Here is a 99,447-nt window from a genome sequence, read left to right on the forward strand (position 1 = left end):
TTTACCTGCCCAAGCTGATCTCGGGCGAATGGAGCGGGACGATGAACCTGACCGAACCGCAGGCAGGCTCCGATGTCGGCGCGCTTCGGACAAGGGCCGAGCCGAACGGGGATGGCACCTACGCGATCACCGGGCAGAAGATCTACATCAGCTGGGGTGACAACGATTTCACCGAAAACGTGTGCCACCTTGTCCTTGCGCGTCTGCCGGATGGTGTGCCGGGAACGAAAGGCATCAGCCTCTTTCTCGTGCCCAAGCGAATCCCCGATGCCGAGAGCAATCCCGGCGAACGCAACGCCCTGCGTGTGGTCAGCCTCGAACACAAGATGGGGCTTCATGGCTCCCCCACGGCGGTCATGTCCTATGAAGGGGCCACGGGATGGCTCATCGGGCCCGAACATGGCGGCATGGCCGCAATGTTCACGATGATGAACAATGCCCGCGTCGGCGTGGCGACCCAGGGGATCGGCGTGGCCGAAGCCGCGCTGCAACATGCGGTGGCCTATGCCATGGACCGCAAGCAGGGCCGCGCCGGCGGCAGCGGCGCGATCATCGAACATGCGGATGTGCGCCGGATGCTGGCCGAGATGAAGGCCCAGGTCTTTGCCGCCCGCGCGATCGAGCTGATCTGTGCGGGCGCGATCGACATGGCCACGGCCACCGGATCGGCCGATTGGGATGCGCGTGCGGCATTGCTGACCCCGATCGCCAAGGCCTTTGGCACCGACACCGGGATCGAGGTGGCGAGCCTTGGCATCCAGGTTCATGGCGGCATGGGCTTCATCGAGGAAACGGGTGCCGCGCAATATCTGCGCGATGTGCGCGTCACCGCGATCTACGAAGGCACGAACGGAATCCAGGCCATGGATCTTGTCGGCCGCAAGCTGCGCGATGGTGGCGAGGCCGCCTATGCCCTGATCGACGAGATCTGCACACGCTCCGAAGCGGCGCGGTCACGCGAGCCTGAGCTTGCCAACGCGGTCTGGAACGCGGCCGAGACCCTGCGCGAGACCACGGAATGGCTCGTCAGCCGGACCGATCCCGAAGACCGCAACGCCGGGGCCGTGCCCTATTTGCGGGCCTTCGCGCTTGTTCTTGGGGGATGGGCGCATCTGGCGGCAGCCCTGCACGGGACACCCGCACAGGCAAGGCTTGCGCGGTTCTACATCCTGCGGATGCTTCCCGCACATGCGGGGCTTCTGGCCCATGTGCGCGAAGGCGCGGCGGACCTTCTCGCGCTCAGCCCCGAGGATATCGCCGCCTGAGGCTCGCGCACCTGCCGGGTTGACCACGTCGTGTCGACATGGGAACGCAAGATCCGTCCCAAACAACCTTCGAGTGCCACGACATTGCGACCGATCCAGTATCCTCATTCCGCACCACTGAGTGACGGAAGTGCCGTCGAGCTTGCCCCGGGCGTGTTGTGGTTTCGAATGCCGCTTCCGATGGCGCTTGACCACGTGAATTGTTTTGCCTTCGACGATGGCAACGGCTGGACGCTGGTCGATACCGGGTTCGACACCAGAAAGACCCGCGCCATATGGGAGGAGGCCCTTGCCGGCCCTCTTGCCGGAAAGCCGGTCCACCGGGTCATCGGGACACATCATCACCCCGATCATATCGGGCTTGCGGGTTGGTTCATCGAGCACGGGGCCGAATTGGTCATGGCCCGGACGGGATGGTTGATGGCGCGAATGCTTCGGCTTGACGAGCAGCCCGAATACCCGCCCGAGACCATCCGTTTCTACACCCGCGCCGGAATGGACGAGGCGGTCCTCGAAAAACGCAGGGGCGAGCGTCCGTTCAACTATGCCGATTGCGTCGCGCCGCTGCCGGTCGGCTATACGCAACTGATCGAAGGTCAGTCGATCGAATTCGGCGGACGGACATGGGATGTACGTCTCGGCGGCGGGCACGCGGCCGATCACCTCACGTTCTGGAGCCGGGACGACGGGCTCGTCATCGGCGGCGATCAGCTTTTGCCGAAGATCAGCGCCAATATCGGCGTCTACGCGACCGAACCCGACGCGGACCCTGTCAGCGACTGGCTTGCCGCGACCGCTCGGCTGTCGCCCCATGCCGGCGAAGATCAACTGGTTCTGCCGGGGCACAAGCTGCCCTTCACCGGCCTGCCCCGGCGCATGGCTGAATACCGCGACCATACGCACGAAGCGTTGTCGCGGCTGCAGGACTGGATCATGACGCCGCGCCGTGCCGGCGATTGTTTCGAACCCCTGTTCCAGCGAAGCATCGGCGCGGCCGAATACGGATTGGCCCTCGTGGAATCGATCGCGCATCTCAACCACCTGCATCAATCCGGCCGTGCCGCCCGAAGCTTGGGCGAGGACGGGGCCTATTGGTTCGCGGCAGCCTGAGCCGAACGCGACGACAGCCGGGCATACAAGCGGGTGACGATCCGGCTTGCCGTCTTTTCGCACAGCGCGGGCATCAGCGCGTGGATTACAGCGGCAAGGGCCGCAAGGCCTAGCCAAAAGGCAAATCCCAGCGCGACCTGCAGATGTTCGAGGTAGCTTTCCTCGACGCTTTCGGGGTGATCCAGAAAGGCACGTTGAAGCAGGTTCGAGGGCGATCTGTCGGAGGATTGGATCATCTGTCATCTCCTTGTTGTATTCGGGACATGATGACACCCAATCCGCAGGTATAGATCCCGATTGTTGTTGAGTTTGGCGCAGTCCTTGGGATTTCATCCACCAATGCAGAGCAACTTCGATGATTTTGACCGCCGTATTCTGGCTGAGCTTCAGAAGGATGCGACGCTGACGGCGGACCAGCTTTCCGAACGGGTGGGCCTGTCGCGGAATGCCTGCTGGCGGCGCATGAAGATACTCGAGGATGCGGGCGTCATACGGAAACGGGTGGCGCTTCTTGATCCGGTGAAGGCGGGCTGTCCGCTCACCGCCATCGTCAACATCCGCACAAACCAGCACGATTCGGACTGGATGACGCGGTTTCAGGCCGCCGTGCGTTCGATGCCGGAAATCACCGGTGCCTACCGGATGACAGGTGATCTCGATTATGTGCTCAGGGTGCGGGTTGCCGACATGGCGGGCTATGACGCATTCTACAAGTGTTTGATCGGCAAGGTCGCGGTCTCGGACATCTCGGCCAGTTTCGTGATGGAAGAGATCAAGGACAGCACCGCCCTTCCGATCTGAGTGCATGAGGAGGTATCGTGTCCGAGCAGATCGCAACAGCCGCAGAGGCCGAAGAAAACAGCATTGGCCAGAGGTTGGCGATGCCGCGCGTTCACGAGGTGCACGCCGATCCCGATAACAAGGCGCCATGCGAAAGCGACCTGCCAGACGCACTCAGAACCTCGTCCGAGGCGAAAAGCCCGGCCAGATGGGCCTATGAGCGGCTGATCCTCTATATCAGGAATTTCGAAGAGAAACTCGATAACGAACACGAGGTTGCCATGGGGTTCACCGGCGGCGATGCGGGCGTGATCCGGATCGAGGGGCTGGGCGATTTCGACCCCGACCTGATCACGTTCTACGGTGCGGATCCGACGGGCAGCCGGACCCAGCTGATCCAGCATGTCAGCCAGCTGAACGTCATGTTGCGCGCCCTGCCGAAAACCGTCGACCGGAAGGAGCCCCGCAGAATCGGGTTCCGGCTGGCCAGCGATCTGGAACAGGGCGCAACACCCGCCACAGATGCGACAACACAACCGCCTGCCGGGGCGTGACAGCCCGACAAAGATCGGCTAACCGGTATCGCAACAGGATATTCTCGCCCGCCAAGGAGATCAGGATGGCTGAGCACGAACACGGCAAGATGGACATTTCCGTTCAGGAAAAGACGTTCGAAAGTTTCATTTCGATAGTGACCAAGACGTCGATCGGGATCATCATCTTTCTGGTGCTTCTGGCACTGATCAACGCCTGATGCATCGCTGAACGGGGTCATGATCGACAGGCGCATGTTCCTGGCAGGATTGCCGCTGGCCGTCTCGGGCTGCGGCGCGCCTAGCGTCTGGGCAGATCAGGAGTTCGTCCAAAGCAAGGTCTATCGCCACCCGGGGCCGACCGCGCTGACGCTCTTCACGATGAAGAATGTGGGCACGGAAAACGGCGCCCATACCGGGCTTATGGTCTCGGCGAGCCAACGCGTGATCTTTGATCCTGCAGGCACCTTCGGGCACGAGACGATCCCCGAAAGGAATGACGTCCATTTCGGGATCACACCCCGGATTCTGGATTTCTACCGGACATATCATGCCCGCGAGACCTATTTCGTGATCGAGCAATATGTCGAGGTCACGCCCGAACAGGCCGAACAGGCCCTGCGTCTGGTGATCGAGAACGGTCCTGTCCCCAAGGCGCAGTGCACGCGGTCCACCTCGAGCATCCTGATGAGGATTTCCGGCTTCGAGGGCCGGTTTCGCCCCTCGCTGTTCCCCAACGGATTGCACGATCAATTCGCCAAGTTGCCGAATGTCGTGACATTCGAGCATCGCGAATACGATTCTGCGGACAAGTCCGAAGCTGTGCGCGCCTTCGACGCCCAGCTTTCTGCCGAAGCGTCGGTTTCGTCCTCTCAGTAGCTCAGAACGAATGGCAATCCGTAAAGGAATGCGGCGCCCGTCAGCATGGCGACGATGACGTTGCCTGTCACATAGCCTGATACAAACGTCGCGACCGCGGCCGACAACCGCACCGGATCGGTCTCCCCGCCCGTTGCCTCGGGCCAGAGCACAAGAGGGGCGACCAGCCCCGGAATGATCGCCACACCGGCGTAGCGCAGCGGTCGCAAGAGCCAAAGCGGCATGTCGCGATTGGCGTAGAAGCCGATGAACGAGAACCTGAGCGCGTATGACCCGACGGCAAGCGCCGCGATCACCACCCAAAGCTGCGTATCGGGGCCCATCACACGACGCTCCGGTTTGTCCGACGTTCAACCTGGACTTCGGTCACGGCGCCGGCTGCCATCGCAAGCACCGCCGCCACAAGAAGGCCAAGGCCGAACGGCATCCATGAAAACGCCAGCGCCAGAACGACAGAGGTGAACGCCGCGACCATATGGGCAAAGGTCCGCAGCATCGGCGCGACGATCGCCAGAAAACAGATCGGCAGCGCAAAATCGAGCGCGAGCCATTCGGGCAGAGCGGCCCCCACCAGACCGCCCACCAGCGTGCCGGCAAGCCAGGTCGGATAGACCGGCAATATCGTTCCGAAGAAATAGGCGACGCGCGCCGCGACCGCCCAATCGGGGTTTTCCTCGTAGCGGCGGATCGAGCAGGCATAGGATTGATCAACGATCAGATAGGCCATCACGGCCCGTGTCCGCATCCGGGCCCCGGCAAGCCATGGGGTCATGGCGGCGGAATACATCCCGACCCTCAAGTTCACGACCAAGGCGGTCGCGATCACGATCAGTGTCGGCGCTTCGTCCTGGATCAGTTGCAGGGCGGTGAACTGCGCCGACCCCGCAAAGACGGCAAGCGAAAACCCAAGGACCTGCCATAGGTTCAGCCCTGCTTCCACGGCGACGAGGCCAAACAGCATCGCGAAAGGTGTCACCACCACGATAAAGGGCACGCCGTCGGCAAACCCCAGCCAGAATGATCGTCTTGGCGACATCTCTGCCCTGCCTCTTTGCGCCTGCCCCGCGCGAAGTATCGCGACCTCCCCGGATTGACAATGATTGGTGGATCTTGGCCGCCAATATGCTCTGATGCACAGGGGGTCAGGGCGCGGGACGCAAGATTGAAGATCACACTTGGATTCGACGACACCGAACGACCCGCGGTCGCAGCCCTCTACTGGGAGGCGTTCGGTGGCAAGCTTGGTCGTCTTATGGGGCCCGAACGCAAGGCTCTTCCCTACATCGCGGACGCCCTGTCGCCTGATCACGCGTTCTGTGCCCGCAACGCAGCGGACGACATTCTGGGCGTTGCCGGGTTCAAATCCCCCGATGGCGCTTTGGTCAATGGCCAGCTTGCCGGGATGGTGCCGCATTACGGCATACCGGGGGCGCTGTGGCGAATGGCGGCGCTTGCCGCGCTGAGTTCCGACGTGGACAATACACGCTTTCTGATCGACGGGCTGTTCGTGGCGGCGCCGTTCCGGGGGCAGGGCATCGGAAGCAGGCTCTTGCAATCCATCGTGCAGGAGGCCGCCGACCGGGGCTATGACGAGGTCCGGCTTGATGTCATCGACACGAATTCAAGGGCGCGCGCGCTTTACGAACAGCGCGGCTTCGAGGCAGTCGGTCGCAACCGGATCGGCCCTTTGTCGGCGCTGTTCGGGTTCAGTTCCGCCACCGTCATGGTCCGCCGTCTGAACAGACTTTAGTCGAATGTCCCTGTCACACGGCCAAGAAGCATGAACGCACGAGCCGTTCGCGTTTCCGACAGCGCCGCGAGATCTTCGTCGGTTGCCTCGGGTTCGAACCCGGTCAGCATCCGGTCGAAGAGCCGCAGGAAATGGTGTGCGGAATCGCGAAACACCGTATCCTCGCGCATTCGACCCGTCGTCAGGGCCAGAGACGATCGGTCCCGGACCCCGCCAAGCCTGGCGATCGCGCGGCCCCGTTCGCCCCTCGCGAACCGCCGCCAGACTTCGGGGCGGGAGCGGTCGGGGCGCAAGTCATCCATGTAGATCCCGTCCTGACTCATGAGGGTCAGGATGTCCTGACTGGCCTGAACTAGCTGCCGCACCGACCTGTCGCGCAACGCCCGTCGCAGGGCCATGAACCCCTCGCGGTCGCTTTCGTTGTCGGGAAAGTTCAGTGCCCGGATGATATCGAGCCGCGACAGGGGCGGCGCCATGTCCTCGGCGGGCGTGCCCAGCGCAAGCGTCGGCTGTTCGTCGGATTCGGTCTGAGGGGCAACCGGGGTCGAAGACGTGGCGATCTTGGCGCGGGTCGAGGTGAATGTCGCGATCGCGGCCTCGGTCTGCTTTGTCGATTGGGCGATCTCGGCCAGCTTGCGTTCGATGGCCGAGGGTTCGCCATTGGTCTTCGTCGCTTGCCGTTCGGAGATGTAGCTTTGTCTCAGCCCTTCGATCGCGGCATGAAGCCTGCGCGATTCCGCCCGCAACAGCCTGTTGGACCGGGCCGAAATGACACCGACCCACAACATCGCGACCGGCAGGAACACCGTCACCAGAGCCACGAGGAACCCAGGTGAAGAGGGTATCCCCGTCCCGTCGCCAGACGAGCCGAACAGCGTGAGAGCACCAATCCCGACGACCCACAGGATCGCCAGAGCGAGGGCCACGACCTCGCCCAGCGTCAACTCATCCCACGACGGGGGACGATCGACCTCTGCGTTGCCCTTCAGTTGATCCGGCATGAATGCCCCTCGTCCGGCCGAAACTGGCGCCCCGGACATGGCCCGGCGCGCCAGATTTTGAGTCGTGCTGTCAGATATAGGAGATCGACAGGATTTCGTAGCTGCGTTCACCCCCCGGGGTGCGCACTTCCACGCTGTCGCCTTCTTCCTTGCCGATCAGGGCACGGGCAAGGGGAGATTTGATGTTCAGACGTCCGTTTTCGATGTCGGCCTCGTATTCGCCGACGATCTGATAGGATTTCTCTTCGTCGGTATCCTCATCGACCAGACCGACCGTCGCGCCGAATTTCACCGACCCCGACAATTTCTTCGGGTCGATCACGTCGGCAAGCCCGATCACGCCCTCAAGCTCCTTGATCCGGCCCTCGATGAAGGACTGTTTTTCCTTTGCCGAATGATATTCGGCATTCTCCGACAGGTCCCCATGAGCCCGCGCCTCGGAGATCGCGGCGATGATGGCCGGACGTTCCACGGACTTGAGCGTCTTCAACTCTGCGTTCAAGGCGTCATAGCCGTTCTTGGTAAGCGGTATCTTTTCCATGTCTCTGCCCTTTGATGGCCTGTCGGGCGTAGTTAGCAATTCACCCGTAAGAACCCAAGATCAACCGAACGGAGAACCGGCAAACTTGTCAACAGACAACAGTTCGGCCACCGGATGCCGCCGAAAGCCGCTTTGAAGGGATGTGATGACGCAGTTGGCCACTTTGCCGCCGCGTTGTGATTGCCCCTCGCGCGTCCATTGGCTAACCCGAAGCAGATATTCTTGAGAAGCCGGGGATCAGCACAATGTCCGAGATGACGCGCGAAACCATGGAATACGACGTCGTGATCGTCGGTGCGGGGCCTGCGGGTCTTTCGGCGGCGATCCGCCTCAAGCAGCTTGATGCCGATCTCGAGGTCGTGGTCCTGGAAAAAGGCTCCGAGGTTGGCGCGCATATCCTGTCTGGCGCGGTTCTCGACCCATCGGGGCTCGACCGGCTGATCCCGGACTGGAAGGACAAGGGCGCACCCCTCAACGTCCCCGTCAAGGAAGACAATTTCTATGTTCTGGGCGAGGCCGGGCAAATCCGTCTGCCCAATTTCATCATGCCGCCGCTGATGAACAATCACGGCAATTACATCGTCTCGATGGGCAATGTCTGCCGCTGGATGGCGGAACAGGCCGAAGAGATGGGTGTCGAGATCTTCCCCGGTTTCGCCTGTTCGGAACTTGTCTTCGCCGAGGATGGCGCGGTGAAGGGCGTCGTCGCGGGCGAGATGGGGCTGAACTCCGACGGAACCCCGGGGCCGCAATACGAGCCCGGGATGGAGCTGCATGGCAAATACGTCTTCCTGTCCGAAGGGGTGCGCGGGTCGCTGTCGAAACAGGTGATCGAGAAATACAACCTCGACGCCGATTGCGACGTGCCGAAATTCGGCCTCGGCATGAAGGAAATCTGGGAAGTCGATCCCGAAAAGCACAACGAAGGCGAAGTCACCCACACGATGGGCTGGCCGCTTGGCGTGAAGAACACCGGCGGTTCATTCGTCTATCACCTTGATAACAATCAGGTCTATGTCGGCTATATCGTCGATCTGAACTACCGGAATCCCTATCTTTATCCCTATATGGAATTCCAGCGGTTCAAGCATCACCCCAAGATCGCAGCCCTCCTCGAGGGCGGGCGCCGCGTCGCCTATGGTGCGCGTGCAGTGACGAAGGGCGGGTTCCAGTCGATCCCCGAGGTGGCATTCCCCGGCGGCGCGCTGCTGGGCTGTTCGGCGGGCCTCGTGAACCTGCCGCGCATCAAGGGCAACCACAACGCCATGCATTCGGGCATCGAGGCGGCCGAGGCCGCCCATGCCGCGATCAAGGATGGCCGCAGCGGCGACAAGCTTGCCGCCTATGACGCCGCGCTGAAGTCCGGCCCCGTGGGACGGGACCTGAAGAAAGTGCGCAACGTGGCTCCGCTGAACGGCAAATATGGCCTGCTGGGCGGACTGACGCTGGGCGGGTTCGACATGTGGTTCCAGTCGGTCTTTGGCGGCCTGTCGCTGTTCGGCACGCTCAAGCACGGCAAGAACGACGCGCAGGCGACCGAGCCTGCCTCGAAACACAAGCCGATCGACTATCACAAGCCGGATGGAAAGCTGTCCTTCGATCGTCTGACCAATGTCTCTTATTCGATGACGAATCACGAAGAGAGCCAGCCTGCCCACCTCAGGCTGAAGGATCCGGCGATCCCGGTTTCCGTCAACGTGCCGAAATTCGCGGAACCGGCGCAGCGATACTGCCCCGCAGGCGTCTACGAAGTCGTGGAAGAGGCCGGGAAAGAGGCGCGGTTCGTGATCAACTTCCAGAACTGCGTCCACTGCAAGACCTGCGACATCAAGGATCCCAGCCAGAACATCGTCTGGACCGTGCCACAGGGCGGTGACGGGCCGAACTACCCGAACATGTGATCATGCAAGAACTTGCCGCTGCGACGGCGCGCACCACCCTGTCTGATTGTAGTCGGCGGGGGGGTGCATTAGCGTGCCATCAACTCCCGCACAGCACGGAAGAGAGCAGGAATGAAACGAATCCTATTTTCCGCCGCACTGGCGGCTGCATCGGTGCTTCCGGCGGCAGCCTATCCCGAGGTCAATCCCGGCGCATATCTTGCCGCGCAAGCCGCTGCGGGGGCCAATGATTTCGACGAAGCCGCATATTGGTACAACGTGGCCCTGCGCGCGGATCCCGGCAATCCGCTGCTGATCGAAAATGCGTTGGCCAGCATGATCGCCGCCGGCGATGCCGTGGGCGCGGTATCAGTGGCGCAGGCTGCAGAAGACAGCGGGCTGCAAAGCCAGGTCGTGAACCTGCTTCTGGATGCCGACGCCGCGCGGCGTGGCGACTGGGAGGCGATCCTTTCGGCGCACGAGGCGGGGCGCTCCGTCAGCCCGCTTGTCGACGGAATCACCCGGGGCTGGGCGCATCTGGGCCTCGGTGACGTGGATCGCGCGCTTTCGGCCTTTGACGAGGTGACAGAGACGCCGTGGATGGCCTCGTTCGGTCTGTATCACAAGGCATTCGCCCTCGCGACGGTCGGCGATTTCGAATCCGCCCGGGACATCCTCTCAGCCGAACCGCCCGAGGGCCCGATGGTAACCCGGCGCGGCAGCGTCGCGCTGGCACAGGCCATGAGCCAGCTGGGCCAGAATACCGAAGCCGCCGACATGGTCACGGAGCTTTTCGGGCCCGATCCCGACCTTGGCCTGACCCTGCTGCGCGATACCCTCGAGGCAGGAGAACCGGTGCCCTTCGATATCGTTTCCTCCCCCGCAGAGGGGCTGGCGGAACTGTATTTCGCCATCGCATCCGTTGCGGGCGACGACACGACGCGATCCTTCAATCTGATCTATGCCCGGCTTGCCCAGCTTCTAAATCCGCGCGATGCGGATATCGCGCTCCATGCAGCCCAGCTTCTGGAAGAGCTTGGCAACCTTGAACTGGCCGGCGCCGCCTATGCCAGCATCCCGCAGGACGATCCCGCCTTCTATGATGCCGAGATCGGCAGAGCCGATGTTCTGCGCCGCGCGAACGAACCGCGCCTTGCCATCGAAGTCCTTCAGAACCTGACCCGGAGCTTCCCCGACAAGCCGCTGGGCCACATCTCGCTGGGCAACGCGCTGCGGTTCGAATCACGCTTCGCGGACGCAAGGCTCAGCTATACCAACGCGCTTGACCGCATGACGCCGAACGATCCCCGCCTGTGGTTCGTGCATTACATGCGGGCGGTTGCGTCCCATCAGCTGGATGACTGGCCCGAAGCAGAGGCCGATTTCCGGCAGGCGCTCGTCTTTAATCCGGGTCAGCCACAGGTTCTGAACTATCTGGGATATTCGCTGGTCGAACGCGGTGAAAAGCTGGAAGAGGCTTTGGCCATGATCGAAAACGCCGTCTCCGAACAGCCCGAGAACGGCGCCATCGTCGACAGCCTCGGCTGGGCCCTGTTCGTGCTGGGCCGTGTCGAAGAGGCCGTTGCGCCCATGGAACGGGCCGTCGAACTGGAACCGCTCGATCCGATTATCAACGACCATCTCGGCGATGTCTACTGGACGGTCGGGCGTTATCTCGAGGCGCGCTTTCAGTGGAACCGCGCCCTGTCCTTCGATCCCGACGAAGAACTGTCGGACCGGATACGCCGCAAGCTGGAGATCGGCCTTGATGCCGTCAACGAAGAGGATCAGGCCGCCGCAGGAGAGCTTTCTGTCGCCCAGGACGATTGATCATGCTCAACGAACCGACCCTCGCGCCCGCGAAGATCAACCTTGCCCTCCATGTGACCGGCCAGCGGGATGACGGATACCATCTGCTGGATAGCCTCGTCGTGTTTGCCGGAGTGGGTGACACGATCTCCGCCCGGGCCTCGACCGACCTGACCCTGTCGGTGACGGGCCCCTTTGCGCAAGGTGTGCCGACCGATGGCCGGAACCTTGTTCTGCAAGCCGCCGACGTGCTGCGCCAGGCCCGGAATGTGAAGCTGGGCGCCCACATCACGCTCAAGAAGATGCTGCCGCACGCCGCGGGGATAGGCAGCGGGTCGTCAGATGCCGCCGCGACGCTCGACCTGCTGTCGCGGATTTGGAAGGTCGATCCCCTGCCTCTGGATGATCCCGCGGTTCTGAAACTGGGGGCGGATGTCCCCGTATGCCGCCGCGCCCCCGCACCTGTCCGAATGGCGGGGATCGGCGAAGAGATGGCCGATCTGCCGCGCCTGCCCGATTGTGCGATGGTCCTTGTCAATCCGGGCGAGGCCGTGCCGACGGCCGCTGTCTTCTCGGGGCTGGCATCGAAATCCAACCCCTCGATGCCCGGCCTGCCAAGCGGTCTTGATTTCAAGGGATTCTGCGACTGGCTGTCGACGACGCGCAATGACCTTCAGCCTCCGGCCGAGACGATTGCACCGGGCATCGTCAAGGCCATTACCCTGCTCAGGCGTCAGCCCGAGGTCGCCTGTGCCGTCATGTCGGGGTCGGGTGCGACCTGTGTCGGCCTTGTTCCCGACTTTGGTGCCGCGCAAAAGGTCGCGCGCGCCATTCAGGTCGCCGAGATGGGATGGTGGGTCGCCCCTGCCCCGATGCTGGGCTAGACGCCCAGGTCAGACAAGCCGGGCGACGACGTAATCCGCAAGATCGGTCAGCATATCGCGGATCTCGTGCTCGGGCAGGCGCTGGATCGCGGTCTTCGCAACCTCGGACCAACGGATGGCATCGGCCCGCGCCTGTTCCAGCGCGCCGTGACGTTCGAAACAGACCATCGCCTGTCCGAGATCACCGTCGGCCACCTTGCCGTTCCGGATCGTCCGGGTCCAGAAGGCACGCTCCTCGGCATCGGCACGCGCCACGGCACGGATCACCGGCAACGTCATCTTGCCCTCGCGGAAATCGTCACCAAGGTTCTTGCCGGTGGCGTCGGTCCCCATGTAGTCCAGCAGATCGTCGGCGATCTGAAATGCGATGCCCAGGGCGTCGCCATAATCGAACAGCGCGCGAATGATGTCCTCATCCTTGCCCGCGATGACGCCACCAACCTCGGTCGCCGCAGAGAACAGGGCCGCCGTCTTGCCGCGCACGATCTTGAGATAGGTGTCCTCGGTCACATCGAGGTTGCGCGCCGCGGTCAGCTGCAGAACCTCGCCTTCGGCGATGGTGGCCGCCGCGTTCGACAGGATGTCGAGGATGCGCAGGCTGCCCGTCTCGACCATCAGCTGGAAAGACCGGGCGAACAGGTAATCGCCGACCAGAACCGATGACTGATTGTCCCACAAGAGGTTCGCCGTGGGTCGCCCACGGCGCTGTTCGCTTTCATCGACGACATCGTCGTGCAGAAGCGTCGCAGTGTGAATGAACTCGACCGTTGCAGCCAGGTGAATGTGAAACGGGCCGTCATAGCCACACAGCCGCGCCGAGGCGAGCGTCAGCATCGGACGCAGCCGTTTGCCCCCGGCATCAATCAGATGGGCGGTCACTTCGGGGATCCGGGGGGCATTCTCAGACGACATCCGATCGCGGATGAGGCTGTTCACATCCTCGAGATCGGCCGCCAGTGCGGCGGCCAGACGTTCATGCGGTTTACTGGTCGCGGCATCGAGACTCATCTTGCGGAACCGGTCCTTGCTCGACAAAGGCGCCTGCGCACCTTAGCTGATGGATATGAAAGAGCTTTTGCGCACCAATGACCCGACGATCATCGCCTTTGCCACAGCCCTTCTGGACGGCGAGGGTATAGACTCGTTTCAGATGGACGTAAACATGAGCGTACTCGAAGGCAGCATAGGCATTTTGCCGCGTCGGTTGATGGTGCGGGATGCGGATCTGTTCCGCGCCGAACGGGTCTTGCGGGACAATGACATCGATTTCGGACGGTAGCCTTCCTGAACCGGGGCTGAGCGACGACCGCATTCTGGGAGGGCGTGTCGCGCTGTGGCAACCCCGGCGCGGGTATCGGGCGGGGATCGACCCTGTTCTTCTGGCGGCCGCGACCCCCGCGAAACCGGGGCAATCCGTCCTTGAACTGGGCGCCGGCGTTGGCGCCGCCTTTCTTTGCCTGGCGGCGCGGGTGCCGGAGCTTGCGATCACGGCGGTCGAGGTTCAGGGCGACTATGCCGAACTTGCCAACAGGAATGCCGCAAGAAACGGCTGCCCCGCCGAGATCGTGACCGCGGATCTGCGGGCCCTGCCTCCATCCGTCAAACAGGTCCGGTTCGATCACGTGATCGCCAATCCGCCCTATTTCGACCGGGATTTCGGAAGTCCCTCACCAGACAAAGGCCGCAACCTCGCCTTTGCCGGCGACACCCCGATGCGCGACTGGGTGGATACCGCGAGCCGCAGGCTGGCCCCCAAGGGCTGGCTGACGATGATCCAGAAGGCCGCCCGCCTGCCCGAAGTGCTGGCAGCGCTGGAAGGGCGATTGGGGTCGGTCCGGGTATTGCCGCTGGCGGGACGGGCCGGCCGCCCGGCCGACCGGTTCCTTCTGTGGGCCCGTAAGGAAGGAAAGGCGCCGTTCCGTCTGGAGGCCCCTCTTGTGCTGCACGAGGGTCAGGCCCATCTTGAGGATGCAGAGGATTACAGGGAGGACGTGCGTGCGATCCTGCGTGATGCCAAAGCCCTGCCTGTCGGTGATTAATGTTTTCTCAATCTCCGCGGAACAATGCTGACGGCACATCGTCGCTGCGACGCCGCGTGACAGAGTCATGTTTCTGTGGTCCGATGAAAATGTTCACACAAGCTCAATGGAGGAACGTTCATGAGTCTGACTTCCCATCTCGAGGAACTTCGCAAGAAGCACCAGTCCCTTTCCGATGCCGTCGAGGCAGCGCAACGAACACCATCCTTCAGCGATTTTGAACTGGCCCAGATGAAGAAGCAGAAACTTCACCTCAAGGAAGAGATTTCCCGCTTGTCAGAGACAGCCCGGCACTAGGCCCGGCACATGAAAAGGGCCGGTCCAGAGGACCGGCCCCACAGAATGTCCGGGATGCCCGGCATCAGGCCATGTATTGGCCGCCGTTCGCGGAGATCGTCGATCCGGTGATGAACCCGGCATCGTCAGAGGCGAGGAATGCCACACACCGCGCGATTTCCTCGGGCTCTCCGAGCCGTCCGACGGGGATTTGCGGCAGGATCACGTCGTTGCGGACCTTTTCCGGAACCGCCATCACCATTTCCGTCGCGATGTAGCCGGGGCAGACGGCATTGACCGTGATCCCGGCACGCGCGCCTTCCTGCGCCAGAGCCTTGGTAAAGCCCAGATCACCGGCCTTTGCCGCGGAATAATTGGCCTGCGCGAACTGGCCCTTCTGACCATTGATCGACGAGATGTTGATCACCCGGCCGAATTTCCGCTCGCGCATACCGCCCCAGACGTTGTGCGTCATGTTGAACAGGCCCGTGAGATTGGTGTTGATCACGGCATTCCAATCCTCGGGCGCCATCTTGTGAAACGGTTTGTCGCGGGTGATGCCGGCGTTGTTCACCAGAACGTCGATCGGGCCCAACTCGGCCTCGACCTGTGCGATACCCTTGGCACAATCCTCATAGCTCGCCACGTCCCACTTGAACGTCTTGATGCCCGTCTCTTCGGTAAAGGCGCGGGCGGCGTCATCGTTGCCGGCATAGGTCGCGGCGACCCCGAAGCCTTCGGCTTTCAGTGCCTTGGAAATCGCGGCTCCGATTCCGCGGGACCCGCCCGTGACAAGTGCAACTCGGGGCATGGGGATTCTCCTCTGATTAGTCTTTGAAATTCTAGTTAAGGAAACTGGCCTTGACGCGCAACAAAATTACAACGCGAGAGCGGAAACCGATGATTTCCGCTCTCGCTATGGATTACCGCTCGACGCAAAGGGCGACACCCATGCCGCCACCGATGCACAGCGTGGCAAGGCCCTTCTTGGCGTCGCGGCGCTTCATTTCGAACAGGAGCGTGTTCAGAACCCGCGCACCGGAGGCACCGATCGGGTGACCGATCGCGATCGCGCCGCCGTTGACGTTCACGATGGCCGGATCCCAGCCCATGTCCTTGTTCACGGCACAGGCCTGTGCGGCAAAGGCTTCATTCGCCTCGATCAGGTCGAGGTCATCAACCGTCCAGCCGGCCTTTTCCAGCGCCTTGCGGCTCGCGTGGATGGGGCCGACACCCATGATCGACGGATCAAGGCCTGCGGTGGCATAGGAGGCAATACGGGCAAGCGGCTCAATTCCGCGCTTTTCAGCCTCGTCGGCCGACATCAGAAGCGCACCGGCCGCGCCGTCGTTGATGCCTGAGGCATTCGCGGCGGTGACAGAGCCATCCTTGGTGAAGGCGGGGCGCAGTTTCTGCATGCCTTCGATCGTGGCGCCGTGGCGGATGTATTCATCCTTGTCTACGACGATGTCGCCCTTGCGGGTCGAGACGGTGAAGGGGACGATCTCGTCGTCGAACTTTCCGGCCTTCTGCGCGGCCTCGGCCTTGTTTTGCGAGGCAAGCGCGAATTCGTCCTGCTGGTCACGGCTGATCTGCCACTGCTCAGCGACGTTTTCGGCGGTCTGACCCATGTGATAGCCGTTGAAAGCATCCCACAGACCGTCCTTGATCATGGTGTCGATGAACTTCAGGTCGCCCATCTTCTGACCGGCCCGGATCGACTGGGCATGGGGCGACATGGTCATGTTCTCCTGACCGCCGGCCGCGACGATCGTCGCGTCGCCCAGCATGATGTGCTGCGCGCCCAATGCGACGGCCCGAAGACCGGACCCGCAGACCTGGTTGATACCCCAGGCAGCGCTTTCCTTGGGAAGACCCGCGTTGATATGCGCCTGCCGGGCCGGGTTCTGTCCCTGTGCCGCGGTCAGGACCTGGCCGAGAATGGTTTCCGATACCTCCGACGGGTCGATGCCCGCGCGCGCCACAAGTTCGCGCAGAACGGCCGCGCCAAGATCATGGGCCGGCGTATTCGCAAAGGAACCGGAGAAACTTCCGACCGCGGTGCGAGCGGCAGAGGCGATAACTACATTGGTCATGGAAAGAGCTCCTCTCTCTCTTCTGAAAGACTTTTCGGAGCGGGAAACCAAAGTCAGAGCAACATGTGGCCCCCGGTCATCTCTGCGCTGTTTAGGTAAATGACCACCTCAGAGCAATGATAATTGCTGCACTGCAACATACATGGGACCCGGACATTCCCCGGACACAACGCTCTGACGGCGGCCTAAAGCGTCGGTTTCGGAACCCCGAACAGGTAACCCTGAAGACAATCCACCCCAAGGGATTCCAACATGTCGGCCTCTTCCTGACGCTCAACCCCTTCGGCGACAACGAACATCTCGAACTGATGGGCGACCGTGATCAGCGCCTCGGCAAGGACCTGATTGTCGGGAACCTCGTCGATGCGGTTGACGAAATGGCTGTCGATCTTGGCCAGGTCGAAGAAGAAATCCTTCAGGTAGCGAAACGCGGTCAGCCCCGCGCCGAAATCATCCAGCGCAAAGGCCACGCCCCGCGGCTGAACTTCGGCCATGAACCGGATGACGACTTCGGGGATCAGCATCGCCGATTGTTCCGATATCTCGAGAATCAGCCGTGGCCCTACTTCAACCCGGCGCAACCCGTCCGTCAGGATCTGGCGCCAGCGCCCATCGGCGATCGACCGGGCCGACATGTTGACCGCCAGTCTGAGCGACGGGTTCTTGCGCAACATCTCGATCGAAAGACGCAGGCTTTCGCAATCGAGATCCCGGCCGAGAGAGGTCTCTTCCACGTCGGGCAGAAACTGACCGGCCGGAAGAATGCGCCCCCCCTCATCCAGCACGCGGATCAGGGCTTCGTGGAAGGCGACAACATGTGTCTGCCCGGGCCGCACGATGGGCTGAAAGGCCAGCTGGGTGCGCCCTTCGGCCAGCGCGAGGGTGACCATGGCAGGCACGTCTCTGTCCCGGCTGGCCACAGCCGCCTGAAGTGGATCGCGAGGGTCTAGGGCCGAAGAATCATAGATCATGGGCATGTCAGTTGGACCGTGGATGAACCGACACTGCCTGCCCGTGCCTAACGTTGTGTAAAGCTTCAGACTTTGCAAAGAATTGGAGGAATTTTCAGAGAGGCTTCGGGACCATGGGTGAACGATGCGGCTGGGCCGGGCCCGACCAGATTTACCTCGACTATCATGACGAGGAATGGGGCGTGCCCGAGCATGACGGCAGGGCGCTTTGGGAAAAGCTTGTTCTTGACGGATTTCAGGCAGGCCTGAGCTGGATCACGATCCTGAAGAAACGCGACAATTTTCGGAAGGCGTTCGCAGGCTTCGATCCACAGATCATCGCGGGCTGGGGGGAGGCCGAGGTCGCCCGCTGCCTTGCCGATCCGGGTATCATCCGCCACCGCGGCAAGATCGAGGCCACGATCGGCAATGCCCGGGCCTATCTTGCGATCGAAGAGACGGGCGGATTCGCCGATTGGTGCTGGCGGTATACCAACGGCGCCCCGATCCAGAACAGCCGGACCAGCCTGTCGGAGGTTCCGGCCTTCACGCCGCTGTCAGAACAGATGTCGAAAGACCTCAAGAAAGCGGGCTTTCGGTTCTGCGGGCCGACGATCGTCTATGCCTGGATGCAGGCGACCGGCATGGTCAATGACCATATCGTCACCTGCCCGCGACACGCGGCCTGTCGTTCCATGGCACCTTGATCTGGCGCAACGCGGGCCGCGCGCGGGCGAGGCACTCTGCAGGCCGGAGGTTCCGGCATGGCAGATCACGGACACAGCGATGAGGAAATCCGCGCGCGGATTACGGGAGACGGCGTCAACGGCGCGCTGAGGGATGCCATCTATGGTGCCATCGACGGTGCGGTGACGACCTTTGCGATTGTCGCGGGCGTTGCGGGGGCGGGCCTGTCGCCTTTTGTCATCGTCGCACTTGGCATCGCCAACGTGCTTGCCGACGGTTTCTCGATGGCGGCGGCGAACTATTCCGGGATCAAGGCCGAACAGGACAATGCCCGTCGCCTGCGCAAGGTCGAAGAGCGGCACATCGACCTTTACCCGCGGGGCGAATGGAAAGAAGCGCGCGAGATCCTCGCGCAAAAGGGCCTTTCAGGCGACGTTCTGGAAGCCGCGACAGAAGCGATCACCAAGGACCGGGAAAAATGGATCAACCTGATGATCGAAGGCGAATACGGCATCGGCAGCACGACGCCCCGGCCATTGCGAGGGGCCCTTGTCACCTTCGGGGCTTTCCTCGCCGCCGGATCGATCCCGTTGCTCCCGTTCCTGACCGGGATGGAGGATGCGTTCCGTGTCTCTGTTGTCCTGACATTGGCGAGCTTCTTCGGCATCGGTGCCACCAAGAGCCATTGGTCCCTCAGCCCGTGGTGGCGGTCCGGGCTCGAGACGCTGGCAATCGGGGGCACGGCCGCGCTGATCGCCTATGCCGTGGGCACGATGTTCAACGCCTGAACGCTACCAGCGGTTCAGCGCCTCTTCATCCGCCTGCGTGGCATCGACCCAGGTCTTGCCCTCGTCGGTGACTTCCTTCTTCCAGAAGGGCGCCCGGGATTTCAGGTAATCCATCAGGAATTCGGCCGCCTCGAAGGCCGCCACCCGGTGACGGGATGCCGTGGCCACCATCATGATCTGATCGCCCGGCCGCATCGTTCCGAAGCGATGGATCACCATCACATCCAGCAGGCTCCACCGTTCCCGGGCCTGATCCGCGATATCGCGGATCGCGCGCTCGGTCATACCGGGATAATGCTCGATCTCCATCGCGTTCAGCCGGCCTTCGACGTCGCGGACGATGCCGCTAAAGCTGACAACGGCGCCCGCACCGGCAGCACCTGCCGAGAACCGGTTCAGTTCAGCGCCCGCATCGAACGGCGCCTCCTGCACGCGAATATCCACGGCTCAGCCGCCCGTCATCGGCGGGAAAAAGGCCACTTCGCGCACGCCAGCCAGCGGTGCATCGAAATCCGCCAGTTCCTGATCGAGGGCGACCCGCAGGGCCGAGATATCGGCGAAGGCCGCGGCATAGCGCTCCTCCCTCGCCTTCAACTCCTCGACAAGTGCTGCGACCGTCGCAGCCTCCGTTTCGACGGTTTCACGCGGGAGGCCGATCCGTTCCCGGACCCATGCGAAATAGAGAACGTTCATCACTCCGCCTCAGTCAGATGCGGCATGGATTTGGACAGGTAATCCCAGCCGGTCAGGAGCGTCAGAAGACCGGCCAGCCATAGCAGGACAACACCGATCCACCAGCTCCAGATCATGCCGTTGTATTTCCAGATCAGGCCGAATTCGTCGGCGATCTGACCATTGAGAATATCCGACACGATCATCCGGTCCATGCCGTAGGTTTGCATACCGAAGTAATGTTCGAACGCGCCGGTCGAAAACAGAACCGCGATGGCCACCATCTGGGCTGTCGTCTTCCATTTGGCAAGCTTCGTCACCTTAAGAAGCGAGGCGTTCGCACCCAGAAACTCTCGCAGGCCCGAGACGAACACTTCGCGGAAGATGATCAGCGTCGCGGGCAGCAGGATCCACGGGTTCATCCCCGAAAACCCGGCGATGACCAGAAGAGCGATGATCACCATCGCCTTGTCGGCGATCGGGTCCAGCATGGCGCCGAACCGGCTTTCCTGCTTCCAGGCCCGCGCCAGATAGCCGTCGAAGAAATCTGTGATCGCCGCACCCATGAAAAGCGCCAGCGCATACCAATCCGCCCAGGGACGCGCGAAATACAGGAACATGATCGCGATGCCGGGTGCGGCAAGCAATCGCAGGACGGTCAGGATGTTGGGCAAATTCCAAGTCATGGATGATTTCTAGACAGTCTGGCCGCAAGGCACCATGGGCGAGTTGCTGCGACGGCGAAGACGCGCCTCCTAACCCTTTTCGTGGAAATAATCGTAGATTGTCTGCGCCATGTTGGCCGAGATCCCGTCAACCGCGCGAAGATCGTCGAGATTGGCGCGGCTTACGGCCTTGGCCGAGCCGAAATGAGCCAGAAGCGCCCGTTTCCGGGTGGCGCCCACGCCCGGCACATCGTCAAGCGGCGTAGCGCCGACGGCCTTGGCCCGTTTGGCCCTGTGGGTTCCGATGGCAAAACGATGGGCCTCGTCGCGCAGACGCTGCACGAAATAGAGAACCGGATCGTTGTGACGCAGCGCCATGACGGGCCGGCCTGTGCGGTGGAATTCCTCCTTGCCCGCATCGCGATCAAGCCCCTTGGCGACGCCGACCATGGGCACGTCTTCGACGCCCAGATCCTCGAGGATCTGTTGCACGGCACTCACCTGCCCCGCGCCACCGTCGATCAGCAGAAGATCGGGCCAGTTGGCGCCCTCCCGATCCGGGTCTTCCTTGATCAGCCGCTGAAACCGTCGGGTCAGAACCTCTTTCATCATGCCGAAATCGTCGCCGGGCGTGATGTCATCGCCCTTGATGTTGAACTTGCGATACTGGTTCTTCTCGAACCCGTCGGGCCCTGCCACGATCATCGCGCCCACCGCGTTGGTGCCCATGATGTGGGAGTTGTCGTAAACCTCGATCCGGCTGGGCGGGGCCTCAAGCTCGAAGGCCTCTGCAAGGCCGCGCAGCAGCTTGGCCTGCGTCGCCGATTCCGACATGCGCCGGGCAAGGCTCTCGCGGGCATTGCGCGCCGCACTCGAGACAAGCTCGGCCTTTTCGCCCCGTTGCGGCACCGACAGCTCGACCTTGCGGCCCGCCTTTTCGCTCAGCGCATTCGTCATCAGGTCTTCGTCATCCAGACCATGTGACAACAGGACAAGCCGGGGCGGCTCCCTGTCGGAATAGAATTGGCCGACGAAGGCCTGTATGATCTCGGACGGGTCGACATCGTCGGACCCGATCCGCGGGTAATAGTCGTGATTGCCCCAGTTCTGATTGGCCCGGATGAAGAACACCTGAACGCAGGCCTGCCCACCATCGAGGTGAAGGGCGATCACGTCCGCCTCGGCCACGCCGCGCGGGTTGATGCCCTGCGCCGTCTGAACCTGCGTCAGAGCCTTGATCCGGTCACGCAGCGCGGCGGCCCGTTCGAATTCAAGCGCCTCGGACGCCTGTCCCATCTGCTCGGCAAGTGTCTCCTGGATCTTGGTCGTCCGGCCCTTTAGGAACTCGGCCGCGTCCGAAACCGTGCGGGCATAATCCTCTTCGGAGATGTATCCCACGCAGGGCGCCGAGCAGCGCTTGATCTGGTATAGCAGGCAGGGCCGGGTGCGGCTTTCGAACATCGCGTCCGAGCAGTTGCGCAGAAGAAAGACCTTCTGAAGCTGGTTCAGGGTTCGGTTCACGGCTCCCGCGCTGGCAAAGGGGCCGTAGTAATCGCCCTTTTCCTTCTTCGCACCCCGGTGCTTCTTGATCTGCGGATAAGGATGGGTCTTCGACACCAGAATGTTGGGGAAGCTTTTGTCATCCCGCAGCAGGACGTTGTACTTCGGCTTGAGCTGCTTGATCAGGTTCTGTTCAAGCAGGAGGGCTTCCGTCTCGGTCCGGGTCGTCAGAAACATCATCGAGGCGGTTTCACGGATCATCCGTGCGATGCGCGGCGAATGCTGCCCCGGGCGGGCATAGTTCGACACCCTGGCCTTGAGGCTGCGAGCCTTGCCGACATAGAGAACCCGGCTCTGATCATCGAGCATCCGGTAGACACCGGGCGAGGCATCGAGTGTGCGCAGGTAGGACTGGATACAGGCATAGCCTGTCGTCCCCGGCACGTTCCTCTCTTCTTGCGGCTGCAAATCCGTCATGATCGGGGATATGGCGATTCTTTCCCGGCGCTGCAATCTTGGATCAACGGACGCAACCGGAAAGGCATCCACCGTTTTTGTGGATAACTCGGTGGGCAATCCTAGGGGCATCCGGATTTCTCGTTGTATTTGGCCCAACTACATTGATTGACTAATTATTGGGCGATTTCGCATCCCACTGATTTTCAATGGAATTTTTTTGACCTCTCGGCAAATAATTGAAATTGTTAACTATTTGTGACGATCTTGCGAGAGGTGTCCCGCCTGGTGGACAAATTCCGGCTGAATGCCTGTCGCGGTCAACTTACACCCATTTCGTCGGGGGTCTGCCAGATCAGGTGCTGACCACCATCAATCGACAGACATTGCCCTGTCACCGCAGGCGCATCGAGGAGATAGCCGACCGCCGCCGTGATATCATCGAGGTTCGACCCCCGCTGCAGGATCGTGCTGCTGCGCTGTCCTGCGAAGTGATGATCGGGCTGCCTTGCGCCCTGAAGCGTGGGGCCGGGGCCGATCGCATTCATCCTGACATTCGGGGCAAGCCCCTGCGCTCCGGTCCGGGTAAAGGCCCAAAGCCCCATCTTGGCGATGGTATAGGTCATGTGTTCGGGCGTCAGCTTGTTGATCTTCTGATCGAGCATGTTGATCACCAGACCCTGCGCCAGAGGCTCCCCGCGATCGTCAATGAGGGGCTCGGGCACCTGTGCCGCCAGCGCCTGCGTCAGGACGAACGGGGCCCGAAGATTCGACCCGATGTGCCTGTCCCAGCTGTCACGCGTCGCGCTGTGCACGGTGTCGTATTCGAAGATCGAGGCATTGTTCACAAGAACGCTGATCGGCCCGCCCAGGGCCTCGGCCGCGCGGGGGACAAGGTCCTGCGTCGCCTCTTCGGACAGGAGGTCGGCCTGCAGCAGCGCGGCCTTCTGGCCGGCGGCCTCGATCGCACCTGCCGTGATGCGGGCACCTTCGTCCGAACTTGCATAATGAACGGCCACGTCAAAGCCGCGCTGACCCAGATAGACCGCAATCGCCTGCCCAATCCGTGCACCGGCACCGGTAACCAAAGCCCGTTTTGTCCGGATCGTCATGCCTTGCTCCTTACGTCAGCGATATCACCAGATAGGCGAGATAGAGCGAAGACAGCACGATGCCCCACGTTCGGCCGATATCCTTGCCGAAAAACACGAACGGGATCAGCAGAAGAGAGGCCCCCAGCATCACCCAGAGGTCAAGCTGGAAGAACATCGGATCGACCGGGATGGGTCCGACCAGCGAGGCGACGCCGATGATCCCCAAAAGGTTGAACATGTTCGATCCGATGACATTGCCGATCGCCACGTCGGCCTGACGCCGGATTGCCGCCATCACGGTTGTGGCAAGTTCGGGAAGGCTGGTGCCCACCGCGACCAGCGTCAGCCCGATCGCCGTTTCCGACACGCCCAGCGTCCGGGCGATATTGACCGACCCGCCAACCAGAAGCTCCGCACCAAGCGGCAGGCCGATCAGGCCCAGCACCAGAAAGACTATGATCTTGGGCCAGCCCAGATCGGGATCAGCGCCCTCGATCTCGTCCTCGTTGTCCGCTGCGGCGAGGGCTGTCGCCTTCTGGTGACGCATCGTTTCGCGTGCCGCATGGAGCAGCATCGCTGCCAGCGCCGCCAGCAGGATCAGCCCCGTCCACCATTCCAGCGTCCCGAACGAACACAGCACGATGAACAGAAGCGTCGCCGCGATCATCTGGACAAAGCTGGCCCGCGTGTCGTGTTCGCTCGTGTGCATGACCGAGATGATTGCAGGCACGCCAAGGACCAGAAGGATATTGGCGGTGTTCGAACCAACGACATTGCCCAAGGCAAGGCCCGCTACACCGTCAAGGATCGCGCTGACAGAGACCAGCAGTTCCGGTGCAGACGTGCCGAAGGCCACGATCGTCAGTGACACGATCAGCGCCGGCACACCCAGCCTGAGAGACAGGTTGACCGCACCCTTGACCAGGGAGTCCCCGGCCAGAAGAAGAATGACCAGGCCCAGCGCGACATAGATCCAGTCCATGATCACTTGCGCGCCCCCCGACCCGGGCCGCCGCAGGAGCAGGGGCCCTTCCCGATCCGGTATCGGCCGCATTTCGGGCATTTGGCAGAGGCCAGACGCTTCTGCCCCGGAAAGGTGATCTTTCCGAACATGCCAAGGACGGCAATTCCGATCAGGAACAGGAGGATGACCTTAATTGCCAATTGTCAGAGCCCGTACCGGGCAAAGGCCGCCCGATCCTCGACCTCGGCGATCGCGTCGCCCACAATAGCAGCGCCCAGCCGGCTGAAGATCGACCGACGAATACCATAGCGCCGGAACTTGACCTTCTTGCCGAAGCGGTCCTGCATCATCGGGGCGAGATGGCCGATCCCATCGGCCAGACCCACTTCCACCGCCTTGCGTCCGATCCAGATATCGCCGGTAAAAAGGTCCGCATCGTCCGAAAGCTTGGCCCCTCGGCGCCCCTTCACATAGGCGATGAACACCTCGTGCATCTGGTCGAGCCAACCTTTCAGTCGGGTCACATCTTCGGCTTTTTCGGGCTTGAACGGATCGAGAAAGGATTTCGATTTCCCGGCCGTGTGGACACGACGCTCGACCCCGTAATTCGAAATGATCCCATCAAAGCCGAACCCGGCCGAGATCACCCCGATCGAGCCGGCTATCGAGCCCTCGTCGAGATAAATCTCGTCGGCGGAACAGGCGAGCCAGTAGCCACCCGAGGCCGCAACATCCTCGACAAAGGCGAAGACGGGCACTTTCTTTTCGTCCGCCAGCCTGCGGATACGCGCGGCGATCAGGGAGGATTGCACCGGCGATCCGCCGGGCGAATTGATCTGCAGCGCAACGGCCCGGGGCTTGCCCCGCGAAAAGGCCTTTTCGATCACGGGCGCAAGGCTGACATCGTCCAGACCCCGCCCGGAATTCGAGATCGGCCCCTGAAGGCGGATCACGGCAACGAACGGCGCGTTCGTAAGGGATTGAAACCAACTGGTCATGACAGCCGATGTAGGCCGACCTCGGACGGGTAACAAGGCATGACCAATTCTTTCACCATGCTGTTGCCGAAACCGATCTACTGCCGGATGCGCCACCCCGTCCTGAAGATCGTCCAGATCGCGACAACGCACAGCCCGGTAAAGAGCGCGATGGCCCCCAGCGACATCATGACAGGCACGTCCGCCACCCCGAAGAACGACCAGCGGAAACCCGAGATCAGGTAGAGAACCGGGTTGAAATGCGTGATCACCTGCCAAACCGGCGGCAGCATGGTAACGGAATAGAACGACCCACCCAGAAACACGAGCGGGGTGATGATCAGCAGCGGGATCAGCTGCAACTGCTCGAAATTGCGGGCCCAGATCCCGATGATGAACCCCAGAAGCGCAAAGCTCAGACAGGTCAGCAACAGAAACAGGATCATCGCCAATGGATGTTCGATCCGGATATCCACGAAGAGGGCCGAGGTCATCAGGATGACCGTTCCGATGAACAGGGCCTTGGTCGCGGCCGCGCCGACATAGCCCACGGTGATTTCGAAGAAATTCACAGGTGCCGACAGAACCTCGTAGATGGTTCCCACGAACTTCGGAAAATAGATCCCGAATGACGCGTTCGACGTGGCCTGCGTCATGACCGACAGCATGATCAGGCCCGGAACGATGAACGCGCCGTAGCCGACGCCCTCGACACTGTCGATCCGGCTTCCGATCGCGGCGCCGAACACCACGAAGTAAAGCGAGGTCGAGATGACGGGAGAAATGAAGCTTTGCATAAGCGTCCGGAAGAACCGGGTCATCTCGTATTTGTAGATCGCGGCAACGGCCTTGGTATTCATGCGTTATCCTTCACGAGGCCCACGAAGATCTCTTCGAGGTTGCTTTGATGCGTGGACAGATCGGTCATCTGCAGGCCCTCGGCCTGCAGATCGTTGAGAAGGGCCGTGATGCCCGTCCGCTCGGCCCGACTGTCGTAGGAATAGATCAGCGCGCTGCCATCCTCGGACCGTTGCACCCCGCGCTGGGCGATCGATTCAGGAACCTCCTTGATCGGGTGGCTCAGTTCGATGCGGATCTGTTTCTTGCCCATCCGCTCCATCAACTCGTCCTTGCGTTCGACAAGCAGGATGTCGCCCTTGAGGATCACCGCGATGCGGTCGGCGATGGCCTCGGCCTCTTCGATGTAATGGGTGGTCAGGATCGTGGTCACGCCCGACGCGCGCAGATCGTCGACCACCTGCCACATGTCCTTGCGCAATTCGACATCGACGCCCGCCGTCGGCTCGTCGAGGAACAGGACACGGGGCTCGTGGCTCAGGGCCTTGGCGATCAGCACGCGGCGCTTCATGCCGCCCGACAGCATCATGATCTTGCTGTCGCGCTTGTCCCAAAGCGACAGCTGCCGCAGCACCTTTTCGATATGCGCCTCATCCTTGGGTTTGCCGAACAGGCCACGCGAGAAGCGGACGGTGTTGATCACGGTCTCGAACGCCTCGAGCGTCAGTTCCTGCGGCACAAGCCCGATCAATTCCCGGGCGGCGCGAAAATCGCGCACCACGTCATGGCCTCCGACGGTCACGGTTCCGGAACTTGGCATCACGATCCCGCAGATGGTTGAGATGAGCGTCGTCTTGCCCGCACCATTCGGACCCAGAAGCGCGAGGATCTCCCCCTCCTCGATGTCGAGGTTCACCTTGCGAAGCGCTTCGAAGCCGCTCTTGTAGGTCTTGTTGAGGTCCTTGACGGATACGATAGCCGGCATATCGGTTGCTCCCAAGCGATGAGACGCAGACCTAGACCTCCCGGCGGCAATGTCCAAGCCCCCATCCGGGGCGAACCATCAGCCCGGAGCGCCAGCCAGACGGAACAACCCATCTTTCTCGGCAAGCCTGTCACAAAGGGACATCTCCTGCTCAAGGAGCGACACAAATGCTTCGCGCGCGGATCGACGGCGCCATTCATCGGCGGCAGACATCATTGCTGCTTCGACGAAATACTCGGGATAGAAATGACCTTCCTGCCGGGCCTTCTCGATCCCGGCAGAGGCCCAGGCCGAGGCGAGTTCCTCGAACAACAGCGCCTGATCCGCGCCTTCGACGATGTCGGACATCGCGTGCATGAGCCCCGCGCATTGGGCAAGACCGGCGCTTGCAACAGGCACCTCGGATCGGATCGGCACGGCGATGGCGATCAGCGAAACCAAGGCGACGGACAGTAATTTGAAACGGTTCAATCTGCTTCTGAACACAACCGGCCGCTCCCTTTGGCGGTGAACACTGCCTGACTGTTACCAATGCAATTGGACAATTCGTTGCCGCTGACATGGCACGACCGCCAGAATATGCCAAATTCGACCGGAATACCGGCAGACATCACTGTCACCTAGATCGACACTTGTGTCGATATTTGGGGTGACGCTGTGGATGGGCTGTTCTAACCTCGACGATGACGAGATCAGAACAGGACCGGTTTCGATGTCGAACGACCCGCTGCTTCAGCCCTATGCCCTTGGCCCGCTTACCCTGCGCAACAGGATCATGACGACAAGTCATGAACCCGCCTATCCCGAGGATGGCATGCCCAAGGACCGGTATCGCGCCTACCACGTGGAACGGGCAAAAGCGGGGGTCGCGCTGACCATGACCGCGGGGTCCGCCACGGTCAGCCGCACCTCGCCGCCGGTCTTCAACAACATCCTCGCCTACAAGGACGAGGTCGTCGGCTGGATGAAGCAGCTGGCCGACGAATGCCACGATCACGGCTGCGCCGTGATGATCCAGCTGACGCATCTGGGCCGGCGAACGACGTGGAACAAGGGCGACTGGCTGCCCATCGTGGCCCCCGGCCCCTATCGCGAACCGGCGCACAGGGCCTTTCCGAAGGTCCTCGAGGAATTCGAGATCGAACGCATCATCCGCGACTATGCCGACGCGGCCGAACGGATGAAGGAGGCGGGCCTCGATGGGGTGGAATTCCAGTGCTACGGCCACCTGATGGACCAGTTCATGTCCCCCCTGACCAATACGCTCGATGCGCCGTGGAACGGCGATCTTGAAAACCGGTCGCGGTTCGCGCTCGAGGTCTACAGGGCCTGTCGGGCGCGGGTCGGGGACGATTTCCTGCTTGGCATGCGCTATACGGCCGATGAAGCCGCCGAAGGCGGGATCACCGAGGACGAAGGCATCAGGATCGGCAAGATCTTCCGCGATGCGGGCGTCGATTTCCTGAACGTCGTGCGCGGGCAGATCCACACTGATCCGGCGATGACAGACGTGATCCCCGTGCAGGGCATGAAAAGCGCGCCGCATCTGGATTTCGCGGGCCGGATCAAGGCCGAGGTGGGTCTGCCGACATTCCACGCCGCGCGCATCCCGGATGTGGCGACCGCACGCCACGCGATTGCCAGCGGCCAGCTCGACATGGTGGGAATGACCCGCGCGCACATGGCCGACCCGCATGTGGTCAGGAAGATCGCCGAGGGCCGCGAAGACGACATTCGCCCCTGCGTCGGCGCCACCTATTGCCTCGACCGGATCTATCAGGCGGGCGATGCCCTGTGCATCCACAATCCCTCGACCGGGCGCGAGCTGTCCCAACCCCACGAGATCGACCCCGCCGCCAGACCGCGCAACGTGGTGATCGTGGGCGCAGGCCCCGCCGGGCTCGAGGCTGCGCGGGTGGCGGCCGAACGCGGCCATGCCGTGACCGTCTTCGAAGCCGCGCCCGATCCGGGCGGGCAGGTCCGGCTGACGGCGCTCAACCACCGGCGGCGCGAGATGATCGGCATCATCGATTGGCGCATGGCCCAATGCGCCGCCCGCGACGTGGCGTTCCGGTTCAACACCTTCGCCGAGGCCGATGACATCACAGCCCTCGACCCCGATGTCGTCATCATCGCCACCGGCGGCCTTCCCACGACCGAAATCCTCGAGGCCGGGAACGACCTCGTCGTGTCGACTTGGGATATCATTTCAGGCGACGTGAAGCCGGGGAGCAATGTCCTTCTGTTCGACGATGCGGGCGATCACGCGGCCCTTCAAGCCGCCGAGTCGCTGGCCGGCGCCGGCGCGAAGGTCGAGATCATGACACCCGACCGCACCTTCGCCCCCGATGTCATGGCCATGAACCTCGTTCCCTACATGCGCAACCTGCAAGACAAGGATGTGACCTTTACCGTCACTTGGCGGCTGATGGCGGCCGAGCGGGACGGCAACATGATCAGGGCGATCATCGGCACAGACTATTCGGCCCATCGGGACAGCCGCAGCTTTGACCAGATCGTCGTCAATCATGGCACGACCCCGATGGATGACCTTTATTTCGCGCTGAAACCGCTTTCGCGCAACCGCGGCGCGCTGGACGAAGACGCCTATGTCGGGAACCGGCCACAACCGGACTGGAAAGGTGGCGGCACGTTCGAGCTTTACCGCATCGGGGATGCTGTTTCGGCCCGGAACACCCATGCCGCGATCTTTGACGCGCTGCGGCTTGTTCGGCAGATCTAGACGGGGCCTTGGCAGCCGGGCCGTGGCAAGTTGCCCTTTGCACAACCTGACCTACCTGTTGGTCATGTTGTGGCGTGCTCTTCTTGCTTTGATTTCGGCATTCGGCCTTCTGGCCGGTCCGGTCAATGCGCAGGAACGCGAAGTCGGGCTGGAACTCGTTCTTCTCGCCGATGCCTCCGGTTCGATCGACGCAGGCGAACTGGCATTTCAACGACAGGGATATGCCGAGGCGATCGTCGATCCCCGCGTGATCGCGGCAATCCAGAACTCTCTTTATGGCAACATCGCCGTGACCTACGTCGAATGGGCCACGAACACCGCCGTCGTCGTCGACTGGACGATCATCGACGGGCCGGAAAGTGCCGCAGCCTTCGCCGACGCATTGGCGGGCCCCGCCCGGCAGGCCTTTGGCCGCAATGCCATCGGGTCGGCGCTTCTGGAAGGCAAACGCCTGATCGAAGAGAACGACATATTCGCCCCGCGCGGGGTGATCGACTTTTCCGGTGACAGCATCGGGAATTCCTTCGGCCCCCCGATCGAAATCGCCCGCGACGAGGTTCTGGCCGCGGGCATCACGATCAACGCCCTGCCGATCCTGCGGCCTGATGACGGGCGCCGGGCGGGTTCGAACCTCGAAGAGGAATATGCCAACCGGATCATCGGAGGCCCCGGCGCGTTCATGGTGACGGCCGAGAACCGGGCCACCTTTGCCGATGCGGTCAGGCGCAAGCTGATCCTCGAGATCGCGGGCCTGACACCCGATCAGATGGACCTTGCCGAGGGCGACTGACCGGACAGGGCTTGCGCCGGGATCGGGCGGCAGGAATAGTCCCGCCCAATCTTCGGGGAACTGGAACAATGACAATCGGGGTGATGCTGGCCGTTCTGGGCGCCGCAATGCTGCACGCCTTCTGGAATGCGCTGGTCAAGAGCGGTGCCGACAAGGCCGCCGGCGTCGGCGCGGTCACGCTGGGGCACCTGCTCGCGGCGATCCTGATCATCCCCTTCGTGCCCCTGCCCGATCCGTCGTCTTTCGGTCTTCTGCTGGCGGGCGTGACCCTGCATCTGGGCTATCAGATCTTCCTGATCGAGAGTTACCGGATCGGCGATCTGACGCAGGTCTATCCCATTGCCCGGGGCGTCGCCCCGCTTGTCGTGGCCGGGGTGTCGGTCGCGTTTCTGGGTGTTCAGCTCGCGCCGCTCGAGATGTTGTCGATCCTGCTGATCGCCATGGGAATTCTCAGCCTGTCGCTTGTCCGGCGAGAGACCGGTCTGCGCAACACTCCGGCAGCGGGCCTTGCGCTGATCACCGGTCTGTTCATTGCGGGATATTCGCTGGTGGATGGTCTGGGCGCACGCCTGTCGGGACATTCCCTGTCCTATTTCGCATGGCTGTCGGTGATGAATGCGACACTTATGGCGGGCTACCTCAGGCTGAGGTTTCCGGGCACGTTGCGGGCGATTCCGCGTCTGCACATGAGAGTTCTCCTGATTGGGGGCGGCGCCTCCTTTGCGGCCTATGCGATCGTTGTCTGGGCCTTTACCCAGGCCCCGATCGCATTGGTCACGGCGCTTCGGGAAACAAGTATCATCTTCGCGCTGCTGATCGGCGTCGGCGTGATGAAGGAACGGCTGGATCTGGCAAAGGTCGTGGCAACCGCTGCCACGCTCGCGGGTGCCGTATTGCTGCGTATCGCCCGCTAGTTGGACGGCTCCAGCACATCGACGGCCTCGAACCCGTGGCGCGATGCGAAGCGCGCGGTTTCCGCCCTCGTCGGGGACTGCCCGGTGAATGTTTCGATATACATCGGCATCCGCCGTATTCGCACCGCGACCGGTTCAGACACCATCATCGAGATGTAGCCGATCTGGGTGTAATAGACCGAATAGGCCCGCACGCGCGCCATTTCGGCTTCGAAGCCGAACCTGTCGAACATCGCGGCAATCGCATTGATCCGGGCCTGATCGATATCTTCGAGATCGGCCTTCAGATCGGCATCCGCCAGCGCCCAGGTCCGGATGGCGAAATCGAATTTCGCATCGAACAGGTCCGGGTCGAGCCAGCAGTCGAACAGGTTGTACATCGCCTCTGCGATGGTTTCGGCATAGGCCTCGGTGCGCGCGACAAGGTTGCCGGTATTCTTCTGTTTCCACCGCTCGATCAGCGCGGAGAGCAGTTGTTCCCGGCTCTCGAAATGGCCGTAGAACGAAGTGCGCGACATGCCCAGCCGTTCGGCCAGAGGCATGACCTTGACCGCGTCGACGCCCGCCTCGATCAGCAGCGCATAGGCCGCGTCCAGCCAGAGGTCTTCCGAGCCGCGCCACCCGGTCTGCTTTTCGGTCGGTTTTCCGTCCATCGCCTGTGCCTCCGGAATGGCCGCCACAGATGCACCATCACGGGTTTCGACGCCACCGTCAATTATCTTGACAGGTGTGTCGATTTCGGCTGCTGTCTTGGGATCGGGTGTCAGAACCGGAGGCGATATGTCCCAGATCGAAGCCAAGGCCAATCCGAGGCGGCGCAGCCGTGGGCCCCGCAAGCCGCCCCGGTCCAACATTCCCGGCGCCAACCCTTGGCTCGAGGTGCCCTACATTACCCGCAAGGTGCCGACCTATGACATTCTGGGCGAAGAGAGCCTTGCGAGGATCGAAGCGACAGCCGACAGGATCCTTGCCGAGATCGGCATGGAATTCCGCGAAGATCCTGAAACGGTCGAGCTGTTCCGCCGTGCCGGAGGCGAGGTCCGCCAGATCGGCCCCGAGGCATCGAACATCCGGTTCGAGCCGGGATTGATCCGGCAGCTTTGCACGACCGCACCCGGACGGTTCCGGCAGGCTGCCCGCAATCCGGCCCGATCGGTCGAGATCGGCGGCGATGCCATGGTCTTTGCGCCTGCTTACGGATCGCCGTTCATCCTCGATAGCGAGGGCAACAGGCGGTATGCGACGCTCGATGACTTCCAGTCCCTGGTGAAGCTCGGGCAAAGCTCGCCGTGGTTGCACCATTCGGGCGGCACGATCTGCGAGCCCACCGACATCCCCGTGAACAAGCGGCACCTCGATATGGTCTATTCCCATATCCGGTTTTCCGACAAACCGTTCCTCGGCTCGATCACGGCGCCGGAACGCGCGGCCGATTCAATCGAGATGTGCCGTATTCTCTTTGGCGCGGATTTCGTGGATCGGAACTGCGTCATCATGGGCAACTTCAACACGACCTCTCCGCTGGTCCTCGATGGCGTGACGACGCGCGGCATCCGGACCTATGCGGCGGCGGGACAGGGCTCGATCCACCTGCCGTTCCTTCTGGGTGGCGCGGTCACGCCCGTGACGATGGCCGGAAGCTGCGCCCAGAGCCTTGCGGAATCGATGGTCGGCGTCGCGTTGACACAGCTGGTCCGCCCCGGTGCGCCGGCCCTTCTGGCCGCGTTCCTGTCGTCGCTGGACCTGCGGTCGGGCTCGCCCACCTTCGGCACGCCGGAACCCGCACTCGGATCGCTGGTGATGGGTCAACTGGCACGGCGGATGAACCTGCCTCTCAGATGTTCAGGGAATTTCAGCACCTCGAAACTGCCCGACGCGCAGGCGATGTCGCAATCCATGATGTCGATGATGGCCGCCGCGCAATGCGGGGCGAACTACATCCTGCACGCCGCCGGTTTTCTCGACGGGCTGTTATCGATGTCCTACGAGAAATTCGTCATGGATTGCGATCTGGCCGGCGCGCTGCATGTCTATCTGCGGGGGCTCGAGGTGTCGGACGAGACGCTGGCCTTCGATGCGCTGGCCGAGGGCGGGCCCGGGATGCACCTCTTCGGCACCGAACACACGCTGCGCCACTACGAGACGGCCTATTATGACAGCGCGCTCAGCGACTATACCCCGTGGGAAACATGGGATGACAACGGCCGCAACGGGGCCATGGCCCGGGCGACCGCGCGCTGGCAATCGACGCTGGAACACTACGAACCGCCGCATCTGGACGAAGCGATCGACGAGGCTCTCCTAGCCTTTATCGCACAGAAGAAAGAGGCCATGCCCGATGCCTGGCACTAGGTCCGCGCCAAGGTGACCATGCCACGCCCGATTCGAAAATCGGCGATCCGCCAAGTGCCCTGAGTGTTTTCAACGCGCAACGACGCAGTCGCGCGCAACTTTTCCTCGCCGCTTGCCAGATTTTTGTCGCATTTCTGATCCAGTATGGCCTCAATAGGTTCAACTGGCTGTGCCAGAGGCAACGAGTAACAGGCAGGTTCAGACATTTTTGCACGGGCAACATCAGGGAGCGCCTCGGCTCCTCATCTGGCCTATCGGCCAGAGATCGACGGGCTTCGTGCTGTCGCCGTTCTTGCGGTGGTTCTCTATCATTTCGGCGTGCCCGGTCTTGGCGGTGGGTTTGTCGGGGTCGATGTCTTCTTTGTCATCTCGGGCTTCCTGATCGGAGGCCTTCTCTGGAAGGAGCTGGACGAAACCGGACGGATTTCGCTCGGACGGTTCTACCTGCGGCGAATCCGCAGGCTGGCGCCGGCCTTCATCGCCATGGCGGTCGTGACCTCGGTTGCGGCCTGGGTCATCCTGCTGCCCTTCGAGTTTCGGGAATTCGGAAAACACCTGATCGCAGCCACGGTCTGGCTTTCGAACGTGCAGTTCTGGCGAGAGGCCGGGTATTTCGATGTCGCGGCGGACAGCAAGGTGCTCTTGCATACCTGGTCGCTTTCGGTCGAAGAACAATTCTACATCGTGCTTCCGCTAACGCTCCTTGCGCTGCGCTTCAGTCGACGGGTCACAACCGGTCTGCTTGTCGTGGCCTGGCTGACCTCGGCTGTGGCCTGCGTCGCGCTGACGCCATCGCAACCGGTGGCGACGTTCTTTCTGTTCCCGTTCCGCGCGTGGGAACTCTTGACAGGTGTGCTTCTGGCCCTGTGGCTCAGGGCGGATCGTCGCCGGATTCCGGGCCTGGCCGGGCCATTGGGCCTCGCCCTGATTATCGGGGCGATCTTCCTTGTCGGGCCCGATGGTTTTCCGGGTTGGCAGGCCATCATCCCCGTCGCGGGAACCGCGTTGCTTCTTGCAGGTGCAGGTCGGGCGGGGCCGGTCAATCGCATGTTGGCGCTGCCACCGGCGGTCTTCGTGGGATTGATCTCCTACTCTCTCTACCTCTGGCATTGGCCGGTTCTCGTCCTGTCGCGATACTGGCGTGACGGCTATTCCGGCCCGATGGAAACGGCGCAATGGCTGGGCCTGTCCGTGATCCTCGCGATCCTGAGTTGGGCAATCGTGGAACGGCCGCTGCGGCAAAGCTTCTCGATCCCGCCCCTGCAGTTCGTCGGTGGTGCGGCACTTTGTGCAATCGCGCTGGTGGCCTTCGGCGGCGTGGCATTCATCCGCGACGGTCTGCCGGGGCGGTTCGATGAACAGGCGCAGGCCCATATCGCGGCCAGCCAGGATTTCCTTCAGGATTGGTCGCGCTGCACGACGGATGATGAGGGCCACTTCGCCGGGATCGAGATTTGCCGCATCGGCCCGGACGGCCCGCCCGAGGTGGTGATCTGGGGTGACAGCCACCTGCGCGCGCTGATGAACGGGCTGGGTCTTGCCGCGCTCGAGGCCGATACGCCCGGCTGGATCATCTGGCGGGCGGGCTGCCCTCCGCTGTTTGGCATCATCAAGGAAGAAACGGCCGCGACCCCCGCCCAGAACGCAGCCTGCACCGATGCAAACGATCAGCTTGAGCAGGCCTTCGGAACCCTCGACAGTGCCAAGCGGATCCTTCTGGTCGCCCGCTGGAGCTATTACGCCGAAGGCGCGGGCGTCGGGCGCGATGCGCAGAACCTGATCACGATGGAGCCGACCCCCGCGTCAGGTTACGCCGCCACCGAACAGCCTGACCTGTTCGGCGAGGCCATCACGCGCACGGTGGCAACGCTTGGCGCGATCTTCGACGAGGTTCACATCGCGCGTCAGGTCGCCGAAATACCGTGGTATGACAGTCGCGAGGTGGCGAGAGGTCTGGCGCACGGGCGGCTCGATGCGATGGATGTCTCGGCCCTTTCGACGGTCGAAGAAGAAAAGCTTGCCGCCCGAGTGGCCAATTCCGAATTCCCGATCTACGCGATCCATCTTTCCGGAAATGCACAGCTTATTGATACATGGCAGACTCTTTGCCCTGAAAGATGTTCCATATTGATTTCGGGAACGCCGGTCTATTTCGACAACAACCATCTGACGAATGCCGGCGCATTGGCGATCCGCAGCCTTTTCCTGCCGTTCCTGACGGGAGAAGATACATGACCGCCGAGGCGCTTTCCGAGCCGTGGGATTGCATCGTGATCGGCACCGGCATCGGCGGAGGAACAGCAGGGCGGGCACTGGCCGAGGCGGGTCAGCGGGTGCTCTTCATCGAAAAAGGGACCGCCGGCCACCGGACCGAAGAGACGCCTCTCGACAGCACGATCACCGACCCGTTCGCACGATCCGTCCGAGGCTTCTGGCCCGATACGGTTTCTGCCCGGCTCGACGGCAAACGGCAGGAATTCCACGCAGCCCTCGGCAGTGGCGTCGGCGGAAGCTCGGTCTTCTATGCCGCGACATTGGAACGGCCCGAACCGCATGACCTCGATCACAGCGCGGACCGTCCGCATCCGACTGGCGGCTGGCCCGTCAGCCATGCCGAGATGCGACCCTGGTTCGACGAGGCCGAACGGCTCTACGCCATCCACGGCGAGCCCGATCCGCTGTCCGATATTGCCTGCCCGAACCTTCTGCCCCCACCCGAACCTTCCACCGGCGATCGTGTCATCATGGCCCGTTTGCGGGCGAACGGGCTGAACCCCTACAGGCTTCATGCCGCGGTCAGTTATCTCGACGGCTGCACGGAATGCTTTGGCCGCAAATGCCCGCGCCCGTGCAAGATGGACGGCCGGTCCGCCGGGGTCGAGCCGGCCCTCGCGACAGGCCGGGCGGCCGTTCTCGAACAGGCAGAGGTGACCCGGCTTCTGGGAACCCGTGACCGGATCACCGGGATCGAGCTGCGCCATGCCGGAAATGTGCACATGATCAGCGCCCCGCGCGTGATCCTTGCCGCCGGCGCGCTGGCCTCGCCCCGACTTCTGCTGGCCTCGGCCAGTGACGCCTGGCCCGAAGGCTGCGCGAACCGGAACGATCAGGTCGGCCGGAACCTGATGTTCCACCTCAACGAGATGTTTGCCCTCTTTGCCGGGCCCGAGGCCGGAGCATCGGGCCCGTCGAAATCGGTCGGCTTCCGCGATCTTTATTTCCGCGAAGGCCAAAGACTTGGCATGGTTCAGGCGATGGGCGTCGATGCCGGCTATGGCGAGATCCTGCACAACCTGCGCCAGCGCGCGGCCCGATCACCGATCGGAAAGACGCGGCTTGTGCAGGAACTGGCCCGCCTGCCCGCCGCGATCGGGTATCGGGTGCTTGGCAATGCGAAACTGTTCGTGGGCCTTCTGGAGGATTTCCCCCTGCCGGAAAACAGGGTGATGCGCGACCCGGACGACCCCGGGCGCATTCGGTTCGACTACGCTATCAGCGATGAATTGCTGGCGCGCAGATCGCTGTTTCGAAAGAACATCAGGTCGGCTTTTCGCGGATCGCGGGTCCTGTTTCTGAACCACACGCCCGAGCCCAACTTCGGCCACCCCTCCGGCACCCTGCGAATGGGCGCCGATCCGGCAACGAGCGTGATAGATGCAGACGGGCGCTGCCACGGGATCGAGAACCTCTGGGTTGCCGACGCGTCATTCATGCCCACATCCATGGGCGTGAACCCCAGCCTGACGATTGCGGCCCATGCCCTGCGCGTCGCCGCCCGCATCACAGGGAGACAGCCATGACCGACGAACTTGCGGTTGTCACCGGCGCCGGAGGTGGACTGGGCCGGGCCTTGTCACGCGAGTTGGCGGCGCGGGGCCTTGTCGTGGCAGGCATCGGCCGCGACGACAAGGCGCTGGCCGAGACGGGCACGTCCTGCGAGGGGCGGTTTCATCCGATCATCGCCGATCTGGCCGAGCCCGATCAGGTTGCCCGCGCATTCGCGGCGATCGACCAGATCGGCCCGGTGTCGATCCTCATCAACAATGCTGCCGTCTATCCAAGGCGTGATATCCTTGATGAAACACCCGAAAGCTTCGCGGCCACGATGGCCGTCAATCTGGGCGGTGTCGTTACATCGACACACGAGGCGCTGGCACGCATGGTCAGGACGGGCCGGGGCCGCATCGTCAACGTGGCCAGCATGGCCGACATTGCCCCACTGCCGGGATCGGCGGCCTATTCGGTGTCAAAGGGTGCGGCGCGCATCTATACGCGCGCCCTTGTCGCCGACATGCAGGATCGTTTTCCGGATATCGTCATTTCGGATTGGCTGCCGGGCATGTTGGCCACGCGCATGGGCGTCCGCGATGGTCTCGCGCCCGAGGATGCCGCCCGATGGGGGGCCCGGCTGGCCATGTGGCAGGACCGGAGCCTGAACGGGACTGTCTGGGAAATGAACCGCGAGCTGCTTCCTCCCCGCGGGCTGCAAGGGCGCATCAAGGATCGGATCATGGGCCGCAAGAGGATTGCCCGCGTTCTGGACTAGCCGCTTACCCGCTGAAACAAGGCGCGCGCGACCAGACCGGGAAAGATCAGTGCAGAACGGAAGTACCGCCCAAGAAGTCTGCGGGGCTCCATTGCAACCCGCCAAAGCCATTCCAGCGCGAGCCGCCGAACCCACATCGGCGCCCTGAGCTGCAGTCCGGCCAGAAAATCGAGCCCTGCACCGATCGATACGAACCCGACAGAAGGCGCCAGCTGTCGGCCTCGCGCCGCAAGGATCTCCTGTTTCGGGGCACCAAGCGCGATGAAACACAGCCCTACGGCCTCCGCCTCGAGCATGGAGAGAAGCTCTGCTGCGCGATCGTCATCGGGATGGAACCCCATCGACGGCGCAATCATGTGGGAAATCTCGATCCCGGGGGCCACGTCGAACAGCACACGCGCAGCGCCCGACAGGCTTTCTTCGGTGCTTCCCAGAAGGGCGACGCGAACGCCCTGATCCCGCGCGATGACACCAAGCGGCAGAATGCAATCGGCGCCGGGAAGAAGTTCGACCTCCTGTCCGGCAAGGGCACAGGTCCAGACCACCGGATTTCCATCCGCCGTGATCAGTTCCTGCCGGGCATAGGCGCGCGCGAAATTCGGATCCTTTCGGAGCTTGGAAAGGTGATCAAGGTTCAACGTGGCCATTGCAAAGCCCTGTCTGGTCGACAAGCATTCTCGGACATGGGTTGCCAAGAATTGCCAGTCACTCACATTGACCTCGATGGGTCCGGAAACCGTCGGAAATCGCATAATCGCTATGTGCCACAGGGACGACGGGGGCGATAGACACCAAATCGGGTCAAAGTGTTGCCATGCTTTCATGGTTGAGAACGCGGATCGAGCAGGACACGGATAAGGCATGAACGCCAGGCCGGACAAGATGATGAGCGGCGCTGTGACGCTGATCGGCTGCGGCTTCGTGGCCGATCTTTACATGCGATCCCTCATGACATTCCCCGGCATCAAGGTTCAGGGCGCCTTTGACACCGATCCCGACCGGCTTTCAGCATTCTGCAATCATTGGCAGATCACCCCTTTCACCACGCTTTCCGACGCGCTGGCGGCGACGCCGCCCGATGGTGTGGTTCTGAACCTCACCAACCCGGTCTCCCATGCAGATGTGACCCGCGCGGCATTGGACGCAGGGCGGCATGTCTGGTCGGAAAAGCCTTTGGCAATGTCGATGGACGACGTTCTCGCGCTTTCGGCACTCGCCCGGGACAAGGGGCTGCAACTTGCGTCGGCGCCTTGTTCCGTTCTGGGACAAACCGCGCAGACGCTGGCGCACGCCATCCGGAACGACACGGCCGGCACGCCCCGGCTAATCTATGCCGAGCTTGACGACGGGTTCATCTCGCAGGCCCCGGTCAAGGACTGGGCCAGCGAAAGCGGCGCACCCTGGCCCTGGGAAGACGAGTTTCGCACGGGCTGCACTCTGGAACATGCGGGATATTATCTCAGCTGGTTGATCGCGATGTTCGGCACTGTCCGGTCCGTGACCGCCGCTTCGGCACGGGTGATCCCCGATAAATGCGGCTATGACGGCGCGACGCCGGATTTCTCGACCGCAATCCTGTTCTTCGAGAATGGCCCGGTCGCCCGGTTGACCTGCTCGATCGCCGCGCCGCATGATCACCGGATCAGGGTGGTGGGCGATGACGGTGTGCTCGAAGTCGCAAAAGCCTGGGACAACACGGCCCCCGTCCGGTTTCGTAGACGGCTGCGCATCAGGCGGCGACTGTTGGAGCATCCGCTGGGCCGCAAGGTCGCACCCGTCGCACCGCGCCATCCAACCGTGAAACGCACCGGAGCCGCATCGATGAATTTCGCGCTCGGCCCCGCGGAAATGCTCGCCGCGATCGCGGCGGAAAGGCCGTCGAGGCTGGGTGGCGACTACGCCATCCATCTCAACGAGGTCACCCTTGCCATCCAGAACGCCGGTGAAACCGGCGGCGCGATGCAGATGCAAAGCGGCTGCGACCCGATGGAGCCGATGGAATGGTAGAGCATCGGCACATCCTCGTGACCGGGGCAGGCGGGTTCCTTGGCCGGGCCATCGTCGATGCCATCGTGGCGCGCGGCCATCAGGTGACAGCGGTCGCAAGGCGCGATCTGCCAGTCTGGAACAGTGACCTGGTCGAGAATGTTGCAGCCGACCTCGGGACCGCGCAGCTTGATCCTATCCTTCGGGGCGTCGATGTCGTCGTGCATTGCGCGGCCCGGATGGACGGCGACGATGCGGCACAAAATCGCGACACGATCCTGCCCACCCGCCGGATCGTTGACGCCGCCCGTGCCATGGCGACGCCGCCGGTCTTCGTGCTGGTCAGTTCGCTGTCCGTCTATGGCTATTGCGATCTCGACCCGTGGTCCGAGGTTACCGAAGCGACGGAGATCGAGGCCAGACCGAAACGGCGCGATGCCTATACCCGCGCGAAACTCGCGCAGGAAGAGGCTGTCGAAAGCTCGGGTCTGAGGGCATGGATCCTGCGTGTTGGCGCGGTCTATGGCCCCGAAAGGCTATGGAACGGACACCTTGGCGTTGCGAAAGGCCCGGTCCTGCTGCGCACGGCAAATGAGGGTCAGATCCCCCTGATCCATGTGACCAGCGCCGCCCGGGCGATCGCTTTGGCCGCGGATCACGATCCCGAGCCGCCGCGCCATATCCTCAATCTCGTGGATTCGAACCTGCCAGACCGGCCCGCCTACCTTGAGGCGATAACGGGCGAAGGCTGGCCCAAGATCACGGTTCCCGTGCCGTGGCAGATGCTTGACCGGCTGGGTCGCGTGATCGGCGGCCCCGGCCTTCTGAGGCCCGAAATCCTGCGCGCCCGGATGATGCCATTGCGCTATGCCAACGCGCGGGCTCGGTCGGTTCTCGGCTGGACCCCGGAGGACGATCATCTGCGCCTTGCCGCCCGTGCCGGGACCATGGCACGATGAAGGGGAAGATCGCCTATCTGACGGGCGAATACCCCCGGGCCACGGACACCTTCATCCAGCGTGAAGTCGCAGCCCTGCGCGAGCTTGGCTTCCGGATCGAGACGTTTTCGATCCGCCGCACCGGAGCCGAGCATATCGTGGGCCCCGAACAAAAGGCCGAGCAGGACCGGACATTTCACGTCCTTCAGGCAACGGCCAACCCGCTGCGGTCTCTCAGGGCGCAGGCCTGGGCCATACGCAGACCGGGGCGGTATCTGTCGGCCCTGACACTTGCCTGGAAGACAGCGCCAAAGGGTCTTCGGGGGCGGGCCTACAACCTGATCTATTTCGCCGAGGCTGTGACGCTTGCCCATGAAATGAAAGCGCGCGGCATCTTTCATCTACACAATCATATCGCCAAGTCGAGCTGCACAGTCGCGATGCTTGCGTCCGAGGTTTCGGGTATCCCCTTCAGTTTCACCCTGCATGGGCCGGACATCTTCTTTGAACCGCATCACTGGCGGCTTGACGCCAAGATCGAACGCGCCTCGTTCGTCGCCTGCATCTCGGACTTCTGCCGAAGTCAGGCGATGCTGTTCTCGGAGCGGGCGCAGTGGGACAAGCTGCATATCATCCATTGTGGCATCGATCCGTCCCGCTATGACGGCACCCCGGGCGGGGACGGGCCGATCCTGTTCGTGGGGCGGTTGGCGTCGGTCAAGGGTATCCCCGTCCTTCTTGATGCGATGGCGAGGGTGCGCAAGTCACGGCCCGAGGCCCGGCTTGTCCTGATCGGCGATGGCCCCGAACGCCCCGGGATCGAGGCCGCGGTCCGGGCCAATCCTGAGCTTGCGCCCGCCGTGACCTTTGCGGGCTACCAGTCGCAGGACGAGGTTGCCCGGCACCTTGCCTCGGCATCGATGCTTGTTCTGCCCTCATTCGCCGAAGGTGTGCCGGTCGTCCTGATGGAGGCGATGGCCGCCGGCAAACCCGTCATCGCGACGCAGGTGGGTGGCGTTGCCGAGCTTGTTCAGGACGGTGTGTCGGGCAAGCTGGTGCCCGCCGGCGATGACCGGGCTCTCGATGCGGCGATCACCGGATTGCTGGCCGATCCGAAGGGTCGCGCGCGCATGGGCGAGGCTGGACGCGAAACTGTCAGAACGAATTTCAACGCGATGGACGAGGCGGCGCGCCTTGGCATCCTGTTCGTCAGCTATCAAACCGATCAGCCAAGGCCCGCGAAGCGACCGGGACATGTGGACCCATGACCCGGGTTGGCGTCGTGGCCATCGGCCGGAACGAGGGCGAACGACTGCGGCGGTGCCTCGCATCCCTGCAAGACGCCGACGCGCGGGTCGTTTATGTCGACAGCGGCTCGACCGATGACAGCCGCGAGATTGCCCGATCCTTCGGCGTCGACATCGTTTCGCTGGATATGTCGGCCCCGTTCACTGCCGCACGCGGGCGGAATGCCGGGGTGGAGGCGCTGCGCGAAGGCGGATTGCCCGACTACATCCAGTTCATCGACGGGGATTGCGCGGTCGCGGACGGCTGGCTGACCGCCGCGACGGCTGCGCTGGACGAAGATCCCGATCTCGGCCTCGTGACAGGCTGGCGCTCCGAAGTGGCACGCGACGTCAGTGTCTATAACCAGATGTGCGACGTGGAATGGCATCGCCCGGCCGGCGAGATAAGGGCCTGCGGCGGCGATCTGATGGTTCGATCCAAGGTCTTCGACGAAATCGGTGGGTTCGACCCCGGGCTGATCTGTTCGGAGGATGAGGATTTCGTCCTCCGGCTCAGGAAGGCCGGGGCCATGGCGCGGCGCCTGCCCCTGAAGATGACATCACACGACGCGAACATGACACGGTTCTCACAATGGTGGCGGCGCACGCTGCGTGCGGGCCACGGGTTCGCAGAAGTCGGACGACGCCACGGGGATCACTTCGTCGCCGAACGTCGCCGGGCGTGGGTCTATGGGTTAGGCCTGCCGCTTGTCGCGCTCTTCGGGGTGGCTTGGCTCGGCTGGATCGCGTCCCTTGGCGTTGCGGCCATCTACGGCCTGTCCTGGTGGCGAACGGCAAAAGGCCTCGAAAGGAACGGGCAGAAACCAGCCGAGGCCCGGCGCCATGCGGCATTCTACACTCTGGCCAAGCTGCCGCATCTGCTGGGTATGCTGCTCTATCACATCCGACGCCTGCGCGGTGTCCGACCCCGATTGATCGAGTATAAATGAAGGCGCCGAAATCGAACCAATTGCACAATTTGGCCCAGTTTTTCTGACATGACCGAAACAGTCAGCCCGTGCCGGGCGATGACAGCAGGCGAGCAATGAACGACAAAGTGGTAAGGCGCACAGGCAGACCGAGGCTCGATTCCGGGGCCCGGGAGCGGATTCTTGCCAAGATCGCTAAGCTCGACCATGCCCCGGCCGAAGAGATCGAGGTGGCGACGGATGCGCTCCGTGATCTGCTGCGCAGCGATCCCGTGACAGAGGCCGAGCCGGAACCGGCCGCGCAAATCGACACCTCCGACAGCGATGCAGGCGCGACGGCGCCTGATCCGTCCGCACCCCCCTCCCCGTCGGTTCATGACAGCTGGACCCGTCTGCGACAGTTCTCCCTCGACGGCACACATCTGGAAGGAAAGCTGGTCATCACGGCCAACAGGTCCGACCCGGCACACGGAGCCTTTGACGTTCTGCGCACGCGTCTGGTTCAGGCCCTTGCCGACAAGGGCTGGACGCGTGTTGCCATCACCTCGCCGACGGCCGGCTGCGGCAAAAGCTTTACCGCCGTGAACCTCGCCATCACCCTGTCACGTTATGACAGCTGCCGGACCGTGCTTCTGGATTTCGACATGCGCAGACCCGGGCTTGCCCGGTATTTCGGCGTCGAGCGCGCCGGGTCGATCGGCGATTATCTGCGCGGCTTTGTCCCGCTGGAGGATCACCTTATCCGGCCGGGGCCGAACAATCTGCATGTCGGGGACAGGCTTGCCATAGGCCTGAACGACCGGCCCGAAGCCTATGCGGCCGAATTGCTTCAGCAGCCGGAAACGGCCGCCGTCATGACCCATCTCGAACGGACTCTGCACCCGGAAGTCGTGCTTCTTGATCTGCCGCCTGCCCTTGCGCAGGACGATGTCATCGCGGCACGCCCGCATTTCGACTGTGTCTTGATGGTGGTCGGTGGCGGGATGACCACCTCCGACGAGATTCAGGAGGCAACCCGCCGGATCGGCGAAGACAAGCCGGTTCTGGGCGTGGTGCTGAACAAGGCCGATATCGAGGGCGACTACGCCTATTAGGGTCTGGCACCACGTCGCAACAGCGGCAGGCGGAGCAGTTCCAGGAGCCGTTGGATGGGCAGCATCGACCAGAGTTCCACGCCGAAACGGCGGATCAAGACCCACACGAGCCCCAGCAACGCGATCAGGTAAGCGCCCAGTTTCAGCAGCCGGTTTCGCTTGGCTCTGCGGGTGGTCAGGTTGGGAATGATAATCACAGGACGCACACCCAACTGACGTTCGAGTTGGGCGGCGGTCCGGATCTTCCCGCTCGACAACTCGAGCAGCATCGCGGCGGCCAGCGCGAAGACCACCGTCGCGACACCACCGGCCAGCGCGATCTTTCGGCGGCTGGCGGAGACCGGATATTCAGGCGGGATCGCTGTTTCCAGCACCTCGAACCGCTCGGCTTGATCCTGTTCCTCGAGAAGCTGGGTCATGGCCGCTTCGGTGCGCCGCTGTGTGACGACCTCGTATTCGGTGTTCAGCTGTTCGAGCTGCCGATTGAGCGCGGAAAGGCGCCGTTCGATGATCGGTGCCGCGGCAATCGCCTCTTCGATGCGGGCGATGTTCTCGGCGATCAGGGAGCGTTGCTGCTCAAGCAGGGCGACCTGACGCTCCAGCTCGTCTTCGCGAAGGCGATCGGACTGCGTCTGCAATTCGATCAGCTGCTGATCAAGCGCAATCTGCGTATCTGTGAGCCGGGTCAGCCGTTCCCGCTGGGAGGCGATATTGTCAGGCAGGCTGTCGAGGTTGACCCCCTTGAACTCGGCAATGATTGCCTCGACCTGCGAAATCTCTTCGCTGACGCGCGCCTCTTCCGAAACAAAGAAAGCCAGTGTGCGTGCCGCCCGGCCTTCGCTGCGCGATTGCGCCTCGGTCAGGATCGAGTTCAGGAAATCGTTCGCGACATCCGCCGCCAGCTGCGCATCATCCAGCCGCACCGTAATCACAAGGCCCGACGGCTGCACATCCGGGCGCCACGACTGCGTCGGATCGACAAGTTCGATGATCGTGATGGATTCCCGAAGCAGAAACACCTTTTCCGTCAACGGCATATCACCCGGAAACAGTCCGAACCTGTCGATCACAGCAACCATGTTGTCCCGCGACATCAGCTTTTGCTGGATCAGGTCGAGCTGTGAATTGGAATTCACCATCATCGCCTGACCGGCCAATTGTTCCGCGACCTCGGGGGCCTCGATCTGGATGACCGCCGTCGCCTCGAACAGCTTGGGCCTGCTCAGAGCAAACCAGACCGACGAGGCCATTCCGATCGCGAGGATCAGGATGATGACCGGCAAACGCCGCCAGATGACACGCAACAGGGCGCGCGGGGAAACAAGGTGGCCCATGTCCACTCCTCGACCAAACCTCCGATCCACAAAATGGACCGGGCCTTGCCCCTAACGGCAAAGACACGAATCTGCACATGTCTATGCCACACCCTTGCCCCAATTTAGCCGATTACTTGCCCGGATTCCACGAACCATCCGGGCAGATGGGGAAACGATGCGTTGCCGATATCGAAATCACCGCCATGTTTTCGCCGCAATCAGCGCTTTGGCAAGACCACCGCCGCGACGCATAGTCCGCCATCGATGATCAGGTGCCCGCCCACGACGGTTCCCGCCGCGACCGGCCCTGCCGAGCGGTCAAGCTCTGCGGCAAAGCGATTGCCGTCCGAATCGAGCCGGATGCGCATATCCTGAAAATCCCAGATCGCCCCCGCCAGCGGATAAAGCGCCTTGTAGGTGGCCTCCTTGGCGCAAAAGATCGCCCGCGTGCGGCCCCGATCAACCTGTTCGTCCGGGGTCAGCACCGTTTCGATCGCATCAACGGGCAACGGCGCATCGGGTTCGATGTCGACCCCCACGCCCAGCACGTCTTCGGAGGATGCGACGAGGGCGATCGCAAATCCGGCCGCATGGCTGATGCTGCCCACTATGCCCCGTGGCCATTGCGGGGCGCGATCCGCGTCCATCGGAATCGAGACACCCGTCATGCCCAATTGGGCAAGGGCCTGGCGCGCGGCCGCCCGGCCTGCCGCGAATTCGGCGCGACGTGCCGGAACGGCCTTCGCAATCGCGGCGGCCTCTTCCCCGGTCAGGGGGGCGCTGTCCGAAATCGAACGACAGACAAGCACGCAGCCGGGCCCGACGGCCTGTTCCAGACGAGCAACAGCCGACAGTGTCACGCGTCCTGCATCCGTCTGGCGCGCAGGACCTTGCGCCGGGCCATGGCATCGGATCGGGCCGCGGCGCGTGCTGCTGCGCCGTCCATCGGCCGGACAGGCGTCAGAGACGGCTGCGGCGCCGGTGATTCATTATCAACCGGTTGCGTCGCAGCCTTGCGCTTGCGGCTGGCCACAGGAGCGGCGCCGCCGAGAAGGGCCTCGACATGGGAGGCCAGCGCCCCGAGTGTCGTGTGCCGGAAAATATCCGTGATCCCCAGACGCGACACACCGAGGCTGTCGCGAATTTCGCGATGGGCCTGCACCGCAAGCAGGGAATGGCCGCCGAGGTCGAAGAAATTGTCGCGCGCGCCCGGCGTCGGAACACCCAGTATGCCCGCCCAGATCGCAGCCAGCGCATCGATCGTCGAGACGCTCGCCTCCGCATCGGGGGACAGAACGGGAGCCGTCGCAGGTCGTGCTGCCGGGGCGCGCGGGCCGGGTTGCGGCAGGGCCTTGCGGTCGACCTTCTTGTTGGGCGTCAGGGGAAAGGCATCGAGCGCGATCACCCGGGCGGGAACCATATGCGCGGGCAAATCCTTGGCCAGCGCCTGTTTCACGACCTGTTCGGTGGGACTGTCGGTCCCGGTGAGATAGGCGACAAGCTGTTCTGACCCAGCCTCTCCCAGCGCCACGACAACGGATTGCGACACACCGGGAAGCGCGTCGATCGCGGCCTCGATCTCGCCCAATTCGATCCGGTGGCCGCGCAGTTTGACCTGATGATCGGCACGACCCAGGAAATCGAGGGTGCCGTCGGCCTGCCATCGCGCCAGATCGCCAGTACAATACATCCGCCCCGGCGCAAAAGGATTGGGGCGGAACCTGTCTTCTGTCAGATCGGGTCGCTGCCAATAGCCAAGCGCAACGCCTTCGCCACCGATCCACAATTCGCCCACCTGACCGGTGGCGACGGGTTCGAGCCTCTCATCGAGGACATAGACCTGCGTATTGGCGATCGGCGAGCCGATCGATGCGGTTCCCTCCGCGTCGCGAACGGTCTGGGTCGTCGACCAGATCGTCGTCTCGGTCGGGCCATACATGTTCTCGATCCGGGCTTTTGTGGCGGCCGATAGATCACGCACGAGCGCACCGGGAAGCGCCTCGCCGCCGATCATCAGGTGTCGGATGCGGCGCAGGGCTGCGCGGCTTGCATCATCGCCGACAAGCATCCGGGCCATGGACGGCGTGCATTGCAGATGGGTCACGTCGTGCCGTTCGATCTGCGCCGCGATGGAGAAATCGTCATCTGCGGGTGCGCTGTCCTCGTTGGACAGGGCGCACACCTTTGCGAGCGGCCGCAATCCATCCAGCACGGTCTGCGCCCCGATGCCATAATCGATCAGGCAGGCGACCTCCGTGACCCCGATGGCCTTGACCTGTTCAACCCGGTCAAGCGCATCGTCGATCGTCCCGAACAGGCCGGAGTCGTTGAAATACCTCTCGAATGCATAATCGAGAATGCCTTCAAGCTCCTCTGGCTCCAGTGACCCGAGATCGAGCTGGAACGCATTGTCCACGCCCTTGGGCCGCTTGAAGGCGGGAAACGCCCAGGCGTATTGCTTGATCAGACCGGCGGCGGAGCGCAGGTAATCCTTCATCGGCTCGCGCGCGGTCTCCCGCGCCTCGTCGCGCGTGGCAGCAAGGTAGGTGTGCAGCATCAGCGTGACGGAAAAATCCTGCGGGTCGTGACCCGCCTCGCGCAGCGCGGCGTGATAGATCGCGATCTTTTCGCCCACCTCGTCGACCGACTGACCCAGCAGATGGGTCAGGACATTCGCGCCAATGCGTCCCGCCTCGGCCCAGGTTTCCGGATTGCCCGCCGTCGTCACCCATATCGGCACCTCCTTCGAGACGGGCCTTGGCTGCGTCACAAGCGTATGGATCGACCCATCCGCCCGGGGGAAGCCCACCTCTTCGCCGCGCCAGAGGGCACGGACCTGTGCGATCGCCTCGGACATGGCCTCCTTGTTGCGAGGCGGCGCGTTCTCTGGCCGAAGGACGAAATCATCCGGCTGCCAGCCAGAGGCGATAGCAAGCCCGGCACGCCCGTTCGTCAGGTTGTCGATGACGGCCCATTCCTCGGCGATGCGCGCCGGGTGGTGAAGGGGCGCGACGCAGCTGCCCGCCCGAACCCCGATGTTTCGCGTCACGGCGGCGACGGCGGCACCGGTGACCGACGGGTTGGGATAGGGTCCGCCGAAAGCATGGAAATGCCGTTCCGGTGTCCAGACGGCGGTGAACCCGTTTTCATCGGCGTATTTTGCCCCATCGAGCAAAAGGCGATACTTGTCACGCCCCTCGCCATCGTCATTGCCCCAATAGAACAGGCTGAAGTCCATCCCGCCGATCCGCCGCCCGCCGCCCGCGGACACCATCGCCCGGCTCTCATCACCTGACATGACGACGGTCACGCCACGCGCCAGCGTCCAGAACAGTTCGAGCACCGAGATATCGAAGCTGAGCGATGTAACGGCAAGCCATCTGTCGCCCGCGTCATGCGGTATGCGCTCATCTATCCCGGCAAAAAAATTCGCCACGTTGCGATGGCTGATCATCACGCCCTTGGGCCGCCCGGTGGAGCCCGAGGTATAGATCATATAGGCCAAGTCCTCCGGTCGGGGGCCATCGGATACGGCCGTTTCCGGGGCATCGTTCAGACGCGGGTCGTCGATCAGAACCACCACCGCCTCATGTTCCGGAAGCACGTCTTGGGTCTGGGCCTCGGCCAGAATGGCGCGGGGCGCGCTGTCTTCGACGTAAAGGGCGATGCGGTCCCTCGGGTAGGCGGGATCAAGCGGCACATAGGCCGCGCCCGCCTTCTGGATGGCCAGCGCCCCGATCACGAGGTCCGCCGATCGGCTCAGACACAGCCCGACGCGATCGCCACGCCGGACGCCTTCGGCCCTCAGAACGTGGGCAATCCGGTTGGCCCGCGCCTCGACCTCTGCATAGCTCAGCGCCCGATCTTCGAAGATGATCGCCGTGGCCTCGGGCTGCTCCGCGGCGCGCGCGGCGATTAATTCCGGGATCGTCGCCTCACGTTCAAACTCCCGTTCGGTGCGGTTCCAGCCCTGTAGCAGCGTCTCGAGTTCCGCCGCGTCGGGAAGGGGCAAGTCAGAACAACCGGCCTCGTCATGCCCGGCAAACCAGGACAGCGCGGTGCCAAGCCGGGCTGCTACAAGGGCGACGCCGTCCTGCGACAGGCGTGCCGGGTCGGGGATCAGGCGGGGCGCACCGCCGTTCCAGTCGAACGTCAGGGCGGCACCCGCAACCGCGCCCGTGCCATTGGCAAGCGCGATGTCGGGGATGGTCGGTGCCTCGCCTGCGATACGAAGCGGCAGATCGGCCGCAAAGCCCGGTCTTGCAGAGGCCCGGTCAAGTTCATCGGCGAAACGGGCCCGCGCCTGAGCGACCGAACCGTCGGGATCGAACCGGACGGGCACCCAATCGCAGACAAAAGGTGTCGCCGAGGGCCGTGCCAAAGCAAGATCGACCGGCCCGCCTGCAAGTCTTGCAAAGATTGCACCAAGCGCCGCGAAGACCCCGATGCTATCCGGCCTGCCGGCAAGATCGACTGTCGTCTCATGCCCGCCCGCGCCGGTCAGCCCGATCCGGGCCGGAACCAGCGCCTTCAGGCGCCTGTTCCAGAACGGCTCTGCCCCAGCGACAAGTCGCATCTCGTCCGTCAACGCCTGCCGCGCCGCGGGATCGGGCTGGTCGAGACTGTCACCCGTCTCAGGCTTGATGGTACCGTTCAGGTATTCCAGCCCATGAAGGAAGATGGCGCCATCGGCACATGCGACAGTGATCCCGTCGTCCCCGGCCTGAAGAACAGTGCCCGGCGCGCCCGCTCCCGCCGCGATCTCGGCCCCACGGGCGCAGATGATCTGCCCCTTGTGCAAGACCTTCGGCAAGGTCAGCGGATTGTCATAGGCCCCATGATCAAGGGCGCGCAAAAAGGCCGCGACCTTGGCGGCGCTTAGGTTGAAATCAATCAGTGCGGCAGCCTCTGGCCGGTCAGCGCGGCCGAAATAGCTTCGCCGCGACAGATCCTGTTCTACGACGTTCGGCGCACCCGAGGTCAGTTGCGCGATCACGGTGGCAAAGCTTTCGATGCCCGCCGCATAGCATTTCGCATTCAGCGAAAAGGCCGTCTCGTTTTCTGCGATCTCGACCGCTTGCGACGCAAGGATGCGGCCTTCGTCGACGCCACCCTCGATCAGATGCCACGTCACGCCATGGCGCCCCTCCCCGTTCAGGAGGGCCCAGACCGGCGCATTCAGCCCGGCATAGGCAGGCAACGGGCCATCATGGAAATTGATTGCGCCAAGGCGAGCCGTTGCCAGAACCTCATCGGGAATGATCGACAGGTTGGCCGCCGACACGATCCAGTCGAAACCAACACCGGCGATACGGTCAGCCAGACCCTTGCCCGGGGCGATGACATCAAGGCCCGAAGTCGCCGCCCAGCCTTTTACGTCGGGGTCGTCCGAGACGACGCCGGAGATCCGGTGGCCGGCCTCGAGCAGCATCCGCCCGCATTGCACCGTGAGCGATTCATGCCCGATCAGCAGAACGGAAAAGGTGGCCATCAACTGGCTCCTTTCAGGTGTGGTGAGGGCCGGTGCTCAGAACGCCGGCCCAGGAAGGCGGACATATCGTGCCGGATAAGCGTCAACAGGAAACCGGGCGGATCGACGGGCTTCTGCCCCGAAAGAAGAGCCCTCAACCGGTGAACGAGCCCACCCGCCACATGGGCAAGCGTCGCGATCGCCGTGTAGGCGGGGCCGTGGTTCTTGCGGAAATAGTAGAAGCGCGAGTCGAACCAATAGTCGGGAACGCGGCGCCATTCCTTCATCCGGGTCGATGCCGAACCGATATGCGCAACACGGCTTTCGGGCACGAAATGAACCTCGTGTCCGGCACGACTCGCACGGCGGCACAGATCCGTCTCCTCAAAATAGAGAAAGAATTCCTCGTCAAAGAGACCAATTTCATCAAGAACGGATTGGCGCATCATAAGGCTTGCCCCGGCCAGCCAATCCACACGGCCCGCCGTTTCAGGTGTGGGCACCGGCACCTTCGCATCCGAGAGCAACCGCGAGACCGGACCAAAACGGCAGGCGCCTTCGAATTCGCTGGCGATCGAGGGGAACCTGAACGTCGTGAGATGCGGCGCGCCGTCTGGTCCGTGGATGTAGCTTCCGGCAAAGCCGGCCCTTGGCGTCGCCTCGAGGTAATCGCGCAGCGCCGTGATGGCATCGCGCGCCGGAAAGGCATCTGAGTTCAGGACATAGACATAATCGGGTTTGGTCGTGTCCGACAGACCGCCGCGAATGCCGACGTTGTTGCCTGCCCCAAATCCCCCGTTCCGGTGGGATTGCACGACACGCACCCTATCCCATCCGCGATCCGCGACATGGGAGGCGATCTGTTCGTAGGACCCGTCGCGACTGTCATTGTCGACCACCACGATCTCGCCGTTCAGGCCTTCCATCGCGAGGTGCGCGGCCTCGATCGACTTGATCGTCATCGCCGGCGTCCGCCAGTTGAGGATGATCGTCAGGATGCTGGGCCCGCCGGTCATTGGGCGGCCTCTTCTGTCGTCCAGTCCGGCAAGGATCGTGACGGACCAGATGCCTCGGCCGCCTCGAACAGGCGCCGCATCCGGGCGGCCAGCACGCGCACGTTGGGTTCGAGAACCATGGAATCGTGATCGCCCGGAACCTCGATCACCTGAATGTTGGGCGCAAATCCGGTCCAGTCGTTGTCAGGAAGGACATAGGCGCGTTCAGACGAGATCCATTTGCCCGGCGCCACCTCCCAGCGGCCGACAAGCGGCGGCCGGAACAGGGTCAGCGGCCCATCCCAGGCCGAGACCTCGTACCGTGCGATCGCATCGTAGAAAGCGGCCTCGATCCTCGCATCGTGGAACTGGGCCGCTGCGGTTTCGTCGGTGGCCTCCATTGTGATTGACCCGAGTTTGTCGCGCAGTTTCCCCGCGACCCAACGGAACGGATAGGACGGCCCCTGCGCCTTGAACTCGAGAACATGGATCATGTTCTTGTCCCGGCGTGACAGCGGTCGGCGCTGCGGCAGGGGGGTGTCGAGCATGACCAGAACATCCACCCGTTCGCCCGCATCCTTCAGCTGGCGTGCGATGTCATAGGCGGTGATCCCGCCGCCGGAAAACCCGCCGATCATGTAAGGGCCCGATGGCTGGATCTGGCGCATCTCGGCGATCATGTCACGGGCAGCTTCGGTCAGGTCGCGGTGCGGCTCCACTTCGCCGAACAGGCCCTTGGCCTGCAGCCCATAGACCGGTCGGTCAGTTCCCAGAAGATGCGCAAGATGACGCAGGTTCAGAACGTTTCCGAACATGCCCGCAACAAGGAAGAACGGCGCGAGCGGCCCGCCCTCGCCCTGATGCATCGGGACAAGATGGGTAAACCGACGTTCCGGAGGCTTGGCAGTCGAGGGCGCAGCCTCGGCGCCGTCATCTGTCCGGACGCCACGTTCGGCGAGAAGCGCGGCACAGGACCGGATCGTCGGCGCCTCGAACAGGACAGAAATCGGGAAATCGACGCCGAAGGCCTTCTTAACCTTTGCGAAGAGCCGGACGGCGATCAGGGAATGTCCGCCCAGATCGAAGAAACTGTCATTGACCCCGATCTCCGCCACACCGAGTAAGTCCCCCCAGAATTCGGCCAGCTTCTCTTCGATGGCGTTCTCAGGCGGGGCATATTCGCTATCCAGTTCCGGGCGGTCGAAATTCGCCCCGCTGGACCTGTCATCAGCGCTCCCCGCTTCGGCTTGTCGCGTCAGCGCATCAAGGTCGAGGGAACTGACGATGACCTGACTTTGCCCGCCCGCCATGGCGCGCAGAAACAGCTCTACCCCTTCATCGGCGCGGATGCCTTGCGTCAGATTGTGCTTGAGCCGCTGTTCTGCTGCCGACAGCGGGCGAGGCGCATCAGGTGCACCAGGGCTGACGGGGGCGGCAAAGCTCAGCGCGCCATCCATCTTGCGGATCGAAAAGCCGCGTATCTCGGCGCAGATGGCACCGTCGGCCGTCGTGATCGTGATATCGAAGGTGGCGGTCTGGCCATCGGCGCGATTGTCGCCGGAATTGCGAACCCAACTGACAATGTCGCCCGGAAGAGCCCGGTAGATCCGGACGGAGTGATACGACACCGGCACCCAAAGATGATCGGGCGCATAGCCCGAGATCAGATCCATCGCCCAGCCGGTGGCAAGGTCCATCAGGGCCGGATGCAGGGGCCATTCATCGCCGATCGCGGCTTTGGGCAGGCGCAGATTGGCAAGTCCTTCACCCTCGCCCAGCGCGACCTGTTGCAGAACCCGCCAGCGGGGCCCGAAATCAAGATGCGCTTCCTGTGGGGAGACAAGTGTCTCACCCGGCGGGGCAGCACGGGTTTGGGAACACCTTGCGCCGATCTCGACCAGATCGAGCGAGGGCGGGGGCGCCATCGGCAGGAGGTCGATCTGCCCCTCGGCAACCCGTTCGGCTCCGGCGCCTTCGGGCTGAGTGTCGATCAGGAAATCATACCCCGTTTCCGTCCGGGGCAACGTGACGCGGAGTTTCGATGTCTTTCCATCGCCGACCCGAAGCGGGCGGAGGAAATTCATGTCTCGCAACTCGAAGCAGCCACCCTCGCCCTGCGCGGCCAAAGCCTGGGCCGCGAGGCTCAGATATCCAGTCCCCGGCAGAAGCGCGTCGCCGGCTTTCGTCCGGTGTTCGTCGAGGATCCACTGATCCGTCGAAAGCGTGCCGGTAAAGATCCGGTTGCCCTGATGATCGAACGAAGCGCCTTGCAGCAAAGGCTGCGTGACGGGCTCGACCGGCTGAGGGGCCATGCCGACCCGCGCCTGCATCGCATCGGCGGCCATGCCGACATCGGACCAGATACCCCAGTTGATCGCCACGACGGATGTCTTGTCCTGTGCGCGCGATTTCGCATAGGCGTTGAGATATTCGTTCGCCGCAACATAATCGACCTGCCCGGCAGGCGCGGTGACGGTCGAACTGGATGAAAACAGCGCGATCCATTCGACCGATCCGTCGGGAAACAAGGCATCAAGAACCTGCGTGCCATGGATCTTGGGTGTAAAGACGTCTTCGATCGCCATCGGGTTTTTGGACAACAACGGCGCGTCGTCGATCACGCCCGCGGCATGCACGATCGCCCTGACCGGCCCCAACTCGGTTTCGATCTGAAGCTTTGCGTCGCGCATCTCTTCGATGTTGCTGACATCGGCGGCAACCGTCAGGACACGCCCGCCCGCCGCCTCGATCCGCTCGACAGCCTCCATCCGGCGCCGAAGCCGATCCCCTGGAGCAAGACGTGCGATCATGTCGCCCCATGAGGCCCGCTCCGGCAACGTGCTTCGCGACACAAGCGCGATCCGCGCGCCAAATCGCCGGACAAGTTCTTCGGCCACCGTCAGCCCGATCCCGCCGAAACCACCGGTGACAAGAACCGTGCTGTCCGGGGCCAGCATCAACTCAACCTCACCCTCGAACGGCAGCTTACGGTAGGACAGTTCCAGCCGCCTGTCGGATCGGTGCGCCGCCACGGTGTTTGCCGGCGTCGCCAGCAATTCCTCGAGGACGGTCTGATCCAGACCTGCCTTGGCCGCGCCGGGTTTGCCGGCTCCGATATCCAGCACGGCGCAGGTATAGCCGGGCAATTCGCGCGGTATCACACGGGCGGCACCCATCACCGTTGATTTCTCGGGATAGGGGAGCGGCTCGGCCCGCGCCTGCATCATGTCGGATGTCACCACGACGATATGCGGCGCGACAGTGGGCGCCTCTTCGCCAAGGGCCTGCGCAAGGTGGAACAGCGACCAGAAGCCCTGCTCCTGCGTCCGGTGAAAGAAGCTTGATCCCGGGCGATGGCGTTCATCCGCCGTCACGAGCCAGAAATGCCCGATCCGGTCGGGCAGAAGGTCCCGTAGGGCAAGGTCCCGGATCAGCGCATCATATCCGGCCCGGCCATGTTCGGGTGCAAGGGCGAACTCATGATCGCCAAGCGCGATAAAGGCGTCGCCTGCACGCACGGTCACAACGGTCTGGCCCGCTTCTCTCAGGCGATCCGCGGCCCGCGCGGCAAGGCCCGTATCGTCGAGGAAGACCAACCACTTTTCATCTGGAAGACGGGAAAGCCCGCCATCCACGTCATGCACGCAATCGGCGTAGCGCGGCGTCCAGACCGGCGCATAGCGCCACTCGGCCGGATCGTTGCTGCGCATGAGCCATGCCTCTGCACCGATCTCCCCCGGCTCCTGCCGGTCGATGAAATAGCGGCTTCGCTGGAAGGGGTAGCTGGGCAGGACAACACGGTTCCGCCGCGCATCGCCCCAGATCTGATCCCAGTCGATGCGCCCACCCATGGCCCAGACGCGGCCAAGCATCGCCATGAAATAGGCATCGTCGGCGATATCGTCCTTTGGATGTCGCAACGACCCGATGACCTGGTTGGGCAAGATGGACCCATGCTGACCGGCAAGCGATGACAGCGCCTTGCCCGGACCCACCTCGATATAGATGCGGTCAGGTCGGGTCGCGAGCCATGACAGACCGCCTTCGAAATCGACGGTATTGCGCAGATGGCTCACCCAGTACTCCGGATCGGTGGCCTCTGCCGCTGTCAGCGGTTTGCCGGTGCGGTTGGAAATGACAGGCAGTTCGGGCGCACTGAGCGTGATGCCGCGAAGGTAATCACCGAATTCGGTGAGGATCGGTTCGAGCATCCGGCTGTGGGCCGCGATATCGATCGGAATGATCTGGCAATCGATGTCCTGCGCCTCGAGGCTTTTCGCCAGACGATCTAGCGCGTCGCGCGGCCCGGTGGCCACGCTCAGACCGGGCGCGTTGATCGCAGCCAGATCCAACTCCGGGCCCAGATGTTCGCGCAGGGCCGAAGCAGACAACGCGACCGACAGCATACCGCCGGGCGGCACGGTGTCGAAGAGCCTGCCCCGCAGATGAACGAGGCCGATGCAATCCTCGAAACTCATGACACCGGCCAGACATGCGGCGGTGTTCTCGCCCATGGAGTGGCCGATCAGGGCGCCGGGGGTGACACCCCAGCTCATCCAGAGGCGCGCCAGCGCATATTCGACGATCATGATCAGCGGAAGCTGGATCGACGGTTTCCGCAGACGTTCATCGGCCAGTTTCGCTGCCTCGGCACTGTCGGGCAGCCAGAGGGCGCGGATGTCGTAATCCAGCTTGGGTTCGAGGATGTCGAGGCCCCGATCCATCCAGTCGCGGAATTCGGGCTCCGTCTCGTATAGATCGCGGGCCATTCCCGCGTATTGCGCCCCACCGCCGGGAAACATGAAGACGGGGTCCGGGTCCTCGGAGACAACGGTATGGGTGAACACCCGGCGCGGATCGTTCTGTTCCAGCGTTTCGGCCGCGGCTCCATGGCTGTCGGCCACGACAACCCGCCGCTTCTCAAAAGCCCGGCGCCCCTCCTTGAGGGTGAAGGCCACGTCGGCCAGCGGCTGTTCGGGATGGTCGCGCAGATGTGCAGCAAGACGCCCCGACGCTTCGTCAAGCGCGGTCTTGCTCCGCGCTGACAAAGTCAGAAGCTGAAACGGCCAGTCGCTTTGACCCGAGGCGGCCCGTTCGGGCGCCTCTTCCAGAACGACATGGGCGTTGGTGCCCCCGACACCAAGGCTGTTCACGCCCGCCCGCCGGGGACCCGGCCCGGCCGGCCATTCGGTCAGGCTGTCATTCACCCGAAATGGCGAGCCGTCGAATGCGATCGCGGGATTGGGTTTCTCGAACCCGATAGAGGGCGGCATCTCGCGATTATGCAGCGCCAGCGAGGCCTTGATCAGGCTGGCAACACCGGCCGCGGTATCAAGATGCCCGATGTTCGTCTTGACCGACCCGATGCGGCAGAAATCCTCGGCATCGGTTGTCCGCCGGAAGGCATCGGTGAGGGCCGCAACTTCGATCGGGTCGCCCAGATAGGTGCCCGTGCCATGACATTCGACATAGGAAATGCTGCGCGCATCGATGCCAGAAATCGCATGGGCCTCGGCGATCGCATCGGCCTGACCTTCGACCGAAGGGGCCAGATAGCCGGCCTTGGCCGCCCCGTCGTTGTTGACGGCCGACCCCTTGATCACGGCCCAGATATGATCGCCATCGGCAATGGCATCCCGCAACCGGCGCAAGGCCACGACGCCGACACCCGACCCGAATACCGTGCCCTGCGCGCGGTGGTCGAAGGCATGGCATGCGCCGTCGGGCGACAGGATCTCGCCCTCCTTGAAGACATAGCCCCGGGCATGTGGCAACTCGATCGTCACGCCACCCGCCAGCGCCATGTCGCATTCTCCGTTCAGAAGCGACTGGCAGGCCTGATGCGTGGCCACGAGCGATGTCGAGCAAGCCGTCTGGATGTTCACCGACGGGCCCTGAAGGTCGAAGATGTGGCTGAGCCGGGTCGAGAGGAAATCCTTGTCGTTCCCGCTGTGACGCAGAAGGAACATCCCCGTTTCCTCGACCAGATCCCGGTTCGAACAGATGTTGAAGTAGAAATAGCTGCCCATCCCGCAACCGGCGAACACGCCGATCGGGCCCGGAAAGGTCTCGGGCATGTGGGCGGCGTTTTCCATCGCCTCCCACGCTGTCTCAAGAAACTGGCGGTGCTGCGGGTCCATGATCGCCGCTTCTTTCGGGGAAAACCCGAAGAATTCGGCGTCGAACCTGTCGAACCCGTCGAGGAGTGCGGCGAAGGGGACGTAGTCATCCCGACCGATCAGATGCGGGGCCTCGCCCGCCTCGCGCAGTTCCTGCTCCGACAGCTTGCGGATTGCGGAACGGCCGTTCCTCAGATTATCCCAGAATACGGAGATATCGGCCGCACCCGGAAGATGCGCGGCCATACCCACGATTGCGACGTCCCATTCGCCGGCGGCATCCAACGTTGTCGCCTTGCTCATACCCTACACCCGGTTACCTTCCGCTCTGTTTCCAATATTGCATTGGAATACGGACATAATGTGGCGATCATCAGCCCCCTATCCGCCAGACATCGCCGCCAAGGCGACGATATGGGGCCAGTTCAGCCAGATTGCGATGCCACCCAGAACGGCGGCCGCGATGGCGAACAGAATATCATGCCACGGATCCCAGGCACCCTCGGTCCGGGCCAGCCAGATAACAACGGGATAGGCGGCCAGATGGCCAAGGCCCTGCCCCAACAGTGCGCCGGGCAGCCCCCCCACCCAAAGCCCCGCCCCCATGCCAAGGATGATCAGCGCGGCCCGGGTCGCAGCCAGGACAAAATACCGCCGCGATTCGCCCGAAGCCAGCGCAGCCTGATCGTAGGTCAGAACGATCAGCGCGGGGATCTGCATGATCGCCAGCAAGACGACGATCCCGCCCGCCACCTCGTATCGCGGATCATAGAGGATTTGGACCAGCCACGCCCCGACAAGCCCCAATGCAACGGCAAGCCCGATCAACGCCGCCGTGGCGGGCATCCGCATCCGGCGGAGCGCGAGGAAATTCTCGCGGCTCTGTCGCGGCGGGGTCTCGCGGTAGATCGGGATCAGCACACGGTGCGTCACCACATGGCCCAGCATCAACGGGAAGGACGCGAGAAAGAACCCAATGCTGTAGATGCCGAAATCGTAGGTCGAGAGATACCCCCCGATGATGACCTTATCCGCCTGCCCGATCGCGAAACCGCAGATCGTGGAAAGGAAGATCCATTTGCCGAAATGGATCAATTCGCCCGCCGCGGCGCGCTCCCAGTTCAACCGGTTGCCCGGTCCGGGCAGAAACACGTTCAGCAGGATCAGATGGGCGAGCGACGACAGAACACCGCTGGCGACAAGCGCCCAGACCGACTGAAACGCCACGGCCAGCGCGACGGCGAGAACGATCCCGATGGCCTGCACTGCCAGTTCGATCATCGTCACGCGCCCCGCGCGCATATGCCTGTTGGCCGTCTGAAGCTTCGTCGGATTGAACCCGGCGATCACCAGCGTCAGCGCCGAGACCGGGAGATAATGGATCAGGTCCGGCTCTCCGAAATAGCGCGCGACAGGCCAAGTCAGGCCGATGGCCACGACGAACAGGCATAGCCCCCGGATGATCTGGATCGTCCATGCAGTATCAAGAAACGCACGGTCGTCACCGCGTTTCGACTGCATGATCGCGGGGCCGACCCCCACGTCCGAGAACATGGCCAGCGCCATCAGGAAGACCGAGACCATCGCCATCGTTCCGAACGCCTCGGGAAACAGAAGCCGCGTCAGGATCAGGTTCGAGGCCAAGCGCATCGCCTGCCCGCCGGCGAACCCCGCCATCGTAAAGGCAGAGGATCGAAACGCGCGCTGCGCGATGCTCGATCCTTTCAGAAATCCCGTGAGACCCGCGCTCATCGGCTTCGGCTCCATTCCGGGCCCTGACGGCGCAGGCGCACAGCAAGCGCGACGCCGGCATAGATCGCGAAGCCCACAGGATCGCGCAGGGCCAGACCGGAGGCGCCGCCGCCGGTCTTGTCTTCGTTCCCGAGCAAGGCGGGATAGCGACGGGCGATTTCGGCAACGCCGGCATCCTGCCTGCGCCTGACCCGGACAAGCCGGGCAAATCCCTGAGCGATGGGCCACTCATAAGGTGCCGCGACCGAGACGCGCTCATCGGGCGCGAAATTCAGTCGGGCAAACAGGTCATCGGCGATCACGTCGGGCCAATCCTGCCACCGGGCCCGGCCGGCCGCATTCATGGCAAAGAAACCGCATCCCGGGACGGTCGTGGCCATATAGGGAACTTTCGCCCAAAGCCGCGCATAGGCACGGCTGATCGGACCCTTGCCCACGATCCGGATCGCGCCACTGGCATAGCGGGGAGTGGCCGTATCGAGCACCCCGACGATCTGCGGCAGAAGTCCCGGGGAAACCGTCACATCGGCATCGAGATAGGCCCGGATCGTCCCGTTCGCGGCCCGGTCGCCAGCCGTCAGGGCCCGGGGCTTGCCCCCCTGAGCCAGGTCGATCACCCGAAACGCCCAGCCGGCGGCCTCGATCCGCGGGCGCTGTGCATAGGCCTCGGCGACGGTGTTGTCGCTGCAGCCATTGGCCACGATGATCACCTCTGCGGGCATCGCGATCGGCTCTGACCGGGACAGCGCCTCTAAGCATGGGCCGATCAGCGACTCTTCGTTATGTGCGGGAATGATGACGCTCAGCACCGAGAAACTCTTTCACCATATGCTTTGGCTTTGACCTGCCGGTGCGATCCGCACAGGTTGGCGCCTGACAGGAACGATTGCGGAGACGGCGACGCATGGCTGCGCCACGTAAACTCGGGTATCTGGTGCCGCAATTCCCCGGCCAGACCCATATCTTTTTCTGGCGCGAAATCCGTGAACTGGAAATGCGCGGGATCGAGCCGGTTCTGTTCAGCACTCTGCCGCCACCGCCCGGACTGATCGCACACAATTGGTCGGCTGAGGCCGCCGACCGGACAGATTACCTTGGCCGGATCTCTCCCCTCGAACTGCTTGCCGCTTTGCCCGCATTGCCCTGGCGCAGGTTGATCCGCCTCGGATGCGGCGAAAAGCTGCAATTCTGGAAGGACGTCATGATCGCGGCCGGACCTGCCCGCGTTCTGGCGCAACGCTGCCGGTCCGAAGGCATTTCCCACGTCCACGCGCATTCCTGCGGCCGGGCAGCCCTGATCGCCGCGCTTTGTCACGATATGGACGGACCGCCCTATTCGCTGACCCTTCACGGCCCGCTTGCCGATTATGGGCCTGGCCAGCGCTTCAAATGGAGCGGGGCCACATTTGCGACGATCATCACCCGCAAGCTGATCGACGAGATGCAGGCCGAAATGCCCGACGCCCTGCCGCAGACGATCCTGCTTCAGCCGATGGGCGTGGATACGGATCGACTGGCCCGTGACACGCCCTATGTGCCGGCGGCGCCGGGCGGGCCGCTGCGGTTGTTCTGCTGTGCGCGACTCAATGTGGTGAAGGGTCACGAGGATCTGCTGGCCGCCGTTCGGCAATTGCGCGATGCGGGCCGCGACGTCACTCTGCGGATCGCCGGCGAGGATGACGCGGGCGGCACAGGCTATCGCAAGACGCTTGAGGCACGGATCGCTGAACTGGGCCTTGGCGAGGCGGTGACGCTTCTCGGCGCGATCGACGCCGACGCGGTGCGTGACGAATTGCTCTCGGCCCATATCTTCGTTCTGGCCAGCTATGGGGAGCCCTTGGGCGTTGCTTACATGGAGGCCATGTCCTGCGAGGTCCCGACGATCGGAACCGATGCGGGCGGTGTGCCGGAGCTGATCACCGACGGCACGGACGGGCGCCTCGTGCCGCCCCGCGACCCCAATGCCCTCGCCTCCGCGATAATCGAGATCGCCGATGCGCCCGAACTTGCCCTGCGACTGTCGTCGCACGGACGGGCGCGGGTGGTCGCCTCGTTCCGCGCCGGTCTCGGTGCCGAGACGCTGATCAAGGGGGCCTTCGACGATCACGTTTCCGGCTCCTGAAGCAGGATATCGCGACCCGCCTCGGGGAAATGCAGCCTCTCGATCCCCGCCATGCTCTTGAGCCCGGCCGGACCATCGACCAGCAGTCGCCCGCCATCCCAGCCAAGTCGCCATTGATCAGGCTGGCCAGAGAGGATCACGACATCCTCCCCCGGCCCGCCATGGATGATATCGTAGCCCGCGTCGGGCCGGAACGTGTCGTTCCCCGGTCCGCCCAAGAGCTGATCTTCCTCAGGCGTGCCGGCCCAATCGTCATCGCCCGGACGTCCCGCCCGGAAGACGCCATGCAGATAGGCCTCGGACGTGACCGGCCCCGGCCGGCTGCCATAGGCGCGCAGCGTCGCGGCCCTCGGGTTCATGTCCCCGACATGGCGGCGCGCACCCCAGCTGCCCCAGCGCGACGGCGGCGCGGTATCGACGAACGCGTTGAAGAGGGTGCCGCCCACGGCCTCCCATTCGGTCAGAAGATCGTCGTAAAGCTGCGCCATTTCTGGGCTGTAGTTGGCTTGGGTGAAAAAGTCGGTGATCGCGTCATCTTCGACGGTGGCGCCATGGCCAGTGACATGGGTGCCGCCCTCGTACATGATCAATTCGAGGTCCTTCGCCCGGGCGATATCGGCGTGATAGGGCCAAAGCTCCCCGGTCAGAGCCGCGAAGGAGCCCGCGCGCGCAGCCTCCGCCAGCTGTGCGGCACCGTCGTCGGCCGCAGCCCATCTGCGCAATCGGTCAAGATTGGACTCGTCACCCAGTTCGATCCCGAAATAGCCGGTAACGGCATAGGCGCGGAACGCCTCTGCCGGAGGCGGAAGCCCCTCGGCCACGGCCAGTGGCGCGTCCAGAAGGGCCGCCTCGAGCCCCGGCCAGCCGGTATGCACCGATGCAACCGGGATCACCCGCTCGGCTTCGTCTCCGAAGACATCGGCCCAGATACGGGCGACCTCTGCCCCGCGCAGGCCTGCGAACTGCATCCACGCATCGTCGGATGCGCTCGCCCCCCAGCGGGCCCCGGCCTGATCGGCCGCCCAGCGCGCCTGCGGAAAGATGAAGTTCCAGACCTCGTTCGACCATTCCACCCGAACCGGCAGCCTGTGGTCGAGATGATCCCGGACATGTGTCGCGAAGGCGCGGACATAGGCGTCATCGGCCATGTGGGGCAGCGTGAACCATGGCTCGGCTCCGATCTGATTGGCCAGCTCTGTCATCACCTCTACCGGAACGCCTCGCCAGACATAGGTGAAATCACCCGGTCGGGGCCTGTCGGCCCAGACAACCTGCTCCGATCCGTTGGTGTCCATCCAGTCCATGAACCGCACAGACCGCAGGTCCCGGATATCGGCGATGAAAGCGGGATCGAACAGGGCGCCCGCCTCGATCAGATCGGCATTTTCTGCGCGAAAGACGCGGATATCACGGATCGGGTCCTCGGGATCGACGCCCGAGATACGCAGGCCTACAAGCCCCGGCCCGGGCCTGTAGTCAAAACTCAGCCCACCGTCATCCTCGCGCGTGACATTGCGGGCAAGGCCGCCGAGGCTCAGGTCACCCTGCCCCTGCCACGTAACCCGGTAACGCCCGACAAGCGAAGTCGCACTTTCGGGTTGATCGGTCAGGATGAAGGCTTCGATCGCCTCGACCTCGTCCGGCAGGGACAGCGGCCAGCCTTCGGACGAGAGGTGGCCCGCCTGCTGCAATTGTTCGAATGTCACTCCACCCCATTGGCCCGGCATATGACCGATCCACGGGCGCGCGGTCTTCATCAGGTCGAGAAAGGGATGCTGTGTCGACCAATCCGAGATCCCGGCCAGCCCCATCGCAAGTGACGGATCGGCAAAGCCCGTTTCAGGTGTCTCCAGCCGGGCCTGATCGGGGATGGCGGCGCCCGAGACCTGTTCCCACAGGATGCGGCGGATCTCGGCCTCGTTCCCGGCGATCTCGGGCGGGAGTCCGTCGGCCAGCGTGCCGAAAGACGGCGGCTCCTCGCCGAAAAGGGCGGAATAGGTGGCAAGGGCCGCAAGGAAATACAAAGGCTCTGTCCCGTGAGGGGCCTCGTCTTCGTAGAAGACAGTGCCGTCGAGTTCGGACAGCGGCGTTTCGCTGAGGACCCGCGCAAGGGCGGAGGCCACCGGGATCAGTTCCACATCCAGCCCCGGTCGGGCTGCGCGGATCGCATCGACATAGTCGACGTACCATTCGTGATAGTCGCCCATGTTTTCGCGGTGATAACGACGCAGACCACGGGCATTCGGGGGATACCGCGTGACCGTCGACATCAGCGCCCAGCCTTCATAAACGAAGAACCGGGCCCCCGGCGCATTGGCCGACGCCCAGTCCAGAACGCGGAGCGTGGCGGAAAGCGGGCTGTCGCCGGTGGGATTGTCGCCCTCGTAGGGCCGGTCGGGTGCGCGGCCCTGAATGAAGTTCGCGGGATTGATCAGGATCGTATCGAACCCGGCCCGGCGAAAACCGATGCCGCCGGTCATGATCCGGTCGACGCCACCGAAACTCCATTTCGGCTCGGGCGGCAGGTCGCGGGCGAAATCGCGAACGAACCCCCATGTGCCATCAAGGCGAAGGGCATGACCTTCGGCTTCTGCCAGCCGGGACAGCCAATAGGGCACGTTGGATCGGCCCTCATCGGTCAGGTGATGGATCAGGCTGTTGCCGAAGACGAAGACATCCGCCGATTGCCCGTCCTGTGCCCGCGCGGGCGCAGACAGGACAAGCGAGATCAACAGCGCGACCCTAGCCAGCCACATCGGAATACCTCCCCACATCATAACGCGTCACACCCGTGAAATCGGGCCGAACCTCCCGCTTTCCGGTGATCCAGTCGTAAACCTCGGCCACCTGTCCTGCCTTGGCGGACCAGGTGAAATTCTGACGCGCAACGGCACGCGCACAGGCGCCGCGGGCGGCCACATCCTCGGGATCGTCCGCCAGTCGGTTCAACTCTGATCGAAACCGCGCAACGATCGCATCTCGGTCACCGAGGGCAACCTTGTAGCCCGTCTGGTCGGTGACCAGTTCGCCCGGCCCCGCGTAATCCACGATCAGGGGAGCAAGGCCCATTGCCATCGCCTCGAGCACGACCCCGCCGCCGAATTCGCGGACGGAGGGAAAGGCCAGAAGACTGCACTTTCCGGCCACCGACTGAACCTTGTCATGCGGCAACCAGCCATGAAGCCGCACAGCCTGTCCGAGGGGGGCGGCTTGCTTGCGCAGTTCTTCCATCATCGGGCCGTCGCCGATCAGATCGAGCGTCATGCGCCCCGACCGCAGAAGCTCTGACGCGGCCTCAAGCAGCATGTCGGGGCCCTTGTAGGGCACCATACGCCCGATGAAACAGGCCCTGAGCGGCCCCGATGTGGGCGGCCTCGGCAGATCGGGAAACCGGACGGGATCGATCGCGTTTTCCGGCAGCCAGATCGTCCGGTCCTGCCACTGTTCGAACTCCGTCGCGGTGTGGCGCGACCCGGCAAGGATGCAGCGCGTTGCATCGAGCATGGATTTGCGGCCCGGAAGATAGCGATAGATCCCCCGAACATAGGACAGCCATTCACGCTCGGCGCGGCGCGCAGCCTCGAATTCGCGTGGCCACGGCACGCCACCGTTGAGAGGGCCGATGACATATGGCACCCCGGCGCGCGCGCAATGCGCGGCCAACGGCCCGCTTTGGGTGGGGCTGAGCGGGGTGATCCGATGCACGACATCGTATCTGCCCTTGCGGATTTCGGCGCCGAACCGTTTCCAGACAAGCCGTTCGAAATAGGGGTAGGAGATCGCACTGACGGCCTGAAGCGCCGTCCATCCCTTGCCTTCGCCCATGCGCAACAGGCCACCCAGCGCCCAGAGAGGGCGGGCCAGCGCCTCGCTGTCGATGGCGGTGAAATCGTCGCCCTCGGTCAGGCCGGCGGCGATGATGGCGGCGCGGTTGCGGACCTGAGTGACGAGGTGGACATCGGCCACCTCGGCCAAGGCCCGGGCCAGGGACCAGCCGATCAGTGGCACGCTGACCCAGTCGGGGTTCGCGGCTTCGGCGATGACAAGAACCCGGGGCCGCATCACAGGACCGTCTGCAACACAACGGGCCGGGATGTCCGGCTGGGGTGATATCGTTCGGCGTAGCCCAGAACGGCACCCGCAAACAGCCATGTCAACGGCGTGATCGTGGCGTTGGGAATGAGATCGACCATGTTCACGCCCAGCATCAGCGTCAGCGTGATGGCATAGGGCGACAGGCTTGCCCCATCGCCCTGAAGCGATCGTCTCCACAACACGAAGATGGGCGTTGCGAGCAACAGGAACTCCGCGAGGAATCCCAGCCAGCCGAACATGCCGATCCGGATGATCCACCGCCCGTCCGTGACAGTGAGGATCTGTCCCGTATTTTCATCGAGGATATGGTTTCGCCCCCAGATGCCCCACCCGAAAAGCGGTTTTTCATAGGCCCGTTCCATCAGGATCGTCTCCTGATCGAACCGGAACCGAAGCGAATTCGCGCGCTCTTCATCGACCATGGCGGCGGCGGACAGCAATTGTTCCTTGGGCACGAGGTCAGCCCCCTTCAGCAGGGGATACCCGATGGCCAGACCGGCCATGAGGACCGCGGCCAGGAGTTGGGCCTTGCGGCCAAACAGCAGCACCACCGGCGCGAGCGCCACACCATAGATCAACGCACCCAGCGTCTTGGCCAGAAACAGAACGCCGAACAGATAGACCGCAGCCCCCGCCAGCAAGAGCTTGCGCGGCCCCGCCTCGTGGCGCAGCAGGGCCACCGCGGCCAGAACGGCCGTCATGCAGAAGAACGCGACCCAGATCCCATGATACAGGAACACGATCGGACGAAAGCCGCCGAAGCGGATCATCTGATCGAAATTGTGCTGAAAGAAGCCGTAGATCCAGATATTCAACTGCGGGCTAAGCCGCACCTCGATGAGCATCGGGATGGAATAGACCAGCCCCCCGATGAACAGGGCCCAGACGACATCCCTCTGATCACCGGCTGATGTCAGCACTCCACGGGCCAGCAGGAACGGCACGATCAGCATCGCCTGCTGGGACATCAGGGCAAGAGCCTCCTTGACCTGCAGGCCGGGCAGGCCGACCTGCCCGTAATAGACGGGCTCGGTATTCGTCATCACGGTCGCGAAGGGCGACAGGATGAACACACAGATCAAAGCCTGAACAAACCGGGACTCGGGCCAGAAGCTCAGATCCCGGCGCCACATCGCGACGCACAGAAACGCGAGGCTGAGATTGGGGATCGTTTCCTTCGTCAGCGGCGGCAGGATCGGAAGATCGATCCCGGCCGGCGGCGGCGGAAGAAAGAGATAGGCCACGAGGATACACGCCACCAACGCCCGGCCACGCGGCAAGACCCGAAGGAGAACAAGCGTTACCAACGGCCACGAGAACAGGACGAGAGAGGCGAATGCGTTGGGCATGATTCCGTTGGGGCCGGTGTCTCTTACGTCTACTAGAATGCACAAGGGCAGGCCAAAGCCCGCCATTGTTCATCACCTTAACGTAATTCTGCGGCAGAATGATGGCTATCTGAGTGCAGGCCCCGGTTGCCGATCAGCGACCGGTCGCTTTCATCACCACGACAACCGTCCGGAAGATCACCTTCATATCGGTCAGGAAAGAAATCGACTGGAAGTAGCGCTGGTCATAATCGGCACGTTCATGAAAGGTCGTGTCGTTGCGCTCGGAGATCTGCCACAAGCCGGTGATACCCGGACGCATCGCGTAGTATTCCGTTCCCGGATACAGAACCCGCTGAGCGGTCATCATCGGGCGCGGCCCGACGACCGACATGTCGCCGATCAGCACGTTCCAGAATTGCGGCAGCTCATCGAGTGACGTCGTGCGCAGAAAGCGGCCGAACGTCGTGACGCGGGGATCGGCCGTAAGCTTCTGATGCCGCTGCCATTCCGCCATCGCCTTGGGGTTCTGTGCGAGGTGAATCTCAAGAAGATCATCGGCATCGCAGACCATCGTCCGCAGCTTCCACATCCGGAAGGTGGTTCCATTGCGGCCCACCCGATCCTGAGAATAGAACGGGTTGCGCCGGTCAGAGGCAAATTGCACCAGCGCCAGCAGCGCCACGGTCGTGACGACAGGAAACGAGACCGCAAGAACGACAAGAACATCGAATATGCGTTTGAAGGCCCGTCGGTAGACGCCTTTCTGGCAAAGCTCCGTCGGAGTCGAAATAGGCCGCTGGAGCGTCGCCGCATCATAGGTCGAGCGGTATTGGTAACTCATTCACTTCCCTCCCCAGGGAAACCGGCAATCTGTCCGGCCCGAACAATGAAACACCTGACTCACGTAATACTGCGCGTCGGGCCAAACTATGGTGCGGCGGCAAACAGGCCCCCCAATAGAACCGTCACTGGTATAACGTGATTGGAACAGGCGTTCCGCACACTGAAAGCAGGAAAAGCCTGCCCCCCGAAATCGCCGCCTTTGCCCACCCGACGAGTTACACCGACAGGTAACCATCCGCCTGCCCTCCGGGTCAATCTTACGGACGGGGCATACAACTAATGGATGTTTCTGAAATCGTTGGAGATCAGACCGGTTCGCCCCCTTCCCGGCGACGATATCCAAGGGACTTGCCGTGCCGCACACGGGCAGCGGTCAGGCTTCGACAGACCGCCCTACCTCCGCGGAGACTGGCAAGCACAAGGTCCGAGATGGCGCTCAATTGGTGCCACCAAGGAAACAATAGGCATGATATTGTGTCGACGAGACCCGAATCGAGCACTATTTATACTATAGGTTGCAATCTTACAGAACAAATTCGCGCCATATTTCAACGTCCGGGCGCCTCGAATTGTGGCAAATTCTTTGCGGAATGACGGTGTCCAGAGCCAATTGTGGCATGAATGTGTCTGCGGAGTGGCGGCTTCGCGGCGCCAGAAAGACCCTGGAATGACCTTGGGTCAACTTAGCGCCAGATGCGAAACAATCGCTACTTCAAAGGCTCATTGTTTGCGCAAGTGGAATGCCAAGGTGGAGTGATTCGGCACAAGCGTGCCGCGGTCACGGCCGGAAAGCGCCGGTCAGACCGATCCGGTGACGCCCTGGCCCGGCAGGGCACGAAGCCCGGCGAGAACCTCACCCAGACCTGCACGCCAGTCGGGGCGCGAAATCCCGAAGGTCTCATGGCAGGTGGTGCAATCCAGCCGGGAATTCAAAGGCCGGGGCGCGGCTGTGGGGTATTCGGCCGAGGAAATCGGCTCGATCTCGCAGCGCAGGCCGGCCATCGCCATGATCTCGCGGGCAAAGGTGGCCCAGCTGACATCCGGGGCACCGGCAAAGTGGTATGTCCCCGACACCTCGGGCTCCTGAATCAGATGCGACGCAATATGAAGAAGCGATGCCGCGATATCGGCCGCCGCGGTCGGCCCGCCCACCTGATCGTCCACGACGCGCAGCCGGTCACGTTCCGCCCCGAGCCTGAGCATGGTGCGCACGAAGTTCGAGCCATGTTCGGAAAACACCCAAGAGGTCCGAAGGATGACGTGAGCCCCACCGACCTCGCGCACCGCAACCTCGCCATCGCGCTTTGTCCGTCCATAGACGCCAAGTGGATTCGTGGGATCGTCGGGGCGATGGGGGGCGTCGCCCGAGCCATCAAAGACATAATCGGTCGAGACATGGACAAAGGGGATCCCCCGGTCCGCCGCCAGACCTGCGATCATGGCGGGCGCGTCGGTGTTCAGCGCCTGCGCGCGGTCGGGCTCTTCCTCGGCCTTGTCGACGGCGGTGTAAGCCGTCGCATTGATGATCGCCTTTGCATCGCGGGACAGCTTTTCAAGGATCGGGCGGGCAAGGTCCGGTCGTTCGAGATCAACTGCCTCGCGACCCAGAACGATTAGGCTGGAACCAAGACGCGCGGCCCGTTCCTGAACGCACCGCGCCACCTGACCGTTCTGTCCCAGAAGCAGGATCGCCATGCTCAGTCTTGCTTTTCAAGAAGCCCGGCTGTTCCCAGCCGTTTGCCCACATCCTGCCGGGCCTGCAGCGGGCGCCACCAGTCCTCGTTTGCCAGATACCAGTCGACGGTCTTTTCCAGCCCCTCCTGCAGGGTGACCGAGGGGGACCAGCCCAGTTCGCGCCGGATCTTGGCAGGATCGATTGCATACCGCAGATCATGGCCCGGCCTGTCGGTCACGAAACGGATCAGCTGGTCATGCGGGGCCGCGTCAGGGCGACGGCTGTCGAGGATGCCGCAGATCGCCGTCACGAGATCGATGTTCCGGGCCTCGTTTTCGCCGCCAATGCAATAGGTCTCTCCGACCGCGCCACGCGCAAGCACCGTCAGAAGCGCATCGGCATGATCCTCGACATACAACCAGTCGCGAACGTTCTCGCCCTTGCCATAGACGGGGATCGGCTGTCCGGCGATCGCATTCAGGATGACGACGGGGATCAGCTTTTCGGGAAAGTGGTAGGGGCCGTAATTGTTGGAACAATTGGTGACGAGGACGGGGAGCCCATAGGTCTCGTGCCAGGCCCGGACAAGATGGTCGCTGGCGGCTTTGGATGCGGAATAGGGGCTATTGGGGGCATAGGGACTGGTCTCGGTGAACTGGCCCTCGGCGCCCAAGCTGCCGAAGACCTCGTCGGTCGAGATATGGTGGAACCGGAACGTCTCGGGCCGGCCCATGCCGTCCCAATAGGCGCGCGTAGCCTCGAGGAGCGTGTAAGTGCCGGTCACGTTGGTGTCGATGAACGCGCCGGGCCCGTCGATGGACCTGTCCACGTGGCTTTCGGCGGCCAGATGCATCACCGCATCGGGCTGATACGTGGCCAGAACCCGGTCGACGCCGTCGCGGTCTCGGATATCCACATGTTCGAAGGTGTATCCCGGCCGGTCAGCGATCGGATCGAGATTGGCCTGGCAGGCGGCATAGGTCAGAGCGTCGAGATTGATCACCTCATGCCCGGCCGTGACGGCCTGACGCACCACCGCCGAGCCGATGAAACCCGATCCCCCTGTCACGATAATCTTCATGCGTGCATCACCCATCCCGGATTTCTGAACCGCTTAGCAACCGCAGGGCCACATGTCACGCATAAGGGATCAAGTGTTGCCGATGGGGCCAATATCACCGGGCGCGACCGCCACTGTCTTCACCACGGCAAAGAGCGGCATCCCGACACGGATGTTCAACGCATCAGCCGACCGCCGGGTGATCCGCGACAAGAGTTTCGCACCCTCATCCCCGACGCTCAGCTGGATCAGAACACCTGGCCCCTCACCCGAGCGAACCTGAGTGACATGTCCGGCCATCACGTTGAGCGCCGACATGCCGTGCGGGCGGTCCAGCGACAGCATCACATCCTGCGCCTCGATCCTCAGCCGAAGTGCCTGCCCGACCTCGCCGGACAGGGCCGGCACGAACAGCGGCCCTCCCGCCGCGGACAGCTCGGTCAGACCATCGTCATGATGCCGGGCGATGCGGGCCTCGATCACGGCGCCCGCGCCGCGGATCCCCACATGCCGGGCAAGCCCCGGATCCGACAACAGGTCGGCCACCGGCCCGTTGGCCAGAACGCGCCCGTCCTTGATGATGACCAGCGTATTGGCAAGCTGCGCCACCTCTTCAAGCGCATGGCTGACATACAGGATAGGCAGTCGGGCCTCATCCCGAAGCCGGGCGAGATAGGGCAGGATCGCGGCCTTGCGCGCCGGATCGAGAGAGGCGAGCGGTTCGTCCATCAACAGGATCTCCGGCTCGGACATCAGCGCGCGCGCGATGGCCACCCGCTGCGCCTCGCCGCCTGACAAGCTGCCGGGGCGACGATCCAGAAGCGCGCCGATCCCCAGAAGATCGACCACAGTCGAAGGGTCAGCCACGGCTGCGGCCCCATAGCCGATGTTCTGGCGCACGCTCATGTGCGGGAAGAGGCGCGCATCCTGAAAGACATAGCCGACCTTTCGGCGGTGGGTCGGCACCCAGAGACCCGAGGCGCTGTCCTGCAAGACCCGCCCACCGATCGCGATGCGCCCCTCGTCAGCACGGACAAGCCCCGCGATGGCGTTGATGATCGTCGACTTTCCGGCACCGGAATGACCATAGAGCGCCGTGACGCCATCCGGCGCGGCAAAGGCCAGGTCGAGCGTGAACGCCCCGAACCGGTGGCGCAGCCTGAGATCGAGGCTCATGTCCGGCCCTCCGACAGACCCAGCCGCGCCGCCGCGCGGCGGGCCAGCCATTCGGACAGGGCCAGCGCACCCAGCGCGATCACAACCGACACGACCACGAGGCGCAGGGCCGACGCCTCGCCCCCGGGCACTTGCAGGAAGGCATAGATGGCCGACGGCAACGTCCGGGTCTGGCCCGGAATGTTCGACACGAAGGTGATCGTTGCGCCAAATTCACCCATCGCCTTGGCAAAGGACAGGATCATCCCGGTCAGAAGCCCGGGCAGGATCATCGGCAGGGTGATCGTCCGGAAGATCCGAAACCGCGAGGCGCCCAGCGTTGCGGCCGCCTGTTCGAGTTTCGGATCAACCGCCTCGATCGACAGCCGGATCGCCCGCACCATCAGCGGGAACGCCATGATCGCCGCGGCCAGCGCGGCCCCCGTCCAGCGGAAGGCAAATTCGATCCCCAGTGCCTCGGACAGCCAGCGCCCGATGGGGGCATTCGTTCCCAGAACCAGCAGAAGAATATATCCTGTGACAACCGGGGGAAGGATCAGCGGCAGATGCACCAATCCGTTCAGAACCTGTCGGCCCGGAAACCGCCAGCGCGCCAGCGCATAGGCCACGAAAATACCGAAAGGCAGACTGGCCACGGTGGCCCAAAGGGCGACCCTCAGAGACAGGGCCACCGCCTGCCACTCCTCCGGGCCAAGCCAGCCGGTCATTCCCGAGGCTCCCCCGGAAGGGCGAAGCCGTCGGCCACGAAGATCGCCTGCGCCTCCGACGACCCGAGGTAATCAAGGAATTCCGCCGCGGCGAGCGAGGCGGAGAGTTGGGCCGCCGGGTAAAGGATCGGGCGATGCGACGTGTCCGGAAACCCCGCCACGATGACCGCATTGTCCTCTGCCGCCGCGTCGGTGCTGTAGACGACGCCGAACGTCACCTCGCCCAGCGCGACAAGACGCAAGGCCGCGCGCACGTTGTCCGTCTCGACAACGCGGGGAGCCAAGGTATCCCACAGGCCCAGCGCCTCGAGTGCCTCCCGCCCATATTGCCCGGCAGGCACCGCGTTCGTCAGCGCCATGGCAAGCCGCCCCTCACCAAGCGTTTCCGGCAGGTCTTGCAATGCAACCTCGGGCCCCTCGCGCGCGACGACGACGAGGGAGTTCGACAACACGTCCCGCCGCGTGCCCGCAACGACAAGGCCCGCCGCCTCGATATCGTCCATCCAGTCGACGCTTGCAGAGATGAAGACATCGGCAGGCGCGCCGCGTCGGATTTGAAACGCGAGCGCGGAGGTCCCTGCATAGGAGAGGATGACATCGTGATCCGTGCGCGCCTCGAACGCCTCGGCCACCCGATCGAGCGTTCCGCCAAGGCTTGCCGGTGCGAAGACGAGGATATCGTCGGCCCGCACCAGGGCCGGAAGGCACAGACATAGGAGAAGAATTCGCATCATGGAAAGACCGTCGTTCCAAGACCGGCGAAGTTCAAGCGCCATGAACCGCGCAGGTGGGCCCCGGTGACATAGAGTCCGCCTGCGCCAAGAATGACAGGCCTGTCGGGCACAGCAATACAGGATTGTCAGAAGACCGGACCAGCCCCGGTGACGCAGCCCGGGTTTGATCTCAGGGCGCCCGGCTGAACGGTGAGGCCCGCCGGAGCGGGCCTCAACAAACTCAGACGATGTTGGCGTCCGTGGCCGCGATGACCTCTTCGCGGGTGACGCCGGGGGCGAGTTCCACGATGTGCAGGCCCTTGTGCTCGACCTCGAGCACGCAGAGGTTCGTGATGATCAGGTCCACCACGCCCTTGCCGGTCAGCGGCAGGGTGCATTCCTTGAGGATCTTGCTCTCGCCATGCTTGTTGGTGTGATCCATCACAACGATGACCCGGCCCACGCCGGCCACGAGGTCCATCGCGCCGCCCATGCCTTTGACAAGCTTGCCGGGGATCATCCAGTTGGCCAGATCGCCCTCTTCGCTCACCTCCATGGCGCCGAGGATCGCGGCCGCGATCTTGCCGCCCCGGATCATGCCGAACGATGTGGCGCTGTCGAAATACGCGGTCTTCGGCAGCTCGGTGATCGTTTGCTTGCCGGCATTGATGAGGTCGGGATCTTCCTCGCCCTCGAACGGAAACGGGCCCATGCCAAGCATGCCGTTTTCCGACTGCAGCGTGATTTCCTTGTCGCCCACGTAGTTCGCGACAAGCGTAGGGATCCCGATCCCGAGGTTCACGTACATCCCGTCTTCGAGTTCCTGAGCGGCCCGTGCCGCCATCTGGTTACGGTCCCAAGGCATGATCAGGCCTCCTCACGCTGGCGGGTTGTGCGCTGTTCGATGCGCTTTTCATGCTCGCCCTGGATCAGGCGATGAACGTAGATGCCGGGCAGGTGGATGTGATCGGGATCAAGCTCGCCGGGTTCAACGATCTCCTCGACCTCCATCACGCAAATCTTGCCGCACATGGCAGCGGGCGGATTGAAGTTGCGCGCGGTCTTGCGGAAGATCGCGTTGCCGGTTGTGTCGGCCTTCCACGCCTTGACGATCGACAGATCGGCAAAGATGCCATGTTCCATGATGTAGGTCTGGCCATGGAACTCCTTGTGTTCCTTGCCCTCCGCGATCTGGGTGCCCACGCCGGTCCGGGTGTAGAAACCCGGGATACCGCAGCCGCCTGCACGCATCCGCTCGGCCAGGGTGCCTTGCGGGTTGAACTCCAGTTCCAGCTCACCCGAAAGGTATTGCCGCATGAATTCGGCATTCTCGCCCACGTAGGAGGAGATCATCTTCTTGACCTGACGGGTCTGAAGCAGGATCCCGATCCCGAACTCGTCGACGCCGGCGTTGTTGGACGCAAAGGTCAGGTCCTTGGTCCCGGCCTCCTTGATCGCCTGAAGCAACAGCTCAGGGATGCCGCACAGGCCGAACCCGCCGGCTGCAATGAACATGCCATCGTGCAATAGCCCGTCGAGCGCCTCGCTGGCCGAACCGTAAATCTTCTTCATCTTTTGCTCCTTGATGGGGGCAGGCGTAATGATGTTTCGTGACGGACAAGGGATGCCGCAAAGGCGCCCGAACGGCAAGGCCATAGGCGCAAGACACGCGCGGCGTCATCGGCTTGTGAAACGGCGGGCACGCGCGATATCAGCGTCGGGCCGCAAATCCACGGGACTGTCGGGATGAGAAAGATGATCATCGCTTTGCTGTCCGGCAACGGCGACCGGAACATGACCGGACGCGTCGGGCCGAGCCGATGAGATGTGCCGTGATCCTTGCCGGGGGACTGTCGCGCCGGATGGAGGGCCCGAACAAGAGCCTTGTCGACCTGAAAGGTCGTCCGATGATCCGCCATGTCATCGCGCGGATCGCGCCCCAGGTGGATCGGCTGGCGATCAACGCGAATGGCGCTGTCGCGCACCTCGCAACCCTCGGCCATGAGATCATAGCCGATGACATCCCCGATCATCCCGGACCGCTGGCCGGTGTTCTGGCCGCGATCGGCTGGGCGTCCGGTCAGGGTGCGGACAGGGTGCTGACCATTCCGACGGATTGCCCGTTTCTGCCGACCGACCTCTTTGACAGGCTCGACGCCGGGGCCGGTCTGACGGTCGCACGATCCGCGTCCGGCACACATCCGGTCTGTGCGATCTGGCCCGTCCGGCATGAGGCTGCGATCCGCGCGGCGATCCTCGGCGGGACACGCCGGATGCGCGATGTGACCGCCGCGCTTGGCGCGCGCGAGATTGCTTTTGACGACATCCCCGATCCGTTCTTCAACGTGAACACACCGGCCGATCTGGCCGCTGCGGCAGAGCGGCTGTGATGCGGTCCTTCGACGAGGTTGTCGCGGTCGACTGGTCGGCCAGCGGGGTTCCCAAGACGGGGCCGGATTCGATCTGGATCGCCTCCTCGGACGGCGCGCTCGGCAATCCCGCGACCCGGCATGACGCGACGCAGGACATTCGCAACCGTGTGGCAACGGCGGTCTCGACCGGCAGGCGGACGCTTGTCGTGTTCGACTTCGCGCTGGGGGCACCCGCGGGGCTCGCCCAACGCGCGACAGGCCGGACATCAGCGCCTGCTTTGTGGAATTGGCTTGCCGAACGACACGAGGATGATGCGCGCAACCGCACGAACTATCGTCACCTCGCGGCAGAGCTGAATGCGTTGTTCAGCGGGGATGGCCCCTTTTGGGGAAACGGTCAGAAGGCCGACATCCCGGGCCTTCCCCGGCGCAAACCGCCGCTGCCAGACGGCCTTCTCGCCCATCGACGTGCCGAAAAGGCAGGGCATGAACTTGGTCTTGCGCCAAAGCCCATTTGGCAACTGGCGGGCGCAGGCGCGGTGGGCGCGCAATCCCTGACGGGCATGGCGATGATCGCGAACCTGTGCCGGGACTTCGAAGGCCAGCTTGCCGTCTGGCCCTTCGAGGACGCGACCACCGCACCTGTGATCCTGGCGGAGACCTATCTTTCGCTTCTGCCCGCCGAAACCGCGCGTCGAGTGGCGCGCGGCATGATCAAGGACGCAGCGCAGGCCTCGTCGATCGCCGATGGCTTTCTGGCGCTGGATCGCAGCGGTGTTCTGGGGAGGCTGTTCGAACCGGACGCGCCGGCCGAGGTCCTCGCCGAAGAGGGGTGGTATCTGGGCGCGGGTCAGGCCGCGCTGGTTCAATCGGCCTTCGACTGACCGCGTTCGATCACGAAGACATGCGTATCGCCGTCGGCCTCTGACGACACAAGCCGGTGGCCGGCCTCTGCGCAGAAATGCGGAATGTCGATCACTGCGACGGGATCGCTTGTCCGGATGCGCAGCGTCTGCAGCGGCTTCATCGCGATCAAAGTCTTGCGCGCCCGCAAGACGGGCAACGGACACACCAGCCCGACGGCATCAACCTCGCGATCCGGCAGCACGCGGGCGTGCCCTGTCATGTGCCGGATGTCCGGGCGAGGTCGATTGCCTCGCGCAGGACGGCCCGGTCGCCGATATGATTCATCAGGATCAGGATCAGACGCGCGTTCAGCGCGGCACTGGCCTCGGTGTCCAGCCCCCTGTGCGCCGCCAGAAGGTCGGCATAGGCGCCATCGTGATCTTCGATGTTCTTGGCGGTAATCAGGCTCATGCCCGGCCCTCCCAGATGGCGTCGATCTGCGCTTGGATCGTGGCGGCATCGGCCTTGGTCCACCGCGCGGCCACCACCTGATCGGGCCGGATCAGGTAGATCGCCGCCTTCTCATCACCCAGATAGCGGGCCGTGATCTCGGGCGAAGGCTCCAGCGTGATCGCCTCGATCCCATCGGGCGCGGGCTGACCGATGGCAAGCACGGTCATCTGGCCCCCGAGCATCGACAGAAGCCAGCCATTGCCCTGCGGCGCATCGGGCGCCACCGAACCGGGCCGAGACACGGCGGGCAGTCCCGGGGCATCGGGGGCATTGATCGGATAGATGCAGGGCATCGACAGCCTGCCGGAATTGACCATGGGGCGGGCGAATTCCGCGTGGCTGGCCAGCGCCAGCGTCGCGTCGCGGAACCACCGGTCGGCCCCATCGGAGGGTGACATGAACCGGGTCGACCGGGACGAGTTCATGATGTTCTCGTCCGAGCCATAGGTCCGCTCGGCGTCATAGCGATCCAGCAGCGCGCGCGGGGCACGGCCCGTGACGACCGCCGCCAGCCGCCAGCCCAGCGCATCGACATCCTGCAGACCGCCATTGCCACCGCGCGCGCCGAAGGGTGAAACGACATGCGCACTGTCACCGACGAACAGGATCCGGTCGTGGACAAAGCGTTTCAGCCGGCGGCACTGGAAAGTGTAGATTGAGGTCCAGTCGAGCTTGAAATCACTATGCCCCACGACCTTTTCGATCCTGGGGATGATGTTTTCGGCCTTCGCTTCTTCTTCGGGGTCGGAACCCCAGCCCAGTTGCAGGTCGATCCGGTAGATATTGTCGGGCTGCTTGTGCAGAAGCGCCGATTGACCGGAGTGGAATTCGGGCTCGAACCAGAACCACCTCTCGGCGGGGAAATCTGCTTCCATCTCGATATCGGCGATCAGGAACCTCTCTTCAAAGAGTTCCCCTTCGAAATCGAGGCCGAGCATCGTGCGGATAGGGGATTTCGCCCCATCGCAGGCCAGAACGAATTCCGCCTCGAGCGTATATGGCCCGTCGGGTGTCTCGATGGAAAGCGTTGCGCAGTCCTCCCCCTGATCAACGGAGACGACCTTGTTCTTGAACCTCAGGTCGACCAGATCGGATTCTTCACAACGCGTGACGAGGTATTCCTCGACGTAATATTGCTGAAGATTGACGAAGGCCGGCATCTTGTAGCCGGGATCGGGCAGCAGGTCGAAATTGAAGACCTCCTTTGCCCGATGGTGGGTGCGGCCCACTTTCCAGGTGACGCCCTTTTCGACGCAGGCCTCGCCCACGCCGATCCGGTCGAGGATCTCGAGGGACCGTTTGGCCCAGCAGATCGCCCGCGACCCGACCGAGACCACGTTGTTGTCATCAAGGACAACGGACCGGACACCGTGGTTCGCCAGTTCCAGCGCCGCGGCCAGACCGATCGGGCCGGCCCCCACGATGATGACCGGGTGGCGCGGTTCGGGCGCCGCCAGCCCCGGCGGCGCGATATACGGGAACGGTGCATAATCGTAGGCCATCTTGTCCTCCCTGAACTCGACCCTTGTGCTGCGCCTAGCCTTGAAGCGCCTCCCACATGTCCTTGTCGCGCTGCGCCGTCCAGATACGCGGGGTGTCGATATCACGCGCCTCGTCATAGGCGCGGGCGACGTTGAACGGCAGGCAATGCTCATAGATCGCGTAATCCGAGAATTTGGGATCGCATTCGGCACGCACGGCATCCCACGCGTCCTTGAGGCTTCCGCCGCGCAGGGCGACCTGTGCCGCGGGCCGGTATGTCGAGCGGACGAAATCGGCCGTCGCGTCCAGCGCGGCATTGACCATGTCCTTGCCGACAAGCGCATCGCCCCGGCCCGGTGCAATGGCGTCGAGATCGAACCGCCGGATCGCCTCGAGCGTCACGGGCCAGTCGTGGAAATGGCCGTCTCCGCAATAGCAGGCCGAGTGGTATTCGACGATGTCGCCGGTGAACATGACGTTCTGATCGGGCACGTAGATGACCGCGTCGCCGGCGGTATGCGCGCGCCCCAACTGCATGATGTCGATCCGGCGCTCGCCCAGATAAACGGACATGCGGCCGTTGAAGGTCGTCGTGGGCCATGTCAGACCCGGGATCTCTTCATGGCCTTGAAAAAGCCGGGGAAAGCGGTCGAATTCGCTGTCCCAGTCTTCCTGCCCACGCTCCACGACCATGGCGCGGGCCTTTTCCGACATGATCACCTGCGGCGCCTCGAAGGCAGACGCCCCCAGAACGCGGACCGCGTGGTAATGTGTCAGAACAAGGTGGCTGATCGGTTTGTCGGTCACGGACCGGACGCATTCGATCACCTTGCGCGCAAGCCGTGGCGTGGCCTGTGCCTCGACGATCATGACGCTGTCATCGCCAATGATGACGCCGGAATTCGGATCGCCCTCGGCGGTAAAGGCATACAGGCCGTCGCCCACCTCAGTGAAGCTGATTTCCTTGTCCGCCATGTCGCCCTGGCTGGCGAATGCTTTTGCCATCTGCCCTGTTCCCCTATTCGCGCGCCCAGTCGGGCAATTCCACTGCGGGCCGCACCGTGCCGGCGCAGTCACCAAAACCGATCGTATAGCCGTCGCCCCGCGCCATGCCGCGCAGGGTCAGGGTGTCGCCATCCTCGAGGAATGTCCGCGTCTCACCCGTATCGAGCGTGAGCGGCTCCTTCCCGCCCCAGCTCAGTTCCAGAAGGGACCCGCGGGCGTCTTTCGCCTCGCCCGAGATCGTGCCCGTGCCCAGAAGATCACCGACCCGCATCGGGCAGCCGCTTGTCGCATGGTGGGCAAGCTGCTGTGCAGAGGAGTAGTAAAGCTGGTTCATGTTGGTGCGGCTGATCACCGTCTCTGCCTTGCCCTTGGGCGCCAGACCGACTTCGAGGTCGATGTTATACAGCATCGGGCCCGGCTCCTGCAGATAGGGCAGAAGCGGGCGTTCGCGCGCGGGTGTCGATGTGCGGAACGGCTCGAGCGCGGCACGCGGCACGACCCATGGGCTGATCGTCGTGGCTGTGGCCTTGGCCTGAAACGGACCCAGCGGCTGGTATTCCCAGGCCTGGATGTCGCGGGCCGACCAGTCGTTCAGAAGGACATAGCCAAAGATCATCTCGTCGGCCTGCGCGACCGAGATCATGCCATGCGACGGCTGGCCGACGATGGCCCCCATCTCGAGTTCAAGATCGAACCGGGCCGACGGCGCGAACCGTGGCAGATCGTCATCCGGACCCTTGAGCTGACCCCAGGGCCGGGTGACAGCGGTGCCGGAGACAACCACCGACGACGCCCGTCCGTTATAGCCGATCGGGATCGACAGCCAGTTCGGCGGTAGCGCGTTTTCGGGGCCGCGAAACATCGTGCCGACGTTGAAGGCATGGTTCCTGCCCGCGTAGAAATCGGTATATTCCGCCACCCGGAACGGCATCCGCATGCGCACCCTGTCGCGCGGGATCAGCATATCCGCAAGCGTGGCCGTCGCCTGCGACCCCTCGGCCAGAAGCCCGGTCAGCGCGTTGCGGGTCCGTCTCCAGATGCCGGGGCCTGCGTTCATGAAATCGTTCAGCGCATCCTTGTTGAAGCCCGCGTCCGGAAACATGCTGCGCCCCGCGGCCGAGCCAAGGTCGAGCACGAAATCACCGATCGCCACACAGCAGCGCGCACCATAGCCATCATCGAAGACACCATATGGAAGGTTGTTCAGCGGAAAGGGCGAGTCCGGCGCATTCGCGCTTTCGACCCAGGATCGGTGAAGGGGCATTGTTCTTCCTAAATTATCTACTTGGGATCGGCGGCCAAAGACCTAGTCGCCGCCACCGTCGAAACTCATATCGTCGTCGAACTCCGACCGGTTGTGCCTGTGATGGGCGACGATCTCTTGGTCTTGCGGTTTGCGCCGACCAGACAACGCGACCGCAGCACCAAGAACAACCGCCATGACGACGACAACGACCGTTTCGGTGGGCATCACTTCTCCCCTGGGGTTCCGTCGAATTTCTTTTCGAGGCTCGTCCAGCAGTCGATGTAGTCATCCTGAAGCGGCGCCTCCTTGGCGGCGAACTCCGTCAGGTGCTGCGGGAAACGGGTCTCGAACATGAACGACATCGTATTGTCCAGAAGATGCGGCGCAAGCTCTGCGTTCGACGCACCTTCGAAAGCGTCACGATCCGGTCCGTGCGGGAGCATCATGTTGTGCAGGCTCACGCCGCCGGGGACAAAGCCCTGCGGCTTGGCATCATACTGGCCATAGATGTTGCCCATCAGTTCGGACATCAGGTTCTTGTGATACCACGGCGGGCGGAATGTGTTCTCGGCCACCATCCACCGTTCGCGGAACAGAACGAAATCGATATTCGCCGTTCCGGGCTGGCCCGACGGCGCAGTCAGCACCGTAAAGATCGACGGATCGGGATGATCGAACAGGATCGCGCCGACGGGCGAATAGGTCCGCAGGTCATATTTGTAGGCGCAGTAATTGCCGTGCCATGCCACCACGTCCAGAGGACTGTGATCGATCCACGTCTCATGGAACTGTCCGCACCATTTGACGACCACCCGGCTTTTCGCGTCGCGATCCTCGAACGCGGCCACGGGGCATTTGAAATCGCGCGGATTGGCAAGGCAGTTGGCGCCGATCGGCCCACGCGCCGGAAGCTCGAATTTCTGGCCGTAATTCTCGCAGACAAAGCCACGGCATGGCCCTTCGAGAACCTCGACCCGGTAGACCATGCCGCGCGGAATGATCGCGATCTCCTTGGGTTCGAGATCGATCACGCCCAGCTCGGTGCAGAACCGCAACCGCCCTTCCTGCGGGACGACCAGCAATTCGCTGTCGGCGGAGAAGAAGTATTCATCCACCATCGATTCGGTCACCAGATAGATATGCGCCGCCATGCCGACCTGCGTGTTCACGTCGCCCGCGGTCGTCATCGTCCGGATACCCGTGACCCATGTGAGGCCCTCGTCGCCGTGGGGGACAGGGTCCCACCGATACTGACCCAACGAGATGACGTCGGGGTCAACATTCGGCGCACTCTTCCAGTAGGGCACGTCGATCTTGGTGAAACGGCTGGTGTGCTTGACCGACGGCCGGATGCGATAGCACCAGGTCCGCTCGGGCGGGTTGGCGGTAAAGGCTGTGCCGGACAGCTGCTCGGCATAAAGGCCGTAGTTACATTTCTGCGGGCTGTTCTGCCCCTGCGGCAAAGCGCCGGGCAGGGCCTCGGTCTCGAAATCATTGCCGAAACCGGGCATGTAGCCTTCGAGCGTGCCGGCATGATGCGGCGCCCGGATCATGCCGCTGGGGTGTTCCTGGCTGGTCATTGCAAACCTCCCTCTCCTCCCGAACGGGTGGACATTGCTGGGCCCAGTATTCGTTGCAGATGCAATGAAGTCAAGGAAATCGTTGCAGTTGAGATGGTTTTGGGGATTAGTCCCGTCATGACGCAAGATACCGAAACACGGCCCAAAACCGCGCCGCCCGACTTTGATCTGGACGGATTTCTTCCTTACCGGCTGACCGTCGCTGCCGACCGGCTGAGTGCCGGGCTTGCCCGTCGCTACCGCGAAGAATTCGGCCTCTCGGTCGCGGAATGGCGGGTTCTGGTTCACCTCGTGGATTCGGGTTCGGTCTCGGTACGTGATATCGGCCAGAAAGTCAGCCTCGAGAAATCAAAGGCCAGTCGGGCCGCGTCCCGGCTCGAGGCCGATGGCCTGATCGAAAAAGGCATCAACGCACAGGACCGGCGCCTTCTGGTTTTGTCGCTGACCGACGAGGGGCGCGCCCTGATGGCACAGCTTCTGCCTCTGGCGATCGCCTATCAGGACCGGCTGGAACAACTGGTGGGCGAACGGCTCGATGCGCTGAACGAGGCGATCGACATCATTCTGAAGGAAGACCCATGATCCATCTATACGATTACTGGCGGTCCTCGGCGGCCTACCGGTTGCGCATCACGCTTGGCCTTGCAGGTCTGGACTGGGAGGCCACGCAGATCAACCTCGCCGAGGGCGATCAACGCAGCCCAGAGCATCTGGCGCGCAACCCGCAAGCGCTTGTTCCGGTTCTCGAGATTGACGGACAACGGATGGTGCAGTCGCTGGCCATCATCGAATATCTCGATGCGACGCGGGCTCTGGGCCTGATCCCCGAGGATCCGCTGCAGGCCGCAAGGGTGCGGGCGGCTGCCTACGTGATCGCGATGGATATTCATCCCGTCTGCAACCTTCGTGTCGCCAGCTTTGCGGCGCAGAACTCCAACGGCGGCATCACCATGGAAAGCTGGATGCAGGCCCATATCGGGCCCGGGCTTGCCGCCTTCGAGACGATGCTTGACGATGGCGAGAGGTGTTTCGGCGACGCCGTCACGATGGCCGACATCTGCCTGATGCCCCAGCTTTACAACGCGCACAGGTGGGGGATCGATCTGTCACCGGTGCCCAAGATCCGCCGGATCGAAGCGACGCTCAGCGAGATCCCGGCCTTTGCCGCCGCCCATCCCGACCAGACCCCACACTAGGGGGCAAACCGAAAGCTCGGCTCACAGCGCACGGGAAATCTTACCGATCGCGCGATGAAGCAGACGTCATGGATGCGGTCGTGAAGGGCCGCCGCCTGCCCGGTATCGGTGCCAGCGACGATTGTGATCACCGGTCGCAGCGTGGCGGACAGAAACCGCCCGGCCCCGCCCGGTTCGACCTCCGCCTCGGCCACCGGGTCATCGCGATATTCCGTCACGGTGATCCCCGCATCCGAGGCAAAGTGCAGAAACCACAGCATGTGACAGGCGGACAGCGCCGAAAGCAGCATGTCTTCGGGGTTCATCCGCGAGGGGTCCCCACCCAACAACGGATCGTTCGAGCACTCGATCACCGGTTTGCCCGGAATCGCGACAGACCATGTCCTGTCATAATCCCGGTATCCCGACGTGCCGGTCCCGCGATTGCCGGTCCACAAGATGCGCGAGACATAGCTGTGGCTCATCCGCCCGCACCATCCCGGCCCGGGCCGAACCGCCCGCGCAGGGCAACAAGCGCACTGCGCAGGGTCACCACATCGATACCCACGGCAAGGAAGTCGACGCCACGTTCGACAAGAGCGGGGCCCTGATCGGGATCCGTCGCCAGAAGACCCGTCGCCTTGCCCGCCGCGGCGATCCGGTCCAGTGCCGTGTCGATCACGGCGCGGACCTCGGGCGCATCGGGTCGGTCCAGATGCCCCATGTCGGCGGCAAGGTCCAGCGGCCCGATAAAGACGCCGTCGACGCCATCGACCGCAAGGATATCGTCCAGCGCGTCGATCCCGGCCCGGGTCTCGACCTGCACGATCAGGCAGATCTGATCGTTTGCCGTGTGAATGTAATCCATGATCGCGCCATAGCCCGAGGCCCGCGCCAGCGCGGGTGCCACACCGCGCACACCTTGCGGAGGATAGCGCGTCGACCGGACGGCCTGCCGCGCCTGCTCGCCGCTTTCGATCATCGGGATCAGGATCGTCTGCGCCCCGATATCGAGCATCTGCTTGATCTCTGCCCGATTGTCATCGCGCAGGCGGACGATCGGGTGCGCCTCATCACCGACCGCGCGCAATTGTTCCAGCACATCACGCAGGCGGTTGAGGCCGTGTTCACCGTCGATCACGACCCAGTCGAACCCGGTCTTGGAGGCCAGTTCGGCCACCGACGGATCGCCCAGCGACAGCCAGAGGCCGATCTGGCAGCGCCCGGTTCGAAGGGCGGCCTTGAAGAGGTTGATCGGTGCGGGCATGCCCGTTCCCTATGCTTTCGCACTCAGACGTGCGTGGATCGGCGTGGCTTTCCAGCTGAGGTCCGGGTCGGAGACCCGGATTTCCATGGAAAGCGCGAAATGCTCCGTCGCAAGCGGCCCGGCCAGGGCATCGCGCAGGGCTGCAAAGATCGCCTCGCCCGCGCTCTTCAGATCATCGGGGCTCCGCCCCGCCCCGACCGTCAGCGTAAAGGCCGCGAAGTCGTTTTCCGGCAGGCCGTCGGCCACGATGGCATGATCGGCCGCGAAGGCCCGGATACGGATCCCGGCCATCGGGAACAGCCCGGTCTCGATTATCGCGGCATGAGCCACCCGGCACAGTGCGGCGATATCCGTCCTCTCTTCGAGGCCACGCGAATATTCGATGTGCAGATGTGGCATCGATCCTCCTGTCGCACCTCGATGAAAGGAGCTTGGAGGAAAGGTCATTTGTCAAGGCACCACGCATCTGCCATTGGAGAGCAAACATCATTGCCGCGGCAGGATCGCTATGAGCGCCTCTCTCAAGGACGGTTTCGAACTCGCCGAAACGCAGCGGACACTTCCTATCGCGCTCTTGCGGGCGCGCGAGGCCGTGATGGAACGGTTTCGCCCCATGCTCAGCGCCCATGACGTCAGCGAACAGCAATGGCGGGTCATGCGCGTCCTGCAGGAGGCCGGCGAGCTGGACGCCTCCCGCCTTGCCGAACGGGCCTGCGTCCTTCCGCCGTCGCTGACGCGCATGCTCAAATCGCTCGAGGCGCGGGAGTTCATCGCGCTCAGGCGGGATACGCAGGACGGCCGGCGGATGCAGGTCTCGCTCACCGATGAGGGGGATGCCTTCATCGCACGGGTGGCACCCGAAAGCGCCGCGATCTATCGCGAGATCGAGGAGCGGATCGGTGCGACGGAAATCCAGACCCTTCTGGACCGGATCGAAGACCTTCTGACCGCTCTCAAGAAAGACTGAAGGGGCCTAGCCCACCTCGTAGATCGACAGAAGGACGCTTGCGGCCCGTCGCCCACCCGTTCCCAGGAACAGCGTCCGGTTCACCCAATCGTATCGCGCGTCGCCGGTCTCCAGCCGCAGATGAGACCGCATGTAATAGTCGGCCGGGTCCACATCCTCACCCTGCGCCACCCGGGCCATCACCTCGGCGGGGCCATGTCGCACACCGAGGTTGCGCACCTCGATGATCGCGCCGTCATGGGTTCGGACGGCATAACGCGCATCCAGCTCGGCCGCGCCATTCGCAAAGACCGTCTGCCAATCCGCCCCCAGATCGAGGATCTCGCCCCGGATACGGTCCCCCTCGACCGTGCCGCCCACGATGGGGATGATCCGGCGCAGACCGGCAGGGCCCTGCCCCATCTCCATGATCGGGCTGAGCGCGACGGTGAAATCACAGACATGTCGCAGGGGCGGCGCATCAAAGAGCATCAGACTTCCTTTCATACGGTCACAAGGCGCGCGATGCGCGGCGGGCGAGGCCCGTGTGAATGACGATGATGCCCAGCGCGATGGCCGAAGCCGGCAGATGGATCGCCGGGTCGCGCATGATGACCCCGACGGCAAGGATCAGGCGAAGGGCCGTTTCGGCCCCGGTCATCCCGCGCGCATCGAACCGGGCCAGTGCGCTGGCCAAGAGGTAGAGTGACAACGCCAGACGCGGCAAGAGCGCCAGCAGGCCGGACCAGTCGATCCCCGCCGAATAGCCCGGCAGAAAGGCATCCGTTCCCGACTGCGGGTCAAGTTTTGCCGCATCGATCAGCAGAAGCTCGGGATAGAACGCAAAGATGAAGGGCAGAACGAACATCACGATCCCGGCGCGCACGGCGGCAAAGCCCGTGGCCATCGGATCGGCCCGCGTGATCGAAGCCGCGGCAAAGGCCGCGACGGCAACCGGTGGTGTGATCGCCGAGGCCACGGCAAAAAAGAAGATGAACATATGCGCCGTGAAATTCGCGATACCAAGGCCCACGACCAGCGGCCCCATCAGAAGCGCGACGTTCACATAGGCCGGGACGGTCGGCATCCCCATGCCGAGCAGGATCGCCATCAGCATGGTGATCAGCAGCGCGGCAAACAGGAATATCCCGCCCGATTGCACCTCTGCCCCGAAGACACGCAAAAGCGACAGCACGTCCCGCGCGATAAAGCCCGAAAGCCCGGTGAAATTCAGTGAAAAGTCGATCACCGAGACCGACAGGAACATCAGGTAGAGCGTCGAGATCAGGACGCCCGCATCGGAAAAGGCCGACAGCAACTTGCCCGGGTTACGCCGGATATCGCGATCCAGAAAGAACAGAACGGCCAGAAGGACGACGGCCCACCAGCCGGCCGAACTCGCGTCACCGGCCGAATTCTGCACGATCTGGAGCAGAAACGGCAGATCGGCCGCGCGGCAGCTTTGCCCCGTCACGACCGTCTCGATCCCCATGAAGGCCGAGATCGGGCCGCAGCCGATAGCCTCTTTCGGCGTGACCAGCAGGAACAGGATCAGAAGGATCGGGCCCAGGATCATCACGAGGTGCAGCAGGTCCTCGCGGGTGATGCGCATGTCGTCCGTCGCCTCGCCCACCGGTTCGATCCCCTGTTTGCGCGCCTGGAACACGACCGTCAGGAACAGGCAGCCGAAATAGGCCAGCGCCGGGATCAGCGCCGCGATGATGACCTCGCGGTAGGGCACGACCGTCATCGCCGCCAGAACGAAGGCCGCGACCCCCATCACCGGGGGCATGATCTGTCCGCCAGACGAGGCCGCAGCCTCGACCCCGCCCGCGAAGGTGCGGTTGAAGCCACGTTTGAGCATCATCGGGATCGTCAGGACGCCCGTGGACAGAACATTGACGACCGGCCCGCCCGAGATCGTTCCGAACAGCGCGGACGAGACGATGGCGGCATGGGCGGGCCCGCCACGCAGTCGGCGGGTGAACAGGAATGCAACCTTGATCAGCGCCCGCCCGCCGGCGGAAATCCCGAACAGAGCGCCCAGCACGATATAGGGAAAGACCGTGTTCAGCAGGATGCCCATGAACCGGCCCAGCAGGCCTTGCGAATTGTTGACGAGGATGTCCTCGACATTGGGCCGCCCATCAAGAAGCGTGCGCGGCTCGCCGCCCAGCTTGGTGATGAGGTACTTGTTCATGTCCTCGGCGCCGAAGACATACCAGATCAGGACCGTGATCATCGTATAGGCCGCGACAAGAATCGCGACCGCGACGAGGGGAAAGCCCCAGACCCGCACATTATAGGCCAGAAAGACGGTGATCGCGCCGCCGACCACCGCGAAGATCCAGACCCCCAGCGTGTTGATACAGGCGGGATCATCGACGCTGGTCGGCTCCGGCAGGCCGAACAGTTCGGCGAATTCGCGTTCCTCCTGAAGCGCCTGCGCGATCAGGGCCTGGCGTTCGCCAGTGATCTGGTCGATCAGGCAGACGCTGTCGATCTCGATCACGTAGGAGCCCGAGACGACGATCGCCATCACGACGAGGGTCACATCCATCCCGGCGCCGAAAAGGCGCATCCGCCGTCCGCGCCCGGTTCGGGTGAATTCGGCCCAGAAGGAATGGGTCGTGGCGACGATCAGCATCATCAGCACAAAGGCGATGGGATACAGACGCTCGTAGGGGAACTTGCGGATCGCGAAATCCGGATCCCCGACAAGCCCCTGCACGAATGCGTCCAGCCCGGGGATCGACGGGATCGTGTTCACGAGCCCGATGATCACCAGCAAAAGCCCCAATGCGCGCGACACGCGCCTGAGCTTGCTGGGTGGCCCGACAGGCGGCTGTTGTGGATCCGCGGCAACGTCGGTCATGTCAGCAGATACTCATGCTCGATCCGGTGGGTCGGTTGCGGAGGGCCGATGGCTGGCCCGCCGCAGGCCACGCCTATTCGGCGCAATCGGGAATGTCGTAGCCCGCCTCTTCCCAGGCGGCGACGGCGCCGGGGTGATACTTGAGGCCCAGCCCACCGCAGAATCCGGTGATCACCTGATCTACCACGTCGAAATTCACGTTGCCGGCATAGGGTGTGCGGGCGAACAATTCCTCGAACGAGGCGATGTAGGCGGCTGTCATTTCCTTGACGAGGTCATCGGACATATCGGCCCTGACCATCGTGGCGAACGGCACGCCGGGAGACCGGAACATGCCGTCTTCGGAGATCAAGTTCACGCCCTGTCCCTCGCCATAGCCCAGTCTGGACCCATCGATCACGACGGGGCTGTTTCCGGGTGCCGAAAGGAACCGCTGCATCGCCTCGCTTTCGAAGATTTCCTTGGGGAACGAGATGATGTTGATGTCCCCGGCAGAAAGTGCGGTGATCACCCGATCGGACGGAAAGGTGATCGGCACGAGGAATGCCTCGGCCGTCCCGTCGACAAGAACCGTGGGCAGCTGGCCCCAGTTCGTCTGGATGCCGTTGTAATCCTCACCCTCCTGAAACCCACCCGAGCCAAGCTGAATGGTCTGGCGGCCCAGCGTCAGGGCCGCACCGCGCGGCGGTCCGTTCCAGACGGTTCTGCCGGCCAGATCCTCATAGCTTTCGATCCCGCTGGAGACCGGCGCGAACAGCCCATAGGCGCCCGCGTTGAAGGGGGCGATCGCGCGGATGTTCTGAACCAGTTCGGCACCAGCCTCTGCGCCGATGCCCGAGAATGGACCGCGCCCGTTTTCCAGCAGGAAATAGAGGATGGTGGGCGATGTCACCATGTCGGACTTGCCCTCGGCCACGTTGACGATCGAATTCGTCGCGGTCTGGCCTTCCTGAACCTGAATGTCGGCAATCCCCTCGCGTGCCAGAACGTCGGCGAGGTGGACCATCATGACATGTGGCGAGTTTCCGGGGCTGGACGTTTCCGCCGTCAGATTGACCTGCGCGCCCGCAGCCCCGGCCGCCACCGTCATGGCAATTGTCGCCAGCACCCTGATTGAAATGGACATTCTTAACTCCTCCCTTGAAATACCGGACCAAAATCACAACCGGCCCTCCCGCCGGATTGCGGATTATGCCCGCTTGTCCGGGGCTTTCCTGCCCCTGTATTTTGCACTCAGTTCCGGCTCGATCCCGTCTTCGTCGACAACACCGATCAGGACCCCGGTCCGGGCCGCTCCACCACGCATCTGCCTCAGTCGGGCCTTTGAAACGGTCGTCCGCGCGGCCGGTCGGCGCGCCCATTCGAACAACTTGTCGTAAAGAAGATCGATGACGTCCTTGCTGTCCGGATCGGTTCCGAGATCGTTCAGCTCATCTGGATCGTTCTCGAGATCGAACAACATCGGTCTGTCGCCGCTTTCGAAATGAATGAGCTTCCATGACTTGTCCGCGATCATGAAGATCCGCGCCGCATCTGGTTCGACATCCAGCACCTCGGCAAGCGGACTGCCCGAGAAATCGTATTCGCAGATTACATAGTCGCGGACGGGCCCCGCATCGCGATCACGCAGATATGGCAAAAGGGAATGGCCCTCGAGGATATGATCGAGGCTTGAGGCCTGCCCGCCCGCAATGTCCACGAAGGTGGGCGGCAGGTCGATACATTCGACAAGCTCGTCACAGACGCTGCCCCGCGTGGCGTCAGCCTCGGGAGAGGGATCATAGATGATCAGCGGGACCTTGGTGGCGGCATCGTGGAAGAAAGTCTTTTCCCCCATCCAGTGATCCCCGATGAAATCGCCGTGGTCCGAGGTCAGGACGATCATCGTATCCTGCATCCGCCCCGTCTGTTCCAGCCAGTCGAACAGCACGCCCATCTGGTCGTCGCATTGCTTGATCAAGCCCATGTAGGCGCGCAGAACCTTTTCGCGGATCTCGTCGCGGGAAAAGGCCTGACCGATGCGATTGTTCATGAAGCCCTGATAGACCCGATGATCGCTTTGCCGTTCGGCCTCGCTCCGGACAGGGGGCAGAAAATCCTGCGGTCCATACATGCTCGCATAGGGTTCGGGCACGATGTAAGGCCAATGCGGCTTGATATAACTGAGGTGACAGCACCACGGCTGGTCGCCCGTCTCGCGAACGAAATCCATGAAACGCCGGGTCAGATAGGGCGTTTCGCTGTCTTCCTCACGGATATTGGCCGGCAAATCCGAATTCGTCAGGAACCAGCCCGACAGAACATTGCCGTCATCGTCGCGCCCGGAATTCGCGAAATCGTGCCATGGGTTGTCACTGTCATAGCCTTTCTGGCGAAGATACTCGTTGTAGCGGGCCGCACCGCGCGCGTCGTAGAACCCGTCCGGCCCCTCGGGACGCATGCCGTCGTCACGTTCGAAGATATCAAAGCCACATTCAGCGACGCGCGCACCGATCACGCTGTCCGGTTCCAGCCCCAGCCGGCGCATGCCTTCGGCATCGGCCTTCATGTGGGTCTTGCCGACAAGCCAGCAGCCCATGCCCAGATCGCGCAGGTGATCGCCCATCGTCAGTTCGCCGACCTTGAGCGGTACATTGTTCCACGTGGCCCCGTGGCTGTGCACATAGCGGCCGGTATAGGTCGACATCCTGGACGGGCCGCACAGCGGAGACTGGATATAGGCGCGGTCGAACCGGACACCCCGGGCGGCAAGCCTGTCAATGTTCGGGGTTTTCAGATGCGGATGACCATAGCAACTCAGGTAATCCCAGCGGAGCTGGTCGAACATGATAAACAATATGTTCTTTGGCCCCGGCACGAAAATCTCCTTCTGACACCCGGGCATCCACACGCCCTTCGGGATCAGGCTAGCGGATGCCGGTGTCTACGGGAACGGTTATGTTCCCGGAGGTGTCAGAGGATCGCGTCGAACAGCGCCCTCGTATTCTCTTCCGTCATCTCGACCGGGTTCCCGCCCGTCGACGGATCGCGCAGCGCATCGGCGACCAGCCGGTCGATGTCGGCATCGGTGACGCCAAGGCCGGACAGCGTCTTGGGGATACCGAAGCTGTCATTGAAGGTGTCGACAAAGGCGCAGAAGCCGTCGAAGCCCCCCTCGATCCCCAGATAGCCGGCGGCTCGGTCGAAACGGTCGCGAATGGTGGGCGCATTGAATGCAAGCACCGCCGGCATGCAGACCGCGTTCGTCGTGCCGTGATGGGTGTGATGATGCGCGCCGATCGGATGCGACAGGGCATGGATCGCGCCCAGCCCCTTCTGGAACGCCGTCGCCCCCATGGCCGCCGCACTCATCATGTTGGCGCGCGCCTCGAGATCGGTGCCATCGGCATAGGCGCGGGGCAGATTGTCGATGACCAGCCGCATTCCTTCAAGCGCGATACCCTGGCTCATCGGGTGGTAATGCGGGCTGGAGAACGCCTCGACGCAATGCGCGAAGGCATCGAGCCCGGTTCCGGCGGTGATGAATTTCGGCATCCCGACTGTAAGTTCGGGATCGCAGATCACGACCGAAGGCAGCATCTTGGGATGGAAGATGATCTTCTTTTCATGGGTCGCTGAATTGGTGATCACCGAGGCGCGCCCCACTTCGGAGCCGGTGCCCGCAGTTGTGGGGACGGCCACGATGGGGTGGATGCCCGCCGGGTCGGCCCGCGTCCACCAGTCGCCGATATCCTCGAAATCCCACAAAGGCCGGGTCTGGCCCGCCATGAAGGCCAGCGTCTTGGCCAGATCAAGACCGGACCCGCCACCAAAGGCGATCACACCGTCAAAGCCGCCCTCGCGATAGACCCTGAGCCCCTCTTCGACATTTCCGTCATTCGGGTTGGGATCGACGTCGGCGAAAAGGGCCGAACCAAGGCCCGCCGTCTCCATCAGATCGAGTGTGCGGCGCGTGATCTCCATGTCCTTGAGGCCACGGTCGGTCACAAGGAGTGGCTTCGACATGCCGGCGGCGCGGCAGGCCTCGCCGATTTCGGCGATACGCCCGGCGCCGAAGCGGATCGCGGTGGGATAGGACCAGTTTGCAGTCGGGCTCATGTCAGTTCTTTCGAAGGTGGTACGATTTTGGTCGGGTCAGTGCCTGATAGGCAAGTTTCGAGAGGCCCTGCCCACGGCCGGTATCCTTGCACCCCGTCCAGCACAGAGCGGGATCGAGGTAGTCACACCGGTTCATGAAGACGGTGCCGGTTTCCAGCCTGTCACCGATCCGTTCTGCTGCATCGGTGTCGGCTGTCCAGATCGAGGCCGTAAGGCCAAATCGGCTGTCGTTCATCAGCGCGATCGCCTCGTCGTCCGAGGCCACCGGCATGATGCCGACGACCGGGCCAAAGGTTTCGTCACGCATAACCCGCATGTCGTGGGTCACACCGGTCAGCACCTGCGGCGTGACATAGGTGTTTTCGCCATCATCAGCCGCCATCTGCGGGATATGCGCCGTGGCGCCATCGGCGACAGCCTCGGCCACCTGCGCGCGCACTTCGCGGGCGAAACGGATGTTGGCCATCGGACCCAGTGTTGTGTCGGCATCGAGCGGATTGCCCAGCTTCTGTGCCGCAGCCCAGGCGACGGCTTTTTCGACGAAGGCATCATACAGCGGCTGTGCAACATAGATCCGTTCGATCCCGCAGCAGCACTGGCCCGAGTTGAAGATCGCACCGTCCATCAGCGTGTCGACGGCCGCATCCAGATCCGCATCGGCCCTCACATAGCCCGGATCCTTGCCGCCCAATTCCGTCGACACCGGAATAAAGGTGCCGGCGGCCGCCTGTTCCATCGCTTGCCCACCCCCGACAGAGCCCGTGAAATTGACGAAATCCACGGCCCGGGACGAGATCAACGCAGACGTCGTTGTGTGATCGATCACGACATTCTGGAACACGTCCTCGGGGACGCCCGCCTCGAGAAACGCCTCCTGGAGCCGTTCGCCGACCTGAAGCGTCTGGCCTGCATGTTTGAGAATGACGGAATTGCCCGCGATCAGCGCCGGGGCGACCGTGTTGATCGCCGTCATGTAGGGATAGTTCCATGGAGCCACGACCATGACCACGCCCCGCGGGACGCGCTTGATCTGGCGAAGAAACGCGTCGCTGTCTTCGATGATCATCGGCGCAAGGCTGTCTTCGGCGACATCGGCCATATAGCCAAGACGCTCGATAAAGCCGCCGAACTCGCCGCCATAGCGAACCGGCCGTCCCATCTGGTGAGCAAGCTCGACCGCCATGCGATCGGTCGTCTGGCCGATGATCTCGCCCGCCTTGCGCACGATCTCGATCCGCTCGGATAGCGGGCGGGACGCCCAGCCCGGCTGCGCCCGTCTGGCCCGTGACGCCGCATCCGTGGCCTGTTCAGGGGTCAGCACATCGCGGCTGAGATAGACTGATCCGTCGATCGGTGAAATCAGGTCGACTTTCGTCATTTCATCATACCCTTTCAAAACCGCGCGCGATTTCCCAATCCGTGACGACAGCGTCGAACGCCTCCTGTTCGACTTCGGCAGCGCGGGTATAGTGATCAACGACCCAGTCGCCCATCACCTGCCTGAGCATCGCCGATTTGCGCAGGGTCTGCGTTGCGTCGCGCAACGTGTGGGGAATCGAGGGGATTTCCTCCATTGCATAGACGTCGCCATTCACCGGCGGATCGAGGGTGAGCCCCTCTTCGATCCCCGTCAGCCCGGCGGCCAGTTGCGCGGCGCAGGCAAGATAGGGATTGATGTCGGAGCCGGGGATCCGGCACTCGATCCGGACGCCCTTTGTTCCCTCACCCACCAGCCGGTAGCCGGCGGTGCGGTTGTCATTGCTCCATGCGATCTTGGTCGGTGCGAACGTGCCGGGCAGGAACCGTTTGTAGCTGTTCACATAAGGTGCAAGAAAGACGGTGATGTCGGGTGAATACCGGAGCAGGCCTGCGACGTAGGATTTCATCACGTCGGACATCGTCAGCGGCGCATCCGCATCGTGAAAGGCGGGGCCATCCTTCGTCATCAGCGACTGGTGAATATGCGCGGCGCTGCCGACCTTGTCGTGATGCCATTTCGGCAGGAAGGTTGCGGAATGGCCATGCGCCATGGCGATTTCCTTGATGGCCTGTTTGGCGATCGTGTGGTGATCGCAGGCCAGAAGGGCATCAGCGTAGCGGATGTTAAGCTCTTCCTGGCCCGTCTCGGCCTCGCCTTTCGTATTCTCGACCGGAACGCCCGCCGCGACCAGATGATTGCGGATCGGCCGCATCACATGCTCTTCCTTGGTGGTCAGCTGCATGGCGTAATCGGCGTTGTATCCCGCCAGGGGCGCCAGATCGCGAAAGCCGGACTTGCGATAGTCATCGTAGGATTTCTCGAACAGGAAGAACTCCAGTTCAGTCGCCATCATCGGCGTAAAGCCCATGGCTTCGGCCCGGGCAATCTGCGCCTTGAGGATCTGACGCGGCGAATGTGGCACCGGCTTGCGGGTGTGATGGTCGATGAGGTCACACAATACCAGTGCCGTGGCTTCGAGCCACGGAACCCGCCGGAGTGTCGAGAGATCGGGCTTCATGACATAATCGCCGTAGCCCTGCTCCCACGACGTCGCCGCATAGCCGTCGGGCGTCGCCATCTCGAGGTCGGTGGCGAGGAGATAGTTGCAGCAATGGGTTTCCTCAAAGCCGCTTTCGATGAAGTTCGACACGTGGAACCTTTTGCCCATCAAGCGGCCCTGCATATCGATCAGGCAAACGAGGACCGTATCGATGGCACCGGTCGCGGCGTCGGCTTTCAGTGTCTCGAAATCAAGATTGGCGGTCATGTGTTTCCCCTCACGTCATCTCACCTCATCTGTCCGCCAGACAGATGACGACGACATATCGAAATGTGCAACCGTCGATCAGCCGGAAACTGCGTTTTTCGGAGAGCTCTCAGGGACCAGCAAGCCCGATTGGGTTTGTGTTCACGGGTTGCGGGGAGAGCTAAATCTCAGACTTCTGCCGCAGGCTGAGGCCTCGCGAAGCTGTTCTTATCTTGGCTGTCGGTCCGAGCCGGGCTAGGCGGCCGATCTCTTCACTCGCGGGCACAAAAGCAAAAAACCCCCGCGGTTTGACCGACGGAGGTTTCGCAAGGATATTTGGTTGCGGGGGTAGGATTTGAACCTACGACCTTCAGGTTATGAGCCTGACGAGCTACCGGGCTGCTCCACCCCGCGCCAATGAGAGTTAGCTATTGTGAGTCGTCCCCGGCTGCAAGGGGCTGAACCCGGAATCCGGCAAATAAAATCGAAGCTGGCGACTGTCACGGTTCCGGATAGTCATATCCAAGCGCGCGTTCCCGCTCGAGATCCAGACGGTCGAGAATGTAGGCCATGTCCGCGTCTGAGATTTGGTCACGCGTCATCTTGGGCCGCCCTTTGAAATTGTTTTTGGGCTGGGCGGCTTGTTCAATCGGGTCGAAGTCGCCGCTGATCGGCAGATCATAGAATGTCGAAATCCGTTCGATCACAGCGCGTCGATTCTCCTTCAGATGTTCATATTGAATGAGAGCCAGATTGTTCACGCGATTCTTGAACCCCAGCAGCGATGCGAGCTTGAAGTTTCGGAGATGCATCGGGGTTGCGGGAGGTTGTCCGGTAATCGGATGCCGATCCAGCTGAAGATATTGGGGCGGGCAGTCCTCCGGCACAGTCGCGTTCGTGCCGTCGCGCCAGTAGTCGTCGTCGTTGTGAGAGGTGACCCCCATGAACGGGCTTCGAATAAACTGTGAAAAGTCGTCAGGCACTTGTGCGGCATAGGTCGTCCGTGGAACCTGAAAGAGGCTTACGAGCCAATCTATTGGGTCGCGATAGATGCCGGCAATCAGGCTTTCATGTCGGTAGCCGACCGCAACTGGAATTCCATGTTTCCAGCCATACTGCGACCTGAACGTGATCTTCAGATTCCTGCGCAGAAATTGGGTGAGAAAATTTGTCCCGGACCCTCGCTCCCCGAAGACCTGGAAATCCTCGCAACGGATGCCAGGAGCCCGCTGCATGAACATGCCAGCGTCTTCCTGCCTTACGTTTCTTGTCAATACCGGCTCCGCTCATCCACATATCGCGGTCAAGACTATACCAACTCAGGCATGTTTGAGAACCGATACGGTCGCATGACGGTCGGCAAACGATAAGAGCCACCTCGTTTCCAGAGTGGCGTCATTTGATTTGGTCATCGTGTAATGAGCAATGCATTCGTCGTGACGCTCGGCCACGTCTGACTTTGCATTTGGGATGTATCTGTTGGATTGGCACAAAAAACGCCTCAGCCTGTCTCGGCTGAGGCGTTTTTTAGTGTCATCGTTCAAGAGAACAATCGATGCGTTTTACTAGGTTCGGCAGTGACTTACTCTCCCACGTCTTAAGACGCAGTACCATCAGCGCAGTGGCACTTAACTGCCGAGTTCGGGATGGGATCGGGTGTTTTGCTCACGCTATTACCACCGAACCGAGAAAAACGCATTCCAAGTCGTACGGATGTACGGCTTTTGGTCCAGTCTAGCTGTTACTGGATCAAATCAAGCCTATCGGACAATTAGTACCGGTCAACTGAACGCATCACTGCGCTTACATCTCCGGCCTATCGACGTAGTAGTCTTCTACGGTCCTCAGGGATACCTTGTTTTGAGGGGGGCTTCCCGCTTAGATGCCTTCAGCGGTTATCCTTTCCGATCATAGCTACCCAGCACTGCCGTTGGCACGACAACTGGTCCACCAGTGGATCGTTCACCCCGGTCCTCTCGTACTAGGGGCAACTCCTCTCAAGTATCCTACACCCACGGCAGATAGGGACCGAACTGTCTCACGACGTTCTAAACCCAGCTCACGTACCTCTTTAAATGGCGAACAGCCATACCCTTGGGACCTGCTCCAGCCCCAGGATGAGATGAGCCGACATCGAGGTGCCAAACGGTGCCGTCGATATGGACTCTTGGGCACCATCAGCCTGTTATCCCCGGCGTACCTTTTATCCGTTGAGCGATGGCCCTTCCACTCGGGACCACCGGATCACTATGGCCGTCTTTCGACTCTGCTCGACTTGTCAGTCTCGCAGTCAGGCTGGCTTATGCCATTGCACTCAACGAGCGATTTCCGACCGCTCTGAGCCAACCTTCGCGCGCCTCCGTTACTGTTTGGGAGGCGACCGCCCCAGTCAAACTACCCACCACGCAGGGTCCCGGACCCGGATAACGGGTCGCGGTTAGACATCAAGAATGCAAAGGGTGGTATCTCAAGGGAGGCTCCACAGAGACTAGCGTCTCTGCTTCAAAGCCCACCACCTATCCTGCACATTGCAGTCCTGATGCCAGTGCGAAGCTGTAGTAAAGGTGCACGGGGTCTTTCCGTCTAACCGCGGGAAGCCTGCATCTTGACAGGCAATTCAATTTCGCTGAGTCGATGTTGGAGACAGCGGGGAAGTCGTTACGCCATTCGTGCAGGTCGGAACTTACCCGACAAGGAATTTCGCTACCTTAGGACCGTTATAGTTACGGCCGCCGTTTACTGGGGCTTCAATTCGGAGCTTGCACCCCTCCTTTTAACCTTCCAGCACCGGGCAGGCGTCAGACCCTATACGTCGTCTTGCGACTTCGCAGAGCCCTATGTTTTTAGTAAACAGTCGCCACCCCCTGGTTTGTGCCCCCTACCCATAGTTGCCTACGAATAGGGCCTCCTTCTCGCGAACTTACGGAGGTATTTTGCCGAGTTCCTTCAACATCGTTCTCTCAAGCGCCTTGGTATTCTCTACCA

Annotated in this window: 90 protein-coding genes, 1 tRNA gene and 2 rRNA genes (2 of these 93 cut by a window edge); 33 read left to right on the forward strand and 60 right to left on the reverse strand. The window is 62.9% G+C overall.

Annotated features, from left to right (window positions below; all coding sequences use genetic code 11):
- Both EP376_RS08895 and EP376_RS08900 read left to right on the forward strand, forming a co-directional pair.
- A protein-coding gene (locus EP376_RS08895; protein ID WP_127655197.1) for an acyl-CoA dehydrogenase crosses the window boundary here: on the forward strand, positions 1 to 1,265 show its 3' portion. 439 nt of this gene lie to the left of the window's left edge; only the last 1,265 of its 1,704 coding nucleotides appear in the window; its start codon lies beyond the left edge, outside the window; it ends in the stop codon at positions 1,263 to 1,265.
- Between the two features lie 168 nt (positions 1,266 to 1,433).
- The gene (locus tag EP376_RS08900) at positions 1,434 to 2,375 is read left to right on the forward strand and encodes an MBL fold metallo-hydrolase (protein WP_127655198.1); all 942 of its coding nucleotides are present in this window, start codon (positions 1,434 to 1,436) and stop codon (positions 2,373 to 2,375) included.
- Here EP376_RS08900 and EP376_RS08905 read toward each other — a convergent pair.
- Complete coding sequence (locus EP376_RS08905; RefSeq protein ID WP_127655199.1) at positions 2,354 to 2,611, reverse strand: DUF6356 family protein; 258 nt, start codon at positions 2,609 to 2,611, stop codon at positions 2,354 to 2,356. The two genes, EP376_RS08900 and EP376_RS08905, sit on opposite strands and share 22 nt — an antisense overlap.
- A gap of 103 nt (positions 2,612 to 2,714) precedes the next feature.
- Between EP376_RS08905 and EP376_RS08910 the strand changes: the two genes are divergently transcribed.
- The 4 genes from EP376_RS08910 (at position 2,715) to EP376_RS08925 (ending at position 4,567) form a co-directional block, all read left to right on the forward strand.
- Positions 2,715 to 3,176 (forward strand): Lrp/AsnC family transcriptional regulator, encoded by a 462-nt coding sequence (locus tag EP376_RS08910; RefSeq protein WP_127655200.1) that lies wholly within the window; start codon positions 2,715 to 2,717, stop codon positions 3,174 to 3,176.
- Between the two features lie 17 nt (positions 3,177 to 3,193).
- The gene (locus EP376_RS08915) at positions 3,194 to 3,709 is read left to right on the forward strand and encodes a DUF6173 family protein (RefSeq protein ID WP_203330982.1); all 516 of its coding nucleotides are present in this window, start codon (positions 3,194 to 3,196) and stop codon (positions 3,707 to 3,709) included.
- A 65-nt stretch (positions 3,710 to 3,774) separates the two neighbouring features.
- A complete protein-coding gene (locus EP376_RS08920; RefSeq protein ID WP_127655201.1) occupies positions 3,775 to 3,909 on the forward strand; it encodes an aa3-type cytochrome c oxidase subunit IV in 135 nt (44 codons plus the stop codon).
- 19 nt (positions 3,910 to 3,928) lie between these two features.
- Positions 3,929 to 4,567, forward strand: a complete 639-nt coding sequence (locus EP376_RS08925; RefSeq protein WP_238928700.1) for a polysaccharide deacetylase family protein — start codon at positions 3,929 to 3,931, stop codon at positions 4,565 to 4,567.
- On the opposite strand, the gene EP376_RS08930 is transcribed toward EP376_RS08925, so the two are convergent.
- Together EP376_RS08930 and EP376_RS08935 are read right to left on the reverse strand one after the other, a co-directional pair.
- Positions 4,561 to 4,890 (reverse strand): AzlD domain-containing protein, encoded by a 330-nt coding sequence (locus EP376_RS08930; RefSeq protein WP_127655202.1) that lies wholly within the window; start codon positions 4,888 to 4,890, stop codon positions 4,561 to 4,563. The two genes, EP376_RS08925 and EP376_RS08930, sit on opposite strands and share 7 nt — an antisense overlap.
- Positions 4,890 to 5,603 (reverse strand): AzlC family ABC transporter permease, encoded by a 714-nt coding sequence (locus EP376_RS08935; RefSeq protein WP_127655203.1) that lies wholly within the window; start codon positions 5,601 to 5,603, stop codon positions 4,890 to 4,892. Before EP376_RS08935 ends, EP376_RS08930 begins: the two co-directional genes overlap by 1 nt.
- 126 nt (positions 5,604 to 5,729) lie before the next feature.
- Here EP376_RS08935 and EP376_RS08940 point away from each other — a divergent pair, with 126 nt between their 5' ends.
- Complete coding sequence (locus EP376_RS08940; protein WP_238928701.1) at positions 5,730 to 6,317, forward strand: GNAT family N-acetyltransferase; 588 nt, start codon at positions 5,730 to 5,732, stop codon at positions 6,315 to 6,317.
- On the opposite strand, the gene EP376_RS08945 is transcribed toward EP376_RS08940, so the two are convergent.
- Together EP376_RS08945 and greA are read right to left on the reverse strand one after the other, a co-directional pair.
- Positions 6,314 to 7,318 (reverse strand): hypothetical protein, encoded by a 1,005-nt coding sequence (locus EP376_RS08945; protein ID WP_127655205.1) that lies wholly within the window; start codon positions 7,316 to 7,318, stop codon positions 6,314 to 6,316. The two genes, EP376_RS08940 and EP376_RS08945, sit on opposite strands and share 4 nt — an antisense overlap.
- Before the next feature lie 70 nt (positions 7,319 to 7,388).
- Positions 7,389 to 7,859 carry a transcription elongation factor GreA gene (gene greA / locus EP376_RS08950; protein ID WP_127655206.1) on the reverse strand — a complete coding sequence of 157 codons (471 nt, stop codon included), beginning with the start codon at positions 7,857 to 7,859 and terminating at the stop codon, positions 7,389 to 7,391.
- Positions 7,860 to 8,104: 245 nt separating this feature from the next.
- Here greA and EP376_RS08955 point away from each other — a divergent pair, with 245 nt between their 5' ends.
- The 3 genes from EP376_RS08955 (at position 8,105) to EP376_RS08965 (ending at position 12,432) form a co-directional block, all read left to right on the forward strand.
- Positions 8,105 to 9,760: an electron transfer flavoprotein-ubiquinone oxidoreductase gene (locus EP376_RS08955; protein WP_127655207.1), complete on the forward strand. Its 1,656-nt coding sequence runs from the start codon at positions 8,105 to 8,107 to the stop codon at positions 9,758 to 9,760.
- Positions 9,761 to 9,871: 111 nt separating this feature from the next.
- Positions 9,872 to 11,569, forward strand: coding sequence for a tetratricopeptide repeat protein (locus EP376_RS08960; protein WP_127655208.1), 1,698 nt, complete (start codon positions 9,872 to 9,874; stop codon positions 11,567 to 11,569).
- A gap of 2 nt (positions 11,570 to 11,571) precedes the next feature.
- Entirely contained in the window at positions 11,572 to 12,432 is an 861-nt protein-coding gene (locus EP376_RS08965; RefSeq protein ID WP_127655209.1) for a 4-(cytidine 5'-diphospho)-2-C-methyl-D-erythritol kinase, read from the forward strand.
- A 9-nt stretch (positions 12,433 to 12,441) separates the two neighbouring features.
- Here the strand turns inward: EP376_RS08965 and EP376_RS08970 are convergent, their stop codons facing one another.
- Positions 12,442 to 13,440 carry a polyprenyl synthetase family protein gene (locus EP376_RS08970; protein ID WP_127655210.1) on the reverse strand — a complete coding sequence of 333 codons (999 nt, stop codon included), beginning with the start codon at positions 13,438 to 13,440 and terminating at the stop codon, positions 12,442 to 12,444.
- A gap of 55 nt (positions 13,441 to 13,495) precedes the next feature.
- On the opposite strand from EP376_RS08970, the gene EP376_RS08975 reads away from it, so the two are divergent.
- The 3 genes from EP376_RS08975 (at position 13,496) to EP376_RS08985 (ending at position 14,768) form a co-directional block, all read left to right on the forward strand.
- Positions 13,496 to 13,711 (forward strand): putative signal transducing protein, encoded by a 216-nt coding sequence (locus EP376_RS08975; protein WP_127655211.1) that lies wholly within the window; start codon positions 13,496 to 13,498, stop codon positions 13,709 to 13,711.
- Entirely contained in the window at positions 13,689 to 14,471 is a 783-nt protein-coding gene (locus EP376_RS08980) for a tRNA1(Val) (adenine(37)-N6)-methyltransferase (RefSeq protein ID WP_127655212.1), read from the forward strand. The genes EP376_RS08975 and EP376_RS08980 overlap by 23 nt, the downstream gene beginning before the upstream one ends.
- A 120-nt stretch (positions 14,472 to 14,591) precedes the next feature.
- On the forward strand, positions 14,592 to 14,768 hold the full coding sequence (locus tag EP376_RS08985; protein WP_127655213.1) for a YdcH family protein: 177 nt from the start codon (positions 14,592 to 14,594) through the stop codon (positions 14,766 to 14,768).
- A 64-nt stretch (positions 14,769 to 14,832) separates the two neighbouring features.
- Here EP376_RS08985 and phbB read toward each other — a convergent pair whose 3' ends face one another.
- The 3 genes from phbB to EP376_RS09000 all read right to left on the reverse strand — a co-directional run bounded on the left by phbB (position 14,833) and on the right by EP376_RS09000 (position 17,820).
- Positions 14,833 to 15,558 (reverse strand): beta-ketoacyl-ACP reductase, encoded by a 726-nt coding sequence (phbB, locus tag EP376_RS08990; protein ID WP_127655214.1) that lies wholly within the window; start codon positions 15,556 to 15,558, stop codon positions 14,833 to 14,835.
- A 112-nt stretch (positions 15,559 to 15,670) separates the two neighbouring features.
- Complete coding sequence (locus EP376_RS08995; RefSeq protein WP_127655215.1) at positions 15,671 to 16,843, reverse strand: acetyl-CoA C-acetyltransferase; 1,173 nt, start codon at positions 16,841 to 16,843, stop codon at positions 15,671 to 15,673.
- A gap of 185 nt (positions 16,844 to 17,028) precedes the next feature.
- Positions 17,029 to 17,820, reverse strand: coding sequence for an EAL domain-containing protein (locus tag EP376_RS09000; RefSeq protein WP_127655216.1), 792 nt, complete (start codon positions 17,818 to 17,820; stop codon positions 17,029 to 17,031).
- Between the two features lie 107 nt (positions 17,821 to 17,927).
- On the opposite strand from EP376_RS09000, the gene EP376_RS09005 reads away from it, so the two are divergent.
- Positions 17,928 to 18,500 (forward strand): DNA-3-methyladenine glycosylase I, encoded by a 573-nt coding sequence (locus EP376_RS09005; protein ID WP_127655217.1) that lies wholly within the window; start codon positions 17,928 to 17,930, stop codon positions 18,498 to 18,500.
- Positions 18,501 to 18,557: 57 nt separating this feature from the next.
- Positions 18,558 to 19,268 (forward strand): VIT1/CCC1 transporter family protein, encoded by a 711-nt coding sequence (locus EP376_RS09010; protein ID WP_127655218.1) that lies wholly within the window; start codon positions 18,558 to 18,560, stop codon positions 19,266 to 19,268.
- 3 nt (positions 19,269 to 19,271) lie between these two features.
- Here the strand turns inward: EP376_RS09010 and EP376_RS09015 are convergent, their stop codons facing one another.
- The 10 genes from EP376_RS09015 to EP376_RS09065 form a co-directional block, all read right to left on the reverse strand.
- Positions 19,272 to 19,712, reverse strand: coding sequence for a molybdenum cofactor biosynthesis protein MoaE (locus EP376_RS09015; RefSeq protein WP_127655219.1), 441 nt, complete (start codon positions 19,710 to 19,712; stop codon positions 19,272 to 19,274).
- Positions 19,713 to 19,715: 3 nt separating this feature from the next.
- Entirely contained in the window at positions 19,716 to 19,961 is a 246-nt protein-coding gene (gene moaD, locus EP376_RS09020; protein ID WP_127655220.1) for a molybdopterin converting factor subunit 1, read from the reverse strand.
- On the reverse strand, positions 19,961 to 20,626 hold the full coding sequence (gene pgsA, locus EP376_RS09025; RefSeq protein WP_127655221.1) for a CDP-diacylglycerol--glycerol-3-phosphate 3-phosphatidyltransferase: 666 nt from the start codon (positions 20,624 to 20,626) through the stop codon (positions 19,961 to 19,963). Before pgsA ends, moaD begins: the two co-directional genes overlap by 1 nt.
- Positions 20,627 to 20,695: 69 nt before the next feature.
- Positions 20,696 to 22,582 carry an excinuclease ABC subunit UvrC gene (gene uvrC, locus EP376_RS09030; RefSeq protein ID WP_127655222.1) on the reverse strand — a complete coding sequence of 629 codons (1,887 nt, stop codon included), beginning with the start codon at positions 22,580 to 22,582 and terminating at the stop codon, positions 20,696 to 20,698.
- 299 nt (positions 22,583 to 22,881) lie between these two features.
- On the reverse strand, positions 22,882 to 23,673 hold the full coding sequence (locus EP376_RS09035) for an SDR family oxidoreductase (protein ID WP_127655223.1): 792 nt from the start codon (positions 23,671 to 23,673) through the stop codon (positions 22,882 to 22,884).
- A gap of 10 nt (positions 23,674 to 23,683) precedes the next feature.
- Entirely contained in the window at positions 23,684 to 24,637 is a 954-nt protein-coding gene (locus tag EP376_RS09040; protein WP_127655224.1) for a calcium/sodium antiporter, read from the reverse strand.
- 185 nt (positions 24,638 to 24,822) lie between these two features.
- Complete coding sequence (locus EP376_RS09050) at positions 24,823 to 25,617, reverse strand: S49 family peptidase (protein ID WP_127655226.1); 795 nt, start codon at positions 25,615 to 25,617, stop codon at positions 24,823 to 24,825.
- 77 nt (positions 25,618 to 25,694) lie between these two features.
- The gene (locus tag EP376_RS09055; RefSeq protein ID WP_127655227.1) at positions 25,695 to 26,456 is read right to left on the reverse strand and encodes an ABC transporter permease; all 762 of its coding nucleotides are present in this window, start codon (positions 26,454 to 26,456) and stop codon (positions 25,695 to 25,697) included.
- Entirely contained in the window at positions 26,453 to 27,379 is a 927-nt protein-coding gene (locus EP376_RS09060) for an ABC transporter ATP-binding protein (protein ID WP_127655228.1), read from the reverse strand. The genes EP376_RS09055 and EP376_RS09060 overlap by 4 nt, the downstream gene beginning before the upstream one ends.
- Before the next feature lie 78 nt (positions 27,380 to 27,457).
- A complete protein-coding gene (locus tag EP376_RS09065) occupies positions 27,458 to 27,865 on the reverse strand; it encodes a hypothetical protein (RefSeq protein ID WP_164744896.1) in 408 nt (135 codons plus the stop codon).
- A 226-nt stretch (positions 27,866 to 28,091) separates the two neighbouring features.
- Here EP376_RS09065 and EP376_RS09070 point away from each other — a divergent pair, with 226 nt between their 5' ends.
- From EP376_RS09070 to EP376_RS09080, 3 genes are all read left to right on the forward strand, one after another.
- Positions 28,092 to 30,122, forward strand: a complete 2,031-nt coding sequence (locus EP376_RS09070) for an NADH:flavin oxidoreductase (RefSeq protein ID WP_127655230.1) — start codon at positions 28,092 to 28,094, stop codon at positions 30,120 to 30,122.
- Between the two features lie 64 nt (positions 30,123 to 30,186).
- Positions 30,187 to 30,912, forward strand: coding sequence for a DUF1194 domain-containing protein (locus EP376_RS09075; RefSeq protein ID WP_127655914.1), 726 nt, complete (start codon positions 30,187 to 30,189; stop codon positions 30,910 to 30,912).
- A gap of 68 nt (positions 30,913 to 30,980) precedes the next feature.
- Positions 30,981 to 31,826: a DMT family transporter gene (locus EP376_RS09080; protein WP_127655231.1), complete on the forward strand. Its 846-nt coding sequence runs from the start codon at positions 30,981 to 30,983 to the stop codon at positions 31,824 to 31,826.
- On the opposite strand, the gene EP376_RS09085 is transcribed toward EP376_RS09080, so the two are convergent.
- Positions 31,823 to 32,626 (reverse strand): TetR/AcrR family transcriptional regulator, encoded by an 804-nt coding sequence (locus EP376_RS09085; protein WP_338068389.1) that lies wholly within the window; start codon positions 32,624 to 32,626, stop codon positions 31,823 to 31,825. The genes EP376_RS09080 and EP376_RS09085 overlap by 4 nt on opposite strands.
- On the opposite strand from EP376_RS09085, the gene EP376_RS09090 reads away from it, so the two are divergent.
- The 4 genes from EP376_RS09090 (at position 32,607) to EP376_RS09105 (ending at position 38,724) form a co-directional block, all read left to right on the forward strand.
- Entirely contained in the window at positions 32,607 to 34,178 is a 1,572-nt protein-coding gene (locus EP376_RS09090; protein WP_127655232.1) for a trimethylamine methyltransferase family protein, read from the forward strand. The two genes, EP376_RS09085 and EP376_RS09090, sit on opposite strands and share 20 nt — an antisense overlap.
- Positions 34,179 to 34,442: 264 nt before the next feature.
- Positions 34,443 to 36,413 carry an acyltransferase family protein gene (locus EP376_RS09095; RefSeq protein WP_338068403.1) on the forward strand — a complete coding sequence of 657 codons (1,971 nt, stop codon included), beginning with the start codon at positions 34,443 to 34,445 and terminating at the stop codon, positions 36,411 to 36,413.
- Positions 36,410 to 37,978, forward strand: coding sequence for a GMC oxidoreductase (locus EP376_RS09100; RefSeq protein ID WP_127655234.1), 1,569 nt, complete (start codon positions 36,410 to 36,412; stop codon positions 37,976 to 37,978). Before EP376_RS09095 ends, EP376_RS09100 begins: the two co-directional genes overlap by 4 nt.
- Positions 37,975 to 38,724: an SDR family NAD(P)-dependent oxidoreductase gene (locus EP376_RS09105; protein WP_127655235.1), complete on the forward strand. Its 750-nt coding sequence runs from the start codon at positions 37,975 to 37,977 to the stop codon at positions 38,722 to 38,724. Before EP376_RS09100 ends, EP376_RS09105 begins: the two co-directional genes overlap by 4 nt.
- Here the strand turns inward: EP376_RS09105 and EP376_RS09110 are convergent.
- Positions 38,721 to 39,371, reverse strand: coding sequence for a WecB/TagA/CpsF family glycosyltransferase (locus EP376_RS09110; protein ID WP_238928702.1), 651 nt, complete (start codon positions 39,369 to 39,371; stop codon positions 38,721 to 38,723). The two genes, EP376_RS09105 and EP376_RS09110, sit on opposite strands and share 4 nt — an antisense overlap.
- Positions 39,372 to 39,585: 214 nt before the next feature.
- On the opposite strand from EP376_RS09110, the gene EP376_RS09115 reads away from it, so the two are divergent.
- From EP376_RS09115 to EP376_RS09135, 5 genes are all read left to right on the forward strand, one after another.
- The gene (locus EP376_RS09115) at positions 39,586 to 40,731 is read left to right on the forward strand and encodes a Gfo/Idh/MocA family protein (RefSeq protein WP_238928703.1); all 1,146 of its coding nucleotides are present in this window, start codon (positions 39,586 to 39,588) and stop codon (positions 40,729 to 40,731) included.
- Positions 40,725 to 41,669, forward strand: a complete 945-nt coding sequence (locus EP376_RS09120; protein WP_127655237.1) for an NAD-dependent epimerase/dehydratase family protein — start codon at positions 40,725 to 40,727, stop codon at positions 41,667 to 41,669. Before EP376_RS09115 ends, EP376_RS09120 begins: the two co-directional genes overlap by 7 nt.
- The gene (locus EP376_RS09125) at positions 41,666 to 42,916 is read left to right on the forward strand and encodes a glycosyltransferase (protein WP_127655238.1); all 1,251 of its coding nucleotides are present in this window, start codon (positions 41,666 to 41,668) and stop codon (positions 42,914 to 42,916) included. The genes EP376_RS09120 and EP376_RS09125 overlap by 4 nt, the downstream gene beginning before the upstream one ends.
- Positions 42,913 to 43,884: a glycosyltransferase family 2 protein gene (locus EP376_RS09130; RefSeq protein WP_127655239.1), complete on the forward strand. Its 972-nt coding sequence runs from the start codon at positions 42,913 to 42,915 to the stop codon at positions 43,882 to 43,884. The genes EP376_RS09125 and EP376_RS09130 overlap by 4 nt, the downstream gene beginning before the upstream one ends.
- Before the next feature lie 95 nt (positions 43,885 to 43,979).
- Positions 43,980 to 44,957 carry a CpsD/CapB family tyrosine-protein kinase gene (locus EP376_RS09135; RefSeq protein WP_127655240.1) on the forward strand — a complete coding sequence of 326 codons (978 nt, stop codon included), beginning with the start codon at positions 43,980 to 43,982 and terminating at the stop codon, positions 44,955 to 44,957.
- On the opposite strand, the gene EP376_RS09140 is transcribed toward EP376_RS09135, so the two are convergent.
- From EP376_RS09140 to EP376_RS09170, 7 genes are all read right to left on the reverse strand, one after another.
- Positions 44,954 to 46,291: a Wzz/FepE/Etk N-terminal domain-containing protein gene (locus EP376_RS09140; protein ID WP_127655241.1), complete on the reverse strand. Its 1,338-nt coding sequence runs from the start codon at positions 46,289 to 46,291 to the stop codon at positions 44,954 to 44,956. The two genes, EP376_RS09135 and EP376_RS09140, sit on opposite strands and share 4 nt — an antisense overlap.
- Before the next feature lie 200 nt (positions 46,292 to 46,491).
- Positions 46,492 to 47,133 carry a 4'-phosphopantetheinyl transferase family protein gene (locus EP376_RS09145; RefSeq protein WP_127655242.1) on the reverse strand — a complete coding sequence of 214 codons (642 nt, stop codon included), beginning with the start codon at positions 47,131 to 47,133 and terminating at the stop codon, positions 46,492 to 46,494.
- Positions 47,130 to 51,764 carry a MupA/Atu3671 family FMN-dependent luciferase-like monooxygenase gene (locus tag EP376_RS09150; protein ID WP_127655243.1) on the reverse strand — a complete coding sequence of 1,545 codons (4,635 nt, stop codon included), beginning with the start codon at positions 51,762 to 51,764 and terminating at the stop codon, positions 47,130 to 47,132. The genes EP376_RS09145 and EP376_RS09150 overlap by 4 nt, the downstream gene beginning before the upstream one ends.
- A complete protein-coding gene (locus EP376_RS09155) occupies positions 51,764 to 52,759 on the reverse strand; it encodes a glycosyltransferase family 2 protein (RefSeq protein ID WP_127655244.1) in 996 nt (331 codons plus the stop codon). Before EP376_RS09155 ends, EP376_RS09150 begins: the two co-directional genes overlap by 1 nt.
- Positions 52,756 to 59,160, reverse strand: coding sequence for a type I polyketide synthase (locus EP376_RS09160; RefSeq protein WP_127655245.1), 6,405 nt, complete (start codon positions 59,158 to 59,160; stop codon positions 52,756 to 52,758). The genes EP376_RS09155 and EP376_RS09160 overlap by 4 nt, the downstream gene beginning before the upstream one ends.
- A gap of 78 nt (positions 59,161 to 59,238) precedes the next feature.
- Complete coding sequence (locus tag EP376_RS09165; protein WP_238928704.1) at positions 59,239 to 60,609, reverse strand: oligosaccharide flippase family protein; 1,371 nt, start codon at positions 60,607 to 60,609, stop codon at positions 59,239 to 59,241.
- The gene (locus EP376_RS09170; protein WP_127655247.1) at positions 60,606 to 61,418 is read right to left on the reverse strand and encodes a glycosyltransferase family 2 protein; all 813 of its coding nucleotides are present in this window, start codon (positions 61,416 to 61,418) and stop codon (positions 60,606 to 60,608) included. Before EP376_RS09170 ends, EP376_RS09165 begins: the two co-directional genes overlap by 4 nt.
- Before the next feature lie 95 nt (positions 61,419 to 61,513).
- Between EP376_RS09170 and epsE the strand changes: the two genes are divergently transcribed.
- Positions 61,514 to 62,731, forward strand: coding sequence for an exopolysaccharide biosynthesis GT4 family glycosyltransferase EpsE (epsE, locus tag EP376_RS09175; RefSeq protein ID WP_127655248.1), 1,218 nt, complete (start codon positions 61,514 to 61,516; stop codon positions 62,729 to 62,731).
- Here the strand turns inward: epsE and EP376_RS09180 are convergent.
- The 11 genes from EP376_RS09180 to EP376_RS09230 form a co-directional block, all read right to left on the reverse strand.
- On the reverse strand, positions 62,713 to 65,487 hold the full coding sequence (locus tag EP376_RS09180) for a calcium-binding protein (protein ID WP_127655249.1): 2,775 nt from the start codon (positions 65,485 to 65,487) through the stop codon (positions 62,713 to 62,715). The genes epsE and EP376_RS09180 overlap by 19 nt on opposite strands.
- Positions 65,474 to 66,793 (reverse strand): glycosyltransferase family 4 protein, encoded by a 1,320-nt coding sequence (locus tag EP376_RS09185; protein WP_203330983.1) that lies wholly within the window; start codon positions 66,791 to 66,793, stop codon positions 65,474 to 65,476. The genes EP376_RS09180 and EP376_RS09185 overlap by 14 nt, the downstream gene beginning before the upstream one ends.
- Positions 66,793 to 68,175 (reverse strand): hypothetical protein, encoded by a 1,383-nt coding sequence (locus EP376_RS09190; protein WP_127655251.1) that lies wholly within the window; start codon positions 68,173 to 68,175, stop codon positions 66,793 to 66,795. The genes EP376_RS09185 and EP376_RS09190 overlap by 1 nt, the downstream gene beginning before the upstream one ends.
- A 133-nt stretch (positions 68,176 to 68,308) precedes the next feature.
- A complete protein-coding gene (locus EP376_RS09195; protein WP_127655252.1) occupies positions 68,309 to 68,998 on the reverse strand; it encodes a sugar transferase in 690 nt (229 codons plus the stop codon).
- Between the two features lie 800 nt (positions 68,999 to 69,798).
- Entirely contained in the window at positions 69,799 to 70,695 is an 897-nt protein-coding gene (rfbD, locus tag EP376_RS09200) for a dTDP-4-dehydrorhamnose reductase (protein WP_127655253.1), read from the reverse strand.
- 2 nt (positions 70,696 to 70,697) lie between these two features.
- Positions 70,698 to 71,756, reverse strand: coding sequence for a dTDP-glucose 4,6-dehydratase (rfbB, locus tag EP376_RS09205; RefSeq protein ID WP_127655254.1), 1,059 nt, complete (start codon positions 71,754 to 71,756; stop codon positions 70,698 to 70,700).
- Positions 71,757 to 71,825: 69 nt separating this feature from the next.
- The gene (gene modC, locus EP376_RS09210) at positions 71,826 to 72,911 is read right to left on the reverse strand and encodes a molybdenum ABC transporter ATP-binding protein (protein ID WP_127655255.1); all 1,086 of its coding nucleotides are present in this window, start codon (positions 72,909 to 72,911) and stop codon (positions 71,826 to 71,828) included.
- Positions 72,908 to 73,618 carry a molybdate ABC transporter permease subunit gene (gene modB / locus EP376_RS09215; RefSeq protein WP_127655256.1) on the reverse strand — a complete coding sequence of 237 codons (711 nt, stop codon included), beginning with the start codon at positions 73,616 to 73,618 and terminating at the stop codon, positions 72,908 to 72,910. The genes modC and modB overlap by 4 nt, the downstream gene beginning before the upstream one ends.
- Complete coding sequence (modA, locus tag EP376_RS09220) at positions 73,615 to 74,349, reverse strand: molybdate ABC transporter substrate-binding protein (RefSeq protein ID WP_238930921.1); 735 nt, start codon at positions 74,347 to 74,349, stop codon at positions 73,615 to 73,617. Before modA ends, modB begins: the two co-directional genes overlap by 4 nt.
- Before the next feature lie 223 nt (positions 74,350 to 74,572).
- Positions 74,573 to 75,196 carry a CoA transferase subunit B gene (locus tag EP376_RS09225; protein WP_127655258.1) on the reverse strand — a complete coding sequence of 208 codons (624 nt, stop codon included), beginning with the start codon at positions 75,194 to 75,196 and terminating at the stop codon, positions 74,573 to 74,575.
- 2 nt (positions 75,197 to 75,198) lie between these two features.
- The gene (locus EP376_RS09230; RefSeq protein WP_127655259.1) at positions 75,199 to 75,903 is read right to left on the reverse strand and encodes a CoA transferase subunit A; all 705 of its coding nucleotides are present in this window, start codon (positions 75,901 to 75,903) and stop codon (positions 75,199 to 75,201) included.
- A gap of 248 nt (positions 75,904 to 76,151) precedes the next feature.
- Here EP376_RS09230 and mobA point away from each other — a divergent pair, with 248 nt between their 5' ends.
- Together mobA and EP376_RS09240 are read left to right on the forward strand one after the other, a co-directional pair.
- Positions 76,152 to 76,721, forward strand: a complete 570-nt coding sequence (gene mobA / locus EP376_RS09235; RefSeq protein ID WP_127655260.1) for a molybdenum cofactor guanylyltransferase MobA — start codon at positions 76,152 to 76,154, stop codon at positions 76,719 to 76,721.
- On the forward strand, positions 76,721 to 77,587 hold the full coding sequence (locus EP376_RS09240) for a molybdopterin guanine dinucleotide synthesis (RefSeq protein ID WP_127655261.1): 867 nt from the start codon (positions 76,721 to 76,723) through the stop codon (positions 77,585 to 77,587). The genes mobA and EP376_RS09240 overlap by 1 nt, the downstream gene beginning before the upstream one ends.
- On the opposite strand, the gene EP376_RS09245 is transcribed toward EP376_RS09240, so the two are convergent.
- Genes EP376_RS09245 through hmgA form a run of 7 tightly spaced genes read right to left on the reverse strand, consistent with a single transcriptional unit; the run spans position 77,569 to position 83,375 of the window.
- Positions 77,569 to 77,829, reverse strand: coding sequence for a sulfurtransferase TusA family protein (locus tag EP376_RS09245; protein ID WP_127655262.1), 261 nt, complete (start codon positions 77,827 to 77,829; stop codon positions 77,569 to 77,571). The two genes, EP376_RS09240 and EP376_RS09245, sit on opposite strands and share 19 nt — an antisense overlap.
- Positions 77,826 to 78,020 (reverse strand): DUF2783 domain-containing protein, encoded by a 195-nt coding sequence (locus EP376_RS09250; protein ID WP_127655263.1) that lies wholly within the window; start codon positions 78,018 to 78,020, stop codon positions 77,826 to 77,828. Before EP376_RS09250 ends, EP376_RS09245 begins: the two co-directional genes overlap by 4 nt.
- Entirely contained in the window at positions 78,017 to 79,564 is a 1,548-nt protein-coding gene (locus EP376_RS09255; protein WP_127655264.1) for an FAD-dependent oxidoreductase, read from the reverse strand. Before EP376_RS09255 ends, EP376_RS09250 begins: the two co-directional genes overlap by 4 nt.
- 34 nt (positions 79,565 to 79,598) lie before the next feature.
- Complete coding sequence (locus EP376_RS09260; protein ID WP_127655265.1) at positions 79,599 to 80,549, reverse strand: MBL fold metallo-hydrolase; 951 nt, start codon at positions 80,547 to 80,549, stop codon at positions 79,599 to 79,601.
- Between the two features lie 13 nt (positions 80,550 to 80,562).
- A complete protein-coding gene (fahA, locus tag EP376_RS09265; RefSeq protein ID WP_127655266.1) occupies positions 80,563 to 81,813 on the reverse strand; it encodes a fumarylacetoacetase in 1,251 nt (416 codons plus the stop codon).
- 42 nt (positions 81,814 to 81,855) lie between these two features.
- Positions 81,856 to 82,020, reverse strand: coding sequence for a hypothetical protein (locus tag EP376_RS22960; protein WP_164744897.1), 165 nt, complete (start codon positions 82,018 to 82,020; stop codon positions 81,856 to 81,858).
- Positions 82,020 to 83,375: a homogentisate 1,2-dioxygenase gene (gene hmgA / locus EP376_RS09270; RefSeq protein WP_127655267.1), complete on the reverse strand. Its 1,356-nt coding sequence runs from the start codon at positions 83,373 to 83,375 to the stop codon at positions 82,020 to 82,022. Before hmgA ends, EP376_RS22960 begins: the two co-directional genes overlap by 1 nt.
- A gap of 117 nt (positions 83,376 to 83,492) precedes the next feature.
- Between hmgA and EP376_RS09275 the strand changes: the two genes are divergently transcribed.
- Both EP376_RS09275 and maiA read left to right on the forward strand, forming a co-directional pair.
- A complete protein-coding gene (locus tag EP376_RS09275; RefSeq protein ID WP_127655268.1) occupies positions 83,493 to 83,957 on the forward strand; it encodes a MarR family winged helix-turn-helix transcriptional regulator in 465 nt (154 codons plus the stop codon).
- Positions 83,954 to 84,571: a maleylacetoacetate isomerase gene (gene maiA / locus EP376_RS09280; protein ID WP_127655269.1), complete on the forward strand. Its 618-nt coding sequence runs from the start codon at positions 83,954 to 83,956 to the stop codon at positions 84,569 to 84,571. Before EP376_RS09275 ends, maiA begins: the two co-directional genes overlap by 4 nt.
- On the opposite strand, the gene EP376_RS09285 is transcribed toward maiA, so the two are convergent.
- The 3 genes from EP376_RS09285 to EP376_RS09295 are packed head-to-tail and all read right to left on the reverse strand — an operon-like array spanning position 84,568 to position 86,216.
- Positions 84,568 to 85,035 carry an OsmC family protein gene (locus EP376_RS09285; protein WP_127655270.1) on the reverse strand — a complete coding sequence of 156 codons (468 nt, stop codon included), beginning with the start codon at positions 85,033 to 85,035 and terminating at the stop codon, positions 84,568 to 84,570. The genes maiA and EP376_RS09285 overlap by 4 nt on opposite strands.
- Positions 85,032 to 85,817 (reverse strand): HpcH/HpaI aldolase family protein, encoded by a 786-nt coding sequence (locus EP376_RS09290; RefSeq protein ID WP_127655271.1) that lies wholly within the window; start codon positions 85,815 to 85,817, stop codon positions 85,032 to 85,034. The genes EP376_RS09285 and EP376_RS09290 overlap by 4 nt, the downstream gene beginning before the upstream one ends.
- Before the next feature lie 9 nt (positions 85,818 to 85,826).
- Entirely contained in the window at positions 85,827 to 86,216 is a 390-nt protein-coding gene (locus EP376_RS09295) for a 5-carboxymethyl-2-hydroxymuconate Delta-isomerase (protein WP_127655272.1), read from the reverse strand.
- Positions 86,217 to 86,325: 109 nt separating this feature from the next.
- Between EP376_RS09295 and hpaR the strand changes: the two genes are divergently transcribed.
- Positions 86,326 to 86,784: a homoprotocatechuate degradation operon regulator HpaR gene (gene hpaR, locus EP376_RS09300; protein WP_127655273.1), complete on the forward strand. Its 459-nt coding sequence runs from the start codon at positions 86,326 to 86,328 to the stop codon at positions 86,782 to 86,784.
- A 6-nt stretch (positions 86,785 to 86,790) separates the two neighbouring features.
- Here hpaR and EP376_RS09305 read toward each other — a convergent pair whose 3' ends face one another.
- From EP376_RS09305 to EP376_RS09355, 11 genes are all read right to left on the reverse strand, one after another.
- Positions 86,791 to 87,255, reverse strand: a complete 465-nt coding sequence (locus EP376_RS09305) for a DUF3237 domain-containing protein (RefSeq protein WP_127655274.1) — start codon at positions 87,253 to 87,255, stop codon at positions 86,791 to 86,793.
- Positions 87,256 to 87,274: 19 nt separating this feature from the next.
- Positions 87,275 to 89,638, reverse strand: a complete 2,364-nt coding sequence (locus tag EP376_RS09310) for a TRAP transporter permease (RefSeq protein WP_127655275.1) — start codon at positions 89,636 to 89,638, stop codon at positions 87,275 to 87,277.
- A gap of 73 nt (positions 89,639 to 89,711) precedes the next feature.
- Positions 89,712 to 90,764 (reverse strand): TAXI family TRAP transporter solute-binding subunit, encoded by a 1,053-nt coding sequence (locus EP376_RS09315; RefSeq protein ID WP_127655276.1) that lies wholly within the window; start codon positions 90,762 to 90,764, stop codon positions 89,712 to 89,714.
- A gap of 63 nt (positions 90,765 to 90,827) precedes the next feature.
- Positions 90,828 to 92,522, reverse strand: a complete 1,695-nt coding sequence (locus EP376_RS09320; RefSeq protein ID WP_255519440.1) for a sulfatase-like hydrolase/transferase — start codon at positions 92,520 to 92,522, stop codon at positions 90,828 to 90,830.
- Positions 92,523 to 92,590: 68 nt separating this feature from the next.
- Positions 92,591 to 93,736, reverse strand: a complete 1,146-nt coding sequence (locus tag EP376_RS09325; RefSeq protein WP_127655278.1) for an iron-containing alcohol dehydrogenase — start codon at positions 93,734 to 93,736, stop codon at positions 92,591 to 92,593.
- A 1-nt stretch (position 93,737) separates the two neighbouring features.
- Positions 93,738 to 95,114 carry an aldehyde dehydrogenase family protein gene (locus EP376_RS09330; protein ID WP_127655279.1) on the reverse strand — a complete coding sequence of 459 codons (1,377 nt, stop codon included), beginning with the start codon at positions 95,112 to 95,114 and terminating at the stop codon, positions 93,738 to 93,740.
- Positions 95,115 to 95,118: 4 nt separating this feature from the next.
- Positions 95,119 to 96,483, reverse strand: coding sequence for a glutamine synthetase family protein (locus EP376_RS09335; protein WP_127655280.1), 1,365 nt, complete (start codon positions 96,481 to 96,483; stop codon positions 95,119 to 95,121).
- A gap of 316 nt (positions 96,484 to 96,799) precedes the next feature.
- Positions 96,800 to 96,876, reverse strand: a tRNA-Met gene (locus tag EP376_RS09340).
- Positions 96,877 to 96,962: 86 nt separating this feature from the next.
- The gene (locus tag EP376_RS09345; protein ID WP_127655281.1) at positions 96,963 to 97,703 is read right to left on the reverse strand and encodes a sulfotransferase domain-containing protein; all 741 of its coding nucleotides are present in this window, start codon (positions 97,701 to 97,703) and stop codon (positions 96,963 to 96,965) included.
- Between the two features lie 328 nt (positions 97,704 to 98,031).
- A 5S ribosomal RNA gene (gene rrf / locus EP376_RS09350) occupies positions 98,032 to 98,146 on the reverse strand.
- 66 nt (positions 98,147 to 98,212) lie between these two features.
- Positions 98,213 to 99,447 (reverse strand): 23S ribosomal RNA (locus EP376_RS09355); it runs 1,597 nt beyond the window's last position.

It is taken from the genome of Alexandriicola marinus (genome assembly GCF_004000435.1).
Classification (GTDB): domain Bacteria; phylum Pseudomonadota; class Alphaproteobacteria; order Rhodobacterales; family Rhodobacteraceae; genus Alexandriicola; species Alexandriicola marinus.

Bases quoted from the DNA above. Each gene is read 5' to 3' on its own strand.
- moaD (WP_127655220.1), bottom strand. From the start codon at position 19,961: ATGAACGTTCTCTATTTCGCATGGGTCCGGGAACGGATCGGCCTCCCG.
- hmgA (WP_127655267.1), bottom strand. From the start codon at position 83,375: ATGACCAGCCAGGAACACCCCAGCGGCATGATCCGGGCGCCGCATCAT.
- EP376_RS08985 (WP_127655213.1), top strand. From the start codon at position 14,592: ATGAGTCTGACTTCCCATCTCGAGGAACTTCGCAAGAAGCACCAGTCC.
- fahA (WP_127655266.1), bottom strand. From the start codon at position 81,813: ATGCCCCTTCACCGATCCTGGGTCGAAAGCGCGAATGCGCCGGACTCG.
- EP376_RS08905 (WP_127655199.1), bottom strand. From the start codon at position 2,611: ATGATCCAATCCTCCGACAGATCGCCCTCGAACCTGCTTCAACGTGCC.
- EP376_RS09060 (WP_127655228.1), bottom strand. From the start codon at position 27,379: ATGCCGGCTATCGTATCCGTCAAGGACCTCAACAAGACCTACAAGAGC.
- EP376_RS09005 (WP_127655217.1), top strand. From the start codon at position 17,928: ATGGGTGAACGATGCGGCTGGGCCGGGCCCGACCAGATTTACCTCGAC.
- EP376_RS22960 (WP_164744897.1), bottom strand. From the start codon at position 82,020: ATGCCCACCGAAACGGTCGTTGTCGTCGTCATGGCGGTTGTTCTTGGT.
- EP376_RS08920 (WP_127655201.1), top strand. From the start codon at position 3,775: ATGGCTGAGCACGAACACGGCAAGATGGACATTTCCGTTCAGGAAAAG.
- EP376_RS09185 (WP_203330983.1), bottom strand. From the start codon at position 66,793: ATGCGGCCCCGGGTTCTTGTCATCGCCGAAGCCGCGAACCCCGACTGG.
- greA (WP_127655206.1), bottom strand. From the start codon at position 7,859: ATGGAAAAGATACCGCTTACCAAGAACGGCTATGACGCCTTGAACGCA.
- EP376_RS09345 (WP_127655281.1), bottom strand. From the start codon at position 97,703: ATGTTCATGCAGCGGGCTCCTGGCATCCGTTGCGAGGATTTCCAGGTC.
- EP376_RS08960 (WP_127655208.1), top strand. From the start codon at position 9,872: ATGAAACGAATCCTATTTTCCGCCGCACTGGCGGCTGCATCGGTGCTT.
- EP376_RS09290 (WP_127655271.1), bottom strand. From the start codon at position 85,817: ATGCCCGCACCGATCAACCTCTTCAAGGCCGCCCTTCGAACCGGGCGC.
- EP376_RS09285 (WP_127655270.1), bottom strand. From the start codon at position 85,035: ATGAGCCACAGCTATGTCTCGCGCATCTTGTGGACCGGCAATCGCGGG.
- EP376_RS09040 (WP_127655224.1), bottom strand. From the start codon at position 24,637: ATGGACTGGATCTATGTCGCGCTGGGCCTGGTCATTCTTCTTCTGGCC.
- EP376_RS09075 (WP_127655914.1), top strand. From the start codon at position 30,187: ATGTTGTGGCGTGCTCTTCTTGCTTTGATTTCGGCATTCGGCCTTCTG.
- EP376_RS09050 (WP_127655226.1), bottom strand. From the start codon at position 25,617: ATGACCAGTTGGTTTCAATCCCTTACGAACGCGCCGTTCGTTGCCGTG.
- EP376_RS09310 (WP_127655275.1), bottom strand. From the start codon at position 89,638: ATGACCGACGTTGCCGCGGATCCACAACAGCCGCCTGTCGGGCCACCC.
- EP376_RS09140 (WP_127655241.1), bottom strand. From the start codon at position 46,291: ATGGGCCACCTTGTTTCCCCGCGCGCCCTGTTGCGTGTCATCTGGCGG.
- EP376_RS09090 (WP_127655232.1), top strand. From the start codon at position 32,607: ATGTCCCAGATCGAAGCCAAGGCCAATCCGAGGCGGCGCAGCCGTGGG.
- EP376_RS09135 (WP_127655240.1), top strand. From the start codon at position 43,980: ATGAACGACAAAGTGGTAAGGCGCACAGGCAGACCGAGGCTCGATTCC.
- mobA (WP_127655260.1), top strand. From the start codon at position 76,152: ATGAGATGTGCCGTGATCCTTGCCGGGGGACTGTCGCGCCGGATGGAG.
- phbB (WP_127655214.1), bottom strand. From the start codon at position 15,558: ATGCCCCGAGTTGCACTTGTCACGGGCGGGTCCCGCGGAATCGGAGCC.
- EP376_RS09195 (WP_127655252.1), bottom strand. From the start codon at position 68,998: ATGAGTTACCAATACCGCTCGACCTATGATGCGGCGACGCTCCAGCGG.
- EP376_RS09110 (WP_238928702.1), bottom strand. From the start codon at position 39,371: ATGGCCACGTTGAACCTTGATCACCTTTCCAAGCTCCGAAAGGATCCG.
- EP376_RS09315 (WP_127655276.1), bottom strand. From the start codon at position 90,764: ATGTCCATTTCAATCAGGGTGCTGGCGACAATTGCCATGACGGTGGCG.
- EP376_RS09260 (WP_127655265.1), bottom strand. From the start codon at position 80,549: ATGGCAAAAGCATTCGCCAGCCAGGGCGACATGGCGGACAAGGAAATC.
- EP376_RS08945 (WP_127655205.1), bottom strand. From the start codon at position 7,318: ATGCCGGATCAACTGAAGGGCAACGCAGAGGTCGATCGTCCCCCGTCG.
- EP376_RS09245 (WP_127655262.1), bottom strand. From the start codon at position 77,829: ATGACAGGGCACGCCCGCGTGCTGCCGGATCGCGAGGTTGATGCCGTC.
- EP376_RS08970 (WP_127655210.1), bottom strand. From the start codon at position 13,440: ATGAGTCTCGATGCCGCGACCAGTAAACCGCATGAACGTCTGGCCGCC.
- EP376_RS09115 (WP_238928703.1), top strand. From the start codon at position 39,586: ATGAACGCCAGGCCGGACAAGATGATGAGCGGCGCTGTGACGCTGATC.
- EP376_RS09070 (WP_127655230.1), top strand. From the start codon at position 28,092: ATGTCGAACGACCCGCTGCTTCAGCCCTATGCCCTTGGCCCGCTTACC.
- EP376_RS09035 (WP_127655223.1), bottom strand. From the start codon at position 23,673: ATGACGATCCGGACAAAACGGGCTTTGGTTACCGGTGCCGGTGCACGG.
- modA (WP_238930921.1), bottom strand. From the start codon at position 74,349: ATGCGAATTCTTCTCCTATGTCTGTGCCTTCCGGCCCTGGTGCGGGCC.
- EP376_RS08935 (WP_127655203.1), bottom strand. From the start codon at position 5,603: ATGTCGCCAAGACGATCATTCTGGCTGGGGTTTGCCGACGGCGTGCCC.
- EP376_RS09000 (WP_127655216.1), bottom strand. From the start codon at position 17,820: ATGCCCATGATCTATGATTCTTCGGCCCTAGACCCTCGCGATCCACTT.
- EP376_RS09120 (WP_127655237.1), top strand. From the start codon at position 40,725: ATGGTAGAGCATCGGCACATCCTCGTGACCGGGGCAGGCGGGTTCCTT.
- EP376_RS09230 (WP_127655259.1), bottom strand. From the start codon at position 75,903: ATGAAGAAGATTTACGGTTCGGCCAGCGAGGCGCTCGACGGGCTATTG.
- hpaR (WP_127655273.1), top strand. From the start codon at position 86,326: ATGAGCGCCTCTCTCAAGGACGGTTTCGAACTCGCCGAAACGCAGCGG.
- EP376_RS09125 (WP_127655238.1), top strand. From the start codon at position 41,666: ATGAAGGGGAAGATCGCCTATCTGACGGGCGAATACCCCCGGGCCACG.
- EP376_RS09255 (WP_127655264.1), bottom strand. From the start codon at position 79,564: ATGGCCTACGATTATGCACCGTTCCCGTATATCGCGCCGCCGGGGCTG.
- EP376_RS09335 (WP_127655280.1), bottom strand. From the start codon at position 96,483: ATGACCGCCAATCTTGATTTCGAGACACTGAAAGCCGACGCCGCGACC.
- EP376_RS08980 (WP_127655212.1), top strand. From the start codon at position 13,689: ATGACATCGATTTCGGACGGTAGCCTTCCTGAACCGGGGCTGAGCGAC.
- EP376_RS09010 (WP_127655218.1), top strand. From the start codon at position 18,558: ATGGCAGATCACGGACACAGCGATGAGGAAATCCGCGCGCGGATTACG.
- rfbB (WP_127655254.1), bottom strand. From the start codon at position 71,756: ATGAAGATTATCGTGACAGGGGGATCGGGTTTCATCGGCTCGGCGGTG.
- EP376_RS09165 (WP_238928704.1), bottom strand. From the start codon at position 60,609: ATGAGCGCGGGTCTCACGGGATTTCTGAAAGGATCGAGCATCGCGCAG.
- EP376_RS09275 (WP_127655268.1), top strand. From the start codon at position 83,493: ATGACGCAAGATACCGAAACACGGCCCAAAACCGCGCCGCCCGACTTT.
- maiA (WP_127655269.1), top strand. From the start codon at position 83,954: ATGATCCATCTATACGATTACTGGCGGTCCTCGGCGGCCTACCGGTTG.
- EP376_RS08925 (WP_238928700.1), top strand. From the start codon at position 3,929: ATGATCGACAGGCGCATGTTCCTGGCAGGATTGCCGCTGGCCGTCTCG.
- EP376_RS09150 (WP_127655243.1), bottom strand. From the start codon at position 51,764: ATGGCCACCTTTTCCGTTCTGCTGATCGGGCATGAATCGCTCACGGTG.
- EP376_RS09130 (WP_127655239.1), top strand. From the start codon at position 42,913: ATGACCCGGGTTGGCGTCGTGGCCATCGGCCGGAACGAGGGCGAACGA.
- EP376_RS09180 (WP_127655249.1), bottom strand. From the start codon at position 65,487: ATGTGGCTGGCTAGGGTCGCGCTGTTGATCTCGCTTGTCCTGTCTGCG.
- EP376_RS09240 (WP_127655261.1), top strand. From the start codon at position 76,721: ATGCGGTCCTTCGACGAGGTTGTCGCGGTCGACTGGTCGGCCAGCGGG.
- modB (WP_127655256.1), bottom strand. From the start codon at position 73,618: ATGACCGGCTGGCTTGGCCCGGAGGAGTGGCAGGCGGTGGCCCTGTCT.
- rfbD (WP_127655253.1), bottom strand. From the start codon at position 70,695: ATGGCGATCCTGCTTCTGGGACAGAACGGTCAGGTGGCGCGGTGCGTT.
- EP376_RS08955 (WP_127655207.1), top strand. From the start codon at position 8,105: ATGTCCGAGATGACGCGCGAAACCATGGAATACGACGTCGTGATCGTC.
- EP376_RS09330 (WP_127655279.1), bottom strand. From the start codon at position 95,114: ATGACGAAAGTCGACCTGATTTCACCGATCGACGGATCAGTCTATCTC.
- EP376_RS09080 (WP_127655231.1), top strand. From the start codon at position 30,981: ATGACAATCGGGGTGATGCTGGCCGTTCTGGGCGCCGCAATGCTGCAC.
- EP376_RS09225 (WP_127655258.1), bottom strand. From the start codon at position 75,196: ATGCCTTGGGACCGTAACCAGATGGCGGCACGGGCCGCTCAGGAACTC.
- EP376_RS09190 (WP_127655251.1), bottom strand. From the start codon at position 68,175: ATGCCCAACGCATTCGCCTCTCTCGTCCTGTTCTCGTGGCCGTTGGTA.
- EP376_RS08900 (WP_127655198.1), top strand. From the start codon at position 1,434: ATGCCGCTTCCGATGGCGCTTGACCACGTGAATTGTTTTGCCTTCGAC.
- EP376_RS08910 (WP_127655200.1), top strand. From the start codon at position 2,715: ATGCAGAGCAACTTCGATGATTTTGACCGCCGTATTCTGGCTGAGCTT.
- EP376_RS08930 (WP_127655202.1), bottom strand. From the start codon at position 4,890: ATGGGCCCCGATACGCAGCTTTGGGTGGTGATCGCGGCGCTTGCCGTC.
- EP376_RS09055 (WP_127655227.1), bottom strand. From the start codon at position 26,456: ATGAATACCAAGGCCGTTGCCGCGATCTACAAATACGAGATGACCCGG.
- EP376_RS09155 (WP_127655244.1), bottom strand. From the start codon at position 52,759: ATGACCGGCGGGCCCAGCATCCTGACGATCATCCTCAACTGGCGGACG.
- EP376_RS08995 (WP_127655215.1), bottom strand. From the start codon at position 16,843: ATGACCAATGTAGTTATCGCCTCTGCCGCTCGCACCGCGGTCGGAAGT.
- pgsA (WP_127655221.1), bottom strand. From the start codon at position 20,626: ATGACTTGGAATTTGCCCAACATCCTGACCGTCCTGCGATTGCTTGCC.
- EP376_RS09250 (WP_127655263.1), bottom strand. From the start codon at position 78,020: ATGAGCCTGATTACCGCCAAGAACATCGAAGATCACGATGGCGCCTAT.
- EP376_RS08975 (WP_127655211.1), top strand. From the start codon at position 13,496: ATGAAAGAGCTTTTGCGCACCAATGACCCGACGATCATCGCCTTTGCC.
- epsE (WP_127655248.1), top strand. From the start codon at position 61,514: ATGGCTGCGCCACGTAAACTCGGGTATCTGGTGCCGCAATTCCCCGGC.
- EP376_RS08965 (WP_127655209.1), top strand. From the start codon at position 11,572: ATGCTCAACGAACCGACCCTCGCGCCCGCGAAGATCAACCTTGCCCTC.
- EP376_RS09105 (WP_127655235.1), top strand. From the start codon at position 37,975: ATGACCGACGAACTTGCGGTTGTCACCGGCGCCGGAGGTGGACTGGGC.
- EP376_RS09295 (WP_127655272.1), bottom strand. From the start codon at position 86,216: ATGCCACATCTGCACATCGAATATTCGCGTGGCCTCGAAGAGAGGACG.
- uvrC (WP_127655222.1), bottom strand. From the start codon at position 22,582: ATGACGGATTTGCAGCCGCAAGAAGAGAGGAACGTGCCGGGGACGACA.
- modC (WP_127655255.1), bottom strand. From the start codon at position 72,911: ATGAGCCTCGATCTCAGGCTGCGCCACCGGTTCGGGGCGTTCACGCTC.
- EP376_RS09305 (WP_127655274.1), bottom strand. From the start codon at position 87,255: ATGCTCTTTGATGCGCCGCCCCTGCGACATGTCTGTGATTTCACCGTC.
- EP376_RS09320 (WP_255519440.1), bottom strand. From the start codon at position 92,522: ATGCCCGGGTGTCAGAAGGAGATTTTCGTGCCGGGGCCAAAGAACATA.
- EP376_RS09325 (WP_127655278.1), bottom strand. From the start codon at position 93,736: ATGAGCCCGACTGCAAACTGGTCCTATCCCACCGCGATCCGCTTCGGC.
- EP376_RS09100 (WP_127655234.1), top strand. From the start codon at position 36,410: ATGACCGCCGAGGCGCTTTCCGAGCCGTGGGATTGCATCGTGATCGGC.
- EP376_RS09160 (WP_127655245.1), bottom strand. From the start codon at position 59,160: ATGAGCAAGGCGACAACGTTGGATGCCGCCGGCGAATGGGACGTCGCA.